The organism is gamma proteobacterium SS-5, from assembly GCA_009497875.2.
Taxonomy (GTDB): domain Bacteria; phylum Pseudomonadota; class Gammaproteobacteria; order Chromatiales; family Chromatiaceae; genus Magnetovirga; species Magnetovirga frankeli.
On record CP032508.2, the window covers coordinates 3,104,691 to 3,218,644 of the forward strand.

At 60.2% G+C, this 113,954-nt stretch carries 113 protein-coding genes, 6 tRNA genes and 4 pseudogenes (2 of these 123 cut by a window edge); 57 read left to right on the plus strand and 66 right to left on the minus strand.

Translation table 11 applies throughout. The features are described 5' to 3' along the window. The 9 genes from D5125_02445 to queA all read right to left on the minus strand — a co-directional run. Positions 1–576: the 5' portion of a hypothetical protein gene (locus tag D5125_02445; GenBank protein QFY88431.1), read on the minus strand. The gene continues 267 nt to the left of window position 1, outside the view; only the first 576 of its 843 coding nucleotides appear in the window; its start codon is at positions 574–576; its stop codon lies off the left edge, out of view. A 15-nt stretch (positions 577–591) separates the two neighbouring features. After that, the gene (locus tag D5125_02450) at positions 592–4,674 is read right to left on the minus strand and encodes an efflux RND transporter permease subunit (GenBank protein ID QFY88432.1); all 4,083 of its coding nucleotides are present in this window, start codon (positions 4,672–4,674) and stop codon (positions 592–594) included. Positions 4,675–4,793: 119 nt separating this feature from the next. Continuing rightward, on the minus strand, positions 4,794–5,969 hold the full coding sequence (locus D5125_02455; protein ID QFY88433.1) for an efflux RND transporter periplasmic adaptor subunit: 1,176 nt from the start codon (positions 5,967–5,969) through the stop codon (positions 4,794–4,796). 212 nt (positions 5,970–6,181) lie between these two features. Next, positions 6,182–6,577, minus strand: a complete 396-nt coding sequence (locus tag D5125_02460; protein QFY88434.1) for an SCP-2 sterol transfer family protein — start codon at positions 6,575–6,577, stop codon at positions 6,182–6,184. A 213-nt stretch (positions 6,578–6,790) separates the two neighbouring features. Then, the gene (gene secF / locus D5125_02465; GenBank protein ID QFY88435.1) at positions 6,791–7,726 is read right to left on the minus strand and encodes a protein translocase subunit SecF; all 936 of its coding nucleotides are present in this window, start codon (positions 7,724–7,726) and stop codon (positions 6,791–6,793) included. A gap of 16 nt (positions 7,727–7,742) precedes the next feature. Beyond that, entirely contained in the window at positions 7,743–9,596 is a 1,854-nt protein-coding gene (secD, locus tag D5125_02470; protein QFY88436.1) for a protein translocase subunit SecD, read from the minus strand. A gap of 37 nt (positions 9,597–9,633) precedes the next feature. Continuing rightward, complete coding sequence (gene yajC / locus D5125_02475; protein ID QFY88437.1) at positions 9,634–9,969, minus strand: preprotein translocase subunit YajC; 336 nt, start codon at positions 9,967–9,969, stop codon at positions 9,634–9,636. Positions 9,970–10,131: 162 nt separating this feature from the next. Then, positions 10,132–11,232 carry a tRNA guanosine(34) transglycosylase Tgt gene (gene tgt / locus D5125_02480; GenBank protein ID QFY88438.1) on the minus strand — a complete coding sequence of 367 codons (1,101 nt, stop codon included), beginning with the start codon at positions 11,230–11,232 and terminating at the stop codon, positions 10,132–10,134. Positions 11,233–11,547: 315 nt separating this feature from the next. Continuing rightward, positions 11,548–12,573, minus strand: coding sequence for a tRNA preQ1(34) S-adenosylmethionine ribosyltransferase-isomerase QueA (queA, locus tag D5125_02485; GenBank protein QFY88439.1), 1,026 nt, complete (start codon positions 12,571–12,573; stop codon positions 11,548–11,550). A 319-nt stretch (positions 12,574–12,892) separates the two neighbouring features. Here queA and D5125_02490 point away from each other — a divergent pair, with 319 nt between their 5' ends. Next, positions 12,893–13,798, plus strand: coding sequence for a GGDEF domain-containing protein (locus D5125_02490; protein ID QFY88440.1), 906 nt, complete (start codon positions 12,893–12,895; stop codon positions 13,796–13,798). Positions 13,799–13,932: 134 nt separating this feature from the next. Continuing rightward, the gene (locus tag D5125_02495) at positions 13,933–14,889 is read left to right on the plus strand and encodes an SLAC1 anion channel family protein (protein ID QFY88441.1); all 957 of its coding nucleotides are present in this window, start codon (positions 13,933–13,935) and stop codon (positions 14,887–14,889) included. On the opposite strand, the gene galE is transcribed toward D5125_02495, so the two are convergent. Further along, on the minus strand, positions 14,813–15,919 hold the full coding sequence (galE, locus tag D5125_02500) for a UDP-glucose 4-epimerase GalE (protein ID QFY88442.1): 1,107 nt from the start codon (positions 15,917–15,919) through the stop codon (positions 14,813–14,815). The two genes, D5125_02495 and galE, sit on opposite strands and share 77 nt — an antisense overlap. A gap of 451 nt (positions 15,920–16,370) precedes the next feature. Between galE and D5125_02505 the strand changes: the two genes are divergently transcribed. The 7 genes and pseudogenes from D5125_02505 (at position 16,371) to D5125_02525 (ending at position 21,308) form a co-directional block, all read left to right on the plus strand. Continuing rightward, positions 16,371–17,240 (plus strand): CZB domain-containing protein, encoded by an 870-nt coding sequence (locus D5125_02505; protein QFY88443.2) that lies wholly within the window; start codon positions 16,371–16,373, stop codon positions 17,238–17,240. Positions 17,241–17,346: 106 nt separating this feature from the next. Beyond that, positions 17,347–18,156, plus strand: a complete 810-nt coding sequence (locus D5125_02510) for a DUF2202 domain-containing protein (GenBank protein ID QFY88444.1) — start codon at positions 17,347–17,349, stop codon at positions 18,154–18,156. Between the two features lie 105 nt (positions 18,157–18,261). Continuing rightward, positions 18,262–18,627: a hypothetical protein gene (locus D5125_02515; protein QFY88445.1), complete on the plus strand. Its 366-nt coding sequence runs from the start codon at positions 18,262–18,264 to the stop codon at positions 18,625–18,627. 36 nt (positions 18,628–18,663) lie between these two features. Continuing rightward, a pseudogene (locus tag D5125_17255) lies at positions 18,664–18,825 on the plus strand (rubredoxin). Between the two features lie 102 nt (positions 18,826–18,927). Further along, positions 18,928–20,037, plus strand: a pseudogene (locus tag D5125_02520) (FAD-dependent oxidoreductase). A 63-nt stretch (positions 20,038–20,100) separates the two neighbouring features. Next, complete coding sequence (locus tag D5125_17260) at positions 20,101–20,265, plus strand: rubredoxin (protein QPB72260.1); 165 nt, start codon at positions 20,101–20,103, stop codon at positions 20,263–20,265. A 44-nt stretch (positions 20,266–20,309) separates the two neighbouring features. Then, complete coding sequence (locus tag D5125_02525; GenBank protein QFY88447.1) at positions 20,310–21,308, plus strand: serine/threonine protein kinase; 999 nt, start codon at positions 20,310–20,312, stop codon at positions 21,306–21,308. An 87-nt stretch (positions 21,309–21,395) separates the two neighbouring features. Here D5125_02525 and D5125_02530 read toward each other — a convergent pair whose 3' ends face one another. After that, a complete protein-coding gene (locus D5125_02530) occupies positions 21,396–21,830 on the minus strand; it encodes a hemerythrin family protein (GenBank protein QFY88448.1) in 435 nt (144 codons plus the stop codon). Positions 21,831–21,985: 155 nt separating this feature from the next. Here D5125_02530 and D5125_02535 point away from each other — a divergent pair, with 155 nt between their 5' ends. Further along, positions 21,986–22,678: a hypothetical protein gene (locus tag D5125_02535; protein ID QFY88449.1), complete on the plus strand. Its 693-nt coding sequence runs from the start codon at positions 21,986–21,988 to the stop codon at positions 22,676–22,678. A 69-nt stretch (positions 22,679–22,747) separates the two neighbouring features. Here the strand turns inward: D5125_02535 and D5125_02540 are convergent, their stop codons facing one another. Further along, the gene (locus D5125_02540) at positions 22,748–23,614 is read right to left on the minus strand and encodes an HDOD domain-containing protein (GenBank protein QFY88450.1); all 867 of its coding nucleotides are present in this window, start codon (positions 23,612–23,614) and stop codon (positions 22,748–22,750) included. Positions 23,615–23,912: 298 nt separating this feature from the next. Here D5125_02540 and D5125_02545 point away from each other — a divergent pair, with 298 nt between their 5' ends. Beyond that, positions 23,913–24,113: a hypothetical protein gene (locus D5125_02545; GenBank protein ID QFY88451.1), complete on the plus strand. Its 201-nt coding sequence runs from the start codon at positions 23,913–23,915 to the stop codon at positions 24,111–24,113. 226 nt (positions 24,114–24,339) lie between these two features. On the opposite strand, the gene D5125_02550 is transcribed toward D5125_02545, so the two are convergent. The 8 genes from D5125_02550 to D5125_02585 all read right to left on the minus strand — a co-directional run bounded on the left by D5125_02550 (position 24,340) and on the right by D5125_02585 (position 34,374). Further along, complete coding sequence (locus D5125_02550; protein ID QFY88452.1) at positions 24,340–26,256, minus strand: ATP-dependent DNA helicase; 1,917 nt, start codon at positions 26,254–26,256, stop codon at positions 24,340–24,342. 2 nt (positions 26,257–26,258) lie between these two features. After that, the gene (locus D5125_02555) at positions 26,259–26,750 is read right to left on the minus strand and encodes a hypothetical protein (GenBank protein ID QFY88453.1); all 492 of its coding nucleotides are present in this window, start codon (positions 26,748–26,750) and stop codon (positions 26,259–26,261) included. 261 nt (positions 26,751–27,011) lie between these two features. Next, a complete protein-coding gene (locus D5125_02560; protein ID QFY88454.2) occupies positions 27,012–27,581 on the minus strand; it encodes a tetratricopeptide repeat protein in 570 nt (189 codons plus the stop codon). A gap of 1 nt (position 27,582) precedes the next feature. Further along, positions 27,583–30,009: a penicillin-binding protein 1B gene (mrcB, locus tag D5125_02565; protein QFY88455.2), complete on the minus strand. Its 2,427-nt coding sequence runs from the start codon at positions 30,007–30,009 to the stop codon at positions 27,583–27,585. 196 nt (positions 30,010–30,205) lie between these two features. Then, the gene (locus D5125_02570) at positions 30,206–31,024 is read right to left on the minus strand and encodes a L,D-transpeptidase family protein (GenBank protein ID QFY88456.1); all 819 of its coding nucleotides are present in this window, start codon (positions 31,022–31,024) and stop codon (positions 30,206–30,208) included. Positions 31,025–31,407: 383 nt separating this feature from the next. Next, the gene (locus D5125_02575) at positions 31,408–32,280 is read right to left on the minus strand and encodes a GAK system ATP-grasp enzyme (protein QFY88457.1); all 873 of its coding nucleotides are present in this window, start codon (positions 32,278–32,280) and stop codon (positions 31,408–31,410) included. After that, positions 32,273–33,913, minus strand: a complete 1,641-nt coding sequence (locus D5125_02580; GenBank protein QFY88458.1) for a phosphotransferase — start codon at positions 33,911–33,913, stop codon at positions 32,273–32,275. The genes D5125_02575 and D5125_02580 overlap by 8 nt, the downstream gene beginning before the upstream one ends. A gap of 2 nt (positions 33,914–33,915) precedes the next feature. Then, a complete protein-coding gene (locus tag D5125_02585; protein QFY88459.2) occupies positions 33,916–34,374 on the minus strand; it encodes an NUDIX domain-containing protein in 459 nt (152 codons plus the stop codon). Positions 34,375–34,620: 246 nt separating this feature from the next. On the opposite strand from D5125_02585, the gene D5125_02595 reads away from it, so the two are divergent. From D5125_02595 to D5125_17265, 11 genes are all read left to right on the plus strand, one after another. Then, positions 34,621–35,811, plus strand: coding sequence for a GAK system CofD-like protein (locus D5125_02595; protein ID QFY88461.1), 1,191 nt, complete (start codon positions 34,621–34,623; stop codon positions 35,809–35,811). A 423-nt stretch (positions 35,812–36,234) separates the two neighbouring features. Next, positions 36,235–36,576, plus strand: a complete 342-nt coding sequence (locus D5125_02600) for a sulfur globule family protein (protein ID QFY88462.1) — start codon at positions 36,235–36,237, stop codon at positions 36,574–36,576. Positions 36,577–36,704: 128 nt separating this feature from the next. Further along, entirely contained in the window at positions 36,705–37,466 is a 762-nt protein-coding gene (gene fnr / locus D5125_02605; GenBank protein ID QFY88463.1) for a fumarate/nitrate reduction transcriptional regulator Fnr, read from the plus strand. Positions 37,467–37,929: 463 nt separating this feature from the next. Further along, positions 37,930–39,372 carry a cytochrome-c oxidase, cbb3-type subunit I gene (ccoN, locus tag D5125_02610; protein QFY88464.1) on the plus strand — a complete coding sequence of 481 codons (1,443 nt, stop codon included), beginning with the start codon at positions 37,930–37,932 and terminating at the stop codon, positions 39,370–39,372. Positions 39,373–39,390: 18 nt separating this feature from the next. After that, complete coding sequence (ccoO, locus tag D5125_02615) at positions 39,391–40,017, plus strand: cytochrome-c oxidase, cbb3-type subunit II (GenBank protein ID QFY88465.1); 627 nt, start codon at positions 39,391–39,393, stop codon at positions 40,015–40,017. Between the two features lie 5 nt (positions 40,018–40,022). After that, positions 40,023–40,202: a cbb3-type cytochrome c oxidase subunit 3 gene (locus tag D5125_02620; GenBank protein QFY88466.1), complete on the plus strand. Its 180-nt coding sequence runs from the start codon at positions 40,023–40,025 to the stop codon at positions 40,200–40,202. Continuing rightward, complete coding sequence (gene ccoP / locus D5125_02625; GenBank protein QFY88467.1) at positions 40,195–41,124, plus strand: cytochrome-c oxidase, cbb3-type subunit III; 930 nt, start codon at positions 40,195–40,197, stop codon at positions 41,122–41,124. Before D5125_02620 ends, ccoP begins: the two co-directional genes overlap by 8 nt. 151 nt (positions 41,125–41,275) lie before the next feature. Next, positions 41,276–42,679 (plus strand): cytochrome c oxidase accessory protein CcoG, encoded by a 1,404-nt coding sequence (gene ccoG, locus D5125_02630; protein ID QFY88468.1) that lies wholly within the window; start codon positions 41,276–41,278, stop codon positions 42,677–42,679. An 8-nt stretch (positions 42,680–42,687) separates the two neighbouring features. After that, on the plus strand, positions 42,688–43,194 hold the full coding sequence (locus tag D5125_02635; protein QFY88469.1) for a FixH family protein: 507 nt from the start codon (positions 42,688–42,690) through the stop codon (positions 43,192–43,194). A gap of 109 nt (positions 43,195–43,303) precedes the next feature. Further along, complete coding sequence (locus D5125_02640; protein QFY88470.1) at positions 43,304–44,887, plus strand: ATP-binding protein; 1,584 nt, start codon at positions 43,304–43,306, stop codon at positions 44,885–44,887. Between the two features lie 88 nt (positions 44,888–44,975). Continuing rightward, positions 44,976–45,182 carry a hypothetical protein gene (locus D5125_17265; protein ID QPB72192.1) on the plus strand — a complete coding sequence of 69 codons (207 nt, stop codon included), beginning with the start codon at positions 44,976–44,978 and terminating at the stop codon, positions 45,180–45,182. A gap of 24 nt (positions 45,183–45,206) precedes the next feature. On the opposite strand, the gene D5125_02650 is transcribed toward D5125_17265, so the two are convergent. The 15 genes and pseudogenes from D5125_02650 to D5125_02715 form a co-directional block, all read right to left on the minus strand. Continuing rightward, a complete protein-coding gene (locus D5125_02650; protein QFY88471.1) occupies positions 45,207–45,416 on the minus strand; it encodes a hypothetical protein in 210 nt (69 codons plus the stop codon). Between the two features lie 57 nt (positions 45,417–45,473). Next, positions 45,474–45,671, minus strand: a complete 198-nt coding sequence (locus D5125_02655) for a hypothetical protein (protein ID QFY88472.1) — start codon at positions 45,669–45,671, stop codon at positions 45,474–45,476. Next, positions 45,658–45,897: a hypothetical protein gene (locus D5125_02660; protein QFY88473.1), complete on the minus strand. Its 240-nt coding sequence runs from the start codon at positions 45,895–45,897 to the stop codon at positions 45,658–45,660. Before D5125_02660 ends, D5125_02655 begins: the two co-directional genes overlap by 14 nt. After that, positions 45,884–47,337 (minus strand): annotated as a pseudogene (locus tag D5125_02665) (SAM-dependent DNA methyltransferase). The gene D5125_02660 and the pseudogene D5125_02665 overlap by 14 nt, the downstream one beginning before the upstream one ends. Then, a complete protein-coding gene (locus D5125_02670; GenBank protein QFY91036.1) occupies positions 47,334–47,729 on the minus strand; it encodes a PIN domain nuclease in 396 nt (131 codons plus the stop codon). Before D5125_02670 ends, D5125_02665 begins: the two are co-directional and overlap by 4 nt. Next, complete coding sequence (locus D5125_02675) at positions 47,726–47,965, minus strand: type II toxin-antitoxin system VapB family antitoxin (protein ID QFY88474.1); 240 nt, start codon at positions 47,963–47,965, stop codon at positions 47,726–47,728. The genes D5125_02670 and D5125_02675 overlap by 4 nt, the downstream gene beginning before the upstream one ends. Positions 47,966–48,003: 38 nt before the next feature. Further along, positions 48,004–48,114, minus strand: coding sequence for a hypothetical protein (locus tag D5125_02680; protein QFY88475.2), 111 nt, complete (start codon positions 48,112–48,114; stop codon positions 48,004–48,006). 45 nt (positions 48,115–48,159) lie between these two features. Next, complete coding sequence (locus D5125_02685) at positions 48,160–48,333, minus strand: hypothetical protein (GenBank protein QFY88476.2); 174 nt, start codon at positions 48,331–48,333, stop codon at positions 48,160–48,162. Then, positions 48,258–48,797, minus strand: a complete 540-nt coding sequence (locus D5125_02690) for a type I restriction enzyme HsdR N-terminal domain-containing protein (GenBank protein QFY88477.1) — start codon at positions 48,795–48,797, stop codon at positions 48,258–48,260. The genes D5125_02685 and D5125_02690 overlap by 76 nt, the downstream gene beginning before the upstream one ends. A gap of 590 nt (positions 48,798–49,387) precedes the next feature. Next, positions 49,388–49,654 (minus strand): toxin-antitoxin system HicB family antitoxin, encoded by a 267-nt coding sequence (locus D5125_02695; protein QFY88478.1) that lies wholly within the window; start codon positions 49,652–49,654, stop codon positions 49,388–49,390. Further along, complete coding sequence (locus D5125_02700; protein QFY88479.1) at positions 49,651–50,067, minus strand: putative toxin-antitoxin system toxin component, PIN family; 417 nt, start codon at positions 50,065–50,067, stop codon at positions 49,651–49,653. The genes D5125_02695 and D5125_02700 overlap by 4 nt, the downstream gene beginning before the upstream one ends. Before the next feature lie 265 nt (positions 50,068–50,332). Further along, entirely contained in the window at positions 50,333–50,653 is a 321-nt protein-coding gene (locus D5125_02705) for a type II toxin-antitoxin system RelE/ParE family toxin (protein QFY88480.1), read from the minus strand. Between the two features lie 6 nt (positions 50,654–50,659). Next, positions 50,660–50,917 (minus strand): addiction module antitoxin, encoded by a 258-nt coding sequence (locus D5125_02710; GenBank protein ID QFY88481.1) that lies wholly within the window; start codon positions 50,915–50,917, stop codon positions 50,660–50,662. A 201-nt stretch (positions 50,918–51,118) separates the two neighbouring features. Continuing rightward, positions 51,119–51,283: a hypothetical protein gene (locus D5125_17270; GenBank protein QPB72193.1), complete on the minus strand. Its 165-nt coding sequence runs from the start codon at positions 51,281–51,283 to the stop codon at positions 51,119–51,121. 3 nt (positions 51,284–51,286) lie between these two features. Continuing rightward, positions 51,287–51,478, minus strand: a complete 192-nt coding sequence (locus tag D5125_02715; GenBank protein QFY88482.1) for a hypothetical protein — start codon at positions 51,476–51,478, stop codon at positions 51,287–51,289. A gap of 639 nt (positions 51,479–52,117) precedes the next feature. On the opposite strand from D5125_02715, the gene D5125_02720 reads away from it, so the two are divergent. Further along, positions 52,118–52,363, plus strand: coding sequence for a type II toxin-antitoxin system ParD family antitoxin (locus D5125_02720; GenBank protein QFY88483.1), 246 nt, complete (start codon positions 52,118–52,120; stop codon positions 52,361–52,363). Further along, positions 52,363–52,668 carry a type II toxin-antitoxin system RelE/ParE family toxin gene (locus D5125_02725; GenBank protein QFY88484.1) on the plus strand — a complete coding sequence of 102 codons (306 nt, stop codon included), beginning with the start codon at positions 52,363–52,365 and terminating at the stop codon, positions 52,666–52,668. Before D5125_02720 ends, D5125_02725 begins: the two co-directional genes overlap by 1 nt. A 308-nt stretch (positions 52,669–52,976) precedes the next feature. Here the strand turns inward: D5125_02725 and D5125_02730 are convergent, their stop codons facing one another. From D5125_02730 to D5125_02770, 10 genes are all read right to left on the minus strand, one after another. Further along, the gene (locus D5125_02730; protein QFY88485.1) at positions 52,977–53,297 is read right to left on the minus strand and encodes a helix-turn-helix domain-containing protein; all 321 of its coding nucleotides are present in this window, start codon (positions 53,295–53,297) and stop codon (positions 52,977–52,979) included. Between the two features lies 1 nt (position 53,298). Then, complete coding sequence (locus D5125_02735) at positions 53,299–53,595, minus strand: DNA-binding protein (protein ID QFY88486.1); 297 nt, start codon at positions 53,593–53,595, stop codon at positions 53,299–53,301. A gap of 659 nt (positions 53,596–54,254) precedes the next feature. Continuing rightward, positions 54,255–55,451 (minus strand): RtcB family protein, encoded by a 1,197-nt coding sequence (locus D5125_02740; GenBank protein QFY88487.1) that lies wholly within the window; start codon positions 55,449–55,451, stop codon positions 54,255–54,257. A gap of 3 nt (positions 55,452–55,454) precedes the next feature. Then, positions 55,455–56,246, minus strand: coding sequence for a nucleotidyltransferase domain-containing protein (locus D5125_02745; protein ID QFY88488.1), 792 nt, complete (start codon positions 56,244–56,246; stop codon positions 55,455–55,457). Further along, positions 56,243–56,794 (minus strand): HNH endonuclease, encoded by a 552-nt coding sequence (locus D5125_02750; protein QFY88489.1) that lies wholly within the window; start codon positions 56,792–56,794, stop codon positions 56,243–56,245. Before D5125_02750 ends, D5125_02745 begins: the two co-directional genes overlap by 4 nt. 89 nt (positions 56,795–56,883) lie before the next feature. Beyond that, a tRNA-Cys gene (locus D5125_02755) sits at positions 56,884–56,960 on the minus strand. Between the two features lie 5 nt (positions 56,961–56,965). Beyond that, positions 56,966–57,042, minus strand: a tRNA-OTHER gene (locus D5125_17275). 4 nt (positions 57,043–57,046) lie between these two features. Beyond that, positions 57,047–57,123, minus strand: a tRNA-Arg gene (locus D5125_02760). 3 nt (positions 57,124–57,126) lie between these two features. Next, positions 57,127–57,249 (minus strand) — tRNA-Phe (locus D5125_17280). 74 nt (positions 57,250–57,323) lie between these two features. Next, positions 57,324–57,400: transfer RNA gene (locus D5125_02770), tRNA-Pro, on the minus strand. 1,419 nt (positions 57,401–58,819) lie between these two features. Here D5125_02770 and D5125_02775 point away from each other — a divergent pair. After that, positions 58,820–59,434, plus strand: coding sequence for a helix-turn-helix transcriptional regulator (locus D5125_02775; protein ID QFY88490.2), 615 nt, complete (start codon positions 58,820–58,822; stop codon positions 59,432–59,434). Between the two features lie 512 nt (positions 59,435–59,946). On the opposite strand, the gene D5125_02780 is transcribed toward D5125_02775, so the two are convergent. Further along, the gene (locus D5125_02780; protein QFY88491.2) at positions 59,947–60,201 is read right to left on the minus strand and encodes a hypothetical protein; all 255 of its coding nucleotides are present in this window, start codon (positions 60,199–60,201) and stop codon (positions 59,947–59,949) included. 518 nt (positions 60,202–60,719) lie between these two features. Between D5125_02780 and D5125_02785 the strand changes: the two genes are divergently transcribed. The 8 genes and pseudogenes from D5125_02785 to D5125_17290 all read left to right on the plus strand — a co-directional run bounded on the left by D5125_02785 (position 60,720) and on the right by D5125_17290 (position 73,427). After that, entirely contained in the window at positions 60,720–63,962 is a 3,243-nt protein-coding gene (locus D5125_02785; protein ID QFY88492.1) for a tetratricopeptide repeat protein, read from the plus strand. A gap of 122 nt (positions 63,963–64,084) precedes the next feature. Next, positions 64,085–64,758: pseudogene (locus tag D5125_02790) on the plus strand (DNA adenine methylase). 8 nt (positions 64,759–64,766) lie between these two features. Continuing rightward, positions 64,767–66,197, plus strand: coding sequence for an IS66 family transposase (locus tag D5125_02795; GenBank protein QFY88493.1), 1,431 nt, complete (start codon positions 64,767–64,769; stop codon positions 66,195–66,197). Positions 66,198–66,238: 41 nt separating this feature from the next. Then, positions 66,239–66,808 (plus strand): CHAT domain-containing protein, encoded by a 570-nt coding sequence (locus D5125_02800; GenBank protein QFY88494.1) that lies wholly within the window; start codon positions 66,239–66,241, stop codon positions 66,806–66,808. A 199-nt stretch (positions 66,809–67,007) separates the two neighbouring features. After that, entirely contained in the window at positions 67,008–67,571 is a 564-nt protein-coding gene (locus tag D5125_17285; GenBank protein ID QPB72194.1) for a hypothetical protein, read from the plus strand. Positions 67,572–67,854: 283 nt separating this feature from the next. Continuing rightward, complete coding sequence (locus D5125_02805) at positions 67,855–71,487, plus strand: CHAT domain-containing protein (GenBank protein QFY88495.2); 3,633 nt, start codon at positions 67,855–67,857, stop codon at positions 71,485–71,487. A 112-nt stretch (positions 71,488–71,599) separates the two neighbouring features. After that, the gene (locus tag D5125_02810; GenBank protein ID QFY88496.2) at positions 71,600–72,514 is read left to right on the plus strand and encodes a hypothetical protein; all 915 of its coding nucleotides are present in this window, start codon (positions 71,600–71,602) and stop codon (positions 72,512–72,514) included. A 7-nt stretch (positions 72,515–72,521) separates the two neighbouring features. Further along, positions 72,522–73,427 carry a hypothetical protein gene (locus tag D5125_17290; protein QPB72195.1) on the plus strand — a complete coding sequence of 302 codons (906 nt, stop codon included), beginning with the start codon at positions 72,522–72,524 and terminating at the stop codon, positions 73,425–73,427. Positions 73,428–73,457: 30 nt separating this feature from the next. Here the strand turns inward: D5125_17290 and D5125_02815 are convergent, their stop codons facing one another. Beyond that, positions 73,458–73,631 carry a hypothetical protein gene (locus tag D5125_02815; protein ID QFY88497.2) on the minus strand — a complete coding sequence of 58 codons (174 nt, stop codon included), beginning with the start codon at positions 73,629–73,631 and terminating at the stop codon, positions 73,458–73,460. Positions 73,632–73,818: 187 nt separating this feature from the next. Between D5125_02815 and D5125_02820 the strand changes: the two genes are divergently transcribed. From D5125_02820 to D5125_02850, 8 genes are read left to right on the plus strand one after another with little or no spacing between them, the layout of a single operon-like run. Beyond that, positions 73,819–74,088: a hypothetical protein gene (locus tag D5125_02820; protein ID QFY88498.1), complete on the plus strand. Its 270-nt coding sequence runs from the start codon at positions 73,819–73,821 to the stop codon at positions 74,086–74,088. Positions 74,089–74,103: 15 nt separating this feature from the next. Beyond that, positions 74,104–74,337, plus strand: a complete 234-nt coding sequence (locus D5125_02825; protein ID QFY88499.1) for a hypothetical protein — start codon at positions 74,104–74,106, stop codon at positions 74,335–74,337. Positions 74,338–74,362: 25 nt separating this feature from the next. Further along, a complete protein-coding gene (locus D5125_02830; GenBank protein ID QFY91037.1) occupies positions 74,363–74,917 on the plus strand; it encodes a DUF697 domain-containing protein in 555 nt (184 codons plus the stop codon). A 3-nt stretch (positions 74,918–74,920) separates the two neighbouring features. Beyond that, positions 74,921–75,784, plus strand: coding sequence for a hypothetical protein (locus tag D5125_02835; protein QFY88500.1), 864 nt, complete (start codon positions 74,921–74,923; stop codon positions 75,782–75,784). Positions 75,785–75,800: 16 nt separating this feature from the next. Next, positions 75,801–76,130, plus strand: a complete 330-nt coding sequence (locus tag D5125_02840) for a single-stranded DNA-binding protein (protein QFY88501.1) — start codon at positions 75,801–75,803, stop codon at positions 76,128–76,130. A gap of 13 nt (positions 76,131–76,143) precedes the next feature. Then, positions 76,144–76,284: a hypothetical protein gene (locus tag D5125_17295; GenBank protein QPB72196.1), complete on the plus strand. Its 141-nt coding sequence runs from the start codon at positions 76,144–76,146 to the stop codon at positions 76,282–76,284. After that, the gene (locus D5125_02845; protein QFY88502.1) at positions 76,281–77,243 is read left to right on the plus strand and encodes a hypothetical protein; all 963 of its coding nucleotides are present in this window, start codon (positions 76,281–76,283) and stop codon (positions 77,241–77,243) included. Before D5125_17295 ends, D5125_02845 begins: the two co-directional genes overlap by 4 nt. Positions 77,244–77,246: 3 nt before the next feature. Next, the gene (locus tag D5125_02850; GenBank protein QFY88503.1) at positions 77,247–78,182 is read left to right on the plus strand and encodes a hypothetical protein; all 936 of its coding nucleotides are present in this window, start codon (positions 77,247–77,249) and stop codon (positions 78,180–78,182) included. A 128-nt stretch (positions 78,183–78,310) separates the two neighbouring features. On the opposite strand, the gene D5125_02855 is transcribed toward D5125_02850, so the two are convergent. Further along, positions 78,311–79,585, minus strand: coding sequence for a hypothetical protein (locus D5125_02855; GenBank protein ID QFY88504.2), 1,275 nt, complete (start codon positions 79,583–79,585; stop codon positions 78,311–78,313). 480 nt (positions 79,586–80,065) lie between these two features. Here D5125_02855 and D5125_02860 point away from each other — a divergent pair, with 480 nt between their 5' ends. Continuing rightward, positions 80,066–80,590, plus strand: coding sequence for a hypothetical protein (locus tag D5125_02860; protein QFY88505.1), 525 nt, complete (start codon positions 80,066–80,068; stop codon positions 80,588–80,590). Between the two features lie 457 nt (positions 80,591–81,047). On the opposite strand, the gene D5125_02865 is transcribed toward D5125_02860, so the two are convergent. The 6 genes from D5125_02865 to D5125_02890 all read right to left on the minus strand — a co-directional run bounded on the left by D5125_02865 (position 81,048) and on the right by D5125_02890 (position 85,113). Beyond that, positions 81,048–82,154, minus strand: coding sequence for a hypothetical protein (locus D5125_02865; GenBank protein ID QFY88506.1), 1,107 nt, complete (start codon positions 82,152–82,154; stop codon positions 81,048–81,050). A 293-nt stretch (positions 82,155–82,447) separates the two neighbouring features. Beyond that, positions 82,448–82,759, minus strand: a complete 312-nt coding sequence (locus tag D5125_02870) for a hypothetical protein (protein ID QFY88507.1) — start codon at positions 82,757–82,759, stop codon at positions 82,448–82,450. After that, positions 82,756–83,175: a hypothetical protein gene (locus D5125_02875; GenBank protein QFY88508.1), complete on the minus strand. Its 420-nt coding sequence runs from the start codon at positions 83,173–83,175 to the stop codon at positions 82,756–82,758. Before D5125_02875 ends, D5125_02870 begins: the two co-directional genes overlap by 4 nt. A 754-nt stretch (positions 83,176–83,929) precedes the next feature. Next, positions 83,930–84,466 (minus strand): DUF2058 domain-containing protein, encoded by a 537-nt coding sequence (locus D5125_02885; protein QFY88510.1) that lies wholly within the window; start codon positions 84,464–84,466, stop codon positions 83,930–83,932. Between the two features lie 31 nt (positions 84,467–84,497). Beyond that, positions 84,498–84,659, minus strand: coding sequence for a hypothetical protein (locus D5125_17300; protein ID QPB72197.1), 162 nt, complete (start codon positions 84,657–84,659; stop codon positions 84,498–84,500). Between the two features lie 4 nt (positions 84,660–84,663). Then, complete coding sequence (locus D5125_02890) at positions 84,664–85,113, minus strand: hypothetical protein (protein ID QFY88511.1); 450 nt, start codon at positions 85,111–85,113, stop codon at positions 84,664–84,666. Positions 85,114–85,769: 656 nt separating this feature from the next. On the opposite strand from D5125_02890, the gene D5125_02900 reads away from it, so the two are divergent. Continuing rightward, positions 85,770–86,852, plus strand: a complete 1,083-nt coding sequence (locus D5125_02900) for a site-specific integrase (GenBank protein QFY88512.1) — start codon at positions 85,770–85,772, stop codon at positions 86,850–86,852. Positions 86,853–86,921: 69 nt separating this feature from the next. Here the strand turns inward: D5125_02900 and D5125_02905 are convergent. Continuing rightward, positions 86,922–86,997, minus strand: a tRNA-Phe gene (locus D5125_02905). A gap of 162 nt (positions 86,998–87,159) precedes the next feature. On the opposite strand from D5125_02905, the gene D5125_02910 reads away from it, so the two are divergent. Further along, the gene (locus D5125_02910; GenBank protein ID QFY88513.1) at positions 87,160–87,351 is read left to right on the plus strand and encodes a TraR/DksA C4-type zinc finger protein; all 192 of its coding nucleotides are present in this window, start codon (positions 87,160–87,162) and stop codon (positions 87,349–87,351) included. Positions 87,352–87,489: 138 nt separating this feature from the next. Here the strand turns inward: D5125_02910 and D5125_02915 are convergent, their stop codons facing one another. Continuing rightward, positions 87,490–88,392: a lytic murein transglycosylase gene (locus D5125_02915; GenBank protein QFY88514.1), complete on the minus strand. Its 903-nt coding sequence runs from the start codon at positions 88,390–88,392 to the stop codon at positions 87,490–87,492. 185 nt (positions 88,393–88,577) lie between these two features. On the opposite strand from D5125_02915, the gene D5125_02920 reads away from it, so the two are divergent. Further along, positions 88,578–90,152, plus strand: coding sequence for a hypothetical protein (locus tag D5125_02920; protein ID QFY88515.1), 1,575 nt, complete (start codon positions 88,578–88,580; stop codon positions 90,150–90,152). 54 nt (positions 90,153–90,206) lie between these two features. Here D5125_02920 and D5125_02925 read toward each other — a convergent pair whose 3' ends face one another. The 7 genes from D5125_02925 to D5125_02955 all read right to left on the minus strand — a co-directional run bounded on the left by D5125_02925 (position 90,207) and on the right by D5125_02955 (position 94,808). After that, a complete protein-coding gene (locus tag D5125_02925) occupies positions 90,207–90,575 on the minus strand; it encodes an IS1595 family transposase (protein QFY88516.1) in 369 nt (122 codons plus the stop codon). A 150-nt stretch (positions 90,576–90,725) separates the two neighbouring features. Further along, positions 90,726–91,142 carry a type II toxin-antitoxin system VapC family toxin gene (locus D5125_02930; GenBank protein QFY88517.2) on the minus strand — a complete coding sequence of 139 codons (417 nt, stop codon included), beginning with the start codon at positions 91,140–91,142 and terminating at the stop codon, positions 90,726–90,728. Next, positions 91,139–91,402, minus strand: a complete 264-nt coding sequence (locus D5125_02935; protein QFY88518.1) for an AbrB/MazE/SpoVT family DNA-binding domain-containing protein — start codon at positions 91,400–91,402, stop codon at positions 91,139–91,141. The genes D5125_02930 and D5125_02935 overlap by 4 nt, the downstream gene beginning before the upstream one ends. Positions 91,403–91,607: 205 nt before the next feature. Beyond that, positions 91,608–92,861, minus strand: coding sequence for an HD-GYP domain-containing protein (locus D5125_02940; GenBank protein ID QFY88519.1), 1,254 nt, complete (start codon positions 92,859–92,861; stop codon positions 91,608–91,610). Between the two features lie 488 nt (positions 92,862–93,349). Beyond that, positions 93,350–93,937: a DUF2202 domain-containing protein gene (locus D5125_02945; protein QFY88520.1), complete on the minus strand. Its 588-nt coding sequence runs from the start codon at positions 93,935–93,937 to the stop codon at positions 93,350–93,352. Between the two features lie 199 nt (positions 93,938–94,136). Then, positions 94,137–94,412 (minus strand): hypothetical protein, encoded by a 276-nt coding sequence (locus tag D5125_02950; GenBank protein ID QFY88521.1) that lies wholly within the window; start codon positions 94,410–94,412, stop codon positions 94,137–94,139. Between the two features lie 36 nt (positions 94,413–94,448). Continuing rightward, positions 94,449–94,808, minus strand: a complete 360-nt coding sequence (locus tag D5125_02955; protein QFY88522.1) for a hypothetical protein — start codon at positions 94,806–94,808, stop codon at positions 94,449–94,451. A 147-nt stretch (positions 94,809–94,955) separates the two neighbouring features. Here D5125_02955 and D5125_02960 point away from each other — a divergent pair, with 147 nt between their 5' ends. The 3 genes from D5125_02960 (at position 94,956) to D5125_02970 (ending at position 101,321) form a co-directional block, all read left to right on the plus strand. Continuing rightward, entirely contained in the window at positions 94,956–95,693 is a 738-nt protein-coding gene (locus tag D5125_02960; protein QFY88523.1) for a response regulator, read from the plus strand. A 92-nt stretch (positions 95,694–95,785) separates the two neighbouring features. After that, positions 95,786–97,003: a HAMP domain-containing protein gene (locus D5125_02965; protein QFY91038.1), complete on the plus strand. Its 1,218-nt coding sequence runs from the start codon at positions 95,786–95,788 to the stop codon at positions 97,001–97,003. Between the two features lie 499 nt (positions 97,004–97,502). Beyond that, complete coding sequence (locus D5125_02970) at positions 97,503–101,321, plus strand: choice-of-anchor I family protein (GenBank protein ID QFY88524.1); 3,819 nt, start codon at positions 97,503–97,505, stop codon at positions 101,319–101,321. Positions 101,322–101,519: 198 nt separating this feature from the next. Here the strand turns inward: D5125_02970 and D5125_02975 are convergent, their stop codons facing one another. Next, entirely contained in the window at positions 101,520–102,392 is an 873-nt protein-coding gene (locus tag D5125_02975) for a GGDEF domain-containing protein (GenBank protein ID QFY88525.2), read from the minus strand. 116 nt (positions 102,393–102,508) lie between these two features. Between D5125_02975 and D5125_02980 the strand changes: the two genes are divergently transcribed. The 9 genes from D5125_02980 (at position 102,509) to D5125_03020 (ending at position 109,567) form a co-directional block, all read left to right on the plus strand. Then, positions 102,509–102,769 carry a DUF5062 family protein gene (locus tag D5125_02980; protein QFY88526.1) on the plus strand — a complete coding sequence of 87 codons (261 nt, stop codon included), beginning with the start codon at positions 102,509–102,511 and terminating at the stop codon, positions 102,767–102,769. A 43-nt stretch (positions 102,770–102,812) separates the two neighbouring features. Beyond that, entirely contained in the window at positions 102,813–103,112 is a 300-nt protein-coding gene (locus tag D5125_02985; GenBank protein ID QFY88527.1) for a hypothetical protein, read from the plus strand. Between the two features lie 206 nt (positions 103,113–103,318). After that, positions 103,319–103,810 (plus strand): hydrogenase expression/formation protein, encoded by a 492-nt coding sequence (locus tag D5125_02990; protein ID QFY91039.1) that lies wholly within the window; start codon positions 103,319–103,321, stop codon positions 103,808–103,810. A gap of 10 nt (positions 103,811–103,820) precedes the next feature. Next, positions 103,821–104,915 (plus strand): hydrogenase small subunit, encoded by a 1,095-nt coding sequence (locus D5125_02995; GenBank protein QFY88528.1) that lies wholly within the window; start codon positions 103,821–103,823, stop codon positions 104,913–104,915. A gap of 1 nt (position 104,916) precedes the next feature. Then, the gene (locus D5125_03000; protein QFY88529.1) at positions 104,917–105,576 is read left to right on the plus strand and encodes a hypothetical protein; all 660 of its coding nucleotides are present in this window, start codon (positions 104,917–104,919) and stop codon (positions 105,574–105,576) included. Then, positions 105,573–106,868: a (Fe-S)-binding protein gene (locus tag D5125_03005; GenBank protein QFY88530.1), complete on the plus strand. Its 1,296-nt coding sequence runs from the start codon at positions 105,573–105,575 to the stop codon at positions 106,866–106,868. The genes D5125_03000 and D5125_03005 overlap by 4 nt, the downstream gene beginning before the upstream one ends. Beyond that, complete coding sequence (locus tag D5125_03010; protein QFY88531.1) at positions 106,865–107,338, plus strand: hypothetical protein; 474 nt, start codon at positions 106,865–106,867, stop codon at positions 107,336–107,338. Before D5125_03005 ends, D5125_03010 begins: the two co-directional genes overlap by 4 nt. Before the next feature lie 11 nt (positions 107,339–107,349). Next, a complete protein-coding gene (locus D5125_03015; GenBank protein QFY88532.1) occupies positions 107,350–109,089 on the plus strand; it encodes a nickel-dependent hydrogenase large subunit in 1,740 nt (579 codons plus the stop codon). Positions 109,090–109,372: 283 nt separating this feature from the next. Then, complete coding sequence (locus D5125_03020) at positions 109,373–109,567, plus strand: hypothetical protein (protein QFY88533.1); 195 nt, start codon at positions 109,373–109,375, stop codon at positions 109,565–109,567. Between the two features lie 645 nt (positions 109,568–110,212). Here the strand turns inward: D5125_03020 and D5125_03030 are convergent. Both D5125_03030 and D5125_03035 read right to left on the minus strand, forming a co-directional pair. Then, entirely contained in the window at positions 110,213–112,300 is a 2,088-nt protein-coding gene (locus D5125_03030) for an EAL domain-containing protein (GenBank protein QFY88535.1), read from the minus strand. After that, positions 112,293–113,954 carry the 3' portion of a transporter substrate-binding domain-containing protein gene (locus tag D5125_03035; GenBank protein QFY88536.1) on the minus strand. 2,019 nt of this gene lie beyond the right edge of the window, so only the last 1,662 of its 3,681 coding nucleotides appear in the window; its start codon lies beyond the right edge, outside the window; it ends in the stop codon at positions 112,293–112,295. Before D5125_03035 ends, D5125_03030 begins: the two co-directional genes overlap by 8 nt.

Here is a 113,954-nt window from a genome sequence, read left to right on the forward strand (position 1 = left end):
GTCGATATAGCGCCCCTCCAGATAGAGCGGCTTGGGCCTTGGTGGCGGCTCGGGCCGGGTCGGGGGTTCCGGCCGGTTGAGCCGTTGGCGATTGAAATCTGGCCGTGGCGGCGGCTCCGGCATGGCCGGGCGCTCGGGCAGGGAGAAGCCCCCCTGGGCGGATTGCTCATAGGCCTGGCCCTGGCCCATAGCCTGGCCCATGCCATAGCCCTGCATGGCCGGGTCATGGCTTGGGTCGATGGCAGTAGGCAGAGGTGGTGGCTGCAGGGCCGCCGCCTCCTTGGGCTTGTAGCGCAGGGCGTTTGGATCGCCATCGGTTGGCGCTGCTGCCTGTTCGGCACCCGCCGCTTCGGCCTGACGCGGGGCGAAACGATAGCCCATGTGGTCGTCCGCCGGTTGTGCCCCGGTCTGCCGCGCGGGAAGCGGGCTGAGACGCCAGCCCGGCGGCACCTGGGATGCGGCCGAATCCTGCCCCGGCATGGGCCGGAAACTGTAGCCGTCCTGGGCCAGCACCGTACCCACGGGCAGTACCAGCGCGCTACTCAGCAGCCAGCTGGGTATCTTGATTGCCTTCATGATCAACCTCCTCCCCTATTCGGAATCATCGATGTTTTTTAGACGTATGCCTCTGCGGGCACTTTTCTTGGCCGCCGGTTTGGCGGGGGCCGAGCTGTCGGGCCTGTTTGTAGTGTCTTCGTCGGTCTTTTTCTGCAAGGTCTTGGCGCGGATCTTCTTGCGCGCCGCCGAGCGCTTGCGCGGGGCCTTGGGGGCCGACTTGGGCGCGGCTGAGGCCGCACCCTCGACCTCGCTCGGCTCAGTGGCCTTGGGTGCTGGCTCCGGTGCTGGCTCCGGTGCTGGCTTGGGCTTGGGCGCTGGCTTAGATTGGGGCTCTGGCTCCGGCACGGCCTCGGGTTCGGGATCAGGCCGGGGCTGGGGTTCTGCCGCAGGCGCTGGTGCTGGGGCTGCTGCCGGTTCTGGCTCCGTGGCCGACAGGGGCGCGATGACTGCGCCCCTTGCCTCCGCCTCAAGCACTGGCTCGGAAGGGGGTTCGGCAGGGGACGCGGCCTCTGCCGCCCAGCTCTGTGCCGCCTGCTCCGAGGCGGAGGCCGCCGCCGACGCGGCGACCGGGGCCTGCGCCGCTTCGCCCTTGCCAGCTGTCTCGGGCGCTGGGCTGCCCGGCCCCTGTGGGCTGGGCGGTTTGGGCTGGCCAGAGCCCTTGAACAGCTGCGCCAGCAACAGCAACAGGCCACGCAGGGCAAAGAAGATCAGCGTCAGCAGGCCCACCAGCTTGCCCCATAGGCTGAACAGCAGGGACGGCTTGGCAGCGGCTTGCGTACCCGAGGCCGGGTTGTGGCTCGGCGGGGTCGATCCCGCTGCGGGCACCCGTTCGCTGCAATCCACCCCGGCCACCGAGCAGAGGGATTCGCTGGCGGCGATGCAGCCCAGCGGGATCACGACCAGGGTGAGTATGGTGGAGACCATGACCCCCGAGGCCAGGGAGATGGCCATGCCCTGGAAGATGGGGTCGGTGAAGATCACGCTGGAGCCGCAGACCAGGGCGAAGGCGGTGATCATGATGGGCCGGGTACGGGTCTTGCAGGCCTTGATCACCGCCTCCTTGACGTGGGTGCCGTGCTGGATCTCATGTACCGAGAAGTCCACCAGCAGGATGGAGTTGCGCACTATGATGCCGGCCAGGGCGATCCAGCCGATCATGGAGGTGGCGGTGAACTCGGCGTCCATCACCCAGTGCATGGGGATTATGCCCAGCAGGGTGAGGGGGATGGGGGCCATGATCAGGGCCGGGATGCGGAAATTGCCAAACTCCCAGACCACCAGGATGTAGATCAGCACCAAGGCCACCATGAAGGCGGCCCCCATGTCGCGGAAGGTCTCGTAGGTCACCGTCCACTCGCCGGTCCATTCAAAGGCGGAGACATTGTTGTCCGGCGGCGGTCCCAGCCAATGGCCCTGGGGGTTGACGCCGTCCGGGGCGGTGTAGTCCTTGAGCAGTTCGCCGATCTGCAACATGCCGTACACCGGCGCGGCCAGCACGCCGCCAACGTCGCCAACGACGAACTCCACCGGTCGCAGGTCCTTGTGGTAGATGACATCGTCCTCCTGCATCTCTTCAAACCGGCCCAGTTCGCGCAGGGGCATGGTCATGCCCTGGCCGGACTGGATCGGCAGATCGCCCAGACGGGTGATCTCGGAGCGCTCCGCCAGGGGCACCTGGATGAGGATCTCGATGGGCTCATGCCCGGCGCGCTGCTTGACATCACCCAGGGGCATGCCGCCCAGGGCCATGGACAGATTGCGGTTGATGGACTCCACCGAGATGCCGCGCCGCACCGCCTTTTCCTTGTCCACCTCGAAGCGCCAATAGCTGAGCGGCTGCTGGATGAAGTTGTCCACATCGCGCAGGCTCTCGGCCTGTTCAAACATGCGCGTCATGTCCTGGGCGAAGCGCCGCCGCACCTCCGCCGAGGGACCATGGATCTCGGCCACCACGGATTGCAGCACCGGCGGCCCCGGTGGCATCTCCACCACGGCAAATCGGCCCAGTTCGGGGGAGAGTATCTCCTTCACCATGGCCCGCGCCGCAACGGCGATCTCGTGACTGCTGCGCTTGCGTTCGGTCTTGTCCAAAAGCTGTACCTGCACCTCGCCCTGCCAGGGCTTGTCGCGCAGATAATAGTGACGCACCATGCCGTTGAAGTCGAAGGGGCGGGCGGTGCCCACATAGGTCTGCACCGCCGTCACCTCGGGCAGGGTGCGCATGGCCTCGGCGATGTGCTGGGCGATATTGGCGGTGATCGGCAGGGCCGTGCCCTCGTGCATGTCCACCACGACGGCGAACTCGGGCTTGTTGTCCAGCGGCAACATCTTCACCGTCACCCACTTGGTGTAGAAGAAGGAACAGGCAAACAGGAAGCTGCCCCACATGATCAGACGGAACAGGCGTCGCTTGGACTTGCTCTCGATCAGGGGTACCAGCAGCCTGCGGTACAGGCCCTCCAGCCACTCCGCCTCCTTGTGCTCGCGCTGCTCGGCCACCTGCAGGTACTTCATGGTGGGCCGCAGCATGGGCGAGATGGCAAGCCAGGGGGTAAACACGAAGGCGGCGAACAGGGAGATGAGCATGGCCACCGAGCCCAGCGCCGGGATCGGCATCATGTACGGCCCCATCATGCCGCTGACAAAGCCCATGGGCATGAGCGCAGCGATGACGGTGAAGGTAGCCAGTATGGTGGGGTTGCCCACCTCGCGCACGGCGTCCACCGCCGTATCCTCGTCGGTATCGCCCTCCTCCAGCCAGCGCCGGTAGATGTTCTCCACCACCACGATGGCGTCATCCACCAGGATGCCGATGGAGAAGATCAGGGCGAACAGGCTGACCCGGTCGATGGTGAAGCCCATGATCCAGGCGGCGAATACCGTCATCAGCAGCACCACCGGGATCACCAGCACCACCACTATGGCCGGTTTGAAGGCGCGGAAGGCAGCCAGCACCAGGAAGAAGACGAAGCTGGTGGCCACGAACAGCTTGAAGATCAGTTCATTGACCTTGTCGTTGGCGGTCTGGCCGTAGTTGCGGGTGACGCTGACCTCGACGTTGGAGGGGATCAGGCTGCCCTTGAGTTCCTCGGCCCGCTCGATCAGGCTATTGGCCACGGTGACGCCGTTGCTGCCCACCTTCTTGGCGATGGCGATGGTCACCGCCGGCATGCCGTTGGCTGTAATATTCAGCTCCGAGGCCGGGCCGGTATAGTACTGCACCATCTGCGAGGTATCTTCCGGCCCCTGCACCACCCGCGCCACGTCGCGCACATAGATGGGGATGTTGTTGTGGTTGCCCACCACCAGGCGGTTGATGTCTTCGATGGTCTCCAGGAAGGAGCCGGTGGTGACGCTGATGTAGCTGCCACGGGTCTCCACGCCACCGGCCACCACCTCGCTGTTGGCACCCTGAATGGCACCGGCCACCTGATCCAGGCTGATGCCGTAGCCGGAGAGCTTGTCCGGTGATACCTCAATGCGCACCTGTTCGCTGCGGCCACCGACGACAAAGCTGTTGCCTGTGTCCGGTATCTCCTTGAGGTTCTGCATCACGTTGTGCGCCAACATGCGCAGCTGGCCGTCATCCACGTCGGGCCGTCCATCCTGGTTGATGTCCTTCGACCAGAGGGTCAGGTTGACCACGGGCACGTCGTCTATGCCCTTGGCCTTGACCATGGGCGGGGATACCCCAGGTGGCATCAGATCGCGGTTGGAGTCGAGCTTGTCATTCACCTTGACCAGCGAGGGGCCCATGTCCTCGCCCACCTCAAACTGTATGGTTACCGCCCCCTGCCCGCGCATGGAGGCGGAATAGACGTGCTTGACCCCAGGGATCTCGCTCATCAGGCGCTCCAGTGGCTGGATCGCCAGGGTGGAGACCTGCGCCGCCGAGGCACCCTGGTAGTGAACGAAGATGTCCACCATGGGCACGGAGATCTGCGGGTCCTCCTGCCGGGGGGTCATGATCAGGCCCAGTATGCCCATCAGCATCATGGAGATGAACAGCAGTGGTGCCAGGGGCGAACTGATGAAGAAGCGGGCGGTCTTGCCCGCCAGACCGAGGTCTTCTTGCTCTGTCCCTGGCGCTGATTGTTTTGATTCTTCTGGCTTCATTGGCTAATCCGGCAGCGGCGATGTGTCATGGCCCAAGGCGGGGCAGCGGTTGATCCTGGTGCCACAACCCTGGGCCATTGTTTCCTGTCCAGGGCTGAGGCGGCTTGCTCCATGGGTCTTTAGTTCTTGTTACCCGAGGAGGCCCAGCCCGAGGTGATGGCGGAGTTGGGATTGAGCAGTATGCGCTCACCGGATTGCAGGCCGGAGAGCACGCTGATGTAGCCACTGCCCAGGTCCTCGCCGACCCGGATCAGGCGCAGTTGCGGCTCGCCCCGTTCGTTGATCACATAGGCACCGGGCAGGCTGCCGTTATAGCGTACCGAGGATTTGGGGATGACCGGCGAGGCGCGGGAGGGGGCCTTGAAGTCAGGCACCCGTACCTTGACGTACATGCCGGGGGTAGAGAAGCCCTGGGGCAGGTCGAACTTGACCTTGACCGTGTGCCGCTGGACATCGGCCATGGGGAAGATCTGCGCCACCCGGGCGGGGATGATGCGGCCATCGGCATCCAGCTCGGCATCAAGCATCATGCCGCGCTTGAGCCCCCGGCTCAGCTGCGAGGGCACGTCCACCTCGATCTGCAGGTAGGTGACATCGGCAAACTCCAGCAGGGGCTGGCCGGGCTGGACCGTGTCCCCCACCTCGACGTATTTCTTCATGATCACGCCGCTGAAGGGGGCCTGGCTGCGGGCATCGCGCAGCTTGGCGTCGATCGCCTCGATCTCCGCCGAGGCGCGCATCAGGGCGTTGCGCGCCTGTTCGATCTGGGAGCTGGAGGCAAACAGGTCGGCGGTGCGTTCGGCATCCCGGTCACGCTCGCCCATGAAGTCCTCCATCTTGCCGGTGAACATCTGGTCGAACAGATTGGGCAGGCCCATGCCGCCGGGACCCTGGTTGGATTTGGGCGACCAGAGTTCGCGGCTGTACTGCACCCCGGCGTTGCGCAACTGGGTTTGAGCGCTGGAGTACTGCGCCGCTGCGGCGCTGCGCTTGGCCAGCAGTTCGGTGTCGTCGATCGCCACCAGCAGCTCGTCCTTGTCGAACCGGCCACCCTCGATACCGGCCAGAAACTTGACCCGGCCCGGGATCTGCGCCGCCAGGGTAACCTGCTTGTAGGGGATCACCGTGCCCCCCAGGGCCACGGTCGGCGCGCCGCTGGCCTGCTGCACGGTGTAGATGTCGCTGGCGGAGATCAAGCGGGTCTCGGAGGCCACCGGTTGCGCCGTGAGTGGTCCGGTCAGGCTCAAGATGGCAATGCCAGATGCGAACAGACTTATCAGAATTGTTTTCTTCATAGCTCGGCGACCTGCTGAGTTAACAATCAAAATCTGGCCCTGATCCAGGACCACTATATCCGCCATCCCTGGCGGCCGGGGCAGGCAAGCGCCTGGCGGATGATCCATGGCCCCGAGTTCGGCACCACCCCGCTCAGGCCAAGCCTGACCTGGGGTGGTTTTGGGATTGTTGGCCGGAGTGCGCCCAAGGCCCTGGAAACAGGGCCCTGGAATCAGACCCGGCCCATGACCGAGAAGCTCTTGATGAAGGGACCGGCCATGCGTGGATCCTTGATCATGGCGGTGTAATCACCCACGACAAATTTCATCTTGCCGGTGGCAAAGGCGGTGCCCAGGCCCATCATGCCGGGCGGTTTGGCAATCATCTTCTGCCACTGTTCGGGCTTGCAGCGGATATCCCAGTTCAGGGTCTGTTCCTTGTAGGCACCGGCCTCCACCGCCTTGCCGTTTTCCACCGTGAGTACGCCACGGGGTTGGCCTTCACCCTCAAAGCCGTAGGCAATCACGCTGTTGAAGCCGATCTGTGCCAGGGCACCGGACAGATCACCCTCGGCGTTCCACTGCTCCATGAAGCCCTTCATCCACTCATCGGAAAACATTTCAGCCATAGCATCCTCCACATATTGGTTTGCGTGAAACCCTCTCCCTGCCCCCCGTCGAACACAGGAACCAAGCAAAGCCAGGGCGTTTAATTGTCATATTCTCAATAGGTTACAATAATAAACTCAAGTAAATATGCTTACTAACCGGTTAAAAAGTATCTGATAGTAAAGGGGCAGGTTCAACTTTTTATTAACAATAAATTACCAATCCCTGACCCATCAAGGGGTTTGATCCAGTTCCGCACCTTCTTTCTGAACTGGCATCAGGTCCTCCTTGCTCACCCCCATGAGCAGCGCCGAGGTGCTGGCCACATAGATGGAGGAATAGGTGCCCACCAGTACGCCGATGATCAGCGCCAGAGAGAAGCCGCTGATCACCTCACCGCCCAGGCTGTAGAGGGCGATCAGCACCAGCAGTGTGGTGAGCGAGGTCATCAGGGTGCGCGACAGGGTCTGGCTGAGGGAGCGGTCGATGATCTCCGCCGGGGTACCCTTGCGCATCTTGCGGAAGTTCTCCCGGATACGGTCGAACACCACGATGGTGTCGTTGAGGGAGTAGCCGATCACCGCCAGCAGGGCGGCCAGCACCGACAGGTCGAACTCGATCTGCAACAGGGCGAAGACCCCCAGGGTGATGATGACATCGTGCATCAGGGCCAGCACCGAGCCCACCGCAAAGCGATACTCAAAGCGCAGGGCGACATAGACCAGAATCGCGGCCAGGGCATAGAGCACCGCCAGGCCACCGTCCTCGGTCAGCTCCTCGCCCACCTGGGGACCGACGAACTCGACCCGGCGCAATTCCACCTGGGCGCCGCTGGCGGAAAGGCTGCGAAACAGGCTATCGCTGAGCTTGGCGCTGGACTCCTCGGCCGATGGGGCGAGCCGGATCAACACCTCGTGGGCCGAGCCGAAGTGCTGTATCAGGGCATCGCCAAAACCGCCCTGGGCCAGGTCGGCGCGAACCCGCTCCAGCTCCACCGGCTGCGCGTAGCCCACCTCCACCAGCACCCCGCCGGTGAAATCTATGCCCAGATTGAGCCCGCGCCCCGCCAGCCCGGCCAGGGCGAGCAGGATCAGGCCCAGGGACAGGAACATGGTCGGCTTGCGCAGGTGCATGAAGCGCAGATTGAGTTTGCTGCTGATCAGTTCCATGGGATGGGGTCTCGGGTCAGATGGCCAGACGGGTAACACGCTTGCCGCCGTAGATCAGGTTGACCACGGCGCGGGTGCCCAGGATGGCGGTGAACATGGAGGTGAGTATGCCGATGAACAGGGTCACGGCAAAGCCCTTGATCGGCCCGGTGCCGAAGCCAAACAGCACAATGGCGGCGATCAGGGTGGTGACATTGGCATCGACAATGGTGGACAGGGCCTTGTCGTAACCGGCATGGATGCTGGCCTGGGGCGTGCTGGCGTTGTTGATCTCCTCACGAATACGCTCGAAGATCAGCACATTGGCATCCACCGCCATGCCCACAGTGAGCACTATGCCGGCAATGCCGGGCAGGGTCAGGGTGGCCTGCAGCAGGGACAAAACGGCCACAATCAGCACCAGATTGACCATCAGGGCCAGGTTGGCCACCAGACCGAACAGCTTGTAATAGACCGCCATGAAAACCATCACCGCGAGCAGGCCAACCATGACCGACATAAAGCCCTGATCGATATTGTCCTGTCCCAGGCTGGGGCCTATGGTGCGTTCCTCGACGATCTCGATGGGCGCGGCCAGGGCGCCGGCGCGCAGCAGCAGGGCCAGATCACGGGCCTCTTCCGGGCTGTCCAGGCCAGTGGTCTGGAAGCGGCGGCCGAAGGGCTCCAGGATATTGGCGACGCTGATCACCTCCTCGATCTTCTGCTTGTGCTTGACCGGCTCGCCATCGACGATGCGGGTGATGGAGCGGTTTTCGATGAACACCACGGCCATCGGCTGGCCCACGTTCTCGTTGGTGACCTGGCGCATGCGCCGGGCACCCTGCCCGTCCAGGCTGACGCTGACCATGGGCTGACCGGTGCGCGAATCAAAGCCGGAGGCGGCATCGGTGATCTGATTGCCGGTAACGATTACCCGCTTCTTCAGCAGCACCGGCTGGCCGTCGCGGGTCTTATACAGCCGCGAGCTGGCCGGCACCTTGCCAGCCACGGCGTCCTCCACGCTGTTATCGGTATCCGCCAGGCGGTATTCCAGGGTAGCGGTGGCACCGAGCAGCTCCTTCAGCTTGGAGGGGTCCTGGGCGCCGGGCAACTGCACCACGATGCGCCGCTCGCCCTGCTGCTGGATCACAGGCTCCGCCACCCCCAGGGAGTTGACCCGGTTGCGCAGGGTGGTGATGTTCTGCTCCAGGGCAAACTTTTTCACGCTCTGTTGCTCGGCCTGGCTCATGCGCAGCTGCACCAGGAACTGGTCTTCCACCTCGCTGGTATCCATCTCCAGGCTGCGAAACGCATTGGCCAGCAGGTCGGCGGCCTGATCCCGCACCCCCTCATCGCTGAAACTGACCTCCATGACCCCATCCTGCAGGCGTACCCGACGATAGCGCAGGCGCTCCTCGCGCAGCTGAGCGCGAATGTCATCCACATAACGTTCCTGGGCCTGGAGCAGGGCCGCGTCCATATCCACATCGATCAGCACATGGATGCCGCCGCGCAGGTCCAGGCCCAGGTACATGGGTTGCAAGCCCATGCCCACCATCCAGCCGGGCAGGTTGGGCGACAGGGTCAAGGCCAGGGTCAGGCTATCGCCAATGCGCCCCTGCAGGGCCTCCTGGGCCTTGAGCTGGCTGGCGGAATCGGCAAAGCGCAGCAACAGGCGTTCGCCGATCCGATCCGCCGCCTTGGCCTGGACCCCGGCCTGTTTGAGCAGGCCTTGGACCCGCTCGCGCAGGGCCTGATCGACCTTGCCATCACGCTGGGCGGCAATCTCGATGGAGGGGTTCTGCTCGAATACATTGGGCAGGGCCAGCAGCAGGCCGACCAGAAGCACCAGCAGCACCAGCAGGTTTTTCCACAGGGGATATCGATTCATGGTTTCTCCGAACAGCGAAGGGGCCCGCTCAGGCGGATCAGATTTCCTTCAGGGTACCCTTGGGCATCACCGCCAGCACGGAGCCACGACGGAAGGTCATCACCGTATTCTCCGCCACCTCGACCTTGACGTAGTCCTCGTTCAGTTCGGTGATGCGGCCCATGATGCCGCCCTCGGTCTGCACCTCGTCACCCTTGCCCAGGGCATCGATCAGCTTCTTGTGCTCCTTCTGACGCTTGATCTGCGGACGGATGAAGAAGAAATAGAAGATGGCGAACAGACCAATGGGAAAGATCAGGCTTTCGATCATGCCAGGGCTGCCCACAGCGGCCACCGGGGCCTCAGCCAGGGCGTCAGAGATAAAGAAACTCATGGGGAAAGGACTCCAATCAAAGGGAATTTCGGTCGCGCATTATGCCACAGAACTCAAGCCCGCTCCCAGCCGGGAAAATCACCAAGCGAGCCTTGACCCAAACAGGACGCAAAGACCCTAGCCCGGATGAAGCACGGCGGCATCCGGGGTTGGCGCTGTCGATCAGGCCGCCGTCCTGAGCCGATAGAACTCCGCCACGTACTCCATCAGCTGCCCCCGCTCTATGGCCTGACGCAGGCCCGCCATCAGCCGCTGATAATAATAAAGGTTGTGCAGGCTGTTGAGGCGGGCGCCGAGGATCTCCTTGCACTTGTCCAGGTGATGCAGATAGGCGCGGCTGTAGTTACAGCAGGTGTAGCAGTCGCACAGGGGGTCCAGCGGCCCTTCGTCATCCTTGTAGCGGGCGTTGCGGATCTTCACCACGCCCTGGTGTACGAACAGATGGCCGTTGCGGCCATTGCGGGTGGGGATGACGCAGTCGAACATGTCCACCCCGCGCAGCACCGCCTCGACTATATCCTCCGGCTTACCCACGCCCATTAGATAGCGCGGCGCCTGCTGCGGCATCAGCGGTGCCAGTTGGTCCAGCACCCGCTGGCGTTCCTCGGCCGGCTCGCCCACCGACAGGCCGCCAATGGCGTAGCCGTCAAAACCGATCTCCTGCAGGCCCTGCACGGAGCGGGCGCGCAGGTCGGCATGCATACCGCCCTGGACTATGCCGAACAGGGCGTTGGGGTTGTCAGCATGGGCCTGCTTGGAGCGCGCCGCCCAGCGCAGGGACAGCTCCATGGACTGTCGGGCCTGCTCATGGTCTGCGGGATAGGGTGTGCATTCATCGAAGATCATCACCACATCCGAGCCCAGGGCGCGCTGTACCGCCATGGACTGCTCCGGGCCGAGAAACACCTTGGAGCCGTCGATAGGCGAGGCAAAGGTCACCCCCTGTTCGCTGATCTTGCGCAGCGCCCCCAGGCTGAACACCTGAAATCCCCCTGAGTCTGTGAGGATTGGCCCGTCCCAGTGCATGAAGCCGTGCAGGTCGCCCAGGCGGGCGATCAGCGCCGCCCCCGGCCTGAGCATCAGATGAAAGGTGTTGCCCAGGATCATCTGCGCGCCCAGACCGCGCAGCTCTTCCGGGGTCATGGCCTTGACCGTGCCGTAGGTGCCCACCGGCATGAAGGCGGGGGTTTCGACCAGGCCACGGGCAAGGCGCAAACGCCCCCGTCGGGCCAGGCCCTGCTGTGCTATCAGGCTAAAGTGCATAAAAAGTGAAAATTCCGGTTGACCTATCTATGAGTATTTCAGACAATAGTAATGTACTGATTCGCCTCAGCGTGGATCAGCACTCCTCCATCCTCCTTTGGTGGTTTGGCGCGGTATTCCCATACCGCGCCTTTTTTTTTTGCCTTATTTCCGGCCAGCCGCGAACCACTGTCTTCCTGACGGACATGGCGCGGACAGCGACACCGACACCTACCCCACTGCATAGGGCGGGCCGCGCCCGCCGCCAAGCCAGCCAGACCCGGTTTTGGCACCGCCGTTCGCGCCGAAAAGGGCGACCGGTGGCCAGGGGCCGCCCTATGGAAGGGCCTGGTCTCGCTCCAGGAACATGGCATCACCATAACTGAAGAAGCGGTATTCCTGCTCCACGGCGTGGGCATAAGCGGCCATCACCCGCTGGTGGCCGGCAAAGGCGCTGACCAGCATGAGCAGGGTGGATTCGGGCAAATGGAAGTTGGTGATCAGGGCATCCACCACGCGAAAGCCGTAGCCTGGGGTAATGAATAGCCGGGTCTCGCCCCTATAGGGCCGCAGGCTGCCCCCTGCCGCCGCCGTCTCCAGGCTGCGCACGCAGGTGGTGCCCACGGCAACCACCCGGCCGCCCCGGCAACGGGTTGCCTCCACCTGGGCGCAGACCTCGGCCGACACCTCAAGCCGCTCCTCATGCATCTGGTGGCTGGCAATATCATCCACCCGCACCGGCTGAAAGGTGCCGGCCCCCACATGCAGGGTCACCTCGGCCAGCTCCACCCCCCGCTGCTGTAGCCGCGCCAGCAGTGCCTGGTCAAAATGCAGCCCCGCCGTGGGTGCCGCCACCGCCCCCTGATGCCGAGCGAACACGGTCTGGTAACGCGCTTCATCCAGTTCCGTGTCCTCGCGCTGGATGTAGGGCGGCAAGGGGATATGCCCCTGCTCCTCCATCAGCCGCTGCCAGGGGCAATCTTCTGCACGCAGCAGGAAAAACTCCGCCTCCCGGCCCTCCACTCGCAGGGAATAAGCGCCAATTTTCAGTCGAACCCCCGTCCTTGTCGGTTTACTGGCGCGCACCTGGGCCAGGGCCAGGCCCTCATCCAGCAGCCGCTCCAGCAGTATCTCCACCCGCCCGCCACTCTCCTTCTGCCCATAGAGGCGGGCGCGCATCACCCGGGTATTGTTCAGCACCAGCAGATCACCAGGCCGCAGCAACTGCTCCAGGTCACTGAAATTTCGATCAAACAAACCCTCGGCGGCAAGATGCAGCAGGCGGCTCTGGCCGCGCTGGGGGCTGGGGTTGTGGGCAATGAGCCGCTCCGGCAGGGGATAGTGAAAATCAGAACGCCGCATGCTTTATCTCAACCTGGGGGTAACTACTCGCCCACTCTCATCTCTAAGGACAGAGCATCTAATTCCCCCTTTGCAAAGGGGGTAGGGAGGATTTCTTCAGCCAGAATCCCCCTCAATCCCACCTGAATGGACCAACCTAAGGGGTTTGAGGCGAATCGGAAAAACCTGGCCGCAGCGGCTCAAGAATTCCGCACCATGCCGCTAACCACTGAACAGCCCAGTCAATTTCACCGGCTGGATAGCGCTGCCTGACGGTGGCAAGAAAACTGGCACGCTTATCGCTTAACAGTGGCAGGTCAATCCAACTGTGAGAACAAACATGGACATGCAACTGAACACCAATAACGCCCAGGTCGCCAGATTCCCCAAGGGGTTGCCGCCGCGCCGCAGCCAACCTGTACCCAAGCACGAGACCCTGGCCCTGCTCAGGCTGGGCAACCTGTTGCACACCAATCTCTCCAGCCCCTGGGTGATTGAGCAATTCTACCGGGAAAGCCACAAGCCGGTAGGCTATACCGGGCTGATCTACCAATATCCGGGGGAAAACACCGGTTTTTCCCACGGTGTTCTGGGAGGTCACAACTGCTCTTACGACCTGGTGCTCAATGGTGATTACCTGGGCAGCCTGGACCTGTACAAGGCACAGGGCTTCAGCGATAACGACCTGGTGCAGGTGGAACACTACCTGCACGTCCTGCTCCATCCCCTGCGCAATGCCCTGCTGTTCCAGAAGGCCCAGGATCGGGCCTTTCGCGATCACCTCACCGGGGCGCGCAACCGGGCCGCCTTCGACTCGGACCTGATCGTCGAGATCGAACTGGCCCACCGCCACAACCACCCGTTGTCGGTGATCGTCATGGACATAGATCACTTCAAGAAGATCAACGACAGCCAGGGCCACAACTTCGGCGATGAGGTGCTCAAATACATCAGTCAGGCGGCCCAGGAGGTGATCCGCGGCGGCGACCAACTCTACCGCTACGGCGGCGAGGAGTTCGTCGTCATCGCCCCGCACAGCGCCCTGGACGGCACCCGCCTGCTGGCCGAGCGACTACGCCTGCGTATCTACGAACAGAACTATGGCGGGATCCAGGGCCTGACCCTGTCATCCAGCTTTGGCGTGGCCCAGTTGCGCGACAACGAAAGCGCCAGTGAACTCTTTGTCCGCGCCGACCAGGCACTCTACGCCGCCAAGCACAATGGCCGCAATCAGGTGGTGGCCTGAAACAGGGGCTTGGAACACTAAATGGAGCGCTGGCCGAGCGAAGCCAAAGCCGAAGCCGCTTGCCCCTTTACTCGGCATAGAGATTTCCTGTATATTAACGAAATCTAATATTCCTGAGTAACGGGGGCAGAGCCATGCATCTACCGGAACGGTTGCAGTATTTTCCGATCTCCTTTTTCGCCATGATCATGGGGCTGGCCGGGCTCTCCATTGCCTGGCGCAAGGCCCAGCAGGTGCTGGGGATCAGCCCCGCCCTGGACAGCCTGGTGGGGCTGCTGGCCGGCCTTGCCTTTATCGCCCTGGCCGGGCTCTACCTGGGCAAGTTCCTCAACTACCCGGACGCCGTGGAGGAAGAGCTGAAACACCCGATCAAGCTGAATTTCTTCCCCACCATCTCCATCAGCCTGATCCTGCTCTCCGTCATCGCCCTGCCCTATAGCCACGGCCTGGCCGCCGCCCTCTGGATAGTCGGCAGCCTGCTGCACCTGCTGCTCACCCAATATGTGCTGAATTCCTGGATTCACCACGAACACTACGAGATCCATCACATCAACCCGGCCTGGTTCATCCCCGTGGTGGGCAATGTGCTCATCCCCATCACCGGCATGGACCTGGGTTACCCGGAGATCTCCTGGTTCTTCTTCAGCACCGGCATCATCTTCTGGCTGGTGCTGTTCACCATCATCTTCAATCGGGTACTCTTCCACCACCCGCTACCGGACAGGCTGATGCCTACCTTCTTTATCCTCATCGCGCCACCGGCGGCGGGCTTCATCGCCTACGTCAAGCTCAATGGCGATATCGATAACTTCGCCCGGGTGCTCTACTACGGCGGTCTGTTCCTGACCCTGATGTTCTTCACCCAGGGCCGCCGCTTCGTCAAGCTACCCTTTGCCCTGTCCTGGTGGGCCTATTCCTTCCCCATCGCGGCCATCACCATCGCCACCCTGCTGATGTTCGAGCGCACCGGGGCCGAAATGTTCCTCTACCTCGGCATCTCGCTGCTGGCCCTGCTCAGCCTGATTGTCTGCTACCTGATCTACCGTACCGCGCTGGCGGTGCGCGGCGGCAAGATCTGCCAACCGGAATAGACGGGCCGTCAAGTCCCTGCCGATGCCAATACCAGGCCGATGCGATGATCGCCTCCAAGGAGGCATGCCGCGGCTGCCATCCAAGATGCTTCAGCGCCAGGCCAGCGTCGGCTATCAACCGGGGCGGGTCACCGGGACGTCTGGGGCCATGCACGACCGGTATCCGGCAACCTGTGATCTGGCTGGCCAATGCAATGACCTGACGTACCGAGAACCCCTGACCGTTGCCCAGGTTGTAGGCCGTATTGGCGCAGTCTTCCCAGCCCTCAGGGTGAAGCTTCGGTGACAAATCAGGAGGCTGCAACGCCTGCAATGCCAGTACATGGGCCTCGGCGAGGTCGGAGACGTGGATGTAGTCGCGGATACAGGTACCGTCTTCGGTCGCATAATCGTCGCCATAGACGGTGATCGAGGGGCGCAGACCGGCGGCCGCATCCAATACCAGTGGGATCAGGTGGGTCTCGGGATCGTGCCGTTCACCCACTTCACCATCGGGATCGGCTCCGGCGGCATTGAAGTAGCGCAGGGCTATCCATTTCAGGTCATGGGCCTTGGCGAAGTCCTCAAGCATGCGTTCAATCATCAGCTTGGAGGCACCGTAGGGATTGATCGGGTGCTGCGGGTGGGCCTCGTCCATGGGTATGTGCTGCGGCTCGCCATAGGTGGCGCAGGTGCTGGAGAAGACGAATCGGTCGATGCCATGATCCCGCATGGCCTCCAACAGGGTCAGGCTGCCGACGACGTTGTTGCGGTAGTACTTGCCGGGGTCAAGCACGGATTCGCCGACATAGGCATAGGCGGCAAAGTGCATGACGGCGATGGGTTGATGCCGCGCCATGACCTCATCCAGCCGCCGACGATCAAGGATATCACCTTGCTCCAGGGGGCCCCAGCGCACGGCCCAGGGGTGGCCATAGACCAGGTTATCGTAGCTGACCGGTATATAGCCCGCCCGTGCCAGGGCCTTGCAGGCATGGCTGCCGATATAGCCGGCACCTCCTGTGACCAGTACTCTGGGGTTTGTTCCCATGGTTTTTCCTGCTTACCCCTGTATCTGAGTCATTCTCTCAGCTTGGCTGGCCATGCGCGGCCTGGGGTGGGAGGCCGACTCTGCCGGGCGATCTGACAGGACATCGCTGATCACGCTGCAAGTGGCCCTGCCAGGTCGCGCAGCAAGCTGCCCTCCCACCATGCCGTTCAGGCCAAGCCAGCCCATGGCGCAATGGACAGAGTCTAGCAGGCCGAATTGTCAGGGACCAGATGCCCAGTGTCATCCCGCTTGGATCATCCCATTGGCCGCCGATTTTGCGTGGAAATGCGCTTTTTCATGGAGGCCGGGGCAAACCTGGGTCAGAATGCCGCCAATTTTGGTTCGGCTGCGGACAGCCTCAGGCTCAGCAAGCGGTGTACGGGGCCACTACCTGGCCTTTGCATCCGCCCTTGCAGACCCAAATCCATCCACGACACCTAGGAAGCCTTGCATGTCCCTGGATATCAACCTCGACGTCAACATCGCCCGCGTCATCCACCTCAAGTGGGAGGAGCAACTGGAGGCCCTGATCAGGGGCAAGAGCGGCGATGACCTGCGCCTGTCCTCCCACGAGGACTGCGACCTGGGGGTCTGGATCTACAGCTCCGGCCTGCAAAAATACGCCCAGCGGCCGGAGATCTGGGCGCTCAAGGACGTCCACAAGGCCTTTCATCGCCATGCCCTGGAGGTCACCCAGGCGGTGGCGGCGGGGGATGAGGCGGCGGCCGAGGCCGCCATGCAGCAGGTACGCGGGCTGAGCAAGGAAATCATCTATCAGCTCACCCAGATGGAGCTGGCCATTATCGAAAGCCGCCAGGGCGGCGGCGGGCTCCTGCGACGGGTGATCGGCGGAGGCCCGGTCCGTTCCCCCCTGGCCATGGTGCAGACCAGCGATGCCAAGGGCCTGCCCTTTCTGCGCCAGCGCAGCAAAAACCTGGGGGCCATGCTGCTCAATGTCAATGTCGCCCGCCTGATTCACATGCGCTGGACTCAGGAACTGGAGCGCTCGTTCCGCAAGCGCGGCCGCAAACTGGCCCCCCAGCCCGCCGAGGAATGCGACCTGGGGGTGTGGCTGCACGGGGCCGCCCTCAAGCACTATCAGGACAGCGAAACCTTTCTTAAACTTGACGAGGTACACAAGCGCTTTCACCACAACGCCGACCGCACCATCTCCTTCCTCAACCGCCGCCACTACCAGGACGCCGACAAGGCCTACGACAACGTCAAGGAACTCAGCCGGGACGTGGTCTTTCTGCTTACCCGCATCGAGCGCGAGATCGAGGACTACCCCAGCCTGTTTCAGCGCCTGTTTACCCGTTGATGGGAACAAATCCCCCCTGGCCCCGAAAAAGACCCCAGCCTGGCGGTTTTGCCGCCGTCTTCAGGATGGTAGTATCCGCCCCTGACACCCCAGGACTTGGCCGCACATGAAACAGCAACACGACGACGAACAGATCCCCGACGACATCTTCGATGAACCCCCGCAGCCGCGGGGCCTCATCGACCGCAGCAACTGGGCCTTCAACCGACAGACCCTGCTGATCGGCCTGAGCAGCATGGTGCTGGGGATTGGCGGCCTGTTCCTGCTGTTTCAGCCCAGCCAGACCGGGCCGCGGATGCAGATGACCGCAGGCCAGGCGGCCAATGCCCCGGCCCAGTTTGCCCAGAACGCCGCCCTCAACGCCCCGCAACCGGTCGGCAACCTGAGCCAGCAGGAGATGCAACACCTGCTGTATATGCGCGAGGAGGAAAAGCTGGCCCTGGACGTGTACAGCGCCCTCTACCAGAAATGGAAGCTGTCGCTATTCGCCAGCATCTCCCGCTCGGAACAGCGTCACACCAGCGCCATCGCCAACCTGCTGGCCCGCTACGGCCTGCAAGACCCGGCCGCCAACAGCCCCCCCGGCCAATTCAGCAACAGCCACCTGGCCAAGCTGTATCAAGACCTGATGCAAAAGGGGCAGAAATCGACCCTGGACGCCATGCACGTCGGAGCCCTGATCGAGGAGGTGGATATCCAGGACCTGGACACTGCCCTGCAGGGCACCAACAAGCCCGACATACAGCGGGTTTACCAGAACATCCAACGGGGCTCCTATCACCATCTGCGCGCCTTTGCCCACGGCATAGAACTCTACGGCCAGCCCTACAAGGCCCAACTGCTGGGCCAGGAGCGGGTCAACCAGATCATCCACAACCCCTTGTTCAACCCGCTGAACAATGCCGCCGGGTTTTAATCCAACAGAGTAATGGTTCGGACCCCATATTGCCCTTCCCCCATGATCCTTAGGGCGAGGGCAAAGGGGCAGACTCCCTCAATAATCCCATCAGGAGCACAACCCATGACGCAACAACAACACCAGGGTCAGATCGAAGAAGGCTTTGAGGTGGTCTCTGACGTGGTCAAGGTCGGTCAGGGTTCGAGCAAGCTGGCCGGCCTGGCCGGCAGCGGTACCGGTCAGGCCGCCGGGGCCGGGGGCCGCGCCCTGGGCAGCGGGGCGGCGCATCACGTCGGCATGGCCGTGGGTGGCGGCGCCGGCAGCGGCTTTTTTGCCGGCAAGGCCACCGGCCTCAAGCTGGGCCTGGGACTGGGCGGGCTGGGCGGGCCCATCCTGCTCGCCGCCGTCTGCGGTGCCGGTGGCTATGCCCTCTATCGCTGGGCCAAACAGCGCAGCATCCCCCATACCGATCGGTTGGTGGAGAAATAATCAACCCTCTGTCCTCTGTCATCTGTCATCTGAGCCATGAATCAAGGCCCCCAAGGCTACCGCTGCGTCATCTGCGACTGGATCTACGACCCCGCCCTGGGCGACCCCGATGGCGGCATCCCGCCAGGCACCGCCTGGGAGGACATCCCGGACGACTGGGTCTGCCCCATATGCGGTGTCGGCAAGGGGGACTTCGAGCCCCTCTCGGCAGCGCCAGCGGCGAGCGACACCACAGCAGCACCCCAGATCCGCGAGCAAAGGCCGGTGGTCATCATCGGCAGCGGCATCGCCGGCCTGAGTATGGCCAAGGAGCTGCGTAAGCAGGATGCCAGCCTGCCCCTGGTGATCATCAGCGCCGATGGCGGCGAGGCCTACAGCAAGCCCGGCCTGTCCACCGCCCTGGCGCGGGGTCAGCAGCCCGATCAGCTGGTGCAGAAGACCGCCGAGGAGCTGGCCGCCGAACTCAACTGCCCGATCCGCAGCCGCACCCAGGTCAGCGCCATCCACCGCGAGACCCAGCAGATCAGCCTGCAAAGTAGCGACGGAGAGGAGTTGCTGGCATACGAACAGCTGATCCTCGCCCTGGGTGCCGATGCCCGCGTCTTCCCCACGCCGGGGGACGGACAGCTGGACATAGCCACAGTGAACGACCTGGACGACTACCGCCGCTGGCACCAGCGCATAGGCAAGCAGGGTCGTATCCTGCTCATTGGCGCCGGTCTGATCGGCTGCGAGTTCGCCAACGACCTGGCCGCTGGCGGCTTTCAGGTCGAGGTGGTGGACCCGGCCCCCTGGCCCCTGGCGCGGCTGCTGCCTCAGACCATGGGCCAGATGCTGGTGGATGCCCTGCAAGGCCTGGGCTGTCGCTTTCACCTGGGGCGCAGCATCGGCCGCTATCTGCGCAGCGAACAGGGCCTGATCGCCGAGCTGGATGACGGCAGTCGCCTGGCCTTTGACCATGCCCTCTCCGCCGTCGGCCTGGCCCCGCGTATCCAGCTGGCCCAGGCGGCGGGGCTTGAAACCGGTCTGGGCATCCGCGTCGATCGCTACCTGCGCACCAGTGATGCGCACATCTTTGCCCTGGGCGACTGCGTACAGACCGACATTGGCCCCCTGCCCTACATCGCCCCCCTGCTGGCCCAGGCGGCGGCCATTGCCAAGACCCTTAACGGCACAGAAACCGCCCTCGACCTGCCCGCCCTGCCGGTACTGGTGAAGACCCCTGCCCTGCCCCTGGTGGTCTGCCCACCGGCATCGGGCAGCCGGGGGGAATGGCGGCTGGAGTTCCCAGCCGAGGCTTCGGCCAGGGCGCTGTTTCTGGATGAGCTGAACCGACCCATTGGCTTTGCCCTGGCGGGAGACTGCACCGCCGAGCAAAAGGAGCTGGCCCGGCAGATGCCCGACCTGCTGCCCCCACTGCCCAAGAAGCCCCGTTTCGCCAGGCCGGAAAAAACCCCGCCCAAACCGCCGGACCTGTCCGATCGCTGCCATGAATGCCTCATCTGCCGCTGGCGCTATGACCCCAAACTGGGCGACCCCGAGGCAGGCATCCCCCCCGGCACCCCCTGGTCCGCACTACCCGAGGACTGGATCTGCCCCGGCTGTGGGGCCTACAAGGATGATTTTGAGCCGGTTTAAGGGCGGGCGCGCATACGGCCGCAACAAGGCCGTAGAATAGGGCCATGAACAGCAATCCGATAGACCCCACCCCCTATTACCGGCTCGACCCGGACAGCCTGATGCAGGCCCTGGAATCCCTGGGGCTGGTCTGTGATGGCCGTTTGCTGGCGCTGAACAGCTATGAAAACCGGGTCTATCAGGTCGGCCTGGAGGGGGCTGAGCCGCTGGTGGTCAAGTTCTACCGGCCAGGGCGTTGGAGCGATGCCCAGATCCTGGAGGAACATGGCTTTGCCCTGGAACTGCAAGAGGCCGAGATCCCCTTGATTGCCCCCCTGAGCGTGCAGGGCCAGACCCTGCACCAGCAGCAGGGTTTTCGCTTTGCCCTGTTTCCGCGTCGGGGTGGCCGCGCACCGGAGTTGGATCACACCGAAACCCAGCTCTGGCTGGGACGCACCCTGGGCCGCCTGCATGCCCTGGGAGCAAGCAGGGCCTTCCAGCACCGCCCTGCGCCGGAACCCCTGAGCGCGGGCCAGCAGGCCCTGGATTCCCTGCAACAAGGCAATTGGCTGCCGCCCCACCTGGAGCAGGCCTTCACCAGCCTGGTCGCCGATCTGTTACGCCATATCCGGCTACTCCAGGACCAAATCGGCACTCCAGCCGGGCTGCGCATCCATGGCGACCTGCATCCGGGCAACATCCTTTGGCGTGATGGCCCCCTGCTGGTGGACCTGGACGACTGCCGCACGGGCCCTGCGATTCAGGATCTGTGGATGCTATTGTCCGGAGATCTGGCGGACATGGGCCTGCAACTGCGCCACATCCTGGAGGGTTACGAGCAGTTTCATGGCTTTAATCCCATCGAGCTGAACTGGATCGAGCCCCTGCGCAGCCTGCGCATGTTGCAGCACGCCGCCTGGATCGCCCAACGCTGGCAGGACCCCGCCTTCCCCCTGGCCTTCTCCTGGTTCGACAGCAGCCGTTACTGGGAGGATCTGATCCTCGGCCTGCGCGAACAGCTCAGGCGCATGCAGGACAGCGAATTTCGATTGGTTTATCCCTGAGCAAAACGCCAGCAAAGGGACGCAGAATGGGAGAAGAGCCGTATCGGTTGAATCTCTGCTGACGGCTGGCAGCGGGCCATCTTCCAATCACTGAAAGTTTTTCGGTAGCTTTTTGAGCATGGGGATCATGTCCCGGTCGGTCTTGATGATGTGGTCTATGACCCATTCCCGGGCCAGGGCCATGACCTCCAGATTGATGGGGAATTCAACCTCGCCCTCCGCCGATTCCAGACAGCGCTGTAGCTGCCGATTGATCTCATCCAGGTGCTCGATGATGTTCTGATGCTGTAGCTTGTGCTCCATGTAATGCTGATAATTGGCCTTCAGCTGTATGCGCTCCTCGCGATCAAAATGGGTCTGGGTGTATTCCAGCAACTGGCCGAACAGGGAGGGCAGCAGTTCTCGGGAATCCTCCCGCCCCAGGGACAGTTCCAGGCAGTTGAACAGGCAAACCAGGTATCTGTGATCCTGATCGATCAGATCGTTGCCCACACGCATTTGGTCCCGCCAGATGATTGGCATAACACACCTCCAAAGGGTTATCACTGCCTGGCATTCTAATCCCTAAGCCCAGGCCAAAGGCAAGAAATATGCCCCTGGCTGCAAGCTATGTCCAGGTCTGGCTGGCAACTTAGCTGTAGTCGGCTATGCTTAGCTGAAAACCGGGGGCAGCATCCATGGCAAGCGCAAAAAACCAGCAGAAGTGGCGCAACAAGACCAACCGCAGGCGGGTTGAGGTCTATCTACCGGAGGATTTGATCCAGGCCCTGGACCGGCTCGGCCAGGGGCTGGGTCTGCACAGCCGCGCCGAGACCCTCAAGCAACTGATTGAGCAGGCCAGCCAGGGGGTCGAACCGATCCAGGCCCCGCCCCCCGTCCAGCAGGCCAAGACCGCCGAGGAGGCGGGGGCGGACAGAACCAGCCAGGAACAGCAGCGCCTGGCCCGCTTCTACCGCGAGGCCGAGCGTTTCGTCGATATAGAACACCAGGACGGGGATGACCGCATCGGCCTGCGCGCTGCGGTGCATCGCCACCAGCGGCCAGAGCAGTTGGGTCAGGGTGCGGAGGAGCGCTATACCCTGATCTGCCGCCAGGGTGAGACCTGGCGGCGCGTACAGGCGCTGCGCCAATGGCAATCCCGCCGCCTGGGCAGCGGTTGGGGCGCATGGCAGTTCAGGCCCAAGGCCTACAGCTTCATCACCGATCCGGCCTGGCATGCAATGCTGGAGATCAATCTACCGGAAGACCCGCAGGTTCTCGCCCGGCTGATCAGAGACAATGACCCCAAGTATCACCCCAGGGCGGATGTGCAGCTCTACCGGCGGGCCTTGGCAAAACGCCAGCAGATGGCGCGCAAGACCGAGCCCTGATCAACCCCGCAGCAGCACCCCGTGGCGCCAATTTCGGCCATGACCCGCCTTATGCCAAGCCAAGCGGCCCTAAGCAAAGGCCGCGCGCAGTTCCAGGTACTGCTGTTCGATCTCCTCGCCCAGGCTTGAGAACTTCTCATCCAGCATATCGGGGCTTGGCACTACGTCTATGCCATCGATGTAGCGCCATTCCTCCTCCACCCCGGCCAGGATATTGGCCACATAGACCAGGTCGGCCATAGTCTTCAGCTGCACCGGCGCAACCGCGCGCGGGCAGTCGTGCTCCTTGATCGCCTCGGTCAGTTGTTCCGGCAGGCCCAGGGCGTTGAGCAGGGCGTGGCCCATGCTCTCGTGCCACTGGGCAATCAGGTATTTCACCGTCTCCGGCCGTTTGCACAACTCATCGTACTTGGAGGCGCGGTAGAGCAGGTAAAAGGCACCTATGTCGTGGATCAGCCCCGCCAACAGGGCCATGTCCGGCGGAAAGCGGCCATGATGCCGATTGACCACGCTGGCGGCGCTGGCGGTCCTCAGGGAATGGTCCCAATACCACTGGGATATGTCGCTGAACACCGACATGGAGCGAGCATTGAGAAACTGTTTGGTGGCGATACCAAAGGCCGTGGTGCGCACCAGATTGATGCCCAGTTTCTTCACTGCGGTCGCCAGATCGCCAATCTCGGCCTTGCCCCGCTTGTAGGCCGCCGAATTGGCCAACCCCACCAGACGGGAGGAGATCAGGGGCTCGACACTGAGCAGCTTGACCACGTCATTGAGATCCCAGTCCGGGTCATTGAGGGTCTCACGCAGTTGGATGATGAGATTGAAATTGGTGGGGAAATTGATATCACCAGAGAGTTCGCCGGCAATATCCTTGAGCATCTGGAAACGCTGCTGCTGCAGGGCATCGCCCTTCTTGTCATCGTTCTCGGTCAACGCCTATCTCGCTTGTTCAGTCATGAAATGACCTGATCCCTAGCCCTATTCTGGGTTGAATTCTGCTTGTCCGGTCCGGCAAGCCCGTACCATTTGGGGATCCCTTAAGCGCCAATGGCGGTGACATTCTATCCAGATTGGCCCCAGTAGAGAACCTCAGGCCAACATCAACGGCCAAAAGGCGTGAATCTCCCGTACTGTGACCTGGTTGGCATGGGCTTTGCGGGACAGGCCAAGGAAGCCCAGGGCCTGTGCGTCTAGACTGTACAGCAGATCAACAAGAACCCGGAGAAATGCCATGACACTGTCTCGAATCACCGTCCTGATCAAGCAGGTACCCGAATGGGCCCGTGGCCACATCCTGCCGGCCGACATCAAATTCGTAATCAAGTCTGACATGGATGATGGCCAGGTGATCGACTACCTGAACCAGAAGGCCGAACAACGCTGCCCGCTGCAGCGGCCGAGGATCCAGGTCGAGGGCTTTTATGCCGGCTAGTCGCCCCAAAAGGCAGCAGTTACCACGACATAAAAGGACGCCACATCGCGCAGCACAGCGGCCCTCCCACCAGGCATAGGGCGGGCCGCGCCCGCCGCCTAGCCACAGCCATAAAGCCTGCCCCTAGTGGTTGCTCGGCGGCCATGGGCCGCCCTAATCGATAGGCTGTGGCTTGTGGGTCATCCGGAAGCCGGAAGCAAAAAGGACGCCGGGGAACTCGCTGCGGCTACTGCATTTGGGCAAAAAACCGCTCCACATCGGCCAGCTGCCGGGTGCGGGCGAAGTTGGGCATGCTGTCGAGAAAGATCTGTCCGTAGCCCCGCCGCAGCAGGCGCGGGTCGCAGATCATCAGCACCCCCCGATCGGAGCCGTCACGGATCAGGCGCCCCGCGCCCTGCTTCAGGGCGATGGCGGCCTGGGGTACCTGATAGTGAAAAAAGGGGTTTTGATTGCGCCTTTTCATCGCCTCCAGGCGGGCCTGGAGCACGGGATCACCGGGGGAGGCGAAGGGCAGCTTGTCGATGATGACCAGGGACAGGGCCTCGCCCTTGACGTCCACCCCCTCCCAGAAGCTGGAGGTACCCAGGAGGATGCCGTTGCCCGATTGGCGAAAGCGCTCGATCAGCTCACCCTTGGGGGCATCGCCCTGAATGAACAGGGGAAAGTCCAACTGCTCGGCAAGCAGACCGGCGGCCAGGCGCAGGGCGCGGTGGCTGGTGAACAGGATAAAGGCCCTGCCCCGGCTGGCCTGGAGCACCGGTCTGGCGTATTCGACCACGGCGCGGCTGTAGTCATCGCCACTGCTGCGTGGGTCGGGCAGGCCACGGGGCACATACCAGAGGGCCTGGTTGGGGTAGTCGAAGGGGCTGTCCCAGAGGGCGGTGCGCGGTTGTTTCAGGCCCAGGCGGCTACAGAAATGGTCGAAGTTGCCACCCACCGCCAGGGTGGCGGAGGTGAAGACCCAGTTGGCCGGGTGGTCTTCCATGGCCTTGGCGAACAGGGCGGCCACATCCAGCGGGGTGCGGTTGAGGCGGAAGCTCTGGGTATAGGTCTCGAACCAGCGGATGTCCTCATCGCCCTGGTTCTGGCTGATATGGCACCAGGTCAGCAGCAGGGCCTGGGCCCGCTCCTGACAGGCATCCAGCCCCTTGCTGCGGCCCTTGAGCTTGTCCAGCCCGGCGATGAGCACCTCCAGCGCCTCGCCCACGGCGCTGATGCCCTGCTGCAGCGACTCGTCCTGCTCCAGCTCCTTCCAGGCACCGCGTCGGCTGTCCAGGCCGAACAGCAGGCGCAGGTCGCGCACCTGCTTGACCAGGGCGGCGGTCTTCTCCAGCAATACCGGCATGTCGCCGACGTCCTTGGCGTATTCGGTCTCCACATCCCGCGCCAGCTCGGTGAGCTGGCGGCCTCCTATGCTGTCGCCGAAGAAGTCGCCGGCCACCTCGGGCAGCTGGTGGGCCTCGTCGATGACAAAGGCGTCGGCATCGGGCAGCAGCTCGCCGAAGCCACCGGCCTTGAGGGCGAAGTCGGCGCACAGCAGGTGATGGTTGATCACTACCAGGTCGGCCTCCTGGGCGCGGCGGCGGGCCTCCACCAGGTGGCAGTAGGCGATCTCGGGGCAGTCCTGGCCCAGGCAGTTTTCGTTGCTGGAGGTGATCAGCGGCCACAGTTCGGTCTGCTCGGGGATATCGGACAGCTCGGCGATATCGCCGCTGTCGGTGCGGTTGCTCCAGGCGCGTACCCGTTGCAGCAGGTCGGTCATCTCCCGGCTGCGGCTGCGCGGGTCGAACGGGGCCTTGGCCAGCCGGTGCGGACAGAGGTAGTTGGCCCGGCCCTTGAGCAGGGCGGCCTTGATGGGTATGCCCAGGGCCTCGCGCAACAGCGGCAGGTCGCGCTGGAAGAGTTGGTCTTGCAGGTTCTTGGTGCCGGTGGAGATGACCACCTTGCGCCGCGCCAGCATGGCCGGGGCGAGGTAGGCGAAGGTCTTGCCGGTACCGGTGCCGGCCTCCACCACCAGGTTGTCCTGGCTGTTGAGGATTTGCTCCACCAGCAGGGCCATTTCGGCCTGCTGGCTACGGTAGTTGAAGCCGGGGATCTTGTTCGCCAGCAGCCCGTCCGGGGCAAACACCTCGGCCATGTCCATGCTCAGGCCCGGTTTTCCCATTGCTCGCCGGCCAGGCCGTTTTCCCGCGTCCAGCGCAGCTCGCCGATGATCTTGAAGCGCGCCACCGAGAGGGCGCCGCGCTTGGCCCGGTTCGGGCTGGTCTGGTTGATGTATTCCTCCAGCTCGTCGCGCCTGGCCTGATAGATCTCCATCGGCTGGTAGTTTTCGTCCATCAGCACCAGCACCACGGCATCCCAGTCCTGGTTCATCTTCAGCTGGCCGATGCGTGCGCCGCCCTTGGCCTCGTCGAACAGGGCGCGGCTCTTGATCTGGATGCGCTCGCCGTTGCGTGGGTCAAGGGCGTCGTAGCCAAGGGACTTGTCTTCCACCGCCTGGAGGCCGAGCAGACAGATGGCATCGTATTCGGCGATCTCGTTGCTGATGCCGGGCAAGGGCCTGCCTACCGTCCTGCGGTAATTGGCGGCCAGATTGCGGGCCTGGCTGATCAGTTCTTTGGCGGCGTATATACCCACGGATCGGTCTCGGTGAAAAGGCCTGCGAACAGGCCCTGTCTGGCCGTCTTGACTCGGCCGACTGCTGGCGTTCTGTCACGCCAGGCACAGGGCGATGACAGTATCATAACTCATATCTTAGCTTTATTCTATTATCGTCTGATTTTTATAATTATTTAATTTGCGAAGCCGTCAGCACTCAGCCGTCAGCCGTCAGCCGTCAGCATTCAGCATTCAGCATTCAGCATTCAGCATTCAGCATTCAGACCTCTGTCCTCTGTATCAGTAGCCCGCCTTCGCCTTGGCCTCGCTGGCACCGTATTCATCGCCCTGGGCCTTTTTTACCCGGGCGATCAGCAGCCAGTTGTTGCGCCGCAGGGCGCTGTCGTCTCCGGCCAGGGCGTTGGACTTGCCCGCCAGGCTGTTGGCGCGGGCATATTGGCCTTGCTTGAAACGTACCTGGGCCAGCTGGTTCCACAGCACCGCATTGCGCGGCTGTATGCGCAGGGCCCGCTCCAGGGTGGCTGCGGCGGCAGGCAATTGGCCGGCCCGCTCCTGGGCCTCGGCGCTGCGCAGCAGAGCCAGCACGGTGCCGCTGCTGGGTTTGTTGGCCGGTGCCCGCTGGCGGAGTGGTATCTCTTGCAGCCCCCCCGGCCCGGCCGGGTCGGGGGTGGCCAGCTGGGCATCACCAAAGCCGTTACCAAAGCCTGAGTCCTGATAGCCAAAGGTCTGTGCCTCCTGCGCTACCCCTGCCACATCCGAGTCTGTTACCGGCGCGGCCCGGCGCGGCGAGCCGCCGCAGGCCGTCAGGGCCAGGACCAGACCTATCACCATCATTGTCCTGCTGTTCATATCAGGGTATCTCCCAAAGATTTTGCCAATTGCTGTCGGTATTCTGTCCCCTCCCCTGCCCCGGCAGCGGCTGATCCGGCACCGCCTCGCCATCCAGCCAGGGGGTGTCGGTGCCACAGGCACCCTGCTCGGGTATCCAGTCACGCACAAAGGGCATGGCCTGATCCACGCAGGGGACCTGGGCGAAGACCACATCCTCCGGCGCGATCAGATCCAGCGGCTGGGGATTGAGTCGGCTCATGGCGTTGCCCCAGACCTGCAGGGCACCGCTGGCCCCGGTCAGACCGCTGGGCTTGTTGTCGTCGCGGCCAACCCAGACCACCATCACCTTATCGCCACTGAAGCCGGCAAACCAGCTGTCACGCAATTCATCCGTGGTGCCGGTCTTGCCGGCGATACCCAGCTCGACCGACAGCCATTTGCGCAGGGAACCGGCGGTGCCCTCGCTGACCACCCGCTGCATGGCCCGACCGATCAGATAGGCGGTGGCCGGGCGCAGCGTCTGCTGCACCTCCAGAGGATAGCGCGATAGGGGTCGGCCGTCCTGGTCCAGCACCTCGCGAATGGTGCGCATGGGGGTGCGATAGCCGCCTGAGGCCATGGTCTGATAGACCTGGGCCACCTCTATCGGGGTCAGGGAGATGGCCCCCAGCAGCAGGGAAGGCAGGGGCTTGAATGAGCGGTTGACCCCCAGCGCCCGCAAGGTCTCGGCCACATGCCCCAACCCCAGCTGCATGCCCAGACGCACCGTGGCCAGGTTATAGGATTTGGCCAGGGCCTGGTAGAGCATGGGGTTGCCGTGGCTCTTGCCGTCGTAGTTCTGCGGGCTCCAGTCCGGCGCGCCGCGCTGCTTGAGGGTAAAGGGCTCGTCCGACAGGGGGGTGACCAGGCTGTACAGCTCGGGCATGTCCAGGGCGCTGAGGTAGATCGGCGGCTTGATCAGGGAGCCGATGGAGCGTACCGAGTCCAGTGCCCGGTTGAAGCCGGCAAACTCGGCCTGACGGCCGCCGATCACCGCCTGCACCTCACCGCTGTCACGCCCCACCACCACCAGGGCACCCTCGTAGCTGCCCTCGGGCCTGCGCCGCTGACCCTCGAATTGGGCCAACTGCTCGGCCAGGGCCTGCTGGGATTGCATCTGCACCCAGGGGTCCAGGGTGGTGAAGATCTTCAGGCCTTCAGAATTGAGATCTTCCTCGTGGTAATCACGGCTGAGCTGGCGCCGAACCAGGTCCATGAAGGCCGGGTATTTATTGCCGCCGGAGGTGTTGCGGGCAATCTCCAGCCCCAGGGACTGGCCCTTGGCCCGGTCCGCCTCGGCCTGTTGGATGAAGCCATGACTGGCCATCAGATCGAGGATCAGGTCACGCCGCTGGCGGGCGCGCTTCGGGTTGCGCACCGGGTTGTAGTAGGAGGGGCCGCGGATCAGGGCGATAAGTAGGGCCTGATCCTTGATACTCAACTCCCGCAGGGGGCGGTTGAAGTAAAAGCGCGCCGCCAGGCCAAAGCCATGGATGGCCCGCTGGCCGTCCTGCCCCAGATAGATCTCGTTGGCATAGGCCTGGAGTATGTCTTCCTTGCTGTAGAAATAATCCAGCAAGATGGCCATCAGGGCCTCGTTGGCCTTGCGCTTGAGGCTGCGCTCCGAGGTCAGATAAAAATTCTTCACCAACTGCTGGGTCAGGGTACTGCCCCCCTGCACCGTGCGGCCGGCCTTGATGTTGGCCAGCATGGCGCGGGCTATGCCCTTGATGGAGACGCCGAAGTGATCGAAATACTCCCGATCCTCCGCCGCCAGCAGGCCGCCGATCAGGGTCTGGGGGATCTCCTCATAGCGCACCAGCACCCGATCCTCCCGGTGCGCCGGGTAGATGCTGCCGATCTGCACCGGGTCCAGACGCAGCAGGGCTATACCCCGGCCCTGATGGTCCTGGATGGCGGCCACCTGATCGCCGCTGTAGCGGATCTCTACCTGTAGCGGTGGGTCGCTGCCGTCCCAGAAGGCGAAGCCACGGGTGTGCAGGGCCAGGCGCTGCTCATCCAGGCGGGCATAGGTGCCGGGATTGGTCACCTGCTGTACCGGCCGATAGCCCAGCTCTTCGATCTCTGCCTGGAGTTGTTGCAGGCCGATCTGGGCACCGGGGAATATCTCCAGCGGGCGGGCATAGACATGGGCCGGCACGGCCCAGCGTTTGCCCTCGAACTTGACCCGCACCACGGCGTTCAGATGATGCATGTAGGCGGCCAGGATGGCACCAAACAGCAGGCCGACAAACAACAGCCGCAGAGGCCAGCCGTGCCCCTTGCGCACCTTTCTGGGCGCTGCGGAGGGGCCTTTGCCGGGTCGCCGCCGGGGCGGGCGGCGCGATGCCGGGGCTTTTTTGCCTGCTGGGGGCTTGGCCTTGCTGGTGGCGGGTTTGCGAGTCAAGAATGCGTCCTGGATTCGGCCGCCAAGCCAAGGGGAAGAATCGACGGCTTGCCGCCTTCAGCAGAAGGGGCAAAGGAAGGGGGCAAGCGGCCCTTGTCGGCCAGGCCAGGCCGAGCCCAACCGGGTGGGCCGTCGCCGCCCGAAGCGATCAGAAAGGGTTTCATTTCCTGCGCTGGCGCTGCTCGCTGCATGACCGCTAGTTGGCGTATTCGCCCAGCACATCGGCCGGATGTTGCTCGGCTGCCTGACTGTCGGCCACCTGGCGCTGGCCCTGGCCGCGGGGGAATTCCTGCAGGCGCATGCTCAGCTGGACATAGAGGTCATCCACCCAGTCCGGGTCGTCATGGCGTTTGAGCGGCTTGTGACGGCGAAAATCGTAGGGGGCGATGATCGTCTCTATATTCTTCACCCCGGTGCGCGCCGCCAGTACATAGAGTTCCTGGATGGCCGGATTGCCGATCGCCAGACAGCCGACGGAATACTCGCTGCCGTGGATGAAGATATCTCCGCCCAGGTTGGCGCGCCCCTCGCGCTTGGCGCGCTGGCGGTCGGCCTGATTGGGATAGTTCAGCTTCATGGACAGGTGATAGTTGCTGTTGGGGTTGAGGTAAAGCACCCGATACACCCCCTCGGGCACCTGTTTGTCGCCCTGGCGCAGCTTGGGCCCGGCATGGCCGCTGGCACCCAGGATGGGGTAGTCATGGATATGCCGCCAGGCACCCTGATGCCAGGCCCACAGCTCCATGCGTTTTTCTTCCTTGAGCGCCAGCAGACTGATGCGCTCGGGCGGATAGGCCAGGCCGGCCTGCTCAAACCGGGGCCTGAGACGTTCCTCGGCCAGATCGCCATAGCGTTCCAGCACCTGTTTGGTGGTGCGCTTGCCCTGCCAGATGGCGCGCATCTCCAGCAACTGCTGCCGACTCAGGCCCTCGCTGGCCAGCAACGGGGCGGCATACAGCCACGCCAGCCCCAACGCCAGAAGGCCCCAGCCGATCCACCTCTGCCCCTGTCTCATACTGCCCACCTCTTTAGCCTAACAACCCACAGCGCCGGAGCCAGCCCTGGCACCTGCCCTGTTTCACGCCCATGACAGGGCACGGAAGGGAATCATTATAGAAGAACCCAATGGCTGTGTCAGATGCAAGGGGCTTGGATGGAATTTTTACTGCGAAACCGCATTGCCGCAGCCAGCCATCCTGGGGGCTCCGAGCGCTGGCTCGGGGGTGTGAAATGCTGGTCCGCTGGTGGGAGGAGGTTGGGGGAGGGAAGGATCAGGGGCAAGCAGGCTTTCATTTTCTGGGGTGCCCCACACCTAGCGCAGATAGGTGTGGGGTTGCCCTATGATCATTAGGTTGAATTTTTCGGCGCAACAGGGCTGGCAACCCCGAACCCTGTGCCCTACAACAGCCCCAATACATGTTCGGCGTAGGCGGCGGCGGCATTGATCCCCAGCCCCTCCTGGGCACCGCGAAAGCCACCGAAGGCAGAGACCTCGAAGATCACCGGGCCCTGCTCGGTCTCTGCCAGATCCACCGTGGTGAAGTCCATGCCGAACAGGTCCTGGGCGCGCTGGGCCAGGTCGATGAGTTCCGCCTCCGGCTCGGCGCGGGCGTAGCGGCCACCGCTGTTGATGGTGGTATTCCAGGAGCCATTCTGGCCAACCCTTGCGTAGCTGCCCAGATAGCGGCCGCCAAGAAACAGCATGCCCAGATCGCGGCCGGGCAGTTTCAGCCGCTGCTGTATGTACATCATCGGATTTAGCCGCTTGAATTCCCGCACCGCCGCCTTGCGGTCATTGTCCTTGGCATGGATCAGCCGCATCCCCCGCGCCTTGGTGGAATAGAGCGGCTTGAACACGGCGCTGCCGAAGCGGTCTATGGCCTGTTGCGCCGCGTCCTCGTCCTCGGTGATCAGGGTGGCCGGCATGGGGATGCCCTGGCTGCCCAGGGTGAGGGTACAGCTGAGCCGATCCACCAGCCGCAGGATACGCTCCGCTGGACTGAACACGCGCACCCCGGCGACCTCGGCCATGCGTAGCAATTCGAGCCGGTCGAGGGTATTGGGGCTGTAGCGGGGGCTGATCTTCTTCACCACCAGGCCATCCAGCTGACACAGGTCCGTGCCCTGGTAGAGCAGACGCCGCTCGGCCAGGTCCAGGCTGACCTGGGCCATGTCCACCAGCAGGCGGAAGCCGCTGCGTTGTTCTATCTCATCGGCCAGGGCCTCGCTGGACCACTTGCCGGGAATGCCGATCACTGCAACCTTAGCCAATGAAGATCTCCTGCAACGGGATACGGTATTCCCTGGCCTTGTCGGGATTTACCCGCAGGGCCTGTTCGATCAGATAACGGGCACGCAGGAACATGCTGGCGGCCAGGGATTCATCGAGAATGAAGCGGGTAGAGGTGACGAAGGAACGCGCCAGCCCCAGGGCCAGGCGCAGTTCAAAGCCCAGATCACCCTGGCTGCGGGCAAATTCGGCGGCAATGCGGTACAGCTCCAGGGCGGTGGCCATGATGCGCCGCCGTCGGGGGGGATCGAGGATCTGCATACGGTAATTGGAGACCATGAACACCGAGACATCCTGCACATAGTCCATGTAGCAGGAGCGGTGCAGGTCGATGAAGCGGATCTGGCCCTCGTTCGGCTCGTAGATGATGTTATCTATGTTGAAGTCACCGTGGATATACACCGAAAAAGGTGCCTTGAGGGCCGACTCATACGCACGGGCCTGCTCCAGCAGCGGATCGAAGCCTGGGTATTGGAGGCCGCAGAGGGCCACATCGCCCTGGCGGAATTCGGGGTGCAGGGCATAGACCTCGGCCAGGCGCTGCTGGGTTTGCGCCATGAAGCCGGCACCGACCGGCTGGTCGATACGGGTCTCGCGCCAGACCGAGTGCAGGGTCTTGCCCAGACGATTGAGGGCCTGCCGCAGCAATCGGTCCGACTCATGCAGCAGGATGCGCTCCAGGGTCAGGCCGGACAGGTGTTCGATGAGCAGGGCGGCGGACTGACCCCACTTGTGGTAGTTGATGATACGTGGTGCCAGACCGGGATAGATCTCGTGCCAGCTCTGCACCCCATCGCGCTCCTCCCTGAGTTTGTGCTCCTCGCCATCCTTGAAGATGGCCAGGTAGTCGGTCTCCCCGTCGGAGTCGGCGCTGATGGCGGAGATGGCGCTGCCGGAGCGGGTCTCGGCCAGGGGCTGCACCTGTAGCCCCTGCTGCTGCCGCGTCTGCTCCAGGCTGGCCATGGAGGCCCGCAGGCTGTTGTAACGGCGCATGTTCATCGGCTGGCCCAGGGCGCTGGAGACCAGGGCATCGCTGATATTGAGCAGGCAATGGCCCATCTGCTCGATGTTGCGGGCGATAAACAGGCCGGCGATCAGCTGCTGGGTCTTGCTGCGCTCGCGCAGGCGGCCGCTGTAGTCCTTGCGCATCTTGCGGCAGCGGCGGTTGAGCTTGGTCTCCAGCTTGGCCAGGCGCTGGGCCAGGCGCAGGTCGGAGGACTCCAGCGCGGGCAGCACCAGCCCCAGGCCGTTGCCGATATCGTGCAGGCGCTTGGCGTGCTGCTTGACCTTGAGCGCGGCGGTGCTGTCCAGCTCGCTAAGCTGGCTGGCCGAATCCCGACACAGATCGGCAATCATCTCCAGCTCGCTGGCGATGCGCTCCATCGCCCGCAGTTGAGGGGCATCGGCAGTGGCTTCAGGCAGCGCCTTGATCTGTTCCAGACAGGCCTGGTGGATACGCCGCTTGAGGTTCTCCGTGTAGCCGCCACGGTGCAGGATGCGGTGGCCCGCAGCCCGGTTCTTGTCGCTGAGAAATTCGATCAGGTTATCCAGCTGGCCGCCCACCTCTACCAGCAGAAAGCGCAGATTCTCCCGGATGCCCTGACTGAGGACCATGCTCAGTCGAGCCTTCCGAGATAGACCGGGTGCTCCGCCACCGCCTGGCCACGAATCAGCGCCAGCAGCCCGGCCGGTTGCAGGGCGTCTTCCGGCAGCCGGTCCAGCGGCAGCCACTCCACCGCCAGCTGGCGCTTGTCCGGACGGGGGCCGTTGTGGGCCTGATAATCGGCCGGCAGACGGCACAGAAAGAGGAACTCCAGCAACTGCCGGGTGGCGGGGGGCCGACCCTCGCGGGGCTTGAACCAATCGGCCACATGCAGCAGGCGCAGCACCTCGACCCGGCTGCCGATCTCCTCCCGGCACTCCCGCTGCAGGGCCTGCTGCAGGGTCTCGCCCAGCTCCTGGGCCCCGCCGGGCAGGGCAAAACGACCGCCCTCCTTGCGCAGCAAGAGGATTCGACCCCGCTCGATGAGCAGGGCCCGGGCAGCGTTTCTGATACAGTTGACGGGGACACTCATAGCCGATTCGATCATCTCCAAGGGCCAGTGGCCGGGGACTATAGCATTTTCCCCTGGTCCGATTTGTTACCAAAGGCCGATTCCCCAGGGCCTGGCTTGGCGGCGGGCGCGGCCCGCCCTATGCTATGCGCCGAGCCAATGCCGGAAGCTAGCTGAGATACATAGGCGATCCGCTCGACTTTGCTCTGTGCGCTCTCTGACTTTGTGGCTAAATACTCTTTGAAATCAGGACCAAGGAACACCCCCATGGCGCACATTCAACTCAGCCGTCAGGTCAAGATTCCCGACCGTTTGAAGATCAGCCGCTACCAGAAGGTCCCCGAGCTGGGGCCGCGCCTGTTGTTTTTCAGCGGCGGCTCGGCGCTGAACAGCCTCAGCCGGGTGCTCAAGGGCTTCACCCACAACTCCATTCATCTGGTCACCCCGTTCGACTCCGGCGGCAGCTCGGCCAAGCTGCGCCAGGCCTTTCAGATGCCCGCCATCGGCGATCTGCGCAGCCGCATGACCGCCCTGGCCGATGAGAGCGTGACCGGCCACCCGGAGATCTTTCAGCTGTTCACCCACCGCTTCTCCCAGAACCGGGAGCAGCCCAGGCTGCTTGCCCAGCTGGAGGCCATGGTGGAGGGCAGCGACCCCCTGGTGAGCGAAATCGCCAACCCCATGCGCAAGCTGATCTGTAACCAGCTGGGCTACTTCCTCCAGGCCATGCCCGCCGATTTCAACCTGCACGGGGCCAGTATCGGCAACCTGATCCTGGCCGGGGGCTATCTGAACAACCACGAGCACCTCGACCCGATCATCTTCCTCTTCTCCAAGCTGGTGAACGTGCAGGGCACGGTGCGCGCCACGGTGAACGACAACCTGCATCTGCTCGCCGAACTGGATACCGGCGAGCGCATCTGCGGCCAGCACCGCATCACCGGCAAGGAGGTAGCGCCACTGCGCTCGCCCATCCGTCGGCTGCAACTGTGCGCAGGCCTCAACGACCCGGCCCCGGCCGAGGCCCGTCTGCGCAAGAAGGTGCGCCGCCTGATCGCCAGCGCCGAGCTGATCTGCTATCCACCCGGCAGCTTCTACAGCAGCCTGATGGCCAACCTGCTGCCCCAGGGGGTGGGCCGCGCCATTGCCGAGAGCGGCGCGCCCAAGGTCTATATCCCCAACCTGGGTCAGGACCCCGAGCAGCTGGGGCTGGACCTGGACCGCCAGATCCAGCGCCTGCTGGCGCAGCTGCAGGCCGATGCCGCCAAGGCCGAAGCGGCGCAACTGCTCAACTTCGTCCTGTTCGACAGCAGCCGGGGGAACTACCCCGGCCGCCTGTCGCGCCAGCGCCTGCACAGGCTGGGGATCCAGCTGATCGACATGGAGCTGATCAGCAAGACCAGCGCCCCCTGCTACGACAATCAACTCCTGGTGCAGGCCTTGTTGTCGCTGACCTAAGGATCACCTGATTACCCACAAAACGCTGCCAATCGAGCAGCCTGGTGGGAGGGCAGCTTGCTGCGCATGAGCTATATCCTGTCAGGTTGCCCGGCAGAGCCGGCCTCCCACCCCAGGCCACGCAACGGAATCCGGGGTTGCCGCTGGGCAGGGCCTCCCTGTGCGTTGGGCGGGCCGCTCGCACTCCCTCGCCCAATCCACATCCATTGAGTCGAAGCCCGACCCGGCTTGGCCTCGAATCACCCAGCAGGCATAAAAAGGCTTCAAATACAAGCAAATAAACAAAAATTCCGACTTTGGCAAAAATCCGGGTTTAACTCGGGCGGCGCTTGGTACATAATCAGTCACCCGAGCCTAAATCGGGTTAGCTGCTAATCCCAAGCGCGGATAGCATTGAACACAACAATCTCGAGGAGTGTATCCATGAGGAAACTGAACAAGATCCTGGGTGTGGCCGCCATCGCTGGTGCCGCTGCTCTTTCCATGCAATCCGCCCATGCCTGGGGTGGTCCCTGGGGCGGCGGCCCTGGTGGTTGGAACAATGGCAATGACTGGTTTGGTGACGGCTTTGGCGACTTCAACATGAACATGAGCGGTCGTGGCAACGGCTACGGTCGTGGCTACAACAGCTACCACCCCTACTATGGCGCTCCCTACGGCTACGGCGGTCACCCCTACGGTGGCTGGGGCGGTTATCCCGGCTATGCACCCTACGGTGCCCCGGTACCCCCGGCCGCCCCGCAGCAGGCTCAGCCTAAGCAGTAAGTCACTGCCCTGAGTCAATAAAAGGCCCGCTCAGCGGGCCTTTTTTTTCCCTAAACCCCTGTCGATATTGGCTTGATGTTCGCCGGTGCTGGCTGCAAAATGGCGCATCGTTTGAATTGAACCCATCCATGAACCCGGTTATCGCCTTTAACAGCAAGGTTGTCTGCAAGAGTTGCACACTGCTTGGTATTTGTCTCTCCACCGGGTTGAGCGGCCCTGACCTGGCCAAGCTGGAACGCATCGTCAAGCGCACCCGCCCCCTGCATCGCGGCGACCTGCTGTTCAGTACGCACAGCCCCTTCACCAGCCTGTTTGTGGTCAAGACCGGCTCGATCAAGACGGTACGGCAAAACCCCGATGGCAGCGAGCAGGTGCTGGGCTTCCATCTGCCCGGCGAGTTCATCGGCTTTGATGCCATCCAGGAGGACAGCTACACCTGCGATGCCGAGGTACTGGAGACCACGGCGGTATGCGAGTTGCCCTTTGACCAGCTCAGCGAACTGTCGCAACTGATCCCTGACCTGCAACACCAGCTGTTCCGCCTGCTGAGCAAGGAGATTGCGGATGAATCCAAGATGCTCAGCCTGCTCAACCGCAAGAATGCCGAGGAGCGCCTGGCCGCCTTCCTGACCGGGTTGTCCTGTCGTTTCCAGCGGCGCGGCTTCTCCCCCACCGACTTTTACCTGAGCATGTCGCGCAGCGAGATCGGCAACTACCTGGGCCTGGCGGTGGAGACCATCAGCCGCCTGCTCAGCCGCTTCCAGGAAGATGGCCTGCTGATCGTCAACCGCAAACACATCCGCCTGCTGAACCTGGAACGCTTGCATTACCTGGCCGGCAACGACACCCGAGTACAGCGCAAGGGCCAGCAGCAAGCGGCCGGAAAATAGGCCACCCCGCTCAGGCTCCCTTGCCCTGCCCACGGCCCGCTATTTATCCCCTCACCCAGTTCTCAGCGCCCAATGCTTTGCCCGGAGCATAGCGGGAACAAGTGAAATCAGGCGCTTTCCGCAGCAAAAATACCCGACCTATTCTCTTTTAAGAGACCGAGAAATAAATTCAAGTATTTAGAAATACTTACGCCTGACAGCCGGTTAAGTGACACAAAGCTCAGCTTATCCATGATCAAATTGTTTTATATCGTTTTTGATTAAATTTCTCTATAAAATGCCCAGCTTGACTCAGGTCAATGCGGCTTATCACGCATTTGCCCGGTCATCTGAGCCCCAGGGGCGAGGGCTGATTGCCATCGCGTCCCTGGATTGAGCGGCCTGGCCGCTGCCTAGCATTCTTTCGGGCGGTTCCGTATAGCCCGGCTGAATTTACCTTTGTTGTTCACAAGCGGAGACTCCTATGGACTCACAGACCACCTATAACTATAAGGTCGTGCGCCAGTTTGCCGTCATGACGGTCATCTGGGGCATAGTGGGCATGCTGGTCGGCGTCATCGTCGCCACCCAGTTGGCCTATCCTCAACTGTTCGAGGGCATTTCCTGGCTGTCTTACGGCCGCCTGCGCCCCCTGCACACCAACGCGGTTATCTTCGCCTTTGGCGGTTCCGCCCTGTTTGCCACCTCCTACTACGTGGTGCAGCGTACCTGTCAGGCACGCCTGTTCGGCGGCAATCTGGCGGCCTTCACCTTCTGGGGCTGGAACCTGGTGATCGTGCTGGCGGCCATTACCCTGCCCCTGGGCTTTACCTCCTCCAAGGAGTACGCCGAGCTGGAATGGCCCATCGACCTGCTGATCACCGTGGTTTGGGTGGCCTATGCCGTGGTCTTCTTCGGCACCATCGCCAAGCGCAAGGCCAAGCATATCTATGTGGCCAACTGGTTCTTCGGTGCCTTCATCATTACCATCGCCATCCTGCATCTGGGCAATAGCGCCGCCGTGCCCATTGCCCTGTACGGTGGCAGCTTCATGAAGTCCTACTCCTTCTACCCCGGTGCCATCGATGCCATGGTGCAGTGGTGGTACGGCCATAACGCCGTGGGCTTCTTCCTCACCGCCGGCTTCCTCGGCATGATGTACTACTTCGTGCCCAAGCAGGCTGGGCGTCCGGTGTATTCCTACCGCCTGTCGGTGGTGCACTTCTGGGCCCTGATCTCCACCTATATCTGGGCCGGGCCGCACCACCTGCACTACACCGCCCTGCCCGACTGGGCCCAGTCTGCCGGCATGGTGATGTCCCTGATCCTGCTGGCACCCTCCTGGGGTGGCATGATCAACGGCATCATGACCCTGTCCGGTGCCTGGCATAAACTGCGTACCGACCCGATCCTCAAGTTCCTCATCGTCTCCCTGTCCTTCTACGGCATGTCCACCTTCGAAGGCCCGATGATGTCGATCAAGACCGTCAACGCCCTGTCTCACTACACCGACTGGACCGTGGGTCACGTCCACTCCGGTGCCCTGGGCTGGGTGGCCATGGTCTCCATCGGCTCTCTGTATGCGCTCATCCCGCGCCTCTACGGCAAGACCGAGATGTTCAGCAAGCCGCTGATGGAATTGCATTTCTGGATCGCCACCATCGGCGTGGTGCTGTATATCGCCGCGATGTGGATCGCCGGCGTCATGCAGGGCCTGATGTGGCGCGCCGTCAATGCCGACGGTACCCTGACCTATTCCTTCATCGAGTCGGTTGAGCGCACCTATCCCTTCTACTGGGTGCGCGTACTGGGTGGCCTGCTGTTCCTGATCGGTATGTTCATCATGATGTACAACGTCATGAAGACCATCAACGAAGGCAGCGCCGAGAAGGCCGATGACGCCATCCCTCAGGCCGTTGGCCACTAATCGACGGGAGCCAAAACCATGTCACATGAAAAGATCGAAACAAACCTCAGCCTGCTGATCGTGCTGATCATCGTCGTGGTCAGCATCGGCGGTCTGGTGGAAATCGTCCCCCTGTTCGCCACACCTGAAACCACCGAGCCGACCGAGGGGGTACACAAGTACAGCGCCCTGCGTCTGGAGGGCCGTGATGTCTATATCCGCGAGGGCTGCTACAACTGCCACTCGCAGATGATACGTCCCTTCCGTGCCGAGACCGAGCGTTACGGTCACTATTCGGTGGCGGGTGAGTCGGTCTATGACCACCCCTTCCAGTGGGGCTCCAAACGTACCGGCCCGGACCTGGCCCGGGTAGGCGCGCGCTATTCGGATGACTGGCACTTTGCCCATCTGTACAACCCGCGCGACGTGGTGCCCGAGTCCAACATGCCCTCCTACCCCTGGCTGTTCGATGCCAAGCTGGACGGCGCGGACACCGCCGCCAAGCTGCGGGTGATGAACCTGGTGGTGGGCGCCACCTGCCCCAAGTGTGAAACCTACAGCGAGGAGGAGATCGCCAAGGCCGCAGACGAGGTCAAGGGCAAGACCGAGGCCGAGGCCCTGGTGGCCTATCTGCAAGGCCTTGGCCTGGCCCTGAAGGGTAAGTAATCAGCATGGATATCAATGACTTCCGTGCCTGGCATACGCTCATCTTGCTGGTCTTGTTCATTGCCCTGATCTTCTGGGTATTCAGCAAAAAGCGTACATCCTCCTTTAACGAAGCAGCGAACCTGCCTTTTGCCGACGAAGAAGAGCACAAGGCAACCATTAAGAAGGAAACCCATCATGAGTGAATTCAGTACATTCTGGAGCGGCTGGATCTTCATCCTGACCGTAGGCAACATCCTCGCCTGTCTCTGGCTGGTGATGTGGACCATGAAGAAACGCGAGGGCGAATCCGCCCAGGGCGATGTCACCGGCCACACCTGGGACGGCGACCTGCAGGAGTACAACAACCCCCTGCCGCGTTGGTGGCTGTGGCTGTTCTACGCCACCCTGGTGTTTGGTGTCATCTACCTGATCATCTACCCCGGCGTCTGGGATGGGGTGCTGAAATGGACCAGCGCCGACAAATCCAACCGCGAGGTGGTCACCACAGGCGCGCCCAGCCAGTACGAGCGGGAGATGGATCGCGCGGCCAAGCGCTATGACCCCATCTACCAGCAGTTCCGCGCCATCGCCATCCCCGAACTGGCCAAGAACGAAGAGGCCAACGGCATGGGCAAGCGCCTCTACCTGACCTACTGCATGCAGTGTCACGGTTCCGATGCCAAGGGCTCACCCGGCTATCCCAACCTGTCTGATAACGACTGGCTCTGGGGCGGCGCGCCGGAGCAGATCGTCGCCACCCTGACCAATGGCCGTAACGGCGTCATGCCGCCCCATGCCCACCTGGGCGAGGAGAAGATCGATCAGCTGGCGAACTATGTGCTGAGCCTGAGCGGTCGCGAGGTGGATGCCGCCAAGGCCGAGGCGGGCAAGCAGGAGTTCACCGCCAACGGCTGTATCGCCTGTCACGGCATGGACGGCACCGGCAACCAGATGCTCGGCGGGCCAAACCTGACCGACAACACCTGGTTCTACGGCGGCAGCCCCGGCGTGATCAAAAAGACCATCACCGAAGGCCGCAGCGGCGTCATGCCCGCGCACAAGGCCCTGTTGGGTGAGGACAAGATCCACGTCCTTGCCGCCTACATCTACAGCCTGTCCAACTGAGCCGACTGCTTCTGGCCTGGAAAATGCCCGGCTTGACCGGGCATTTTCTTTTAAGAACATAGCATTGCGCAATATCTATTGCGGCATGTCAATGCACTCAGGCGAATAAAGGAATACCCTTGTCGGGTCATCCATCCGTCAGGAACCCAGCATGAACGATGAATCCAACACGCCCCCCCGACGCGACCCGGAGGAAATGGCCTTCTACAAAAAGCGCGAGAAGATCATCCCGCGCGAGGTCCACGGCCTCTTCGCTCTCTGGCGCAATGTCGCCATGGTCGCCCTGCTCGGTTTCTTCTACGGCATGCCCTATGTGCAATGGAACGGCCAGCAGGCCATTCTATTCGACCTGCCGGAACGCAAATTTCACCTGTTCGGCCTGACCCTCTGGCCGCAGGACTTCTTCTACCTGGCCATGCTGCTGATCATCAGCGCCCTGGCCCTGTTCTTCTTCACCGCCATCGCCGGTCGCCTCTGGTGCGGCTACGCCTGCCCGCAGACGGTGTGGACCGAGATCTTTCTCTGGATCGAGCGCAAGATCGAGGGCAGCCGCCAGCAACAGCTGAAGCTGGACAAGGCACCGATGGACGCCGAAAAGCTGCTCAGACGCGGTACCAAGCAGCTGGTCTGGCTGCTGTTTTCCCTCTGGACCGGCTTCACCTTCGTCGGCTGGTTCACCCCCATCACGGAACTCTGGCAATCCAGCCTGAACCTGACCCTGGGGCCTTGGGAGACCTTCTGGATCCTGTTCTACGGCCTGGCCACCTACGGCAACGCCGGCTGGCTGCGTGAGCAGGTGTGTATCTACATGTGCCCCTATGCCCGCTTCCAGAGCGCCATGTTCGACAAGGACACCCTGCTGATTGCCTACGATGAACAGCGCGGCGAACCCCGTGGCGCACGCAAGAAGAGCGCCAAGCCAGAGGAGCTGGACCTGGGCAGCTGCGTCGATTGCAAGCTGTGCGTACAGGTCTGCCCCACCGGCATCGACATCCGCGACGGCCTGCAATACCAGTGCATCGGCTGCGCCGCCTGCATCGACATCTGCGATGAGGTGATGGAAAAGATGGGCTACCCCAAGGGCCTGGTACGCTACACCACGGAGCACGAACTGTCCGGCGGCAAGACCGACCTGTTCCGCCCCCGAGTGCTGGTGTATGGCTCCCTGCTGTTGCTCATCACCCTGGCGCTGTTCTACAGCCTGGCCACCCGCGTACCCCTGCAAGTGGACATACTGCGCGACCGCAACACCCTCTATGTGGAGAACAACCAGGGCCTGATCGAAAACGTCTATACTCTGCGCGTACTCAACATGCAGGAGCGCGATGAGGTCTATGAACTGAGCATCAGCGGTATTGAGGGGGCCGAACTGGTACTGGACAGCAAGACCCTGCAGGTGCCCGCCGGTGATATCCTGGACCAGCCGCTGCGGGTCAAGGTGGACCCGGTCAATCTCAAATCCGCCACCAGCAAATTGAATTTCCACATCAGGTCGGTCAAGACCGAAGGGCTTGAAGTGACCCAAGAAAACCGCTTTCTCGGCCCCAGAGGATAAACCACCCCATGAATCATCACCCGATGGAAGACGACAGACCCTGGTACCGGCAATTCTGGCCCTGGTTCATCATCAGCATCCCGGCCACCGCCGTAGTGGCCTCAATGTTTCTGATTAAGACGGCGGTGCAGACCGCCGATGGCCTGGTATCGGACGACTATTACAAAGAGGGCCTGGCGATCAACCAGGACCTGTCCAAGGCACGCTTTGCCCAGGCCATGCAACTCAAGGCCCAGCTGTTTCTGGATCAGGACACCCGCGAGCTGCGCGCCAAACTCTCAGGCAAACTCAAAGACCTGCCCAACCAGCTCAGGCTGCAACTGATCCACCCCACCATCAAGGGCAGAGACCAGGACATGAACCTGCTGGGCATAGGCGACGGCACCTACACCGGCCGCCTGCCGGAGCTGGACCTGGCCAGCTGGCGGCTGAGCCTGGCCCCGGAAAACGCCGAATGGAAGCTCAGCGGCCGCACCCGCTTCCCGCAGAGCAGCCGCGCCACACTGGAGCCCTGAAGCCCTAGGGCGGCCGCTGGTGGAAGAGCGGGCCTGCCCGCGATTCCAGCAAGCTACAGACCACGGCAAGAATGTTGCCCGGAGCCGCGCAAGGGGTAGAATCCCACCCATGAACAGCCAGCTCAAACCCCTGCCCACCGGCCACAGCACCCTCGCCACCCTGATCGACGAGGGCATGGTCTATATCGACAAGACCCCGCTGGTACACCGGCTCACCCGGTACCCTGGGCGCTTTTTTCTCTCCCGTCCGCGCCGTTTTGGCAAGAGCCTGCTGGTGGATACCTTTCAGCAGCTGTTCGAGGGCAATGAGCGGCTGTTCCGCGATCTTTATATCCATGACCAATGGGACTGGTCACGACGCCATCCGGTGATCAAGATCGATTTTGCCGGTGGCGAACTGAGGCAGCGCGAGGCACTGGATGTGCGTATCTATCAGATTCTGGAAAAGAACCAGGAACGCCTGGGAGTCCGTTGTGACTGGGAGCGCAATGACGTGCCCGGTTGCCTGTCCCAGCTCATTCGCCATGCGCGGGAGCAGAGCGGCGAAAAGGTGGTGGTACTGGTGGATGAGTACGACAAGCCGATGCTGGATAACATCGAGAACCCCGAGGTGGCGGCGCAGATGCGCGAGGGCCTGAAGAACCTCTATGCGGTGTTCAAGGAGGAAGATGCCCACCTGCAATTCGTCTTCCTCACCGGGGTGACCAAGTTCAGTAAGGTGAGCATCTTCTCCGGCATCAATCAGCTGGAAGACATCACCCTGGACAAAAGCTACGCCACGATTTGCGGTTACACCCAGCAGGACCTGGAGACCAGCTTTGGCGGGCATCTGGCCGGGGTGGATTGGGCCAGGCTGCGCCGCTGGTACAACGGCTACCGCTTTCTCGGTGAGGCGGTCTATAACCCCTTCGATATCCTGCTGTTCATCAGCAATGACCGCATGTACCGCAATTACTGGGTCGAGACCGGCAGCCCTTCCTTTCTGGTCAAGCTATTCCGCCAGCGGCGCTATTTTCTGCCCGAGCTGGAGAGCATCGAGGTGGGCGAGGAGATCCTGGATTCCTTCGATATCGAGCACATCAACCCGGTCACCCTGCTGTTTCAATCAGGCTATCTGACCATAGACTCGGTGCGCACCCGCCATGAGGAGCTGAAATTTCGTCTGGTGGTACCGAACCAAGAGGTCAAGACCTCGCTGAACAAGTACTTCCTGGACGCCTATCTGGCCCTGCCCATGGATCAGCGCGGGCGTTATCAGGATCAGCTGTACGACACCCTGATCGAGGCTGATCTGCCCCAGCTCATCGCCACCCTCAAGCGCCTGTTCGCTGCCATTCCCTGGCGTAACTCCACCCACAACGCCATGGCCGATTTCGAGGGCTACTACGCCTCGGTGCTGTTTGCCTTTTTTGAAAGCCTCAACGCCCAGGTGATCCCTGAGGACATCACCAACCAGGGTCAGGTGGATATGACTATCGAACTGGAAGGCTGGATCTATGTGATGGAGATCAAGCTGCTGGACTCCGCCGCTGAATTGGTTGAAAGGGAAAACCCGGCGCTGGAGCAGATCCAGGCCAGGGGCTACAGCGAGAAGTATCGCGGCAAGGCCAGCCAGGGCCTGTTCGAGCTGGGTCTGGTGTTTGGCCGGGAGGAGCGCAATCTGATCCAGGCGGATTGGCTAAAGCGGCAATAGCTGCCAAAGAGCCAGCCATCGGCTCTGACTGCCACGGCCACGCAATCCATCTTTGGGCAGCGCTAATTGCAATCTTGCTTTTGAGATTATGACTCCTCGACATGCAACGGCATTCGATCCGCTTCAGCAGCTCGCTGGCCGGTTCATCGCTGGGGTCCTGGGGCACCAGCTTGCCTTGCACCGCCAGTTGCAGGATCAGCTCGCGGAGTTTCTGGATGCCGTTGGCAGCGTCGAGGAATGGGCCGAACTGGTGGAGGAATTGGGACTTGGTCATGGCTTGTCCTTGCCTGCCTGATAGGGAAAGGTTATCAGCACCAGATCACCGGGTTGGCTGGACATTCCATACCTCGTCATCCGGGTTGTCCCAGACTTGCTGCATGCTGGGCTGTTGCGCCTGCATGAGGTTGCTTTCCCCTTCCGTCGCATTGGCCCGAGTGCGCAGATATTCCATATAGTGGAGGGCTTCCAGGGCGAGGCTGTCGGGTAATTGCTGAGCGGTTTGACAGATTCGTTCTGCGGTGGTGCTCATGGTCGATCCTCCAGGGCCCGTTGGGGTTGCTGATGTTGAGGTCGCAGTTATCCTTACTCATGCATCTTGCTCCATCGCCTTTGCAAGTGCTTGATCTAGGACCGGAAAGCCTAGCAGCTCCATGCGGGTGATGACGCTGTAGCCGGATGCCTCAATCCGCACGGCTTTGGTGTTGATACACTCCAGGACGGCAGGGTGGTTGTTGAGCAGGCCGAGGATGAAATTGGTGTCCAGCAGAAACTTAGCGCCATTCATCCCGCATTTTCCTTTGTATCTCCACGGGATCGCCAGCGAAGCTGGGGAAATTTTTCAATGCTCCGGCAAATTGTTCCAGCCCTTTTTCCGTTTTCTGATTTTTTAGGTTGCGATCTTCAAGCAGCAAGATGACTCGGGCATCTTTGCCGTAGAGAGCGCGGCAGTCGTCGGGTAGGTGCATGTTGCCCTGCTCGTCAATGTGGGCGGTCAGTTCATAGGCTTGCATTTGATTCTCCCAGCGCATTGGTTAGCGTTTGTTTCAATTGATTCTGTAGCGCAGCGATCTCTTGCTGAATCCGATTATAGTTGGCCAGCAGTTGGTCGGGGTCACCGGGGCCGTGGTCTGGCTTGTTGGGGTTTTTGATGTCGAGGTTGTAGTTGTTGGCCTTGATGGCATCGATGCCGACGCGCCAGGCCTGTTCGGTTTCCTTGCGGTCGGTCCACCAGGCCTTCTCCGGCTCGAACTCCTCGATGCGCATGGGCTTGGTCTTGGAGTAGAACTTGTAGCCTTGCGGGTAGGGGTGCTCGTAGTACCAGATTTCTCCGGTTGGCTCGCCCTTGGTGAAGAACAGCAGGTTGGTCTTGATGCCGGTGTAGGGGTTGAAGACGCCGTTGGGCAGGCGGACGATGCTGTGCAGGTTGCACTCGGTCAGCAGCTTTTCCTTGATGCGGGTCTTGATGCCTTCGCCGAAGAGGAAGCCGTCAGGCAGGACCATGGCGGCGCGGCCCTTGTGTTTCAAGCGGCGCATGATCAGCACCAGAAACAGGTCGGCGGTCTCGCGGGTGCTGAAGCTGCCGAAGTTCTTTTCGATACCGTCCTCTTCCATGCCACCGAAGGGCGGGTTGGTGAGGATGACGTCCACCTCGTCCTGCGGGCCGTAGTCACGCAGGGGCCGGGTGAGGGCGTTGTCGTGGACCACCTGGCTGGGCACTTCGATGCCGTGCAGCAGCATGTTGGTGGTGCAGAGCAGGTGCGGCAGCTGCTTCTTTTCGATGCCGTGGATGGCGCTCTGGAGCTGGTCGCGGTGTTCCAGGCTCTGCACATGGTGGTTGCGCAGGTGCTCGATGGCGCAGGCAAGAAAGCCACCGGTGCCGCAGGCCGGGTCGAGTATCTGCTCGGCGAGCTGGGGGTCGATCTGATCGACCATGAATTGGGTGACGGCGCGGGGGGGATGTAGAACTCTCCGACGTTACCGGCATTTTGCAGGTCCTTGAGGGTTTTCTCGTAGATGTCGTTGAAGGTGTGGCGGTCGGCGCTGCGGTTGAAGTCGATCTCGTTGAGCTTGTTGATGACCTGACGCAGCAGGGTGCCGTTCTTCATGTAGTTGTAGGCATCTTCGAACACGCTTTGGACGACGCAGGCGCGCGGGCTTTTGTTGCGCAGGCTGAGGGTTTTGAGTGCATCGAACAGGTCGTTGTTGACGAAGTCGAGCAGGCTGTCGCCGGTGATGCCTTCGGGGTCGGTGGCCCAGTGGGTCCAGCGCAGCCGCTCGGGGATGGGGGATTGGTAGTTGTCGTAGGTGAGTTCCAGCTCCTGCTCCTGATCGTCGAAGATCTTGAGAAACAGCAGCCAGCCGAGCTGGCCAAGGCGCTGGGCATCGCCATCGACCCCGGCGTCCTTGCGCATGATGTCTTGGATGGATTTTATGGTGGTGGTGATGCTCATGCTTGCAGCAATTCCAAGGGTGTGTGGCGACTGAGCACAACAAAATCTCTGTCGTTATGCAGTAACTGGCTACGGTAATGGATGGCCGTGGCGGCGATGATGCAATCGTTGGTTTTGCGAATGGTTTGACCTTGCTTGCGCAGTGTCCGGTAGATGTCGGCGGCACCTATGAACACCGGCTGCTCCATCGGTAGCAGGATGAGGGAACTGAAGTGGTCCTTGACCTGCCTGTATCGCGTGTCGTTGCGGATGCCTTGCAGGGTCTCGGTCAGGATGATGCCGCAGATGGCAAGGTCCCGGCGGTTGCGGATGGCTTGCTCCAGCTGTTGGACATGCGGTGCGTCCTGCCCCCTGAAAAAGTCGATCCAGACGCTGCTGTCCACCAGTATCAAGCCCAATCCCCCGGCGTTTGGCTGATGCGCATGGTATCCAAGTCCCCTTCCCAGTTGACCTTGCCCTTTAGCTCCAGCAGTTTCATCTGCTGCTGATGGCGCACTAGCTCGCGCAGGGCATAGTCAACCAATTCGCGCCGAGTCTTCAGGCCGGTCATGCGCAGGGCGGTTTGCACCAGCTCGGTATTGAGGACGATGTTGGTTCGCGTGCTGTTCTGGTGGGTCTGTTGTGTCATGGCTAGCCCCTTTGGATTTATACGCAGAGTCTAGTCTTTTATGTGTATAGCTGCATCTGCAACTCTTGGATGGCACTTTGATAACCCTGCTTGCCACCAAACATCCGCACGATTTCGATGGGCGTGCCGATCTCATTGAAGGGCGGCACATTGAGGATGCTGGTCTCCTCGATGTTCTCGATGCCTTGGTCGGCCTACCTGTCCAGCAGGGCATCCAGCACCAGTCGTGCCTTGTCCTGATACTGGCTGAAGTAGTTGCGCTTGCGCACTTGGTTGGCCCGCTCTTTTCGGGTCAGCGGGGGCTGGCCGTAGGCGATGTGGCAGATGAGATCGAAGGGATCAGGGTCCTTGCCGACCCCTTCCTGCAAAGCCTCCCAGAGCAAGCCGGTTCGGTCAGGCCGTGGTGGGTGCAGTAGCCTTGCCAGAGGTCGTCGGGGCTGGGGAATTGGTCGAGGCTCAACTCGGTTTCGATCTGGCCTTGGGTCTGGGTGCGGTCGTGGAACAGGAAGCCATCGCCATTGGAGCTGAACACGAAAGGCAGATCACCGTGCATCTGGCTGTAATTGAGCGCCTGTTGCATGCCATCGCCCAGGGCGTGGCTGTTGTCCTTGGCCTCAATGACGGCGATGGGAATGTTGGGTTTGTAGTAGAGGATGTAGTCGGCGAACTTGGGCGCGCCGCGCTTGTGCTTTTGACCACGGACCAGAATCTTGCCACTGGTTAGGGCGACTTCTTCGCGGATTTGTGTGTGCACATCCCAGCCTGCCTTGATGATGGCTGGGGTGATGAACTTGGTGCGGATGTCGGTTTCTGACAGCTTCTGCTGGTCCATTTCTTGACCCCTCTGCCTAGATCTTCAGGGCAGGTTTTTTGAATATTAGCACGCTAGGAGCCTGTCGGGTTTAGGTACCCGTAGTGAGCAAGGTGGGAGAGCGAGAACAAATTTTCACGATTTTGAGGCGCTGAGTGGGCCTAGGCAACAAAACATCGAGGCCAATGTTTAAAGCGATTCTGGGCCGTTCTTCCCACCGGCGCAGTAGCAGCATCCTAAATCCGACAGGCTCCTAGGCTGGCACCCACTGCACCGACCAAGGCATCAAGGATGTGATCGTTGGCGAGTTCCCGCTTTGGCCAAGCCGCTCGCAGACTATGGTAGGCTCGTCTTGGCCGATAGGGCTGGGCCGATTTCTTCAAGGGGCAGCGTTGGCAGCAACTTAAATCCCTCCAATGATTGATTCAGTATATCTCAAGCTCCGCCCTCGGACGTCTAAGAGTTCGTTCCCATCATGGCGGCTATCTGACTGACGTCGATTTCTTCCGTGTTTATTCGCGAGGGTCTTTATCGATAACCCTGCCTGACTCGCCGGGCGTTATGGACGGGGGGCTCAGTGCCGATCTGCTGGGAGACCTGATGGGATTATTTCATGAGCCTGACGCCCTTCCATGTGAGTCATTGCGCCGATCAAACTCCTCGGGCTCAACATCAGGCACAGAGGCCAGGGCCTGGCGGAACTTTTGTTCGTTTCCACGTTGGGCGCGCTCCATCAGGTATCGCTCGGTGGTCAGGGCCGAAACCTTCTCGGCTACCGCGGACGCGATGAACTGGTTCATGGATACTTGATCCGCTTTCGACACCTCGCGGATCAATTGATGTAGCGAATCGGGCAAACGGACGCTGATGGTGCTCATGATCTTTTCTCCACGATGTCGAGTAAGTCTGCCGGGGTCAACACCTGAATGCCAAACAACTGGGCGCGTTTGAAGTCGGCTCGATTCCAGGTGACGATGGATGCCTGTGCCTTGACGGCCAATTCCAGGATGAAGTCATCATCGGGGTCGCGCAATTGCGGCCGCCAGAGATAGAAGACTTCATGGTGGCAGGCCCTGGCACAAAGAAAATCCAGCACATCGTCAATCTGACCATCGGTGAGTTCTAACTGCCCTCGCCTGAGTACGGCCTCATATTCGGCAACCAAGGGAACTGAAACATGCAGGGTAAAGTGGTCCTCTGCCAGCAGTGACAGCAAGGCAAACGAACTCCCGCGAGATGAGCGCAACGCTGCTAACAATACATTGGTATCCAGAACGATATCAGATCTCATATTTGGTATTATAGGTGATACCGCAACCAGTGCAAATGCAGCAGCGAACGGCTCTTGCCGCCTGCCGGGGGCCAAAGGGTAATCGCTTAACGTGCAACCGGTAGCAACCAAACCACCGCTAACGAATACCAGCACATAGAATCAGTAACCCAATCTCAGCCAGCTGCGGTAACGAACCCGCTACGCTTGCCCAGATAAATCTCATCATAAGACTCAGAAATGGTTACAAGCGATCACATGGTAAAAGATTAAACATGGTAACGGGTTAGACGCTGAAGTCTTCGTGGAAGCGACCGATCTGGTGCATGCGCTCGTGCAGGATGGTGACAATACCAATATCGCCATTCGCCAGCCACCGCCAGTAAATAATATGGCGTTCGTAGCAAAAGAAATAGCCCTGGATACCCAACTCGGCCGGTATGGGGCGCGATGGGGTCAAGTGATCTGCAATGCCATCAAAGGCAGAAAACAGGCCGGTGATGGTGCGATCAGCCTGCTGTTCGCCCCAGTGATCTCGGGTGTAACGGTAGATCTCGTCCAGTCGGAAGGATGCCGCCTCCTGGACGCGGATAGTGGCTTTGGCCATACGCTGTCAGGCTCGGTTGCGGGCGATTACGTCCGCTGCCGTCAATGGCTGATAGCTGGCTTCGGGTGCGGCAAAGGCGTGGACCAGTTCGGTTTTGAGACGCTCAAAGGCTTCCGCTTCCCTGCGTTCCTTGTCACGCCGTATCAGGTCGCGCAGGTATTCACTGACGTTCTCGTAGGCACCCTGCTCACCCACATTCTCGGCAACGAAGTCACCGAGTGCGCCGCTGAGGCGAACCGTCAAAGTTGTCGTTGCTCGGCTCATGAAAGGCTCCTTTGATCACTGAATGTATGCAATATATTCAAAAACGAATACATGGGCAATCTTGAGCTACGACGGGGCGATGCTGATCGTTACGTAACGTGCGGGAAGATGCGGTCGGGGACAAGCGGGGAATGGGTGACGCCCGCGAAGGTGCGGGCCGATGGATGGTTCGCCGGATGTACTGCGGGCTAAGGTTGGCACCTACTCGCACTCGTCCTGCAGGGACTGGGCATGCTGCAGGAGCTCATCGGCCAGTACGGCGGCTGTAGTCACCGTACCAAGGGTCTCGGCATGCGCAGGCAGGCGCTCTCCTTCGATGGTAACCCTGCCATCGGGGGCGTCGGTGAGGGTGATGACGATCTTCATGCGTCAGGCCACCCGGTAGGTGGCGTGACCCAGGCTGACAATCTGGCCACGGCCTTTGAGATAGGCCAGGGTCTGGGCCAGGTTCTTGGGGGTCATGCCCTGCTCAGCGAGATGAGACTTGATGGCTCGGGTCGATAGTTCACCCTGGGCCTGCAGAATGGCGAGGATGCCGGCGGTGATGCTATCGCGCCGCATTCCCTAGGTTGACCGGGAGCGAGTGGTTCCGGTCAGCGTGCTCAACTCGGCATCGACGGCGGTACGTGCCTGTTGCTGCTCACGCTCCAACTCCCGGACACGGGCGCGGTGGTCTTTGTCCAGTTGCTTGAGTCGGTTCTTGTAACCTGTTGATTTATATGGTGCCCAGGGGCGGAATCGAACCACCGACACGAGGATTTTCAATCGTTCTTGTGATTTATTTTTAACTTAATATTCAGTTAGTTAGCTCGCCTGCCACACCCCAAACCATGTCACAATATGCGATAAAAGCGGTTCAATTCGGTTCAACTTGGTACAAATTTGTCACAGCTCTTCCCGAGTCCATCAGGAGACAGATCGCAACCAATACCCTCCACTCTTTCAGTAATTGGATCTGTTTTCACTGGATATCGATGGAGTTCCGTTATCGGATAAAGACAACCGGCGTCTCTCCCCTGTCTGGTTCCACTGCAAACAGTCTAGCCAGACCAGTGAAGACAGAGGGGGACGGCAAGCTTGCGACCCTGAAAGGAGCCACGCCCGGGCAGCCGACCTAGCCCGAGCCCGGTGAACCTATTGACCGACGCCTACACAACACTGTATTAATAACTAATATTGAGCTGTGTGATGGGAGGCGTCATGTCGAGAAATACCTCGGTCACCCTGGGTGAGCATTTCGATACATTTGTTGCCAGCAAGATCAGGGAAGGCCGTTTTCAGTCGGTAAGCGAAGCCGTAAGGGCTGGACTGCGCCGACTAGAAGAGGACGAACTCAAGTTGGAGGCCCTGCGTGCCCGACTCCAGGCGGGCGAGGACAGCCCCTTGGCCGTAAATTTCGATTTCGAGACCTTTCTGTCCGAACTGCACGACCAGCACAAGGGCTAATGGCAAGCTATCAACTGCGTGAGCTAGCCAGGGCCGATCTGGCAGCTATCTGGCGCTATACCGCCAAACACTGGGGACAACGGCAAGCGGATTGCTACCTCAGGGATTTACATCACGCCTGCGTCGAGCTTGCCGACAACCCCTACCTGGGAAGAACACGCGATGAAGTGAAATGCGGTTATCGAAGCCTTCCGCAGGGCCGTCATGTCATTTTCTACCTCATCACGGCATCTGGCGTAGAGATCATCGGCTTTCCCCATCAAAGTGAAGACGTGATCGGGCATTTCGAGACGGACCTGCCCTAACCCCCCGGCTTTACCCGAGGAGCCAATAAGGGCCGGCCTGACTGTCGTTCAAACCGGGCGCTCTGCAACCGCCAAGGTGCCGAGCTCAGGGTTGCTCAATCGTCCTTGTGATTTGTTTTTAACTTAATATTTAGTTAGTTGGATCGCCTGCCACATCCCAAAACGTGTCAACAAAATGCGGTAAATGCGGTTCAATTCAGTTCAACTTGGTACAAATTTGTCACAGCCCTACCCGGTCTCAACGAAAAGCGAATTGGCCATACCAGTCCCTCGCCCAGCTATCCAGCACACCGGACAATGGCCTTCATTCACGAGATGGAGAGTTCGCGTGTTAACTCGGGATGTTTGATGATCAAGCGCAGTAGACAAGTCACTGCACCCGGCGGGGTGAAACGACCCTGCTCCCAATCACGCAAGGTGGCCACGGGTGTGGCGATCCGTTCGGCAAATGCCGATTGTGTCAGTCCCGTCTTCTCTCGCGCCTGACGCACCAGCATCTGTTCCGGCGTGGTAATGCGACCCGCACGCGCCTGCGCTTCCTTTAGTGCCTGACGAAGATCGGGCAACACCTCACCGGCATCCGCCTCAATGGCTTTGGCGACTAAATCGACATCGAATTGATTTCCCATCTCACGTCACCTTTCTGATTTCCGCTGGACTCATCGTGCTTTGCTTGCCCTTGGCGTAGAGCGCCACCAACAGCACAATACCGTCTTCGGTCAAGTTGAAGTAAATCACACGAACACCGCCGGATTTTCCTGTACCCGAGCGAGACCATCGCACCTTGCGCGCTCCCTCAGCCCCGGGAATGACATCGCCAGCTGTAGGATTGGCCGCAATCCATTCGATAAATTCCAAGCGTTCATTCTCCGTCCAGATCTTTTCTGCTTGCTTCTGGAATGTCGGGGTTTCAATGACGGTGCGCATAAGGAGATTATACGGGAATCCCGTAATTTCTCGCAATTTTTGTTAAACTCCGGACAATACCGACCGGGGCCATCCAGAATTGCCATTGCTCGGGCACCCAGCGGGTCTTTCGCCTGCCATGCGGCGATAAGAATATTGGCATCAAGATAGGTGCGTTTAGTCATCCCCCAGGCCACCCCGGCGATGGCGTACTTCGAGGTCTAGTTCGTCCGGAGATAACAACCGCCCACAGTTTGCCACGTAGGCCCGGCGTAACTGTGTCAAGCGATGCCCCAATGGCGTGCGCGGCGGTGTGTTGGAGGCATCCACATCCTCGCTGATTTGTTCTATATGAATTCGGATACGAGCATTGACAGGCAACTCGTCCGGTAATTGGAGAGTATGGTCTGGAGTGACCCGAGTTTCCATTGTCAGGGCAGTCATCGTTTTCTCCAGCTGATTAGCGGTGACGCGAGTCTAGAGACTTTCCTTAGAACGCTGAACCTATGAAATGCCACCACCCTAGACTGGCCAGGCATTCTACTCCCTCACAGCAGTCTAGATGAATTTCCGGACGCAAGCCATGTGGCCGGTTTGCGAGGGTCTGGCGGGCCAGTTGCGCATAGCAGTCTCGACGTGACAGGATATAACCGTCCAGAAATCCTCCCTACCAATCGGACTCACCCCTTGACGCAGACGACCTGCTTCAGGGTATGCACCACCTCCACCAGGTCGGCCTGGTTGGCCATGACCTGGTCGATGTCCTTGTAGGCCCCCGGGATCTCGTCGAGTACGCCCTTGTCCTTGCGACATACCACGCCCTGGGTCTGGCGTTCCAGGTCGGCCGGGCTGAACTGCTTCTCGGCCTGGGTGCGCGACATCTTGCGACCGGCACCGTGGGAACAGGAGCAGAAGCTCTCCGGGTTGCCCCTGCCACGCACGATGTAGGAGCGTGTACCCATACTGCCGGGGATGATGCCGAGGTCGCCCTCCCGGGCACGGATCGCGCCCTTGCGGGTGACCCAGACGTTGGCGCTGTAGTGGTGCTCCTTCTCGACGTAGTTGTGGTGGCAGTTGATCGCTTCCTTGGTGATCTGGAACGGCTTGAGATGCCGGCGCAGCGCGGCCAGCACCAGTTCCAGCATGCACTGGCGGTTCTGGTAGGCATAGCGTTGCGCCCAGTCCACCGCTTCGATGTAATCATCGAAATGATCGCTGCCCTCGGCAAAGTAGGCCAGGTTCTGGTCCGGCAGCTGGATGAACCAGCGTTCCATGTCCTTCTTCGCCAGCTTGATGAAGTAGTCGGCAATGGCGTTGCCGATGCCCCGACTGCCGGAGTGAAGCATGATCCAGACCTGGTCGGCCTCGTCCAGGCAGACCTCGATGAAGTGGTTGCCACCCCCCAGGGTGCCCATCTGGTTGACCCATTTCGATTGCTTGCCAAAGGACTTGAGCAGATCGGGATGGCGCTGGGTCATGCCGTCCAGTTGCCGGGCGAAGGGCCGCGCCGCGTCGCCGAGGGCGCGGTCGTCGGCATGCTGGGCCCGGCCCAGGGGCACGTCCCGGCTGATCTGGTCGAACACCCGCTTGAGATTCTTCTCGTCGAGATCCTTGGCGTGCAGGGTCAGGCGCGTGGCGATCATGCCGCAGCCGATATCGACGCCGACGGCAGCCGGGATGATGGCCTTGTCGGTGGCGATCACCGAGCCAATGGTGGCACCGATGCCCAGGTGCACGTCCGGCATCGCCGCGACGTGGTGGTGAATGAACGGCAGGCTGGCGATGTTGGCCAGCTGTTCCCGGCTTTTCTCATCCACCTCGTCGGTCCAGATCTTGACCGGCTTGGCGCTTTGGCTGATGACTTGTTTGATCGGCACGGTCTAGTCCTCCTCGAATTCGGTAATCGCGTGGCGAAAGATGCGGTTGAGCGATTCATCAACCGCGCTGCCCGTCAGGGTCGGGCGGCCCTGTCCGGTGAAGCGGTCGTCCTGCTCGTCCAGTTCGGCGCGGATGAAACGGTCGATGGCGGGAATCGCTTCACCCCTACCCAGTTCGACGCTCTGGCGTTTTTGCTCCAGTAGCGCCTGGATGCTGGGGAGCAGGCTGTCGGGCGCGACGGCATCCACCAGCGCCTGGAATTCCGTCGGCGGTGGCGTGCCGGTCTGCTGGATGTAGCGGATCGCCAGCAGGGGCCGCAGGACGTAGAAGTATTTCTTCAGGCGCACCTGCTGGCCGAACAGGTAGTCCCGGGCGTTGCCGCGCGCCATGTGGCTGTAGTGGTAACAGAGCGCGGTGGCGTTGCAGACCGTCGGCGCCAGTTGCCGCAGGGTTTCAGCGGTCAGGCCCTGCTCCCGGTAGCGGATCGGGCTGTTCAACCACTCCAGCAGGGCGCCATTGGTGCGCGCGAACAGGTAGAGGGCCTTGCGCAGGTCCCAGCCGTTGCAATCGATGGCATCGACAATGGGCAACTCGATGACGTCGCGCTTGCGCTCGATGTTGTAGGCCAGGTACCAGTCTCGCCGCTGCACGTAGATGAAGCGCACGTCGTAGTCCGAGTCCGGCGAGGCGAACCCCCAGGCCCGGGAGCCGGACTCGCAGGCATAGAGAATCCGAACGTCCCGCTCGCGTTCGATGGCGGTCAACCGCTGCTGGATGGTGTCGTCGATGTTCATGGCATGCGCCTCAATCGTGCTTTCAGGAAGGCCATCTGGTCGGCGAGGATGGCCCGGTTGCCGAGGATCAGGTGCTCCGCGTAACAGGGCACATAAGGGACGGCCAGGAGCTCGGTGCCCCATTCCCTCGGCGTTCGGGCGCCCTTGCGCTGGTTGCAGCTGCGGCAGGCGCTGACCACGTTGGCCCAGCTGTCGCTGCCGCCCCGACTCTTCGGCAGGACGTGGTCGCGGGTCAGGGCACTGGCCGCAAAGCGTCCGCCGCAATAGAGGCAGAGGTGGCGGTCACGCCGGAACAAGGCCGGGTTGGTCAGCGGAGGTTCGTAGTGTTTCGACCAGAGGTGGGGTTTTACCTTGCCCCGGGTAAGCAGGATCGAGGCCACTGCAATCCGAGACCGCCGCCCCGTGCGGGCATTGATGCCACCCTGGAAGACACGGACCGTCTCGCCGAGGCCGGCCAGCACGCGCTCTGCGGCCACCAGCTGAATGGCCGATTCCGGGTCCAGCCAGACGCTGGGGTTCCCCGCGCAATCCAGGGCAAGAAAATGCATGTCATCCTCCTGGGTACTCGTGTCGATGCGATGCCGGCGGTACGGATCAGCGACCATGATCCCGCATCCCCATGACGGTTTTTCAATTTTGGAGTGGACGGTGAGATTCGAACTCACGAAAACCCGGGTTGCAGCCGGGTGCTTTGGACCCCTCAGCCACGTCCACGTTGTTGGTAGCGGGAGGCAGAATCGAACTGCCGTTGGCAATGGGATATGAGCCCATGCTGGAAACCAACATCCTTCCCGCGTTATTGGCACGCCCACGAGGACTCGAACCTCGATTCGCCCGGTTCGAAGCCGGGTGCCTTATCCCGTTTGGCCATGGACGTATATGGTGGACAGGGGTGGAATCGAACCACCGACGCTGCGCGCTTCAAGCGCACGCTCTCGGCAACTGCTCCTGCGTTGCTCTACCTTCTGCATCCATGCGGTCGTACCAACTGAGCTACCCGTCCCGTTTGTTTACTTACCCGTATTCACCGGCAAGTCGGATCCTGGTCTACACCCAGAAGTCCGCTTGCCAAGCCATTGGTCGGGGCAGCAGGATTCGAACCTGCGACCCTCCGCTCCCAAAGCGGATGCGCTACCCGACTGCGCCATGCCCCGAATGTTGGGTCGCCTGAGATTACAGCGACCCGCATCACAGCCTTGATCGGATTATCCCCAGGGGACCAACCCCGGGGTTCCCGCGTATCCACCCGGGCCTGCCGAGGCAGCACCAGAGTCCTGTGACATGACGGCCTTTTTTGACAGGTGGCAGTTCCTGCATGGGCTCGCCCTACTCGATGCTTGGTTTACCGTCTGCCCCGCCAGACAACAAAGGTTTGCCGCCACCGTGCAACGCCACATCGAAGTGCCTCGGCTTGGGGCCTCGGACACGCCTGAATTTCACCCGTGGATGATCCAGGCTTACGCCATTTTCGGACGATCCTGGGACACGTCTTTCCGTTGTGGGCCGGAGTTCAGCCGGCGTGGTTTTCAGGACCACTGCGCCCAACGCGCGACACAACCTGCCAAGATGTGCGTGCCCCGGTGGCTTCGCGGTCGTTTGAACCGCGAAATACCACACACCTTCTGTCTTTCCCCTGCCGGGTACTCGACGGTTCGTCAGGATGCCGTGCCCGCGGGCCCTTTACCCCTGGAACTGCACCCGGCCCTTGCGTGCAAGGCTCGGACTCTGAGTGCTACCCCTTATCCCTCGTGGCTGGCGAGTCGGTATGGCGGTGGTTCGGCACCACCCGAACACTGGCCGACACCGGTTCCCTCGCGTGAGGCCGGTAAGCCGGCTGCAACCGCCGCTCGCGTCACCCTTAACTCCAGCCAAACTGAAGTCCCGCTGCCGCGGGGGGACGAGGCTTGCCTGGATTGACCCGGATATCCGGGCGGGAGCGCGCAGGCTTACCCCCTTTCGGGATGTCACCACCCCTTATCGGCGCCAGGCCGCATATCCAAGATTCTTGGTACAATCGGATTCGCTCGCGAATGGCCGACATGCGCTTATCCAATGACCCGTTGTTTGCTCGGTTGCGCCCCCTTGGGTCAAGAGGGTCATCGGCCACACCCATAGCTAACCGGTGCCGATCCCGGGATTTACAGACGCCCAAAACGCAAAAACCCCGGTCGTGCATTCAGGGCACCACCGGGGTTTTGATTCCGCGGGAGGTGCCTGGTCGTTTCAGGTAACCTCCCGCCAATCGTTGGCTAGTGAGGGTTACCGCATACCGATTCCAGTCCGGTTGGCTGGGCGAAATTTACCTAGGGGACGGCCAAAGTCGGCAAAGGCTGATATCGCGCTGCCCCAATTCCCTTCCCCGGTACAACCACCACGGGATGCCGTCAGGCGGAGAACGCCTGAACGCAGGGGCAAATTGTGGTGGTGTGGTAACGAAGACATGGTTCTCTCTATTCAGTTGTATTCGGTAGTGGATGACCCACGGGCCATCGATCATGGGGCACATGATAGCCATCGATGGGCGAATTGCAAGCCCTTATTCCAAAAAAATTGGAATTTGGTACACTTTGCCCATGACCAAGCCCCCTAGCCGCAAACCGTCACCCGCCCGCAACCCCCACTACGTCAAGATCGGCCAACGCATTCGCCAGGCCCGCCTGATGGCCAAGGAATCGAACAGCCGCGCCTTGAGCGAACGTCTGGGCTGGAGCGGCGGACGCATCAACAATTTCGAGACCGGCACCTCCACCCCGGGCATCGAGGAGACCCTGCAACTGTGCGCGGTGCTCGGCGTGGAACCCTGCTGGTTGACCTATGGGGTGGGCGCGCCCCGTGCCGCCGATCGCCAGGCCGTTCGTCATCGCAACCTGGTGGCCCTGCTCGACCAGGCCGAGCAGGCGGCTCGGCTACCGGAACTGCTGGAGCATATCGGCTTGAGCCCACAGCAAGCGGAGAAACACCGCGCCAATGCGTTCAAGCCGATTCCGGATAGCCTGGCGCGGCGCTGCGAAGCCCACTTAAAGCAGCCCAAGGGGTGGTTTGACCGATCCCGATCCAGACCGAGCCTGGACGCTACGGGCGATGAGGAGAGCGAATGGTTTTCCCTTTACGCCAGCCTGTCGGCTAACGATCGGCGCAGACTGCTGGCCATTGCACGACTGGTATTCGACGAAGGGAACGCCTTATAGCACCTCCCAAAGTGGCTTTTGGTGGAAGTATGTCGGGCAAAACGCAAAGTGAATTTTATTCACTTATTTATCGATAACTTATCCTGTCGCCCGTTGCACTTTTTGCCCAACAATGGCCTACTCTGCACCACTGATCCACGCAAATTTCCCGCGAGAATTAGTGCCTTGAACAGCGAAAGCCAAAGCCAGTACTATCTGGATCGTTTCATACCAGAAAGCCTAAAAAGCTTAACGACCGGAATCTGCGGCATCTACGGCGAAAATTAACCTGGCAACTTGGCTGAACCTTGTGCTGCGCTAGTGAGAACCAGAAGCCGTGATGCTAAACGTCAACACGCAGAAATTTAATTCCGTTGATCCAGTTGCGCCAGAAGTGGACCCCAGAAATTGGACAGCCCGATAAGTGCCCCCCCTAGCACGCCGGCGGGCCCGAGCCAGTATTAATGGATAGCTTCTAGGTGGTAATCGATCAAGCGGGACCTGACACCTACCGCCTAGACTTGGCCGTCCTGTCAGCCCAACTCCACGTAAAACGGAGCGCGCACCGACCGGGCTTCGCCTATCTGTTTGCGCGCGATCAATCGCGCAATAATCTCTCCAAGCTCCTTCAGAAATGCCACATCAGAAGGCTGGTAACTGGTGGCCGAATCGCCAATACGCACCTGAGCGACACTTTCGCCTTTGGCTAAGGTCAGAAGGGCAGTGGTAATATCCGACCTTGCAGTGTTCAGGTCATCAAGGTTGAGATGCGAAAGTAGTGCGTCCATGCCCGAGAGCATGGACAATATTCAGTGCCATAATTACCAAAGATTGGCACTCTGTTTTTCTTCATGCACGGGACAACGGCCCGTCCTTGTCCGCGGCAACTCACGTCCATTAACCCATCTTTGACATCTTAAACAATATAGTCTTTATATTCAGTTGGTTACAGGGGCATAATTTGCTGAGTGGCACTACATTTTTTAATTTTGTGGCTTTGGTTAAAAAATACTCATTAAATTCAGTTCGTTAAATGTTTTTCTCTGGTGCAACAGAAAGGCTGCCATATACACTCTTGCCTGTCAATAGCGTTTATTATTTTATGGCACTACATGGACGAATCGACAAATCGACTCATTTAAAATCAAACGGTTATACATTATTTTGGCCGTTTTTTGGCAAAAGCGGGGGGTTAAGGTGTCAAACATGGGTTAATACTGGAGTTTTTTTGTCAGTTCCTAATTCCAGGGCGTTATATTTCCATGATTCCCTATAAAAACTCACTGGATTTTCAGACGTGCAAGGTATGGCCCACTCCAAAAAGCTCCTGATAGCTCTTCTCGTCTTATTTCTGGCTGAACCATATGCAGCACAAGCAGCCCCCCCTCAGTTGCTTGGCGAGACCAACTGGAGAAGATTGCACGATGAGGCGGGCAGACTGCACAAAGAGGGCCGATATGCAGAGGCTGTGGAAGCGGGGAGGAAGGCTCTGCATCTTGCTGAGGCCAATCCAGATTTAAACAACTTGGACCTAGCCACCATATCATATGAGATTGCCCAGTCCCTTCTGGAATTAAGTTTGTACACTGAAGCCGAGACCCTGAGCAAAAGCACTTTGGCCATCAGAGAAAAAGTTCTGGCTCCTAGCCACCCCGATGTGGCATCCAGTCTGAACACGCTGGCCAGAATTTATATTAGGCAAGCTCGCCTCTCCGATGCCGAGCCACTGTACAAAAGGTCCCTGGCAATCCGGGAAAAATCTCTGGGCTTAGGGCATCCCGATACAGCCAGCAGCTTTCACAACCTAGCCAGACTCTATCAACGCCAAGGCCGCTACGCCGAGGCCGAGTCGTTGTACCAGCGATCTCTGGCGATCAAGGAAAAGGCGCTGGGGCCCAAGCACCCAGATGTGGCCATTGTACTCAGCAGCTTGGCCGTACTCTATCTAGTCCAGGGCCGACACGCCGAAGCCGAAGAACTGATCAACCGCTCCCTAGCGATCCGAGAAAAGGTTCTGGGTAGCGAGCATCCTTATGTTGCTACCAGCCTCAACAACCTGGCCGGGTTATACGCCGAGCAGGGCCGCTTCGCCGAAGCCGAGCCACTGCAAAAGCGATCCCTGGCAATCTCGAAAAAGGCCCTGGGCTCCGAACATCCCGATGTGGCCACCAACCTCAGCAATCTGGCCGGCCTCTATGTCGACCAAGGCCGTTACACCGAGGCCGAGCCGCTACATCAACGATCTTTGGCTATCAGAGAAAAGGTCCTTGGTACCGAGCATCCTGACGTTGCTGCCAGCCTCAACAACCTAGCCGGGTTATACGCCGTGCAGGGCCGTTACGCAGAGGCAGAAGCCCTATACCAGCGAGCTCTTGGGATCTATGAAAAGGCGTTGGCCCCCGAGCATCCCCATGTGGCCCCCAGCCTCAACAATTTGGCTGGGCTCTATGTCGACCAGGGTCGTTACGCCGAGGTCGAGTCACTTTACCAGCGATCTTTGGTTATCAGAGAGAAGGTCTTGGGCCCAGAACATCCCGATGTGGCCGCCAGCCTCAACAATCTAGCCGATCTTTACGTCCGTCTGGGTCGCTATGCCGAAGCCAAACCGTTGTACCAGAGGTCTTTGGCAATCATAGAAAAGGCCTTGGGTCCAGAGCATCCCGATGTGGCCGCCAGCCTCAACAATCTAGCTTATCTTTACGTCCGTCTGGGTCGCTATGCCGAAGCCAAACCGTTGTACCAGAGGTCTTTGGCAATCATAGAAAAGGCCTTGGGTCCAGAGCATCCCGGTGTAGCCTCCAGCCTCATTAGCCTAGCCATGCTCTATCGCCACCAAAGCCGCTACGCCGAGGCAGAATCTTTGTGCAACCAAGCTTTGGCGATCCGCGAAAAGACCCTGGGCCCTGAGCATCCGGGTCTAGCCAACAGTCTCAACAACTTGGCATTGATATATCATGACCAGGGCCGCCACGCCGAAGCTGAACCCCTATACCAGCAATCTCTGGCAATTTCGGAACAGGCCCTAGGTCCGGAGCACCCCGACATAGCTATCAGCCTCAACAACCTGGCCGGGCTTTATCATAACCAAGCCCGCTACACTGAGGCCGAGCCGCTGCATCAACGATCTTTGGCTATCAGAGAGAAGGTCTTGGGCCCAGAACATCCCGATGTGGCCAACAGCCTCAACAATCTGGCTGGCCTCTATGTTAACCAAGGCCGTTACGCCGAAGCCGAGCCACTACTCCAACAATCCCTTGCGATCAGTGAACATGCCCTGGGCCCAGAGCACCCCAAAGTCGCCACCGGCCTTGATAATTTAGCCTGGCTATACAACGACCAACAAAAAACCGCCGAAGAACTGCCCCTGCGCCGCCGTGTACTGGCCATTGATGCTGAGCGCCTGCGCCAAGGGCTGACCGGCAAACAGGACGGCACTCAGAATCGTAATCATGCACTGGGGTACCTGCCCTTGCTGGCCAATATGGAGACGCTCCAGGTACAGGATCAGACCGATGCCCTTACCGCCATGCAATTGGCGCGTCGTTCCGCTACCACCGAGGTTTATCAGTTCCTGGCCCAACGTCTGGCAGTCGGAGGCCAAGGTGAACTGGCTGAACGGGTACGCCAACGCCAGGACCTGCTGGGGCAGTTACGGGCCGCTGAGAAACGACTGCTGGATTCGTTCGGATTGAAGGAGGATCAGCAACCTGCCAAGCAGCGCGAACGCATCCGCGCCAGGATCGAAGACCTGCAGCAGCGTGAACGGGCGGTCAGAGAAGGGTTGCAAAGGGACTTTCCCGCCTACACCGAATTCGAGGGCAGTCAGATCGTTGAGCTTGATGCTTTGCAAAGCCTGCTCAAGCCCAATGAGGCTGCACTGGCCTGGGTTCTCGGCGCGGAGGAGAGTTTCCTGCTGGTGGTGCGGAAGGACAGGGATCTGGTGCTCCATGCCCTGCCGGTCGGTCAGGAGCCGTTCGGACAGAGGGTCCAACAGATTCACCAGGCCCTGGACCTGGCAAACCCGGAGCACGAGGGTGAGTTAGGCGCTTTCCCTGCGGGTCTGTCCTTTGCCTTGTTCCAGCAATTGTTTGGCCAGGGATGGCAACAGGAGCTGGAAGGCATTGATCACCTCTTGCTGGTGCCTGAAGGCCCGCTGACCCGGTTGCCTTTTGCCACGCTGCTCACCGAAAAACCCGATCATGAGGATTTTCCAGCAGACAGCCCAAGCTACCGGAACGCCCCATGGCTGGCCCGCCGTTTCAGTCTGAGCGTACTACCGTCCCTGTCGGCGATTGTCGCTTTGCGCAGTCAGGAATTCACCACCCCGGCAGATCAACCCTTCCTCGGTGTCGGTGACCCCTTGCTTGAGGGTCATCCGGCCACGACCCTTGAGGTTCAGCTGGCCGGAGCAGCCCCCTCGCCAATCCTGTACCGCAACGCCGGTACCCTGAAGCAGATGCAACAGCAACTGGACCCGGTTGCCGACTTGCGCACAACGCGCCTGCGTTTGTTAAAAAAACTGCGTAACTATTCAGAGGCGCTTCAATAAAGTGCCCGTCAGAGCCAAGCCATAACTCTCCGAACCAAAAAATCACCTACATTTGCCCTTGACAGCATAGGAAGGCCCATCTATGCTGTGTTCCATCCTCTGTTTGAGAATGGGCTGTTCTCATGAGCAACTACTTTGGTTCCAAAGCGACTTCAGGTCTGTGTCAACCGATCATTGCCCTGATGCCGCCCCACGACACCTATATCGAGACCCATCTTGGCGGTGGCACCATCATGCAGCGCAAGCCACCGGCGCTGCGCAATATTGCCATCGATCTCGATCCGGCCGCACTGGCCCACTTTGAGTGTGACTATCCGATCGAGAAGGTCTGTGGCTGCGCCCATCAGTTTCTCCGCTCGTTCGACTTTCAGGGTCGGGAACTGATTTATTGCGATCCCCCTTATTTGCACCACACCCGCCGTTCCAAACGCCGTTATCGTTTCGAGTACGAGGAAAGTGATCATGTGCAATTGCTGGAACTGCTCAAGCAATTGCCTTGTGCGGTGATCCTCTCCGGCTATCCCTCGGCGCTCTACGACGATCTGCTGGGAGAGTGGCGTACCTTGGAACTGCAGGTGATGAATCAGGCCGGGGTCAGAACCGAGAAGCTGTGGTTCAACTTCACCCCGGACCGGGTGCACTGGCCGAGCTTTGCGGGGCGCAACTTCACGCACCGCCAGAGCATCAAACGCAAGGCACACAGTTGGGGCGACGCTATCAGGCCATGCCTCCTGCCGAACGGCTGGCGGTACTGTCCTCGATCATGGCGGTGGAAGCCGGCGAAGTGTTCGAGTAGCCCGGCCCATGATAATCGACAACATCCCGGTCGAGCAGACCCTCGAGTCGGTCAGACGGCAGCTCGACGAGGAGAAAAACCTCTCACCGGCGCTGCGTGCATCGCTGGAGCTGTTGCTGACCCTGACCACGTTGCTGTTGAACCGACTGGGTCTCAATAGCCGCAACAGCTCCAAGCCCCCGTCCACTGACCCCAATCGCAAGAAGGCGGGGAAAAACGGCAACAACAATACCCCCGGTGCCCAGAAAGGCCATACGGGCCACCACCTGGAACTGGTCGATGATCCGGACCATGTCGAGTGGCTCCCGGTGGATCGTGCCACGCTTCCCACCGATGGCATCTTCCGGTGTATCGGCTATGAGCGCCGCCAGGTGTTCGATATCCACATTTCCCGGGTGGTCACGGAATATCGGGCCGAGATCCTGGCCGATGCACGGGAGCAACGCGTGGTCGCTCCCTTCCCGGATCATGTCAAGGTCAAGACCCAGTACGCCGCCGGGGTCAAAATCCACTCGGTTTACATGTCGCTGTTCCAACTGCTGCCCTACCAGCGCATCGAGGAGCACTTTGCCGATCAGTTCGGCCTTCCCTTGAGTGCCGGCAGCCTCTACAACTTCAACAAGGAGGTTTACGAAATGCTGGCCCCGTTTGAGGACTGGGCAAAGCGCGAGCTGTCGCGGGCGCTCCTGTTGCATGCCGACGAGACCGGGATCAACATCGGCGGAAAACGCAAATGGCTGCATGTGCTATGCAGTGCCACCCTGACCCTGCTGATGCCCCATGACAAACGCGGTGGCGAGGCCATAGCGGCGATGGGGGTCCTTCCCGGGTACACCCGCACCCTGGTACACGACCACTGGAAGCCCTACTACCAGCTTCTTTGTTACCACGCGTTGTGCAACGCTCACCACCTGCGGGAGCTGGAGCGCGCCTGGGAGCAGGATCAACAGCAGTGGGCCAAACAGGTGCAGGAACTGCTGCTGGAGATCAACAAAGCTGTCGATGAGGCGGGCGGTGTGTTGAACAGCACGCAGGCCGAGGCCTTCCGGGAACGATACCGACAACTGCTCAAAGCGGGACAGATCGAGTGTCCACCACCGGATGAGTCTCAGCGGAAATCGGGACAGCGGGGCCGGCTGAAACGATCCAAATCCCGAAACCTGCTGGAACGGTTGATTCAGTTCGAGGCCGATGTCCTGCGCTTCATGGTGGAGCTGGACGTGCCCTTTACCAACAATCAGGGAGAACGGGATCTGCGCATGAGCAAAGTTCAGCAGAAGATCTCCGGCTGTTTCCGTTCAGAGCTTGGGGCAAGAATCTTTGCACGCATCCGCAGCTATCTGTCCACCTGCCAGAAAAATGGGGTATCTTCCGAACAGGCATTGCGGCTCCTCTACGAGGGGCGGTGGCCCGATTTCATGGGGATGCCCCCTGAATAGTTACAAAACTGCCCGCCATACCCGACACGGCCGATGAGTTGATGGCCATTGCCGAGGTGCTTGGCACGGACCGGCATCAGGCACTGCTGCTGCGGGAGAAGGCGACGGAAACCGAGCTTAAACGGCGGCAACTGGCTCAGTACAACATCCTGAGCTTTGCCACGCACGGCGTCCTGGCCGGGGAACTGGGCAAGGGCATCGAGCCGGGACTGATTCTGTCTCCGCCCAAGCAAGCCACGGAAGAAGACGATGGCTTCCTCAGCCTCAGCGAGATTGCACAGCTCAAGCTGAATGCCGACTGGGTGGTGTTGTCTGCCTGCAATACGGCAGGGAGCGAGGGCGATGAGGGTATGGCGTCCGAGGGTTTTACGGGTCTGGCCAAGTCCTTCATCTATGCGGGCGCCAAAGCCTTGCTGGTCTCCCATTGGTCGGTCAGCTCTGCTGCCACGGTGGAGTTGATGAGCACCATGTTCCGGAGCTTCAAGGAGCAGCAACTCCCAAGAGCTGAGGCGCACCGGCAGGCCATGCTGGCCATGATCGACTCCGGGGACCCGTTGCTGAGCCATCCCTCACTATGGGCGCCCTTTGTGGTGGTGGGGGATGGCGGATGAAACCAAATTGGAGTAAGTATTTGCTGTGATTTGATGGCAGTCAATGCTTGCACTTCTCAACAGACAAGGGATGTCAGTCAGCACGAAATAATGGGGTTGCGTGTAAACACAATCATTACAGCAAATCAACAGTTGACGATAGAATTTTATATTTACCACTCAATGCCGTAAAAATTTTCAAATATACCGATAGATCACGATGAACATTCCAGAAGTTACGAATTACGGCAATGGCAATGCTGAATCCTTTGAGAGTTATTTATCTCGATGGCCAAAAGAATACAGTAACATTCCAGAGTGCTTGATAAAGAACTGGATTCATAGGCACTGGGCTGACTTCAAATCAAAATGGATTACCGAAGGCGCACTTACTTGGAAATACGAATTAATCAACTTCAGTAACGAAACGCTTATGGATATAGGGGTCCCAGATAATTTGAGGGCGTGTATAGACCATTGGGGTTCTGAACTATTCACCAAAACACAACGAAGGGAAACGTGGCTAGCAGCAAGAATGCTTGAATGTGGAACTACACCCGCCCCTATATTGGTATTTAGGAATAAAGGGCGACTGCCAAGCCTAATAAAATATGCTGCCAATGGAAGATCATCCGCCTTTTTTTTAATTGAGGGACATCTACGTACAGCGTATCTGTGGGAAATGATAAGACACCAACACGAGCATCTTAAAGATCAACATCAAGTCTGGGTAGCGGAAGATGATCTTTCTCAGCCAAGTGATGGTGCTAGGGTCGCGCCTTGACAATTTATGTCAGATGTAAGCTTACTCAACGTTTGGTAAGAAATGATCTATTCGTCCCTAAATAGCGAGAGCGGAGTTAAAAATTTGTGATTATTGCCTCGCCTCCAGATCAATGGTACGAGAATCATTTTGTGCTTACCTTCAATAACCCGCAGCCTTTGAATATTCAGCGGTACTTAATTCATTATAGTGGATCTCATAAGGCGACATGCTTAAAGCACGACATTTAGTAAAACGTAGCTGGGCAATCTTGCTAGCTCTAACTCTTTGCATTTGCTGGACTATGACCCTGCATGCAAAGGAGTCAGAATACTCGCCAGACAAGGCCGAGTGGCGGCAACTGTACGATGAGGCGAGTAGATACTATACATCCGGGGATTATGCTCAAGCGGTTCAATTAGGGACTGAAGCTCTTGTGCAGGCTGAGACCCACTTAGGGACTAACCATCCATCTGTAGCCACAATTCTAAATGGTTTAGCTGAAGCGTATTTTGCACAAGAATTAGACGCCGAAGCAGAACCTTATTTAACTCGAGCACTCAAGATTAGAAAGGAAAAACTGGATTCTGAGCATGAGGACTTGGCTACCAGCCTCAACAACCTGGGCACCCTATATACAGCACAAGGTCGATTCGCCGAAGCTGAACCTCTATACCTGCACGCGCTAACAATCAGGGAAAAAAATCTAGAACTAGAACATCCTGATGTAGCGCAAACTCTAACTAACCTAGCCATAGTTTATGACGCTCAGAACCTCCATACCAAGGCCGAGCCGCTGTATCAGCGATCGCTGGGGATTAGAGAAAAGACCTTGGGTCCCGAGCATCTTGATGTAGCAACCAGCCTCAACAGCCTAGCTATACTATATCATAACAAAGGCCGCCACACCGAAGCTGAACCTCTTTACCTTAGATCTCTATTAATCAGGGAAAAGAGCCTAGGAATCAATCATCCTGATGTAGCGCAAACTCTAACTAACCTAGCCATAGTTTATGACGCTCAGAACCTCCATGCCAAGGCCGAGCCGCTGTATCAGCGATCGCTGGCGATTAGAGAAAAGACCTTGGGTCCCGAACATCTTGATGTAGCAACCAGCCTCAACAGCCTAGCTATACTATATCATAACCAAGGCCGCTACGCGGAGGCCGAGCCGCTTCTACAGCGATCTTTGGAAATCCTTGAAAAGGCCGGAGCCGAACATCACGATGTGGCCAACAGCCTCAACAATCTGGCTCTCCTCTATCGCGCCCAAGGCCGCTACGTAGAGGCTGAGCCGCTGCATCAGCGATCTTTGGCTATCGGAGAGAAGGTCTTGGGCCCAGAACATCCCGATATGGCCACCAGCCTCAGCAATCTGGCTGAGCTCTATGCCGACCAAGGCCGCTACGCCGAGGCCGAGCCGCTGCATCAGCGATCTTTGGCTATCGCAGAGAAGGTCTTGGGCCCAGAACATCCCGATGTGGCCACCAGCCTCAACAATCTGGCTGGCCTCTATGGCGTCCAAGGCCGCTACGTAGAGGCTGAGCCGCTGCATCAGCGATCTTTGGCTATCGGAGAGAAGGTCTTGGGCCCAGAACATCCTGATGTGGCCAACAGCCTCAACAATCTAGCTGTGCTCTATGCCGACCAAGGCCGCTACGCCGAAGCCGAACTGCTGTACAGGCGCTCCTTGGTAATTAGAGAAAAAATGCTTAGCCCAGAGCATCCCGATGTAGCTCACAGCATCAATAACTTAGCTGTTCTTTACAGTAAGCAGGGTCGTTATGCCGAGGCTGAGCCACTGCTCCGGCAATCTCTATCGATTAATGAAAAAGTCCTGGGCCCAGAGCACCCCGATGTAGCCACTGGCCTCAATAACCTAGCCGAACTGTTTCGACTCCAGAGCCGTTACACGGAAGCGGAACCGCTATTATCTAGATCCAAACAGATCACAGAAAAAGTGCTGGGGCCCCAGCATCCCGATATGACTCTTAGGCTCGTAAATCTGGCCAAGCTTCATCGAGACCTGGGCCAATTTGACAAAGCCGAACCTCTCTATCAGAGCGCAATGGCAATTGCAGAAAAGACCTTAGGTCCTGCGCATCCAAGTATTGCACGAATCTTAGCCCACTTGGGGGATCTATATAACGACCAGAAGAATACTTCTAGTGAGTTATTCCTACGCCGCCGGGCATTATCCATAGACGCCCAGCACCAACGCAAGGAAATGGCTGGCAAACATGTCGGGATCAAAGTCCGCGAAAACGCTTTGCACCTCCTCACCTTACTTGCGAACCTGAAGATCCTGCAAGTCAAAGATGAACCCGATGCCCTCGCCGCAATGCAACTGGCACACCGTTCTAATAATGTCGGGGTTTTCCAGTTACTGGCTCAACGTCTGGCAGTCGGAGGCCAAGGTGAACTGGCTGAACGGGTACGCCAACGCCAGGACCTGCTGGGGCAGTTAAAGGTCGCGGAGAAACGACTGCTGGATTCGTTCGGATTGAAGGAGGATCAGCAACCTGCCAAGCAGCGCGAACGCATCCGCGCCAGGATCGAAGACCTGCAGCAGCGTGAACGGGCGGTCAGAGAAGGGTTGCAAAGGGACTTTCCCGCCTACACCGAATTCGAGGGCAGTCAGATCGTTGAGCTCGATGCTTTGCAAAGCCTGCTCAAGCCCAATGAGGCCGCATTGGCCTGGGTTCTCGGCGCGGAGAAGAGTTTCCTGCTGGTGGTGCGAAAGGACAGGGATCTGGTGCTCCATGCCCTACCGGTCGGTCCGGAGCCGGTCGGACAGAGGGTCCAACAGATTCACCAGGCTCTGGACCTGGCAAACCCGGAGCACGAGGGTGAGTTAGGCGCTTTCCCTGCGGGTCTGTCCTTTGCCTTGTTCCAGCAATTGTTTGGCCAGGGATGGCAACAGGAGCTGGAAGGCATTGATCACCTCTTGCTGGTGCCTGAAGGCCCGCTGACCCGGTTGCCTTTTGCCACGCTGCTCACCGAAAAACCCGATCATGAGGATTTTCCAGCAGACAGCCCAAGCTACCGGAACGCCCCATGGCTGGCCCGCCGTTTCAGTCTGAGCGTACTGCCGTCCCTGTCGGCGATTGTCGCTTTGCGCAGTCAGGAATTCACCACCCCGGCAGATCAACCCTTCCTCGGTGTCGGTGACCCCTTGCTTGAGGGTCATCCGGCCACGACCCTTGAGGTTCAGCTGGCCGGAGCAGCCCCCTCGCCAATCCTGTACCGCAACGCCGGTACCCTGAAGCAGATGCAACAGCAACTGGACCCGGTTGCCGACTTGCGCACAACGCGCCTGCGTTTGTTAAAAAAACTGCCCGCCATACCCGACACGGCCGATGAGTTGATGGCCATTGCCGAGGTGCTTGGCACGGACCGGCATCAGGCACTGCTGCTGCGGGAGAAGGCGACGGAAACCGAGCTTAAACGGCGGCAACTGGCTCAGTACAACATCCTGAGCTTTGCCACGCACGGCGTCCTGGCCGGGGAACTGGGCAAGGGCATCGAGCCGGGACTGATTCTGTCTCCGCCCAAGCAAGCCACGGAAGAAGACGATGGCTTCCTCAGCCTCAGCGAGATTGCCCAGCTCAAGCTGAATGCCGACTGGGTGGTGTTGTCCGCCTGCAATACGGCAGGGAGCGAGGGCGATGAGGGTATGGCGTCCGAGGGTTTTACGGGTCTGGCCAAGTCCTTCATCTATGCGGGCGCCAAAGCCTTGCTGGTCTCGCATTGGTCGGTCAGTTCTGCTGCCACGGTGGAGTTGATGAGCACCATGTTCCGGAGCTTCAAGGAGCAGCAACTCCCAAGAGCTGAGGCGCACCGGCAGGCCATGCTGGCCATGATCGATTCCGGGGACCCGCTGCTGAGCCATCCCTCGCTATGGGCGCCCTTTGTGGTGGTGGGGGATGGGGGATGAGGCGGGCTGAATATATCTGACCAACGATCCTGAATTGATCGCTGTAAGGTAGCGCATTACTATCACCGCAAGCCAAACAGGCCGCCAGGCGAGCTGGAAAAGGTTTTGCTGAGTGAGAAATGCAGGACAGTTGATAACGGAGATCTACGGAGATCGCTGGAGTGCGATCTTTGCCAACTATTGCCGTGAAAAATTCAGCCATCTGACTGACCCATTTCAGTTGATGGAAGACGCTCGCCAGCTGGTGGCCCTCTCCCTCGAACGCAAGCATCAAACAGACAGCGAAGCCCAGTTATCCGATGGCTATGTAATGATGGCCTTTCGTAATGCCGTAACAGATTTGAACCGTCAATTGAGCGGCAGAGCTGAACCGCGAGCCTGGCTCAAGGCCTTTGGGCGCCTGGGCCAAGTACTTTTCGATCTTTACTGCCTCGCCAAAAAAGGCCGAACAGAGATTCTGGCGGAGTTGTCTTCGGATATAGAACTGGCCACATCCAAAATTGATGTTTCCCGGGCAGGCGCGTTACTGGATGAAATGGATCAGCGTCAAGAATGTGCCGGCAAAGGGCGGGTCAACCAGTCAATCCATGATGATGAAGGAACGGTGGTGGATATTCCTTCTCATAAGACCCCTGAACAGGAACTGATGGAAATCCAGCGTGCTGGGCTCCAGGCATATCTGTTCAGACAAGAATCTCAGGTGGACTTGGAGGTTATCAGCCATTTTGTTGCACGAATCGAGTCTCTGAGAGAGCAACTGCGTGATCGGCTAGAACTGGATGACGAACAATCTTTCATCTTACACGCCACGCTTTCTGGAGAGCTGACCGAACAGGAGATTGGACGGCAACTGGGTGGACTGAGTGTTCGCCAGGTTCGTTACCGGCGACAGCAAGCCTTGGATCGCATGCGAATGCTACTGGAAAAGGCTGGAATAGGCATGGACGAAATAATTTATGAGGAAAGTGTGCATTTTTCTGGTCATTTTCCTGATTCGGCGCCGTTAACTGACATGACTAACGACTGATACCAGAATGAGCGATTCGGAAATACCTCAGCATTCAAGGGAGCTCGGCATTGCGTGGCTGCTATCACGAGAGCGTCCCTCGGATCAGGCTCCTACAATTGATCTGGAAACTCTGGACCAATTTCGCACTGGCCTACTGGATGAAAATCGTTCAAGAGAGGTACGTAAACAGGTTGCCAATGATCCCCGCCTGCTGCAGATGCTTGAAGAATTGATCGCGGCCGATGAGCTTGTGGCCCAACTGGATACTCAGGGCGCCAATGCCCCAAAAGCATTGACCGCAGTCCAAAGCTGGTGGGAAAAGGCCTCTGAAGCCCTTACGAATTTCCTAAGCCCCTCCTGGTCCGGTGGACTGGCTGCAGCAGCGACGCTAGTGATATTAGTGGTAATGCTGGCACCCATGATGCAGTCGCCTTCGCTGGACAGTCAGCTTGACGACTATTATGCCGATTTGAAATCCACTGCCAGCGATGTGCATTGGCCATGGCGCCCGAGAATCATCCTTCGCGGTGGTTCGGTAGAAACTGGAACGCCCTCGACAACGAAGCAGGCCTTTATGTACGGGGTGAGTCAAGGGCTGAAGAAGTTACAGGCATCGGGCCGCTTGATCCCGGGAAGCGCCGGAAGACTTCCCGAAGAAGCGCCACTCTGCCTTTCTGTCGATGTCTCGTGCGAGCGGGAAATAAGCCTTGCAACAAGCACCGGAAAATGGGCATTGGCCTCATTTTTGGCATGCCAAAGTCCAGCATCGTCTATTGATGCTACAGGCCAAGCAGTATTCACCACACTCTCGGATCAATGGGCGGCGCTTTCCCCTTCTACCGATTTAGGAGCCCTCATTAACACTTACAGCCTCAAAGGCCCTGGGTGCAAGGATGTGGAGGAGCTTCTTCGTTGGGGCGGTAAGAATTGATCGAGCCTGCTTCGTGGGCCCTGAATTAGATCATATCTCGACAGCAGGCATCTTCAAACAACCATTGTCGTCAAGCTCAATGGATGTATTTTTGGCCCAATCTGCTGTGTCTTCATAGACATACAGGGTGTAGTAGAACCCCCATCCGTCATCACTTTCTGGCAATTGTGCAGCCAGCATAAGCATTATCAGCAATAGGTTCATCGCATACTCCTCATGGACACTATTGAATCTAACGTCTTGGCCGAGCCAGACTGACAACTTCATTTCCTCTCTCATCTCCTCGAAAAAATTTCAGAATTTTTTTGTCATTGCAGAAAACCCTGCCGTTCATTGACTTGAGCAGGGCGAACCTAGTCTGCTCGGAAAGTAACTTACTGAGGATATAGAAATGCATATTTCCAAGCACGCACAAGTCAGAATGCAGCAGCGGGCCATTTCAACCAGGACCCTAAATATATTGAACCAGTATGGACGTAAGGTTCACGATGGCCACAAAGGGATCATCGTGTTTCTGGATAAAAAGGCAAAAGATCGCATCCGCATGGATCTGCCGAAGCAAGAGTACCTTAAAATCGAACGCAAACTAGATGTCTATTGTGTTGAATCTGATGGTCAAATTATCACGGTCGGCCATCGTTATAAGCCAGTTCATCACTAAACCAAGGAGATAACGATGAGCGACACAACCTGGAAAGAAATCAAAGAAGTCATGAACCACAACAAAGGCATAGGCCATGGAAAGGACCGCGAACCCTTCATTTCCAACCATTCAGGATATGACTACGAAGGAAGCGAGAATTTTGAGCATGACGATAATGGCGCCATCATGAATTATTCTGGCGTAATGGATGATGTCTACAACAGCATTGCCGAACACGAAGACTGGGAAGATGGATATGACTATTAAAAACCTAATAGCAGAGAGCGCAGACATGAACACAAATAACATTGATGCAGAAGATTGGTTATCTTCTATGAAGTCCCAAATCAACCGCAACCTTACGGATATCGAAAACCGTGATGATCTCAGTGCTGATGAAAAGGCCGAGCGCGTAATCCACATCATCGCCGGAGCATGTGCAGGGGTTGCCGTACAGCCTATTCCTTTTGCAGACATTTTTCTTCTCACGCCGATACAAATGTACCTTGCCGAACGGTTGGCCGCTGTGCGCGGCATTCCTCTATCAGAGAGTTCTATCAAGGAAATTGTTCTGGAGCTGGCCAAGGTTGTCGGCCTCGGGATGCTTGCCCAACAGGCGGCTCTGGGCTTGTACAAGATTGGATTGCCCGGGCTTGCCGGCTTTACCACCATCCCACTGGTGTACGGCCTCACCTATGCGATTGGTCGAGTTCTCGATTACATGATCCAGGAGCGAGCCAAAGGACGAAAACTCAACAGCCAAACAATCAAGCAAGCGTGGGAGTCAGCCAAGACCGAGGGTAAGCGCAAAGGGAAGGGATACCGTCAGGCCGACATGGAGAAATGAATCATGTCCGAACCCACTGTGCGCTACCTGAAGAATAATTTCGATGAAGCCGCGATTCTCGCCTGCTTGGCTGATCTGGCCTTTTCTCCCGGGTTCCAGATCGACACTGAGAATCAATCGATCATTGCCGCCCTTCGGCGAAGTTCAGAGGAGTTTCGTTTCGCCAGCGTCGATGAGATGGGTGCACGATTAGCCGAGTACAACGGTGACCAGATCGATGGGCTGGTCAGCAATGTTAAAGGTATCGCCTTCGAAATGGAGTTTGTCGAGTTGGAAAACGGCGATGGTGACAGCATTTACGCCAGCCTTTACCCAGAGACCAACCACCCCGGCTACGATGTTCAAATGTTCGACGAGGCCAGTGGCTTGCAGTGGCCTCTACAACTCAAAGCAACCGACGACCTGAGCTATGTGAACGACTGGATCGAGACACACCCTGATGGAGAGATTATCGTTACCGATGAGCTGGCAGACAAGCTGGGACTGGAGACCACTGGCATCGAGAACGGTGAACTGACTGCCCGTGTCGAGGAGGTTGTCGACCAGATCATAAATCATGCAGATCAGGCCTCTCTTTGGGACTACTTTCCGGCCCTCAGTCTTGCCTCGGTGTCCTTGGTTGTGTGGGAGTTGTGGCAACGCTACCAGCGAGACGAGATCAGCTTGAACCGTTTCAAGATTTTGGCCGGCATGGCTACAGGCTTGAAGTTGACCAAGCTGGCTGTGCTTATTGCCGTTCTAGCCATCCCTGTCGCCGGCCAGGCTCTCGGTGCATTTCTGATCGCACAACTCCTCTACAACACGGCCGACTGGGCTTCACAGGAGCAGCCACTTCCAGGCCTCAGGCCCGAAGCCTCCACCAGTTGACGTCGAGAAACTTGTGATGTCCAAAGGCACTATCAACAAGATTATTCTCATCGGAAACCTGGGCGCTGATCCCGAGGTACGCTCAATGCCCAGCAGCAACTATATGGCCAAGCTGCGCGTGGCAACAACGGAGACCTGGAAAGGACGTAAAACCGGCATTACCATGGGGAACTTTTCTACTGTATGCACGTTTCTCATCAATCACCAGAAGGATTTTGCCGATGAGTCAGACCAAAAGAGAACAGATCAACGCGAAAATCGACGAGCACCATCTGCTGATGGAAGAAATCATAGGCGGAATGGACATCATGCTCACCCGGATGGATCAGCGATTGACGCGGATTGAAGAAGTTCTCGGCATGTCCGATCAGAAAGAGGCCCACAGCCTTACCGCCGCCATGGAAGATATGCGAACTCAATTACACAATTTAAAAAATGCAATGGACCAAGGATTCGAACTGGCATTTAGACAGATAAACAAAGGGTCGGCTAATCAATGAGGGGACTGCGCTCGCTTCATGCGCGATACGTTACGGGTTCGTCAGCAGCCCTATTTGGCTTTAATGACGCATACAAACGTTACTCAGTATCTCAACGTCAATCCCTCATTGATCTCACCATTGTTGCTACCAGCATTCAACTGCATGCGACCAACCCTGACGACGTTGACCCCTTGATTCGCATGGCCATTCAAGAAACCAATCCCAATTTCTCCCCAAGCCTCTTCTACGATTTTAGCCCTGAGGAAATGACAGGAATCTTGAATGCCGCCAAGGGAAAATACTTCGAATATCTGGTCACAAACAAGCTCAATGCTGGGGAACAAGTGGGCGACTTGCAACTACCCGAAGGCTATCGCGCCATCATGGCAGAGAACGCCAATCAACCTGGTTGGGATCTGCAAATTGTCGATGCTCAAGGACAGGTTTCCGAGTATCTGCAATTAAAGGCCAGCAACAGCCTAAGCTATATCAAGGACACCCTGGACCGTTATCCAGATATTCAGATCATCTCCACAGCCGAACTTGCTGATAGCGCAAATGGCCTGGTTCTCGATTCCGAAATCACTGAGGCGATATTGAGAGAAAGGGTATCTGAGGCTATCGGCATCATGGATAACTCCATGCTCGACTCGGCGGTTGATGCGTTCAATCCCCTGATACCTCTGGCCTTCATTTTAATTACCGAGGGCTACCAACTCGCCATTGGCAAATCGAGCGTGACTTCTGCTCTCCGGAGTAGTCGATACCGGATGGAAAGAAGCATCGGCTCTGGGCTCGCCGGGGCCCTGGTCTTTGCGGCAGGTGGTGGCCTGTTATCGATCCCGAGCGTATTCATTGCTGGTGGACTTTACGATCAATACAGAGAAATGGTGATGTCTGAAACAAGCGTCGATGAGGCAGTTTCAAAAATGACTCGATACAGAATCTATCAACAACAACGCATCATGGAGCTATAAAAAATGGGTTGGCTTTCACGTCTTGTAGGCGCAGCTGTGACCGCTGCAGCTGCCGTTATTGATGTAACCGTAAAAACTGCGGCCGAGATCCACTCTGCCGCAACCAAGGCATGGCATGACTACCAGGAGCAGAAGCGCCTCATGGAATTGCCCGACGCTGAACTTACCAAAGAGCGCGCAAGAAATCGACTACGTGAAGTCAATAACGAACTGCTGCACCTCTTTGACAAAGATAGACGGGCACGTGGACTCACCCCAGCAGAGAAACATCGTGCTGAAGACCTAGCCTATCAAAGAGATGAGCTCATCCAAGAGATAAACGGCTCAGATGAACTTCGGGCCTCTCGCGAGATACACGAAAACCCCTCTGCCTTCGAAAAACTGATCATTGATGACGACCACTCCCATATTCTCCAAGGACAAGTCGGCATTTCCGTATTCGGAAAAAAATGCCCTTCTTGCGGAAGAGATATGATGATCCAATGGCCGAGGGGTCGCGATACGGTAAGCGTCAGAAACTTCTTTTGGGGTTGCTCGGGATGGTATCAACCGGGTTACAACACCGCTCATGCCTGCCGTAAAACCGTACCCTTAAGCCAACACGAACTCAGCCTATTTGCCAGAACGGATGCCCCTGAGGCTCAAGTCAGCAATCGAGAGCTCAGTGAATTGATTCAACTGCCTGGGCCGCGTGACATCGTTACTGAACGCATGGACGATTTAATGGCGACACACAGAAATCAGCACAAAGCGGCAGAAGACTATCGCTGCCCGGATCATGGCGAAGAACTGGTGCTCAAAAAGAAGAAGGAGGCTTCGGGACTGCTTGATTGTCAGGTCCCGCTTGATCGATTACCACCTAGAAGCTTTCCATTGATACTGGATCGGGTTACGCTTAGGGGCATGATTGATGAGATTGAACGGGAGTGCAAGGCATGAGTTATACCATCCATCCACAGGCTAGAACCACCCCCTGGTGCTCGCGGCTTCGCTGACCCCAGGTTCTTTGCTTGTGCTCGTGGGCGTCGATGCAATAGAGGCGCATCTTGCGAACGACCACCCTACCATCACGGCCTTGTTCCACTCCTCCCATTAGCCTGCTTCTGCCCCGGCCCAACCCGCAAAGTCGGCGGTGACGTATTCTCCTTGATTTCGTGCGTTGCCCTCACCGCCTTGATGCTGATCGGTGATTTCTTGGCCTGTCGCTTCTTGCCATAGTACTGCTGCGTCCGTGTGACCCGATGCCCGAGCGCCTTGGCGATCTCTGTTTTCGACCAACCGGCCTGCTTGAGCCCGGCACTGATGGCATGCCGGTAGACATAGGGCGAGACCGTATCCGGTATTTGCCGCAGTGCACTCCGGGTCGCCGGCTTGCCCCTGGCCTTGGCGCGCTTTCGGGCCTGAGCCTGGCGATCCTGCAGTTTGTCCAGTTGTTCGAATCCGCACCTTTGACCCAACTCGCGTACCCAGTCGTTGAGGTACTTCGCCGGCGCATAGCCCCAGACCGTTCCATCATAGCGATCAACCGCCTTGCCGAGTTCCTCCGCCCAGGGGGTGTCGATAGCCACCACGAGCTGGCGTACCTCCTGTCCGCTCTTGTGGCTGACCTTGCTGCCCTTGATGGTGAGCAGGAGGTCGCCCTTCGGAGTGCGTTGTACTTTGACCCCCTTTTCGAGCTCATCCGGGCGACAGCCCGTCAGTGACAGCACGGCGATCGCATAGCGCAGGTGTTCGGCGGCGTACACATCCCGGTTGATCAGGATCGGCAGTTTGTTCCATATGCGGTGCATCCAGTCATCCGGCAGATAGCTCAGAACCTGGGCCTTGGTCTGGCTTTTAGGCCGATCCTTTTTCGGTGGCGCCAGGTCCGACCAGGTAGGTTTACCGGAGAGTGTGTACAGATGGGACTGGTCGGGATCGGCCGGGAAATCTTCCAGCAGGTCACAGCAGTGTTCGATGATTTCCAGATGCTGGTCCCAGTCGGGTGTGCCGGGGGTGAGTTGCTTCAGTTCTACCAGGTGCTGATAAAGCAACGGGGGCATCTGGCTATTGATCGCGGCCCGGTAAAAGTAGAAGCTGTTTTTTGATAAGGCCGCGATTGCCTGCAGTTGCATCCGTTGGCGTATCACCCGTTCGGCCGCCTTTTCGTACTGTTCTATCGTTTTCGGTGAACAGACTCGGGGTCGAAGTGCATCTTTGTCAGCGGAGGCTCCGCCGAACCCGGCGCGCTGCTGGATCTGTTTCAGCTGTGCTTGGGCACGCCGGATCAGCGCTTTATCGTGCTCAGGTAGATTTTTCGTTACCGTCATTTTTTTCGTTTCCTCTCGTTTTTTCGATTTCAAAAGCGGTCTCGCCGCCACATTAATCCTACCAAATCAAAGTGTTAGACAGTGGATAGGATTAATGTGCGGCCTTGGTCAGCCTGTCGAAATCGAAACGCGCTGCGCGTGCGCACGCGTGTTTTCGGAAACGAAACGCAGGAGAGCGGTAACGGAACGGCAGTCGCTGACGAGGGATTGCCGACCCCGGGCGTGGTCTTGCCGTGGCGAGGCCGAACCGGCGCCAAGGTGTGGTAGGCAGGGCGCGCGACGGGATGCCGCTTACCCTGTTTGGACTGGCCTTCTCCCGGCCGTTGGCCGCTAGCGCCGGTTCGCCTTCCCTATTCGGATCGGAATCAGCCCCTCGTCGATGCACGGAGGGCCAGTTGAATCGGCTTTTCTCGATCAAAATACCAGGACTTTTGACCAACTTTTGGGTCAATTTGGCCATCGCCCATATTTATGCCAGGATAAGTTTTTTTAAATATTATCCGGGAGTTATCTATGAGCGGACCCACGAAAGCGGAGCTTGAGGCACGCCTCAGGCATTATGAAGCACAGCAACAACGCAAACGTGAGCAATCCAAGGCGCGCCGGGAAAAACGCAAGAAAGGGGGCGAACAGGAGTTGCGCCTCTATGTGCCGAAGGACAAATTGGCGGCCTGTCGGACAGCGGTGGAGCAGGTAGTCCAGGGTACGGGCTATCCCTCCGTGGTCGAGCCGGCCGGGACCGAGGCCATCCCTTTGGTCGACCTGATCCGGCAAATGGGCATGATGATGGTCGAAGTTGCTCTTCGCATCGAGGCTGAAGGCTCCAGGGAGGAAAAAGAGAAACTGGGCTGCCCCGTGTGGCGAGCCTGGCATCCCCTGCGCCGATCCCTGGGCTTTCTGGGTATCCAGGAAAAGGCGTGTAAACCCTCGGTGTCTGACGGTAAGGGCGCGTCAAACAGTGCGGAGCAAAAAAGTGATCCGCCCCAGGAACCGGGCGAGGCCCCCGAGCCGACTCCACCGGCTGAACCGGTCCAATGAACCACGACGCGACGGATCGGCATGGGCACACGTGTTCTCGTCAAGGCGGCGCGGAATCGTCGGCAACCCTGGCCGTGGCGCCGTCCATGGCCTGCGTTTGCCCTCCATTACTCCTCCAATAATACTCCATTACTCCTCCATTACCCGGGCGAGGTCATGTTGACTCCTTGGTGATGCCACGCCCGGGGATGCGTGGACGGGAAAAACCATGGACAGTGCCGTGGACAGCCTGATGGACAAGCCCGATTGTGGGACAGGATGGGTGCGGGCTTGACCACAGGCTGACCACCGCCTGCCCACCGCTTTACCCATCCGGGTGTTTGGGATCGGGCAGTCGGGCTGCCCTGGTTTCAATAATAAGAGGGTTTACACCCGTCATTGGAAGAGCCCATCACTCGGTAGCGGAGTCCTTCTGCCCCGACGCGCCCCTCTCTCCTCTCCGCGGCACATAGTCGCGCTATTTGGCCGGCGTATACACCGGCTCCGTTCTTTGCCTTACTGGCCGTCGAACAGACTGGCTTGTATCACCTTGGGGGGGTGGCTTGCGATTCGACTTGGAGGACCTCGATCCCTTTCTGCCCTGTGACTGGGAGGTGGGTGGCTGAGTGTCTGTTGGAGTCTTGCTTGCCTTCGATGTGGCTGGGTGCGTCGATCCCGAAGCCGCTTCACCGGAAGGGGCCGACGAGGATTTTCGTGACAGGATTTCCCGGGCTGGTGGGGTTGTTGTCGTTTCGGGGCTGACGGCATTCTTCTGCTGATTCATCACCTTCAGCAACTGCCGGCACAGGGCGATCTGTTCGCCCACCTCGGCGCGGACCTTTTGGACTTCATCGCGTTGGCTGTCCCGCAGATGGGCCTGTTCCTCTCGCAGTCGGCCATTGTCCTCTTTAAGTTGGTTGACCTGCACCTGTTGGTCGGCGAGGCGTTGATCGGCCACCGCTTGCGCCGTCTCGACCAGGGCCCGAGCTTGGTCGGCGGCATGGCGCGCTTCGCGTTCGTTGGCGAGTTCCGATTCCAGTTCCTGGATGCGCTCTAAAGCCCGCTTCAACTCCTGATCACGGGCTTCCAGCCTGGCCGTTGCCTTGGCCGCCGCCAGTCGATCCGCCTCGGCGCTCTGCCTGACTTCGGCCAGCTGTTGCGTCAGGGTCTCATTGGCAGTGTGCAACCTGTCCCGCTCAGCCTGCACCAGAGCCAATTGCCTGTTTGCTTCAGCGAGGTCTTCCTGTGCGCCATCCCGTTCCGCTTGGATCGCCCGATTTTCGCTCACCAAGGCAGTCATCTCCGAGCGGCTCTCGGCCAGTTCGGCTTCTGCGCCAACACGGATCTGCTCGGCATGTTTACGCAGAAACTGCTGCAGTGGTTTGTGCAATTCAGCCGGTAGCAGAGCGTCCAAGGGGCTCTCGCCCTCCTGCTCGCGCAGGGTCGACAGGTAACCATGGATGGTGGTGATACTGCCGCGGCCGAGTTGGTCTCGGATCAGGCTGACGGTGGGGCGCGTTCCTTGCTGCTGCAAACGCACATAAACGGCTTTGACGTCTTCAAGGGTGATTCCGGGGCGGGGCATGATGATCCTCCAGTAATAAGTATTCGTTGTATTATGTGTTATATTCTACGTTATATTTTTAGTTAACTGATTATCACTATAGCCTGGCTATTTTGATTTTGCCAAAAAATAATAATCTAGACGGAGTTCTTTGGGTTTATATCATAATATCTCTGCACGATTATTATCTCGATTACGTAATGCGCTACCCAATCCACTGAGCAGCCAAGGACGCCAAGCGATCCGGGTTGATTACCCAGGATTTCAACTTTTCGATGGCGGTCCTGGCTGCTCGATGACGGCTTCTCGATAGCTTAGGGAATGCGCTCGTCCCGTTCGACCCGCATCATCAGAAAGGGGTCGCCGTCCTTGTCTAGCAGCGGTCTAATCTCGTGGATGATCAGTCGGCGTAGCTCTTCCCAGAGGGCTTGGTTGTAAGGGCGGCCGACATAGCCGATGCGTTGATCGTCACAATAGACAGCCAGTGCCCTCCGGTCGTAGGGATTGTCGGGTTCGGGGACGAAGCGGAAGGCGGCGGGATCACGACCACTGACATGGGCAATCTGGATGGGCGTGAGGTAGTGCTTGAGACCGACGATGGGGACATCGAGTTCATCGCGCTTCATGACTTGCCCTTCTTAGTCCGCTTGGCCTTCTTGGCTTCCATCTTCTGCAACGTCTCGTTCCAATGGGAGGCGTTCGCTGGCGGTCCGCTATCCGGTGCCTCTGGCTTCGGTTGCTCAAGCAGATCGCATTCCGGGTCATGGGGTACCAGCATGCCGATCTCTTTACATCGGTCGATTGTGATATCGGGATCCAGACCCAATCGCACGCGCAGCCAGTCGTCATCGTCGAGGATGCGATTGTGGCAACAGACCGCCAGATTGAGGAGCATGAAGAACTGGCCCTTGGCGCTATCGGGCATTCGCGTAAAGATTGAGCAGTTGACGATCTCGGGCCTGACGCGGAGTCGGCCCTTGTGAAAATCCTTGGCGTGAATAAAGCAGCCCAAGTTGGGGACACTCAAGTAGGAACGGGACATGCGGTGGTCTCCTCGACGGGTAAACAGGTTGCCTGACCATCAGGCGAGGCCGATGCTGCCGCGCGGGCGTGCCTGCGGCAAGGCCCTGGGGAGATTTTTTTCCTGGAATTCCGGCATGTTATGTCCGGCGGGTCGTTACGTAATGGATTACATAAGGGGTTACGTAACAAGACGGCGATGATCGTTACGTTACGAGCCAGGTCCAGGCTAGGGCACTGGGGGGATCAGGCGGGGAGGTTCAGGAGGAGTTGCCGGTAGACAGGGCGCGGCATGAAGTGCGCACAGGGCGTCGGTTGATCGTCTGGGGTGGCATGGGCATTCGGGCAGGTACAAGCGCCGTGCCGGTAACGGTCGCAGTTGCGGCAGACGCGCAGGGGTTGGTTGCAGTGCGCGCAGCGAGATGGGAGGGTTATGGCGAGGTCGTCGGATTCGTGACCGCAGTGGCCACAACGCACCAGGACCGGTTCCAGGTACCTTGCTTCCCATTCTTGATGGGCTCCGGGTTCGGTGGGTGCCAGTTCGATGCTGCGCCGGTCTTTGAGCTTGGCCACGACCCGGTACATCGGGCTGTCGCTCTGGCCCCTGATCCGGACGTACTGGCTGAGGTGGATGTCTGGGTACCGCACGGGGACCTCGAGTGGACCGTTATGAATAGCGTACATTATTCATGATGGGTCAGGGTCAATCCAGTGGACCAATGGAGGAAGGGTTTTCGGCCGACATCGACCGCTGATAAGCGGGCGTGCGTAGCCGGCTACCAGATCAGGTCGTCCGGTACCTTGAAGTCGGCGTAGGGATCATCCGGCTGATCCGCTGGCGCTGCGGCCTCAACAAGCAGGATGATGCGGGCGGGGTCCCGCTGGCGAATCTTTTCGGCGACGGCCTTGGGGATCAGTTCGTAGCGCCCATCCAGGGTGGCGATCGCGAGCTGTCCCCGACCAAGTTGTCCGCGCTGGGCTTCGGTGACGTAAAGCTGCTTGACCCGGCTATCATCGGTGAAGTGGTAGGGGCTGTCGCCATCTTCGCGGTCCAGCCGGCTGGTCAGGATCATCTGGCGGACTTCTGCGGCCAGCGCCTTCTGTTGGGCGGCTTCCTGTCGCTGGCGATTCAGCTCCTTGTCCCGCGCTACCTGCTCGGCCTTGGCGCGCGCGCTGGCTTCACGGGTGGTGTTGACCGGCGGCTGGTGCTTGCCCTGTTTCTTGGCCCGATGCTGTTCCTTCTGGGCTTGCTTGACCTTCTTCTCATCAACCAGGCCGGCCTTGAGGAATTGGTCTTGAAAGGCATTACCCATGGTCTAGTGCGCCGTGCCGGATAGCATCCGCCTATTCTTCCTCTTCGAGGGCTTGCGCATGACTGAGGAGTTCATCGGCCAGTACCGAGGCTGTCGTCACCGTACCAAGGGTCTCGGTATGCGCAGGCAGGCGTTCTTCTTCGATGGTAACCGTGCCATCGGGGGCATCGGTGAGGGTGAGGACGATCTTCATGCGGTCAGGCCGCCCGGTAGGTGGCGTGACCCAGGCTGACAATCTGGCCACGGCTTTTGAGATAGGCCAGGGTCTGGGCCAGGTTCTTGGGGGTGATGCCCTGCTCGTCGAGATGCGCCTTGATGGCCTTGGTCGACAGTTCGCCCTGGGCCTGCAGGATCCCGAGGATAACGGCGGAGATGCCATCACGCCGCATTCCCTTGGCGGATCGGGAACGGGTCGATCCGGTCAGTGCGCTCAGCTCGGCCTCGACGGCGGCACGCGCTTTTTGGTGCTCCCGCTCCAGTGCACGGACGCGAGCGCGGTGGTCCTTGTCCATCTGTTTGAGATGGTTCTTGAGGGACTGGACCTGTTCCCGTTTCGCCTCGCGCTCGGCTTCAGCTTCTTCCTGTCGGCGCTTCTCGGCCAGTTCAAACAATTCGTCGGCGCTGAGGTTTTGTAGCGTATCGCCCATTAATGTCTCCCAAAAACTAACAGATAAGTCGTATGAATAGAAACGCGATGATAAGGGTCTGGCGGTGTTAGCGCAATCCATTGTTAGTGACCTGCTTCAATGATCACGACACGGATCACCATTGGCGTGCCAATCGCGAACTTTAGCCGCTTACTCATCATAGAAGCAACGCAACAAGATTCACATAGCCCGAGGATTATATATAGTCATCCTTTGTTAGGATAATATAAAAAATATAATAAAGTGTGGCGAGATACAGATAGCTCTGCTATACATTAGTATGAGATTATAACAATCTCCCCACATTAATAACAATAACAATGTGCGCCGGACTGATTTTGATGAGTCGCCGGTCGTGCAGATGGAGGTCAACCCATGAAACCCGAAAACCCTGAGGCTGGGGCCGATCCCACTGGATCGCCCCGGCCCGAGCATCCTGCGCGCCTGCAATTAGTGCCACGGTTTATTCGACTGCGGGATGCGCCGGCTTATCTCGGCATGGACCGCAACCGCTTCAATCGAGAGGTGCGCCCGTTCATCGTTGAGATTCGCCTGGGAAAACAGGCTATTGCATTTGATCGACTTGACTTGGACCAGGTGGCCGAGGAGTATAAGGCCCGCAACGGGCGTCCCGGTCAACCGAAAGGAGAACCATTATGGGACGCAAGAAAACACCCGGCCTCGTCAAGAGGCAAGGAATCTGGCACATCGACAAACACATCGGTGGGCGGCGAGTTTGCCAGAGCACTGGAACGGATCAACTGGAAGAAGCCGAACGTTTCCTCGCCCGATTGACCGAGGAGGATCGCCAGGCTTCGGTGTATGGGGTACGGCCGAAACGGACCTTCGAGCAGGCGGCGGCGAAGTTCGTGCTGGAGAACCAGCACAAGCGTAGCCTGATCAGTGACATCAGTCGTCTGAAGCTGCTGATGCCCTGGATTGGCCATATGGCCCTGGATCAGCTCCATCGGGGCAGTCTGGAACCCTGGGTGATGCAGCGACGCCAGGAGGGCGCTGCGGCGGCCACGATCAACCACGGCTTGAAGGTGGTGCGGCGTATCCTGAATCTGGCGGCTTCGGAGTGGGTCGACGAGTACGGGATGACCTGGTTGTTGGCGGCACCCAAGATCAAGCTGCTGCCGGAAACCGATAGGCGTCCACCCTACCCGCTGACCTGGGAGGAGCAGACCCGGCTATTCAAGGAACTGCCGGGGCATCTGGAGAAGATGGCGCTGTTCGCCGTGAATACCGGCTGTCGTGATCAGGAGATCTGCAACCTGCGCTGGGACTGGGAGGTAGCGGTTCCGGAGCTGGGCACCCGAGTGTTCTTGATTCCGGGGACGCAGGTGAAGAACGGTGATGACCGGCTGGTGGTGCTGAACCGCATCGCGCTGTCGGTGGTGGAGTCACTGCGCGGGAGTCATCCCACGCACGTATTCACCTACCGGGGAAAGCCGGTGTTTCGGATGCTGAACTCGGCCTGGTTGAGGGCCCGGCAGAAAGCAGGGCTCCCGCAGGTGCGGGTCCACGATCTGAAACATACCTTTGGTCGTCGTCTTCGGGCAGCTGGGGTGAGTTTCGAGGATCGGCAGGATTTGCTGGGACATAGATCCGGCAGGATCACGACCCATTACTCGGCAGCCGAGCTGACGAAACTGTTAGATGCCGCGAATTCGGTCTGTGATCGAGAAGGAAACCAACCTCAGTTGGTGGTGTTACGGCGCAGGTATGCTGCCTAGAGGTCCCGCAAAATTCCCGCAAGGGGTTTTCTGGAAGCCAGAAAAATCTTCGTAACCTGTTGATTTATATGGTGCCCAGGGGCGGAATCGAACCACCGACACGAGGATTTTCAATCCACTGCTCTACCGACTGAGCTACCTAGGCGAAAACAAGCGGGAACTTTATCCCTGATAAGCCTGGGAGTCAAGCCTGGGGCACGGCCTGTTGGCCCAAAGCGGTAGTATCCCCTTCCTCCAATTCTAAAATGTGCAGCACCACCACCAACGTCATTCGCGACGCCCAGGTGCCGGTGCTGCTGTTGCGCTGATGCAGGACATCGGCCACTTCAGAGCCAAATTGCTCGCCGCCCGCGCCGCCCTGCGCCGCTGCGAGGACGGCAGCTATGGCGACTGCCTGGACTGCGAGGAACCCATAGACCCGCGCCGCCTGGGGCTGGACCCGGCCATTGCCCTGTGCATAGGCTGCGCGGAAAAGCGAAGTTACAAGCACAGGCGCTGAGAGATAATCTCCGGCAGCGGCGGGGCGAGGAGGGGGCGACTTTCGGCTTGACGGGCTGGCTGGGCATGGGCCAGGGCTAAGCTCTGGGGATGATGGCTGGAAACTGGGGCTGTATCTGCTCAGCCCCTCTTCCTTTTTTCAGTGGAACTGATAACCGGAGCTATTGCCTGATCCGCTGTTGCGCCCCTGGCCGCTGGTTGATTTCCCGCCGCCCAGGGGTTTGCCGCTGGCCATGGTTTGCGCCATCTTGGCGATGGCCTTGACGTAAACCCCGGCCTTGTTCCATTCCTTGAGTACCCCGTAGTTGTGGCTGCCCGGTTGCCAGCTGCCGCCGCGCTTCCAGCCGTATCCCTTGAGGTAATTGGCAGTAGAGGCGAGCACGTCGGCCGGGCTGTTGATCAGGTCGCGGCGGCCATTACCGTCGAAATCGACGGCGTACTTGTAATAGGCCTCGGCCATGAACTGGGTTTGGCCGATCTCGCCGGCCCAGGCCCCGCGCATCTGGCTGGGCCTCATGTCGCCGCGCTGGACGATGCGCAGGGCGCTGAGCAGATTGCGGCGAAAGAAGTCCGAACGGCGGCAGTCATAGGCGAGGGTGGCCAGCGAGGTGAAGATCGGCAGCATCTCGCCCTTGAAGGAGCCGTAATGGGTCTCCATGCCCCAGATGGAGACAGGGACTTCGATCGGTACGCCAAAGCGTTTCTCAATGCGCTCGGCCAGGGATTTGTTGGAGGCAATCCAGTTTCTACCCTGCTTTATCATGGCGTTGGAGACCCGGCGCTTGTAGAAGGCCTCAAACGACAGCTTCATGGAATGCTGGTTGCGATCCCGCTGGATCACCAGGGCGCTGTAGCTTACGCCCCCTAGGGCAGAATTCAGGGTTTTCTGGCTGATCCCCTCGGCCTGGGCCGATTGCTTGAAGCGCTTGAGCCAGGCGGAAAATCCGCCAGGGCCATTGCCGCAATCGGCCGCCAGGCTGGGGGCGACCGGGATGAATAGGCTGAGGATCAGGGCGGCAATTGCCAGGTATTTGTTTTCCATTGTAAATATCCAGTGAGATCGTGATCAGGGAGAAGCTGCATGGCAAATTCTACCCGCAAATTCCCATCGATTCCCGGTCAGATCCGGACCAGGTCCGAAGGCGGGTGCCTGGTTTATAATCCCAAGCGCCCGCCCCTCCCCATCACCCGAGCGGTTGCATGAGATCGAACCCAGCCGAATCCAGCATGAATAAGCCACAGCCTCCCCCCTTTGTCGTCGTCATCCCGGTTGCAGACCGGCCAGGTCATCTGCACAGCTGCCTTGCCAGCCTGCAGCAGCAGTTGCGCCACTATCCCTATGCCGATAATGACCGCATCTCGGTGCTGATTGCCGATGACTCCCTGCATAGCGCCAGCCTCGCCGCCCATGCCGAACTGGCGGCGCGCTTCAATGCCCAGGGACTGAGGATAGAGTATTTCGGCCAGACGCAGCAGTACCAGTTGCTGCAGGGCCTGGAGCGGAGCGGCCTGCAGGGCATCCTTGGCGACCTGCGGCCGGATCGGCTGGGCCACAAGGGGGCCTCGATCATGCGCAATCTCTGTTACCTGCACCTGGCCCGGCGCGTGCGCCAGCAGCCCGATCTGCTGATCTGGTTCATCGACAGCGACCAGGAGTTTCGCGTCATCGGCCCGGCCCAGAACGGCCAGGGGCAGGAGCAGGAGCAGTTTCTGGATTATTTCAACGCCCTGGCGCAGTTGTTCCAGGAGCCGTCGATTCAGGTGGTCACCGGCAAGGTAGTGGGTGACCCCCCGGTCTCCCCGGCGGTGATGGCGGCCAATTTCATTGCAGATGCCGGTGCCTTCCTGGGCCAGATGGGCCAGTTGGCGGCGGATGCCCCGTGCAGCTTCCATGGCCAGCCAGGGGCCGATACGGACGATGCCGCCTACCACGACATGGCCGAACTGTTTGGCTTTAGCCGCCCACAGGAGCCCTTTCGTTATCCATGCCCCCTGTCCGGCGCACACAGCCATGCCGACTGCCTGCGCCAGTTCACCCAGCGCCTCAACCGCTTTTTTGATGGCGAACACCCCACTCGCAGGAGCTATTACCGACCCCAGTCAGTGGCCGACAGCCTGACCGCCGCGCGTACCGTCTATACCGGTAATTACCTGTTGCGTGGCCAGGCGCTGAGGTTTTTCATCCCCTTCGCCCCGCTCAGGCTGCGCATGGCAGGCCCGCTGCTGGGGCGGTTGATCCGCGCCGAACTGGGGCCGGGCTTTGTTTCGGTCAATCTGCCGCTGCTGCATCGGCGCACCCTGGAGGGGCTGGGCCGCTCGGAGTTTCGCCCCGGCGTGGCCCGCCAGCATAGCGCGGTGGACCTCAGCGGTGAATTCGAGCGTCAGTTCTACGGCGATGTCCTGCTGTTTGCCATGGAGAAATTGCTGCAGCAGGGGTTCTTGGGACAGGGGCCGGGCCCGGTGCCGATTCGCCCCTGCCTGGATCAAACGACCGCTGCATTGCTCCAGCGCTATCAAGGGATGCAGCAAAACAGCCTACGCCGCCTGCAACGGCTCAGCCAACTGCAGGCCGAACCCCAGGCCTGGTGGCAAGGCAGGCAGGGGCTAGCCCAGGCACGGCAAGAGATCGACCGCTTCATTGCCAACTGCAAGGCCAATTTCGGCGAGCAGGCACCAGGATATACCAGGATCAAGCAAGTGGCCGCGCGCGAGGGAAGGCTGACGCAGATAGAACAGGCCATAGCCAACCATGCCGGGGATCGCGCCGCCTGGAACAAGACGCTAATGGATGGAACGGCTTGAGCTATTTTAAAAAGGGCATTTAGCCACAGAGCACACAGACAAAAACCAACCTGATTACCCATAAACCTCAGCCATCTTCAGGAGCTGGTACGGCATCGGTGGCGTTCGTGCAGCGGCCCAGCCCAGCCGGGGCAGGAGCGTCTCCAGAGCAAAGCGTCGGTTGAAGCGGTAGCAGTATTCAGCCAGATAGCGTGGCAGGTGCTTATGCTGCATGGCATGGTAAACACCCGTGACGGCATTCTTGACGTTGCCGATCATCGTGTTGACCCAGGTGAATTCCTCATGCTTTACGCTATCGGGACCGCCGCCGGTGACAATCGGGATGTGCTGACAATCCGCGGCCGTGACGGCGCGAAAGCAGGCCAGACCATCGCTGTAGACGGTGCTGCCGGGTGCCAACTGGTTGCGAGACCACTTCAGGATCTCGGCAGAGCGGAATCCCTTGACTACCTGTCGAGTCCCGGCGGTTCGCTACACCTCGCAGAGGACTTGCACCCCCAATCTCTCGCCAGCTTGTCCCGGCGCACCGGGTGTCCTTTTACGCCTGCCAGTAGTTGTTGAATACCAACACCGTTAAGCCATAGTTACAGGGGGTTGCAAGCCCAGTCGCTGCGCCCCCTTGGCAAAGTGCGCATCAAAAGTTGCCAGCCCGGCGCACAAACCAGACTGCGCCAAATGCAAAGCATCCGAAAAATCAAGACCGCTCCGATACCATGCCACTGCCTGCTCAACCGCGGCAGCACGGTCCACTACCAGGCTTTCGACGGCCAGCAGGTCATCGAACACAGCGGCCACCTCATCACATGGCATCTCGTAAACTCCACGTAGCACCCACTCCAGTTCCTCAACCACCGTTACCGGGATGAACAGCGCTTGCCCTGAAGACAACAGGGCTTGCGCACGTTGCTGCTGCGCCTGGGTGGCATCGTCCGCATCCTCCTCATCGACAATAGCGCGTGCCAAGATGTTGGTGTCCAGCGCAATCATCAATCGCCCGTCTTCGCCATGGCCTGTGCTATAGCTAAACCCTGCATTTCCTCGATGGAAACCGGTTTGCCGGTGTGTTTTACCCGACCCCACAATACCGAAGCCGGCTTTTTAATCGTGTTGGCCACAGGCTGAATCATGATCCCGCAACCATCAGGTGACAATTCAACCAACACGCGCGAGCCCGGCGCGAGGGCTACCTGCCTACAGATCTCAGCCGGCAAAACAACTTGTCGCTTCGCCGAAAGCGTCATCATCGTCATCGCGCATCTCCATTCAAAGACATTCGTCATCAGTATAGGGGCTGGCAGCCACCCGTTCAACACGGTTCAACACTTAACAGACGCCGGATTCAAGCTGCAAGTGCGCACCGCCCGCCGGCCTTCAGCGGTCAACAGCCGGCTTAAAAAGCCCTGTAGCCCGGATGCAGGCGCAAGCCGGGATCCGGGGTGGTGCCGCGCAGGGCCCTCAGAGGCGGAAATAGTGTTGCGACTTGTCGCTGAGCATAGCCATGATCGCCTCCTCGTCCGCCTCGGAGAGAATCCGGTGAATCTCACGGGCGATGGCGGCAAAGCGTGCTACCAACTCGGGGTCGAAGTGGCTGCCGGCATCCTCCTGAATGATCTGCATTGCCTGCTCGAAGGGGAAAGGCTCCTTGTAGGGTCGGCGTGAGGTCAGGGCGTCGAACACATCGACAATGGCGAATACCCGTGCGGTAAGCGGAATCTCCTCGCCCTTGAGGCCGCGGGGATAACCGCTGCCGTTGAATTTCTCATGGTGGCAGAGCACCACGTCCTCAGCCGCCGCGAGCCAGGAGGAGCGGTTGATGATATCCAGACCCAGGTTGACATGCTGCTGCATCACGCGAAATTCGTCCTCGGTGAGGCGGCCGGGCTTGAGCAGGATGTTATCGCTGATGCCGATCTTGCCCACGTCGTGGAGAAAGGCGCCGACGATCAGCCGGCGCAGTTCCTCGCCGGACATGGCCACCGCCTCGCCCAAGGCGATGGCATAGAGGGTGACCCGGTAGTTGTGGATGTTGGTATCCGAATCTCGCTTGGCGATGGCGCTGCCCAGCACCTCCAGCAGCTCCAGGTTGGCGCGCAGAATCTTGCGCGAGTTCTCGATCAGCTCGCGATTGAGCGACAGGATCACCGGATAGAGCACCAGAGTGGTAACCAGGATCACCCCCATGGCGATGAGCACCGAGGAGAGCACATCCTGCTGGATTTGCGCCACGGTCTCGGCATCGGCAACAAACACTCCCTCGAAATAGCCCTGCAGCTCGCCGACCTGATCCCGCAGGGGCAGTAGCACCATGAGAACGAACTCATCCAGCACCCAGTGTTTCTCGTAGCGGATTTCCTCACCCAGGGGGAAGGCATGGGCCTGGGCGGACAGGGCGTGCTCCAGTTCCTCACGTCCCTGCCCCACCAGCTCGACGATCTTCTGCTTGTGGCGATCGTAAATCTCCACCACGGCAAAGCGCCCGCGCCCCAACTCTTCGGCGATGGCCTTGATCTGCGCCGCCGATACCTCACCCTGGTTGTAACCGCGCAATTGCTCCACCGACAACTGCTGTTCCGCCGCCACCGCCAGGGCCAGCACCTTCTCGTCCACCCGCTCGGTCTCGAAGTAATAGACCAGCCCTGCGGTGAGGCTGGACAGCCCCAGCCAGGTCCAGAACAGACGAATCACCAGGGTTTTGCGGATGTTGATCATGGATGCGCGCCAGTACAGGGAACAGACACTGAATTATAGCGCCTGATGGGTCACACAATCGGGCCAAGTATCATGGGGCCACACCACAACAGAAAACCTGATTACCCACAAATCTCAGCCAATCGTATAGGGCGGCCCGTGGCCGCCGCTCAGCCACCAGGAGCCAGCTTCATTGCTGTGGCTTGGCGGCGGGCGCGGCCCGCCCTATGCCGCTGCCTGAAGACAGAGGACGGAAGACAGAATTTTGCGTCGCTGCGCGACAGGTTAATTATCGGGAGCATTACCCGCATGTCCCACCTCGATCAGCAAGCGGCTGGAACCGCGGGCAAGCCCGATCCCATTGGGCCTACCCTATTGCTGTGATACAAAATGACCAGCTTGAGCTGGAACAAATGGGTAATACTCCAGCCCCATTCCTTTCGGCGTCCTCTGCGTCCCATCGCATCGTCCCGTTCCCAAGTAGTAGCCTGGAAACGAGTGATGGCGAATCAGGCCAGCAGCCAGGCGTCAAAGGCGGCCAAGTGGTTTTCCGAGCCCGCCAGCAGGCGCTCAAATACGCCGATCAATGCCGTGCTTTCCAGCCCATTCACCAGGGAGCCTTGCAGGTCAGCGATATCGGCCTGTTCAATCGCCTGACCTACTGCCAGCGCGGCATCTGTCGAGACACTGCCCTCGGCCAGCATCTGGTTGTACAGCAGTTGCAGGTCGGCATTGACGAACTCGCCCTCGCCCAAGGCATTCAGGCCGGTCAGGTCCAGATCGGCGCGCTCGGCCTGACGAATCAAGGCATCGTAATGCCGGTCTTCCGCTTGGGCGATGCGGCCAAAGATCGCCAGGCCGGTCTGCTCGTAGAAAACCTGATAGAGGTCGCCGGCCAGTTTTTCTTCCTCAATCATGAACAGCAGGGAGTCGGTCTCGGCCGGGCTCAGACTGAGCGGCTGCGCCGCCTGCCCCTGACCACGACCGGGCCCACCAAAGGCATTGCCGAATGCCTTGACGTCCTGATTTTCTGCTATCTGATTCTCTGCACTGTTCGCCATTGAACCGCCGAAGGATTTGCCAAATTGATTTTTCATGTCATTGCTCTCTTTAAGTTAGATGATGAGGCGCAGATGGCGCCGATTCATACCGATATCTGATTACTTCTCATAGGACGGCCCGTGGCCACCGTGCCCTCTGCGTGAAGGCCCGGCTTTGCCAAGCGACCTGCCCTACCATTACAGGACCACGGGCCGCCCTACCCGGATTGGCTGAGGTTTGCAGGCAATCTGCAACTCAGTAGCTGGAAGGCACTGCGCTGGACCAGCCGCCGGACTGATCCCGGCTACGCTGCGCCCCCTGGCCGCCCAGGCTGGGATCGCGGGTCTGGCTGCGGCTTTGCTGGCCCTGACCAGCGCCTTGGCCGGAACCCTGGCCCTGGCGTTTCATCTGCCCTTGGCCCTGGCCATTGCCACCGCCGTAACCGCCACCCTTGCCCGCGGCCTCGGCGGTACCCAGCAAGGCCAGACTGGTGCCCAGGACCAGTGCCGCCATCAGATTTGTTTGGTGCATGATATCTATCTCCAAAATGGGTTGGTTGAATGCTAATTACCGCCCCCGTCCACGGCCCCGGCCGCCACCCATGCCGCGCTGGCCCATCGAACCCTGGCCTGAGCGCATTCGCTGCCGCGCCTCGTAGCCACTGCCATAGGGCATGCGACCGCGTCTCTGCCCCTGCCCGCTACTGCCCGCGCCAGCGTCTAGTTGGGGCAGTTGCACGCCGCCACCTGTGCCCTTGCCGCCATCGCCCCTGCCAGGGTTGGCCGATTCGGCCTGGTTATTGACCTGGGGCCAATCCAGCTCGGGAACGAAATGCAGGTTCAGAGGCTCTGCAGCCCGGCCTGATCCCGCCAGCCCTATCAAAGATAGGCCCAGCAGACCGATCAGAACCCGACGGGGGGATGACATCCTGGGGTTACCTGTGTAGTGAGTCGGTGAGTGCATTCTGTGACCTGACCGTATCCCCTTGATGTCGCGGACGCAACAGTGGGTTTCTGTGTGTTTCTGAATGTTTCCGCCGTTCCGGCGCGGCCGGTAGAGGGGTAAACTGGGGTGATGAATGTTGATCATAGCCCGCATATCCCCCCGCATATCCTGGTCGTCGATGACGACCCCGGACTCTGTCAGCTGCTGGCGGAATATCTCAGCGGCAACGGCTTCAAGGTCACTGCCGTGGCCGAGGGCAATGCCATGCGGCAGGCCCTGCGGCAACGGCCCGATGCTCTGGTGCTGGACCTGATGCTGCCCGGCGAGGACGGCCTGAGCCTGGCCCGCTGGGTACGCGGCAGCGCGGAGCTGGCCGAGCTGCCGATCCTCATGCTCTCCGCCCGTGGTGAAGAGATCGACCGCATCATCGGCCTGGAGGTGGGTGCCGATGACTACCTGGCCAAGCCCTTCAACCCGCGTGAACTGCTCGCCCGCCTGCGCGCCCTGCTGCGCCGCTCTCGTCCGGCATCCCCTGAGACCACCGACAGCGCCAGTCAGCCAGGTTTTGGCCCCTTCCTGCTCGATCTCCAGGCCCATCGCCTGCTGCGGGATGGGCTGGAGATCGCCCTGACCAGCGCCGAGTTCGACCTGTTGCGCCTGTTTGTCGAGCGGCCTAACCGGGTGCTGTCGCGGGATGCCCTTATCGACGCCCTCAAGGGCTTCGAGCGCAATCCCTATGACCGCAGCATCGATATCCGCGTCACCCGCCTGCGCCGCAAGATCGAACCCGATCCGGCGACACCGACCTACATCCGCACCATCCGTGGCGAGGGCTATCTGTTCAACCCCCGTGGCGACAGCCTGTGAGCCGCCGCCAGCGAGCACCCAGCCTGGCGCGGCAGAATGCCTGGTCGCTGGCGCTGGCCTTCATCCTGTTTGAGCTGATTGCGGCGGCGGCCATGATCGCCCTGGTCATGGCCCCCATGGCCCGGCGCGCCAGCGAGGACCTGGCCGGGCTGATGCTGCTCGCGGCGCAGACCTACAGCGAGCTGCCACCTGAGACGCGGCTGGATTTTCAGATCGAACTGGCCGCCACCCACCAGCTGCGCCTGCGTTCACGCCTGCCCGAGATCCATGAGAGCGGCTGGCACGGCATCTATATCCAAGCCCTAACCAAGGCCCTGGCGGAGAAGACCGGCGCGCCGCGCCCGCTGATCCAGAGCCTGGAACAGGGCGAGGCCTGGTTCTGGACCGCCCTGCCCTCCGGCGAGGCCAGCCTGGTGGTGGGCTTTCCCGCCAGCCGTGTCGGCACCCATCCGCTGCAGATGCTGGTCTTCAGCCTGGTCAACGGCCTGCTGCTGGCGGGGCTAATCGCCTTGTTGCTGGCGCGGCGCATCACCCGGCCCCTGGCACGGCTGGAGCAGGCGCTGAATCGGGTCGGCCAGGGTGAAACGCCGGAACTGCTGGCAGAATCCGGACCGCGCGAGCTGGCCACCCTGGCGCGCCACTTCAATCAGATGGCGCGCCAGGTACAGGAGCTGCTCAGCGCCCGCACCACCCTGCTGGCCGGCATCTCCCACGATCTGCGCACCCCGCTGGCGCGCCTGCGCCTGGCCCTGGCCCTGCTGGCGCAGCGGCCACAGGCGCAGCTGATCGAGCGCATGGAGCAGGATGTGGAGGCGATGGATCGGCTGATTGCCGATGTGCTCGACCTGGCCCGAGGCCTGGCCAGCGAGGAGGCGCAGACGCTGGAGCTCTGCGCCCTGCTGCGGGAAATCAGCGCCCAATACGCGCCGCAGCGCTTGCAACTGGACTGCCCGCAGCAGGTGATGGATATTGGCCTCAATCTTAGGCCCCAGGCCCTGCGCCGGGTGCTGAGCAATCTGATCGACAACGCCCTGCGCTATGCCGCCGAAGGGCCGGTGCAACTGGTCCTGGAGCAGACGCAGGGCCAGGTGCGCATCGGCGTGCTGGATCAGGGCCCCGGCATCCCCGAGGACCAGCTGCAGGCAGTGTTTCGCCCCTTTCACCGGGTGGAGGCCTCGCGCAGCCCGGATACCGGCGGCTCTGGCCTGGGCCTGGCCATAGTCCAGCAACTGGCCCTGGCCAACGGCTGGCGCATCGCGCTGCACAACCGCCCCGGCGGCGGCCTGGCCGTCTGGCTGGAGTTACTCTGAACCTGACGATCATGGGGCGAGACGGCCACCCCGGAAAAAGAAAGTCCTCTCGACTCGGGCTCCAGGCTTCGTCCTACCTCCTCCATCCCTGGAGTCGTCGACTCGGGCTCCAGGCTTCGTCCTACCTCCTCCATCCCTGGAGTCGTCGACTCGGGCTCCAGGCTTCGTCCTACCTCCTCCATCCCTGGAGTCGTCGACTCGGGCTCCAGGCTTCGTCCTACCTCCTCCGCCCCCCTACCCAGTGACCTTCCTCCGGACAGGGGCAAAAAGCCAATATCCAGGGGCTCCAGCGGCATTTTCTCCGCAAGGGCGAGGGACTCAACCCCCTTTGCAAAGGGGGAAGCCAACTGCCGCCCCGAGGGCAAGGGCTGTGCTGTTTTATTCTTCTCTGTGTCCCATCGGCTAAAGACCCGAGGGATCAGTCAAGGAATTCACCAATCCGTCATCATCGCTTGCTAGCCTCTGCGGCCCGATTCAGGCCCAAAGAGGAGAGCCAGGCGTGTCTAACTTCACCTTACAGATACTGCATCATGCTGATTTTGAAGGCAATACCAATGCCATTGAGGATGCGCCACGGCTCGCGGCCCTGATGGATTACTTCGATGACACTCAGGCCAATACCCTGAAGCTGTCCGGAGGTGACAACTGGATCCCCTCACCCTGGTACAACGCCCAGACCAGCGACCTGAACAGCGCCCTGCAGCAGGCCTATGAGGCGCATTTTGGCCTGCCCACCGGTTCCCTGACCGGGCTTGAGGTCAACCCCGGCAGCCTGGATCAGGCGATTCTCAACCTGCTCGGCATCCAGGCCTCCGCCCTGGGCAACCATGACTTCGACGCCGGCCCGAATGACCTGGCGGCCATTATCGGCTTTAGCGCCGATGCCGGTGCAGACGGCCAGCTGGCCCTGTCCGAGGTGAGCAATGTCGGCTCGCTGTTCCCCTATCTGTCCAGCAACCTGGACTTTTCCGCCCATGCCGAACTCAGTGACCTCTATACCGCGACCCTGCAGGACCTCAGCCAGTTCGGCCTGAACAGCGATCTGCTGGCACCCTATGCCACCGTCCAGGTGGGTGGCGAGACCATCGGCCTGATCGGCGCCACCACGCAACGGCTGCAATCCATCTCCAGCCCCGGTGCTGTCAGCGTCATCGGCGCCAGTGATGACGACATGGCCCTGCTGGCCAGCCAGATTCAGGTCCGGGTGGACGAACTCAGCGCCCAGGGCGTGAACAAGATCATCCTTATGAGCCACCTGCAGGAATACAGCAACGAGCAGGACCTGGCCGGGCGTCTGACTGGGGTGGACATCATCCTCAGCGCCGGCTCCGACGCCATCTTTGCCGATAGCACGGACAGCCTGAAGCCCGGTCACCAGGCCAGCGAGGCCTATCCGCTGCTGCTCAGTGGCGCCGATGGCGCGCCGGTGCTGCAGATCAACACCGATGGCCAGTATCACTACCTGGGCCGCCTGCTGGTGGAGTTCGATGCGCAGGGCCGGGTGATCCCCTCCTCCATCGACCCGGCGCAGTCCGGCGCCTATGCCACCACCGATGCCGTGGTCAGCAGCCTCTACGGCAGCGCCGACCCCTATGCCGAGGGCAGCATGGCCAGCCGGGTGATGCTGTTGACCGATGCAGTGGACGAGGTCATAGGTGAAAAGCTGGCCAATGTCGCCGGTTATAGCAACGTCTTTCTGGATGGTCAGCGCGGCACGGTGCGCAATCAGGAGAGCAACCTGGGCAACCTGACGGCGGATGCCAACCTATATGCCGCCGAGCAATTCCTGCAGGCCAATCCCACGGCCCTGAACCATGCCGATGCCCCGCTGGTATCGCTGAAGAATGGCGGTGGCATCCGCGCCGAGATCGGCCTGGCCTATGGCGTGAGCGGGCCTGAGGCACCGGTTGATGCCGAGATAACCCAGCTGGCCATAGAGACCAGCCTGGCGTTCAACAACGGCCTGGTGCTCTACAGCACCACGGTGGCTGGGCTGAGAAACCTGCTGGAGCACGGCATTGCCAATGCCGGTGAAACCAGCGGCCGCTTCCCCCAGGTCAGCGGTCTGTCGTTTAGCTACGATGCCAGCCAGGCCGAGGGCAGCAAGATCCAGAGCCTGGCCATCACCGACGCTCAGGGCCAGATCGAGCAACTGCTGTTTGCTGAGGGGGATTTTGTCCTGCCCGCCGAGTCCCCGATCAACCTGGTCACCCTCAACTTCCTCGCCGATGGCGATGGCGATGGCTACCCCTTTGCCGCCAATCAGCAGGGCGATCTGGTGCCGCTGTATGACCCCGAGGCCGATGCCGGCTTCAGTACCCCCGGTTACGAACAACAGGCCTTCTACGATTACCTGCAGATCTTCCACGCCACGGCGGCCAGCGCCTACAACCAGGTCGAGACCTCGATGCAGCAGGATAGCCGTATCCAGTCCCTGGCCAGCCGCAGCGATGGCCTGGATGCCGCCACGCCGGAGCTGAGCCTGCTCGGCCGCTACGAAACCGGGCTGTTTGATCAGTCCGCCGCCGAGATCACCGCCTATGACGCCGACAGCGGCTATCTGCTGACGGTGAATGCCCTGGCCGCCCAGGTGGACCTGCTCTCCCTGCAACAGCTGGCGGCCGATGCCGGTGCCGCGCAGATCAAGATCGGCAGCGTCGATCTGAGCAGCTACGGCGCCGGGGTGAACAGTGTTGCCGTGCACAACGGCCTGGCCGCCGTGGCCGTAGAGGCGCAAGAGAAGACCGACAATGGCTCAGTGGTGCTGTTCCGCCTGGCCGACATCGGCAGCGACGGCAGCCTGAATAGCGCCAACATCAAGCAACTCAGTGTCGGTGCCCTGCCGGATATGCTGACCTTCAGTGCCGATGGCAGCCAGCTGCTGGTGGCCAACGAGGGTGAGCCCAATGACGACTACAGCATCGACCCCCTGGGCTCGGTCAGCGTGATTGATATGTCCGTCGGTTTTGACAACCTGAGCCAGGCGCAGGTAACCACCCTGGACTTCAGCGCCTTTAACGACCAGCAGGACGCCCTGCAGGCAGAGGGTGTGCGCATCTTTGGCCGTGACGCCACAGTGGCCAGCGACCTGGAGCCGGAGTACATCGCCCTGTCCGCCGATGGCAGCGAGGCCATTGTCGGCCTGCAGGAAAACAACGCCATCGCCCGCATCGATTTGAGCGGCACGCCGCGTATCCTGGATATCATCCCCCTGGGGCTGAAGGACCACAGCCTGCCCGGCAATGAGCTGGACAGCTCGGATAAGGATCAGGGCATAGACATCGCCAACGCGCCGGTGTTTGGCATGTATCAGCCCGATGCCGTGGTCGGCTTTAGCGTCGCTGGTACGGATTATTACCTGTTTGCCAACGAGGGTGATTCCCGCGACTACGATGGTTTCTCGGAAGAGGCGCGGGTGAAGGACCTGACCCTGGATCCAACCCGCTTTGCCGATGCCGCCAGCCTGCAGGCCGATGACCAGCTCGGCCGCCTGCAGGTGAGCACCGAGGGCGGTGCCGATAGCGATGGCGATGGCGATATCGACCAGCTGCTGGCCTATGGTGGCCGCTCCATCTCCATCCGCAGCGCCGATGGCCAGCTGGTTTGGGACAGCGGTTCCCTGATCGAACAGGCGGTGGCGCAGTACTTGCCCGAGTACTTCAACGCCAGCAACGATGACAACGAACTGGACAGCCGCAGCGACAACAAGGGCCCCGAGCCGGAGGGCCTGGCGGTGGGGCAGATCGGTGATCAGCTGTTTGCCTTTGTCGGCCTGGAGCGGGTCTCCGGCGTGATGACCTTCAACATCAGCGACCCGGCCAACCCCTATCTGGTGGGCTACAGCAACCACCGTGACTTCAGCGCCGATGTGGAAACCGCCGCCGCCGGTGATCTGGGGCCAGAGGGACTGACCTTCATCGACGCCCTGGACAGCCCCAGCGGACAGCCGCTGCTGGTGGTGGCCAATGAGGTCAGCGGCAGCATCAGCCTGTATCAGATCAGCGCCCCCAGCAATCAGGCCCGCTTTGACGCAGCCAGCGGCCAGCTGATCCTGCCGGAACTGAGCCTGAACTCGGCACTGGCTGACAGCTATCAGGCCCGCTTCAATCTGGTCAACTCCAGCCAGACCATCCAGCTACAGCTGGACCTGACCAGCCTGAGCGCGGTGGAGAACAACCCCCTGCTGGCCAACGCCGTGTTCAGCAATGGCCGCCTGGATATACCGCAGGTGGAGATACTGGGCCAGCACTACGCCGTTGAGCTGCAACTGATCGGCGATAACTACCTGTTTGAGCTGAGCAGCTTCAGCCTGCTGTAAGACCTGACACCCAGGTAAAGAAAGGGACGCAGAGCACGCAGAGTAAAAATCCACACCCTCAGCAGGCCAACTGTAGCTTGGATGAAGCGCAGCGGCATCCAGGGTTGGCGCTGCAACCTCTGCGCCTCTTTTCAGTCTTTGGCCTCAGAGCCATGCGGCGTGCGGGAATGCGCAGGGAAATTGGGGGCGGCCCGGTGATCAACCCAGATTACGCTGGACCACTCGGTTCCGCCCCGATTGCTTGACCTCGTACATCAACTCATCTGCCGCGTTGACGATCATCTCCAGGTCGCCGGGCAGGGTCTCGTAGCTGGCAATACCTATGCTGAGGGTCACCGGCCAGCCGTTCTCCTGCATCACCAGCCGCAGCCGCAACCGAATGCGTTCAATCAGGCTCATCACCTCATCGGCACGGGTGTTAGGCAGCAACAGGGCAAACTCATCACCCCCCATGCGACCGACCAGGTCCATTGTCCGAATCTCGCTGCGCAGCACCCGGGCAACCTGCTCTAGCAAGTGGTCACCTACCTCATGCCCGAGTCGATCGTTCACCAACTTGAAGTGATCCAGATCGATGAATACCGCGCAAAATGGCTCCCTGGAGCGTGCCGTTGCAGCAAGCACCTGCTGGCCGCGCTCGAAAAAATCCCGCCGATTGGACAACCCGGTGAGTGGATCAATCCTGGCCAACCGGGTCTCCCGTTCCAGAGCATCCCGCAGAAAGCGCAGAAACCAGACCTCCACCAGGGCAATCAGCAGCCGCATCAGGGAGTTGAACACCAGGGCCGCATCCGCGCCCGCCTGCAAATGGGCATCGATCAGGAACCACAGCCAGACAACCAGGCCAACCACGGCCAGGCCGACCAGTGGCCCCAACAGCCAGGCGGCCAGGAGCACCGGCAGGCCAAAGAATGCGTGAAACTCATAGCGCAGCCCGAAATGATGGTGGACATAGGCCACCGCCAGGGTCAAACACAATACCCCAGCCAGCACCGCATAGCGGGCCAATCCAGTGGGTTGCCACAACACCAGGCCACGCAGCCTGGCCAGAAACCGATCCGCTACAGCCAAATCGCAGGCCCTCAAACCCCAACAAGTATTTGCATCAAGGGGCTATGGTATATTGCCCAGGGCAGATCAAAAACACTTTATCCCGCAGGTGATGGCCTGGGGCATGGGATGGCACGATGAAGAAATTGAAGCATGAGGCCGAACTGGTCAAACTGGCCCTCAAGGCGGGCATGGGCATAGCCGAGCGGGCCGGGGCGGCCCAGTTTGAGGGAACGGATTCACGCAAGGACAAGCTGGAATACGTCTATCGCCTGCTGGTCTTCGCCAAGGCCATACAGCCCTTGCCCAAGGGCCAGGAGAGCCAGGAGAACATCCGCCACAAACTCGCCCTCTGGATCCAGCGCCGCCTGCCCAAGGACCATCCCCTGCACGGCTGACACACCGCCAAATTCCCAACCCTAGACCCGCGAGAGACACCGCATGAACAAGCACTACCCCGGACTGCACAACGACGACAACGGTGGCCTGACCCCCCTGGGCAAGGTCATCATGGACGCCTGGGTATTCGACCTGCTGCCCGAGGAGGAGGACTGCGCCAACTGGGACCTGGGGCGGCTGCAACCCCTGTACGATCAGGTCCATGCCGCCTGGGAGGGCTACGGTCACCTACCCAGCAAACTGCCCAAGGAGCTGCAGCAAAGGCACAGACGCATCTACGATGCCGCTCGCGAGCGCGCCCGCGCCGTCGGCTGGGACCCGGAGCGGGAATTCAATGACTGACCTGATTACCCCCTAACGGACATGAAGCAAGTGGTGACACCCCAGAGCATGAAACATCGCCGGGCGACCTGGCAGGCGTCGCGAGGCAAGCCGCCCTCCCACCCTGTTGCAGGTTTCTTGCGTTAGATCAATTAAACCTGCGGTTGGCATTCACTCCTGCACAATCTGGCCTAGAATCCTCCGGGTTGAGATTTTGTTTGAGGGGGCTGCCTGTGCTTGATGCTGTTGAGGTGAGTTGGCAGGCGGATGCCGCGCCGCCGGAGGCGGGCAATGCCTTGCCCCTGCTGCACGAGATCCGCCATGCCCTGCTGCGGCTGCAACAGGAGGGCGAGCCGACCCTGCTGGATCTGAGCGCCATCCCCTTCGGCCCGGGCGATCGTGATCGCCTGCTGGCGGCGCTGGGGGAGGGCGAGGTCAGCGCCCGCATCGAGGCCCTTGGCCCCACCCTGATCCGCGAGACCGCCCTGGCCGGGGTCTGGCTGGTGCAGTATTTCGACCCGGATGAGCAGGAACTGGTGCTGCATATCGAGATCAGCCACTGCCCCCGGCTGCTGAGCACCCCGGTCGAGGACATAGACCTGGCCCTGCGGCAGCTGGATGACCGGCTGGATACCCAGTTGCATGCCCAATCGGATAGCGAACCGGGTAGCGATCTGGACCAGCCATTGGATTCATCAGCCCCGCACCTGGCGGGATAGAGGAGCAACCATGGCAGAAGAAATCACCCTGCTGGAGAGCCTGCGCCGGCGCGGCGTGTCGCGGCGCGGCTTTCTCAAGTTCTGTACCGCCACCGCCTCGCTGATGGCCCTGCCACCGGCGCTGATCCCACGGGTGGCGGCGGCCCTGGAGCAGGCCAAGCGCCCCTCGGTGATCTGGCTCTCCTTCCAGGAGTGTACCGGCTGCACCGAGTCCCTGACCCGCAGCCATGCGCCAACGGTGGAGAGCCTGATCTTCGATCACATCTCGCTGGACTATCACCACACCCTGCAGGCCGCCGCCGGGGATGCCGCCGAGCACGCCCGCGAGGAGGCGATGAAGCAGCACCACGGCAAGTACATCCTGGTGGTGGACGGCTCCATTCCCCTGGCGGAGAACGGCAACTATTCGACCATTGCCGGCATCAGCAACCTGGAGATGCTCAAGGAGTGCGCCGAGGGCGCCGCCGCCATCGTCAGCGTCGGCACCTGCGCCGCCTACGGCGGCCTGCCCATGGCCAAGCCCAATCCTACCGGTGCCGTGGGCGTGAGCGAGATCATCAAGGACAAGCCCATAGTCAACGTACCCGGCTGCCCGCCCATCCCCACAGTGATTACCGGCGTGCTGGCGCATTTTCTGGTGTTCGGCAGCCTGCCGGAGCTGGATCACCTGGGCCGGCCCAAGGTGTTCTTCGGCCAGAACATCCACGACCGCTGTTACCGCCGCCCCTTCTACGAGCGCGGCCAGTTTGCCGAGACCTTTGACGACGAGGGTGCGCGCAAGGGCTGGTGCCTGTACAAGCTGGGCTGCAAGGGGCCGATTACCTACAACGCCTGTGCCACCAACAAATGGAACGAGGGCACCAGCTGGCCGGTAGAGTCGGGGCATGGCTGCATTGGCTGTTCCGAGCCCGGCTTCTGGGACTTCGGCGGCCTGTACAAGGCCCTGTCGGTACCCACCGGCAACATAGGCTCCACCGCCGTGGCCGCCGCCGCCCTAGGCGTGGCCGCTGGGGCCGGCCTGGCGGCGATGAACCGGAGCAAGAAGCAGGCCGCCGCCAAGGCCCACGAAACCATGACCGTTACCGATCTGAACAAGGAAACCTGATATGTCCGCAGAAGCCCTACTCGCCTGGGCGCGCGGCCCGGCATTTGAGGTGGCCCTGGTCATCTTCATTGCCGGTATGCTGTTGCGCTTGTTTGAAATCCTCAGCCTGGGGTACAAGACCGACCTGTCCGAGGCCCGTGGCAGCGGTGTTCAGGGCGGCCTGCGCACCCTGTTCAGCCGCAGCCTGCCACGGCCGAGCATCCTGGCCAAGGAGCCGCTGCGCATCATCAACTCCTTTGTCATGCACATTGGCCTGCTGGCAATGATCTTTCTGTTCGGCCCGCACGTCGCGGTGTTTGAGTCCCTGCTCGGTTTTGGTTGGCCCAACCTGCCCTCGGGGGTGATCGATGCCCTCTCCGCCATGACCCTGATCACCCTGGTGGTGGCCCTGATGCTGCGCCTGAACAACCCGGTGTTGCGCTTTCTCAGCACCCCAGGCGACTACTGGGCCTGGCTGGTCACCCTGCTGCCGGTACTCACCGGCTACCTGGCCTACAACCATCTGTTGCTGCCCTATACCCTGATGCTGGCGCTGCACATCCTCAGCGTCGAGTTGTTGCTCATCAGCGCGCCCTTCAGCAAGCTGACGCACATGTTCAGCTTTGCCCTGTCGCGCTGGTATCAGGGCTATAAGGCCGGTCATAGGGGGATAGAATCATGAGTGGGGCATCCATCGAAAAGGGCATTGAGTTCATCAAGGAACAGATCGATGCCAGCACCGCCAGCTACTTCAGCTCCTGCGTGCATTGCGGGCTGTGCGCCGAGGCCTGCCTGTTCTTCAACCAGACCCAGGACCCGCGCTACATCCCGATCAACAAGGTCGAGCCCATGCGCCGCATCTGGGAGCAGGAATACACCCTCTGGGGCCGCCTGAAGAGCGCCCTGGGCCTGACCCAACCGGTCAGCGAACAGGACTTTGCCGACTGGGAAGAGCTGGTCTATGACGGCTGCTCCCTGTGTGGCCGCTGTAGCCTGGTCTGCCCGGTGGGCAACGACATCTCCGGCATGATCCGCAAGATCCGCGAGGGCTTTGCCGCCGCCGGTCACGCCCCCGAGGGCCTGATCGGTGCCACCACCCGGGCGATCGAGATCGGCAGCCCCATGGGCGTGCGCCTGCCGGCGGTGAAGGCGCAGATCGGCCACGTGGAAGACAGCATCGACCTGGAGATTCCCCTGGACAAGGCCGGGGCCGAGTACATGGTGCTGCTGTCCTCCATGGAGATCATGAACTTCCCCGAGTACATGGAGGCGGTGGCGCGCATCATGCACCAGGCCGGCAAGAGCTGGACCATCTCCTCCAAGGCCTTCGAGGCCACCAACAGCGGCATCCAGATCGGCGTCTCCGACCTGGCCCGGGAGCTGGTGCAGCGGGTGGTGGACGCCGCCGAGGAACTGGGGGTAAAGACCGTCATCAGCCCCGAATGCGGCCACGCCTACACCGCCATCCGCTGGGAGGGGCCAAACCTGATCGGTCGGTCCTACAAGTTCAAGGTGCGGCATATCCTGGAGGTGCTCGATGAATTCCGCAGCCAGGGCCTGCTCAAGACCCAGGGCCTGGAAGAAGCGCGCCTGACCTACCACGACCCCTGTCAGATCGCGCGCAAGGGCGGCATCGTCGAACACCCCCGCCGACTGCTCGATATGGTGGCGAAGAACTTCGTCGAAATGCCCGATGCCGGGGCGATGAACTGGTGCTGCAGCGGCGGCGGCGGGGTCAGTGCCAACGAGCGCGCCGAGGGGCTCAAGCTCACCGCCTTCAAGCAGAAAAAGGCCCAGCTCGACGCGGTCAAGGTAGATACCCTGGTCACCGCCTGCGCCAACTGCCGCATCACCCTGGAGGAGGGCCTGGAACACTACGAGATGGACCTGCCGGTGGTGGGGCTGACCGAGATGATTGCCGAACACCTGGTTGACACCAGCCCGGAAACGCCCGCCAAGGAGAACGCCCAATGAACAGCAGCATCAGCAACGACAGGGAAATGAAGACCGCCCTGCAGGGCCTGGATGCCATCCAGCAACGCCTGATCGGCGCCCAACTGGTGGAGAGCGTGATGGATCTGTGCAACGACGAGCGCCTGCGCTCGGTGCTCAACAGCGCCCTGGATGCCGAGGCCGACGCGGATCGCCTGGGTCTGGCGCAAAAGACCGTCAAGCAGGCCGTGCTGGATAGCCACGCCCGCTGCGGTGCCGCCGGTGACTGGCAGGACCAGGCCACCTACTTTGTTGGTCGCGCCCTGCACGCCTGTCTCAGCCCGCAGGTGCTCAAGGAGGGCAAGAGTCCGGCCTGGCAGGCGGCACTGAGCTGCCGCATGGCCCGCACCAGTGCCGCCATCGATCAGACCGACGAGCAGGAAGACAGCAGCCCGGCGCAGGAAACCACCCGGCAATATGTCATCCTTTCCCGCTTTCTGGAAAACCTCTGAGGACGTCCCCCATGAGTGAACGCATAGTCGTTGACCCCATCACCCGTATCGAGGGCCACCTGCGCATCGAGGCGCAGATGGCCGGCAACAAGATCGATCAGGCCTACTCCTCCGGCACCATGGTGCGCGGCATCGAGATCATCCTGCAGGGCCGCGACCCGCGCGACGCCTGGGCCTACGCCCAGCGTATCTGCGGCGTCTGCACCCTGGTGCACGGCATTGCCTCGATTCGCGCGGTGGAGGACGCCCTGGACTACAGCATCCCCGCCAACGCCCAGCTGATCCGCAACCTGATGATCGGTGCCCAGTATATCCACGACCACGTCATGCACTTCTATCACCTGCATGCGCTGGACTGGGTGGACGTGGTCTCGGCCCTGAGCGCCGACCCCAAGGCCACCGCCGAGCTGGCGCAGAACGTCTCTCCCAGCTATCCTAAATCCTCGGCCGGCTACTTCAACGACATGCAGAAACGCCTCAAGGCCTTCGTCGATGGCGGCCAGCTGGGCATCTTCGCCAAGGCCTACTGGGGTCACCCGGCCTACAAGCTGCCACCGGAGGCCAACCTGATGGCCGTGGCCCACTACCTGGAGGCACTGGAGTGGCAGCGCGACGTGGCCAAGCTGCACGCCATCTTCGGTGGCAAGAACCCGCACCCCATGTTCCTGGTGGGCGGCGTGCCCAGCCCCATCGATCTCAACTCCGACTCTGCCATCAACGCCAAAAAGCTGTCCCAGGTGCAGAATATCATCGACCAGATGCGCAGTTTCGTCGATCAGGTCTATGTGCCAGACACCCTGGCCATTGCCGGTTTCTACAAGGACTGGTTCGAGCGCGGTGAGGGCCTGGGCAACTTCATGGTCTATGGCGACTTCCCCAGCGGCCAGGGTAACCTGGGCGACCCGGCCAGCTGGTGGATCAAGCCCGGCGTCATCCTCAACCGCAATCTGGATGAAATCCATCCGGTCGATCTGCGCGACCCTGCCGAGGTACAGGAGTTCGTCAGTCACAGCTGGTACGACTACAAAGACGGCAAAGACCAGGGCCTGCACCCCTGGGATGGCGAGACAAAATTCAATTACAAGGGCCGTGGCGGGCCGGACGCCCCCTACAAACAGCTGGACGTGAGCGATGGCTACACCTGGCTCAAGGCACCGCGCTGGAAGGGGCACTCGGTGGAGGTCGGCCCCCTGGCGCGGGTGCTGATGCTCTACGCCGGTGGTGACGAGGCCACCCGCGCCTTGGTCGATGCCACCCTGGGCCAGCTCAAGGCGGACAAGCGCGCCCTGTTCTCCACCCTGGGCCGTACCGCTGCGCGCACCCTGGAGACCAAGCTGATCGCCGATCGCATGCAGGGCTGGATGAATGAACTGCTGGCCAACATCAAGGCCGGCGACACCCGCACCTTCAACGAAAAGCAGTGGGAGCCCTCCAGCTGGCCCAATCTGGCCAAGGGCGTTGGCTTCACCGAGGCCCCCCGCGGCAGCCTGGCGCACTATGTGGTAATCAAGGACGGGCTGATCGACAACTACCAGGCGGTGGTGCCCAGCACCTGGAACGCCGGCCCGCGCGACCCGGAAAACAAGCCCGGCGCCTACGAGGCGGCGCTACAGGACAACCACGAATTGCACGACCCCCAGCAGCCGGTGGAGATCCTGCGCACCATCCACAGCTTCGACCCCTGCATCGCCTGCGCCATCCACCTCAGCGACGAGGACGGCGAAGAGATGCTGCAAGTAAAAATCAGCTGATGCTGACCTGTAGCCCGGATGCAGCGAAGCGGAATCCGGTGTGGGGCTGGAGCAGCACAGGGCGGGCCGCGCCCGCCGCCAACTCACCCGGTTTGAGGATACTCCCCGGTAAGGGCACGGCGGCCACGGGCCGCCCTATGACCTCCGAGCCAGCGCTCGGGGTTCCCCGGAGCTCCCGGCACGGGGATCAGTTTTTGGATAAAATCAGCGGTAAAGCCGCCTGTTTTGGGTTAATCTTTGCCTGCGCCCCGAGCGATTCTTTGACAACCTATTGAGGACAGCCATGAGCCAAAAATTCCTGATTGCCACCACCGCCCTGCTCAGCTCCACCAGCCTGCTGGCCCACGGGCCCCACGCCGAGGTCCACGGCCAAGGCCTGGGCGAAACCCTGCTGCATCTGCTGGCCCACGCCTGGCCCGTGATCCCCATCGCCGCCGTGGGTTACTTTTTCTATCAGCGCAAACGCAACAAGGCCTAGGCATAGATACCCACACCTGCACGGCAGGCCTAGCGGCGGGCACGGCCAGCCCTATGCCGCTGCGTGGTTGAATCCAAAAAGAACCGTCGAAGCACAGATTTCACAGATTTAGGCAAATTTTTCGGGTATTCGGCATCCAGTGTGGCATGCCTGACACGAGCAAATCAGGCGTGAATACTGAACCTAAAAAAGGCAGTTGAACCACAGAGTTCGCAGATTTACGCAGATTTTGCAGCATGTTTGCCAAGTGCAACCACCCACCCGGCGGGTGACTAATCAAGCCACTCTAACCCAATAAAAATCAATCAGTTAATCTGCGACAATCGGCGTAATCTGCGGTTTATAGAATTAAGGCCGCTCCTACGCCCATGGGCTGTCCGGCGGGAGCAGGCTTACCCATGACTCCAGCCGCTTGCTGATTGAGGTTGGACAAGCGGGTAATGCTCCCGATAATCAACCTGTCGCGCAGCAACGCAAAATTCTGCCCTCTATCCTCTGTCCTCAGGCAGCGGCATAGGGCGGGCCGCGCCCGCCGCCTGGCCACAGCAATGAAGCCTGCCCCTAGTGGTTGCTCGGCGGCCACGGGCCGCCCTATTCGACTGGCTGAGATTTGTGAGTAATCAGGAATGACTTTCGCCGGTGAATTCATTCGCTGCGCAGCAACTCAATCCCTGTCCCCTGAACCAGCTCCTCGGCCGGTAATGGCTTGGAAAACACAAAGCCCTGTCCATAGTTACAGTTGATCTCCCGCAGTAGTTGCTGCTGCGCCTGGGTCTCAATACCCTCGGCCACTACCTGTAAATCCAGGCTTTGGCTCATGGCCAAAATGGCTTGGACCAGGGCGCGATCCCGACTTTGCTCCACCATGTCCCGAATAAAGGCGCGATCGATCTTGACCGCATCCACCGGGAAATTTTTCAGGTAGGACAGTGACGAATAACCCGTGCCAAAGTCATCCAGATAGACCTTGAAACCCAGCTCCCTGACCTGTTCCAGCCAGGTCGTCACACCCTCCAGGTCATCGGCCAGGGCGGTCTCGGTGATCTCCAGCACCAAGAATTCGGGCTCCAGCCTGTGGTACTGGGTCAGCTCAAACAGCCACTTGGGGTCGATGCCCTGGGGTATTTGGTGGGCGGAGACGTTGACCGATGCATAGAACACCAACCCCCGCTGCCGCCATTCCTGTAGTTGTTGGCAGACAGCTTTGCATACCCATGTGCCTATGGCCTGGATCAGCCCGGCCCCTTCGGCAATGGGGATGAAATGGGCGGGGCTGATGGGGCCAAGCTCGGGATGCCGCCAGCGCAACAGGGACTCGACCCCCAGGGTGGCACCGCTGTGCAGATCGACTATGGGTTGGTAATGGATGCTCAGCTGGTCTTGGGTCAGGGCCTGGCGCAGATCCCGTTCCAATCGGTGTCGCTGCAGTACTTCCTTGTCCATCGCCTCGGTAAAGAAGCGCAGTCGGCTGCCGCCCTCGGCCTTGGCCCTGGACAGGGCCAGGGTGGCGTTACGCAGCAGCAGTGGGTGGCTGTCGGCATCATCGGGAAACAGGCTGATACCGATACTGGCATCGATCTCGGCCCGCCCCTCGGGCAGAACAAAGACCTCCTGTATCCGCTCCAGCACCTGTTTGGCCATTGCCTCGCACTGGCGATGATCGGCCTGCTCGGTCAGCACCAGGGCAAATTCGCTGCCGCCAATGCGGGCAGCGGTATCTATTTCACGGATTGAGTCACTCAGCCGCGCAGCTACCTGCTGCAACAGGGCATCGCCACTGAGATAGCCCAGACTCTCGTTGACCTGCTTGAAGCGATCCAGGGCGATAAGCAGCAGACAGAGCGTGCAGCGGTTGCGGTTGTGCTGCTTGAGGGCCTGATCCAGGCGTTCCAGCAACAGGGTGCGATTGGCCAGACCGGTGAGGGCATCGTAGTTGCCGTGGTGGCGAATCTCCCGCTCGGTGAGTTTGCGCCGGGTGATCTCACTGGCCTGGGCGATATAGCCGCTGACTTCGCCCTGGGCATCCCGCACCGCGGTGATGCGCTCCCACTGCGGGTAGATGGAGCCGTTTTTATGCCGATTCCAGATCTCCCCCTCCCAGAAACCCTGCTGCAGCAGCCCATGCCAAAGTTGCTGATAGAATTCTCGATCATGCCGACCGGATTTGAACAGACGCGGGGTCTGGCCTATGACTTCTTCTGGGGCATAGCCGGTCAGCTCGGTGAAGGAGGGGTTGACCCGGTGAATCACCCCCCTGACATCGGTCAGGACGATGCAGTCGCTACTGACCTCAAACAGGGTCGCGGCCTCTTGCAGTTGTCGATTTTGCTGCTGCAGGGCCTGCTGCAACTGGCTCAGATGCAGATGGGTGGCGACCCGGGCCAATACCTCTTCCGCCTGAAAGGGCTTGCTGATGTAATCCACTCCCCCAAGCTGAAAGGCGCGCACCTTGTTCTCGGCATCCTGCAGGGCGCTGAGGAAGATCACCGGCACCTTGGCCGTGACCGGATTGGCCTTGAGCCGTTCGCAGACCTGATAACCGTCCAGCCCGGGCATCATGATGTCCAGCAGTATCAGGTCAGGCACTTCCTCCTGGGCGGCGTACAGGGCCTGTTCACCCTGGGAGAGGGGCCGTACCTCATAGTTTTCAGCCGAGAGGATGGAATTGATCACCTTGAGATTTTCCAGGGTGTCGTCCACCACCATGATGTGCGGTTTTTGATTTTCAGTCATCCGAGTGCTTCCCCCGCAAAAGTTCCAGCCATTCTAACACCCGCGGATAGTCGTAGTTCTCAATCCAGCCCCGCAGCTGGTCTGCCAGTATCGGATCTTTGGCGGCCAGTTGGTCCAGGAGGGGGCTTGCCCGCTCAGGCCTGGCGCGGCGCATGGCCTGGCTCAGACCATCGAGCCAGTCACTGGAGAGGCCCAGCGCAAGGCAATCCTTAGGGGAGGGGATTTCCGGCCCTTGCCCCAGGACTTGCTGGGTGGGCCTTGTTTTGGCCACGGGGATTGCCTGCTCAGTGCCGAGCCAAACCAGGGGCAGCTGGGCCTGGAGCACATCCAGAAGGGCAGCGTATTGCAAGGGCTTGCTGAGAAAATCCCGGCAACCGGCAGCCAGGCATTGCTCGCGATCCTCGTCAAATGCCCGGCCGGTCAGGGCGACGATACATTTATTCGCCGCGCCGGGCCGGGCCATGAGCTGTTGCGTGGCCTCCAGGCCATCAAGCCTCGGCATGCATCTGTCCATCAGTATCAGATCAAAGGCCTGCTGTTCGGTGAGGGCAAGGGCCAGCTGGCCATCTTCGGCCTCGCTCAGGGCAAAGCCCAAGGGCTCCAGCAGATTGACCAGCAGGGAACGATTGAGGGGCTCATCATCGACCAACAGCAGGCGGAAGCCTTGCTCCAGGCCGTCGGTGCGCCGGTAGCCTGTGACGCTGAGGGTGTCCATGCCCTGCTCGGCTTCTCGCCATTGCTGTTCCAACAGCTGTAACGGCAGCCGTACCTTAAACAGACTACCCTGTCCTGGTTGGCTTTCCAGCTCCAACAGGCCGCCCATTTGCTCCACCAGATTGCGGCTGATGGCCAGTCCCAGGCCGGTGCCCTGCTGTTTGTAGTGGGCCTCACCGACCTGGCTGAAGGGCTTGAATACCTCGACCTGCTGCTCTGGGGCTATGCCGATACCGCTGTCGCTGACCCGAATCAGCAGATCGCCATCGGCCTGGGGACTCAGGTCCGAGCCCTTCTGGTAACTTGCCTCCAGGCGTACCTGGCCGTGCTGGGTGAATTTGATGGCATTGCTGAGCAGGTTGACGCAGATCTGGCGCAGACGCTTGGCATCGAGCTTGACCCAAGCGGGCAGCTGCTCTTCATGGCATTCAAAGCAGAGTTCCTTTTCCTGCGCCTTGAGGCTGAACAGCCGCCCCAGGTCCACAAAAAAGCCGCGCAAGGCAAAGGGCTCAGGCACCAGCTCCAGGCGACCGGCCTCGATCTTGGCCAGGTCCAGCACGTCGTTGATCAGGTTCAGCAGGTGGTCGCCGCTTTGTTTGATGATCTCCAGGTTATGCCGCTTATCCCGGTCTAGATCGGGATCGCGCAACAGGACCTGGGAAAAGCCCAACACGGCGTTGAGCGGGGTACGCAGTTCGTGACTCATGTTCGCCAGGAAGGCGCTCTTGGCCTGACTGGCCGCCTCTGCGGCAATCTTGGCCGCCTGCAGTTCCTCTTGCAGCTGAATCAGGCTCAGGTAACGGCCCAGAATGGTGGCGGCGATACGCAGCATGGTGATCTCATCCTCATGCCAGCGGTGCTGGTGCCGGGTCTCGTCGAAGCCAATCAGGCCCCACCAGCGCCCCTGCACCTCGATCGGCACCACCAGGATGGAAATGAT

Excerpts from the sequence above, each read along its gene's own strand:
- D5125_02850 (QFY88503.1), top strand. The coding sequence starts at position 77,247 with ATGGGTTGGCTTTCACGTCTTGTAGGCGCAGCTGTGACCGCTGCAGCT.
- D5125_02820 (QFY88498.1), top strand. The coding sequence starts at position 73,819 with ATGCATATTTCCAAGCACGCACAAGTCAGAATGCAGCAGCGGGCCATT.
- D5125_02730 (QFY88485.1), bottom strand. The coding sequence starts at position 53,297 with ATGGGAAATCAATTCGATGTCGATTTAGTCGCCAAAGCCATTGAGGCG.
- D5125_02995 (QFY88528.1), top strand. The coding sequence starts at position 103,821 with ATGGCAGAAGAAATCACCCTGCTGGAGAGCCTGCGCCGGCGCGGCGTG.
- D5125_02900 (QFY88512.1), top strand. The coding sequence starts at position 85,770 with ATGGGACGCAAGAAAACACCCGGCCTCGTCAAGAGGCAAGGAATCTGG.
- D5125_02985 (QFY88527.1), top strand. The coding sequence starts at position 102,813 with ATGAACAAGCACTACCCCGGACTGCACAACGACGACAACGGTGGCCTG.
- D5125_02570 (QFY88456.1), bottom strand. The coding sequence starts at position 31,024 with ATGAGACAGGGGCAGAGGTGGATCGGCTGGGGCCTTCTGGCGTTGGGG.
- D5125_02890 (QFY88511.1), bottom strand. The coding sequence starts at position 85,113 with ATGGGCGATACGCTACAAAACCTCAGCGCCGACGAATTGTTTGAACTG.
- D5125_02785 (QFY88492.1), top strand. The coding sequence starts at position 60,720 with ATGGCCCACTCCAAAAAGCTCCTGATAGCTCTTCTCGTCTTATTTCTG.
- D5125_02650 (QFY88471.1), bottom strand. The coding sequence starts at position 45,416 with ATGAGCACCACCGCAGAACGAATCTGTCAAACCGCTCAGCAATTACCC.
- secD (QFY88436.1), bottom strand. The coding sequence starts at position 9,596 with ATGAATCGATATCCCCTGTGGAAAAACCTGCTGGTGCTGCTGGTGCTT.
- D5125_02805 (QFY88495.2), top strand. The coding sequence starts at position 67,855 with ATGACCCTGCATGCAAAGGAGTCAGAATACTCGCCAGACAAGGCCGAG.
- galE (QFY88442.1), bottom strand. The coding sequence starts at position 15,919 with ATGGGAACAAACCCCAGAGTACTGGTCACAGGAGGTGCCGGCTATATC.
- D5125_02825 (QFY88499.1), top strand. The coding sequence starts at position 74,104 with ATGAGCGACACAACCTGGAAAGAAATCAAAGAAGTCATGAACCACAAC.
- D5125_02935 (QFY88518.1), bottom strand. The coding sequence starts at position 91,402 with ATGACGATGATGACGCTTTCGGCGAAGCGACAAGTTGTTTTGCCGGCT.
- D5125_02620 (QFY88466.1), top strand. The coding sequence starts at position 40,023 with ATGGATATCAATGACTTCCGTGCCTGGCATACGCTCATCTTGCTGGTC.
- D5125_02560 (QFY88454.2), bottom strand. The coding sequence starts at position 27,581 with ATGAACAGCAGGACAATGATGGTGATAGGTCTGGTCCTGGCCCTGACG.
- D5125_02675 (QFY88474.1), bottom strand. The coding sequence starts at position 47,965 with ATGACACAACAGACCCACCAGAACAGCACGCGAACCAACATCGTCCTC.
- D5125_02870 (QFY88507.1), bottom strand. The coding sequence starts at position 82,759 with ATGAAGCGCGATGAACTCGATGTCCCCATCGTCGGTCTCAAGCACTAC.
- D5125_02745 (QFY88488.1), bottom strand. The coding sequence starts at position 56,246 with ATGAACATCGACGACACCATCCAGCAGCGGTTGACCGCCATCGAACGC.
- D5125_02955 (QFY88522.1), bottom strand. The coding sequence starts at position 94,808 with ATGTCATCCCCCCGTCGGGTTCTGATCGGTCTGCTGGGCCTATCTTTG.
- D5125_03030 (QFY88535.1), bottom strand. The coding sequence starts at position 112,300 with ATGACTGAAAATCAAAAACCGCACATCATGGTGGTGGACGACACCCTG.
- D5125_02695 (QFY88478.1), bottom strand. The coding sequence starts at position 49,654 with ATGAGCACCATCAGCGTCCGTTTGCCCGATTCGCTACATCAATTGATC.
- D5125_02455 (QFY88433.1), bottom strand. The coding sequence starts at position 5,969 with ATGAAGAAAACAATTCTGATAAGTCTGTTCGCATCTGGCATTGCCATC.
- D5125_02635 (QFY88469.1), top strand. The coding sequence starts at position 42,688 with ATGAATCATCACCCGATGGAAGACGACAGACCCTGGTACCGGCAATTC.
- D5125_17285 (QPB72194.1), top strand. The coding sequence starts at position 67,008 with ATGAACATTCCAGAAGTTACGAATTACGGCAATGGCAATGCTGAATCC.
- D5125_02920 (QFY88515.1), top strand. The coding sequence starts at position 88,578 with ATGAATAAGCCACAGCCTCCCCCCTTTGTCGTCGTCATCCCGGTTGCA.
- D5125_02800 (QFY88494.1), top strand. The coding sequence starts at position 66,239 with ATGGCCATTGCCGAGGTGCTTGGCACGGACCGGCATCAGGCACTGCTG.
- ccoG (QFY88468.1), top strand. The coding sequence starts at position 41,276 with ATGAACGATGAATCCAACACGCCCCCCCGACGCGACCCGGAGGAAATG.
- D5125_02795 (QFY88493.1), top strand. The coding sequence starts at position 64,767 with ATGATAATCGACAACATCCCGGTCGAGCAGACCCTCGAGTCGGTCAGA.
- D5125_02530 (QFY88448.1), bottom strand. The coding sequence starts at position 21,830 with ATGCCAATCATCTGGCGGGACCAAATGCGTGTGGGCAACGATCTGATC.
- D5125_02845 (QFY88502.1), top strand. The coding sequence starts at position 76,281 with ATGAGGGGACTGCGCTCGCTTCATGCGCGATACGTTACGGGTTCGTCA.
- D5125_03005 (QFY88530.1), top strand. The coding sequence starts at position 105,573 with ATGAGTGGGGCATCCATCGAAAAGGGCATTGAGTTCATCAAGGAACAG.
- D5125_02535 (QFY88449.1), top strand. The coding sequence starts at position 21,986 with ATGGCAAGCGCAAAAAACCAGCAGAAGTGGCGCAACAAGACCAACCGC.
- D5125_17270 (QPB72193.1), bottom strand. The coding sequence starts at position 51,283 with ATGAAGATCGTCATCACCCTCACCGACGCCCCCGATGGCAGGGTTACC.
- D5125_02875 (QFY88508.1), bottom strand. The coding sequence starts at position 83,175 with ATGTCCCGTTCCTACTTGAGTGTCCCCAACTTGGGCTGCTTTATTCAC.
- D5125_02835 (QFY88500.1), top strand. The coding sequence starts at position 74,921 with ATGTCCGAACCCACTGTGCGCTACCTGAAGAATAATTTCGATGAAGCC.
- D5125_02690 (QFY88477.1), bottom strand. The coding sequence starts at position 48,797 with ATGGACCAGCAGAAGCTGTCAGAAACCGACATCCGCACCAAGTTCATC.
- D5125_02640 (QFY88470.1), top strand. The coding sequence starts at position 43,304 with ATGAACAGCCAGCTCAAACCCCTGCCCACCGGCCACAGCACCCTCGCC.
- D5125_03000 (QFY88529.1), top strand. The coding sequence starts at position 104,917 with ATGTCCGCAGAAGCCCTACTCGCCTGGGCGCGCGGCCCGGCATTTGAG.
- D5125_02460 (QFY88434.1), bottom strand. The coding sequence starts at position 6,577 with ATGGCTGAAATGTTTTCCGATGAGTGGATGAAGGGCTTCATGGAGCAG.
- D5125_02450 (QFY88432.1), bottom strand. The coding sequence starts at position 4,674 with ATGAAGCCAGAAGAATCAAAACAATCAGCGCCAGGGACAGAGCAAGAA.
- D5125_02885 (QFY88510.1), bottom strand. The coding sequence starts at position 84,466 with ATGGGTAATGCCTTTCAAGACCAATTCCTCAAGGCCGGCCTGGTTGAT.
- D5125_02940 (QFY88519.1), bottom strand. The coding sequence starts at position 92,861 with ATGATCAACATCCGCAAAACCCTGGTGATTCGTCTGTTCTGGACCTGG.
- D5125_02585 (QFY88459.2), bottom strand. The coding sequence starts at position 34,374 with ATGAGTGTCCCCGTCAACTGTATCAGAAACGCTGCCCGGGCCCTGCTC.
- D5125_02945 (QFY88520.1), bottom strand. The coding sequence starts at position 93,937 with ATGAAAAATCAATTTGGCAAATCCTTCGGCGGTTCAATGGCGAACAGT.
- D5125_02725 (QFY88484.1), top strand. The coding sequence starts at position 52,363 with ATGGCAAGCTATCAACTGCGTGAGCTAGCCAGGGCCGATCTGGCAGCT.
- D5125_02960 (QFY88523.1), top strand. The coding sequence starts at position 94,956 with ATGAATGTTGATCATAGCCCGCATATCCCCCCGCATATCCTGGTCGTC.
- D5125_02750 (QFY88489.1), bottom strand. The coding sequence starts at position 56,794 with ATGCATTTTCTTGCCCTGGATTGCGCGGGGAACCCCAGCGTCTGGCTG.
- D5125_02910 (QFY88513.1), top strand. The coding sequence starts at position 87,160 with ATGCAGGACATCGGCCACTTCAGAGCCAAATTGCTCGCCGCCCGCGCC.
- D5125_02720 (QFY88483.1), top strand. The coding sequence starts at position 52,118 with ATGTCGAGAAATACCTCGGTCACCCTGGGTGAGCATTTCGATACATTT.
- queA (QFY88439.1), bottom strand. The coding sequence starts at position 12,573 with ATGCGGCGTTCTGATTTTCACTATCCCCTGCCGGAGCGGCTCATTGCC.
- D5125_03020 (QFY88533.1), top strand. The coding sequence starts at position 109,373 with ATGAGCCAAAAATTCCTGATTGCCACCACCGCCCTGCTCAGCTCCACC.
- D5125_02710 (QFY88481.1), bottom strand. The coding sequence starts at position 50,917 with ATGAGCCGAGCAACGACAACTTTGACGGTTCGCCTCAGCGGCGCACTC.
- D5125_17290 (QPB72195.1), top strand. The coding sequence starts at position 72,522 with ATGAGCGATTCGGAAATACCTCAGCATTCAAGGGAGCTCGGCATTGCG.
- D5125_02510 (QFY88444.1), top strand. The coding sequence starts at position 17,347 with ATGAAACAGCAACACGACGACGAACAGATCCCCGACGACATCTTCGAT.
- D5125_02600 (QFY88462.1), top strand. The coding sequence starts at position 36,235 with ATGAGGAAACTGAACAAGATCCTGGGTGTGGCCGCCATCGCTGGTGCC.
- D5125_02515 (QFY88445.1), top strand. The coding sequence starts at position 18,262 with ATGACGCAACAACAACACCAGGGTCAGATCGAAGAAGGCTTTGAGGTG.
- D5125_02775 (QFY88490.2), top strand. The coding sequence starts at position 58,820 with ATGACCAAGCCCCCTAGCCGCAAACCGTCACCCGCCCGCAACCCCCAC.
- D5125_02580 (QFY88458.1), bottom strand. The coding sequence starts at position 33,913 with ATGGTCCTCAGTCAGGGCATCCGGGAGAATCTGCGCTTTCTGCTGGTA.
- D5125_02715 (QFY88482.1), bottom strand. The coding sequence starts at position 51,478 with ATGCGGCGCGATAGCATCACCGCCGGCATCCTCGCCATTCTGCAGGCC.
- D5125_02915 (QFY88514.1), bottom strand. The coding sequence starts at position 88,392 with ATGGAAAACAAATACCTGGCAATTGCCGCCCTGATCCTCAGCCTATTC.
- D5125_02660 (QFY88473.1), bottom strand. The coding sequence starts at position 45,897 with ATGCAAGCCTATGAACTGACCGCCCACATTGACGAGCAGGGCAACATG.
- D5125_03010 (QFY88531.1), top strand. The coding sequence starts at position 106,865 with ATGAACAGCAGCATCAGCAACGACAGGGAAATGAAGACCGCCCTGCAG.
- D5125_02840 (QFY88501.1), top strand. The coding sequence starts at position 75,801 with ATGTCCAAAGGCACTATCAACAAGATTATTCTCATCGGAAACCTGGGC.
- D5125_02735 (QFY88486.1), bottom strand. The coding sequence starts at position 53,595 with ATGCGCACCGTCATTGAAACCCCGACATTCCAGAAGCAAGCAGAAAAG.
- D5125_02830 (QFY91037.1), top strand. The coding sequence starts at position 74,363 with ATGAACACAAATAACATTGATGCAGAAGATTGGTTATCTTCTATGAAG.
- secF (QFY88435.1), bottom strand. The coding sequence starts at position 7,726 with ATGGAACTGATCAGCAGCAAACTCAATCTGCGCTTCATGCACCTGCGC.
- tgt (QFY88438.1), bottom strand. The coding sequence starts at position 11,232 with ATGCACTTTAGCCTGATAGCACAGCAGGGCCTGGCCCGACGGGGGCGT.
- fnr (QFY88463.1), top strand. The coding sequence starts at position 36,705 with ATGAACCCGGTTATCGCCTTTAACAGCAAGGTTGTCTGCAAGAGTTGC.
- D5125_02545 (QFY88451.1), top strand. The coding sequence starts at position 23,913 with ATGACACTGTCTCGAATCACCGTCCTGATCAAGCAGGTACCCGAATGG.
- D5125_17265 (QPB72192.1), top strand. The coding sequence starts at position 44,976 with ATGACTCCTCGACATGCAACGGCATTCGATCCGCTTCAGCAGCTCGCT.
- D5125_02780 (QFY88491.2), bottom strand. The coding sequence starts at position 60,201 with ATGGACGCACTACTTTCGCATCTCAACCTTGATGACCTGAACACTGCA.
- D5125_17300 (QPB72197.1), bottom strand. The coding sequence starts at position 84,659 with ATGAAGATCGTCCTCACCCTCACCGATGCCCCCGATGGCACGGTTACC.
- D5125_02490 (QFY88440.1), top strand. The coding sequence starts at position 12,893 with ATGGACATGCAACTGAACACCAATAACGCCCAGGTCGCCAGATTCCCC.
- D5125_17295 (QPB72196.1), top strand. The coding sequence starts at position 76,144 with ATGTCCGATCAGAAAGAGGCCCACAGCCTTACCGCCGCCATGGAAGAT.
- D5125_02655 (QFY88472.1), bottom strand. The coding sequence starts at position 45,671 with ATGAATGGCGCTAAGTTTCTGCTGGACACCAATTTCATCCTCGGCCTG.
- D5125_02550 (QFY88452.1), bottom strand. The coding sequence starts at position 26,256 with ATGGACATGGCCGAGGTGTTTGCCCCGGACGGGCTGCTGGCGAACAAG.
- ccoN (QFY88464.1), top strand. The coding sequence starts at position 37,930 with ATGGACTCACAGACCACCTATAACTATAAGGTCGTGCGCCAGTTTGCC.
- D5125_03015 (QFY88532.1), top strand. The coding sequence starts at position 107,350 with ATGAGTGAACGCATAGTCGTTGACCCCATCACCCGTATCGAGGGCCAC.
- D5125_02495 (QFY88441.1), top strand. The coding sequence starts at position 13,933 with ATGCATCTACCGGAACGGTTGCAGTATTTTCCGATCTCCTTTTTCGCC.
- ccoO (QFY88465.1), top strand. The coding sequence starts at position 39,391 with ATGTCACATGAAAAGATCGAAACAAACCTCAGCCTGCTGATCGTGCTG.
- D5125_02595 (QFY88461.1), top strand. The coding sequence starts at position 34,621 with ATGGCGCACATTCAACTCAGCCGTCAGGTCAAGATTCCCGACCGTTTG.
- D5125_02950 (QFY88521.1), bottom strand. The coding sequence starts at position 94,412 with ATGCACCAAACAAATCTGATGGCGGCACTGGTCCTGGGCACCAGTCTG.
- yajC (QFY88437.1), bottom strand. The coding sequence starts at position 9,969 with ATGAGTTTCTTTATCTCTGACGCCCTGGCTGAGGCCCCGGTGGCCGCT.
- D5125_02700 (QFY88479.1), bottom strand. The coding sequence starts at position 50,067 with ATGAGATCTGATATCGTTCTGGATACCAATGTATTGTTAGCAGCGTTG.
- D5125_02815 (QFY88497.2), bottom strand. The coding sequence starts at position 73,631 with ATGAACCTATTGCTGATAATGCTTATGCTGGCTGCACAATTGCCAGAA.
- D5125_02705 (QFY88480.1), bottom strand. The coding sequence starts at position 50,653 with ATGGCCAAAGCCACTATCCGCGTCCAGGAGGCGGCATCCTTCCGACTG.
- D5125_02525 (QFY88447.1), top strand. The coding sequence starts at position 20,310 with ATGAACAGCAATCCGATAGACCCCACCCCCTATTACCGGCTCGACCCG.
- ccoP (QFY88467.1), top strand. The coding sequence starts at position 40,195 with ATGAGTGAATTCAGTACATTCTGGAGCGGCTGGATCTTCATCCTGACC.
- D5125_02860 (QFY88505.1), top strand. The coding sequence starts at position 80,066 with ATGAGCGGACCCACGAAAGCGGAGCTTGAGGCACGCCTCAGGCATTAT.
- D5125_02865 (QFY88506.1), bottom strand. The coding sequence starts at position 82,154 with ATGCCCCGCCCCGGAATCACCCTTGAAGACGTCAAAGCCGTTTATGTG.
- D5125_02505 (QFY88443.2), top strand. The coding sequence starts at position 16,371 with ATGTCCCTGGATATCAACCTCGACGTCAACATCGCCCGCGTCATCCAC.
- D5125_02980 (QFY88526.1), top strand. The coding sequence starts at position 102,509 with ATGAAGAAATTGAAGCATGAGGCCGAACTGGTCAAACTGGCCCTCAAG.
- D5125_02965 (QFY91038.1), top strand. The coding sequence starts at position 95,786 with ATGATCGCCCTGGTCATGGCCCCCATGGCCCGGCGCGCCAGCGAGGAC.